Origin of the sequence: Xanthomonas sp. NCPPB 1638 (genome assembly GCF_041475635.2) — a bacterium.
Taxonomy (GTDB): Bacteria; Pseudomonadota; Gammaproteobacteria; order Xanthomonadales; family Xanthomonadaceae; genus Xanthomonas; species Xanthomonas cucurbitae.
Map to the genome: position 1 here is coordinate 344,865 of NZ_CM192984.1, position 115,090 is coordinate 459,954.

Annotated in this window: 97 protein-coding genes and 6 pseudogenes (2 of these 103 only partly in view); 50 read left to right on the forward strand and 53 right to left on the reverse strand. The window is 65.8% G+C overall.

Annotation, left to right across the window (positions count from 1 at the left end; genetic code table 11):
* The 4 genes from csy1 to ACCQ13_RS01375 all read right to left on the reverse strand — a co-directional run.
* A protein-coding gene (csy1, locus tag ACCQ13_RS01360; RefSeq protein WP_104602918.1) for a type I-F CRISPR-associated protein Csy1 crosses the window boundary here: on the reverse strand, positions 1-489 show its 5' end (the start). The gene continues 867 nt to the left of window position 1, outside the view; the window shows 489 of its 1,356 coding nt (coding positions 1-489); its start codon is at positions 487-489; its stop codon lies off the left edge, out of view.
* Between the two features lie 347 nt (positions 490-836).
* A complete protein-coding gene (gene cas3f / locus ACCQ13_RS01365) occupies positions 837-4,196 on the reverse strand; it encodes a type I-F CRISPR-associated helicase Cas3f (protein ID WP_104602919.1) in 3,360 nt (1,119 codons plus the stop codon).
* Entirely contained in the window at positions 4,193-5,182 is a 990-nt protein-coding gene (gene cas1f, locus ACCQ13_RS01370) for a type I-F CRISPR-associated endonuclease Cas1f (RefSeq protein ID WP_104602920.1), read from the reverse strand. The genes cas3f and cas1f overlap by 4 nt, the downstream gene beginning before the upstream one ends.
* A 241-nt stretch (positions 5,183-5,423) precedes the next feature.
* Positions 5,424-6,380 (reverse strand): LysR family transcriptional regulator, encoded by a 957-nt coding sequence (locus ACCQ13_RS01375; protein WP_159406494.1) that lies wholly within the window; start codon positions 6,378-6,380, stop codon positions 5,424-5,426.
* A 119-nt stretch (positions 6,381-6,499) separates the two neighbouring features.
* On the opposite strand from ACCQ13_RS01375, the gene aceB reads away from it, so the two are divergent.
* The 4 genes from aceB to ACCQ13_RS01395 all read left to right on the forward strand — a co-directional run bounded on the left by aceB (position 6,500) and on the right by ACCQ13_RS01395 (position 13,569).
* Positions 6,500-8,116: a malate synthase A gene (gene aceB, locus ACCQ13_RS01380; RefSeq protein ID WP_104602922.1), complete on the forward strand. Its 1,617-nt coding sequence runs from the start codon at positions 6,500-6,502 to the stop codon at positions 8,114-8,116.
* A 162-nt stretch (positions 8,117-8,278) separates the two neighbouring features.
* On the forward strand, positions 8,279-9,574 hold the full coding sequence (aceA, locus tag ACCQ13_RS01385; protein ID WP_159406495.1) for an isocitrate lyase: 1,296 nt from the start codon (positions 8,279-8,281) through the stop codon (positions 9,572-9,574).
* A 419-nt stretch (positions 9,575-9,993) separates the two neighbouring features.
* Positions 9,994-11,052, forward strand: a complete 1,059-nt coding sequence (locus ACCQ13_RS01390) for a GGDEF domain-containing protein (protein ID WP_104602924.1) — start codon at positions 9,994-9,996, stop codon at positions 11,050-11,052.
* Positions 11,053-11,055: 3 nt separating this feature from the next.
* The gene (locus ACCQ13_RS01395) at positions 11,056-13,569 is read left to right on the forward strand and encodes a putative peptide modification system cyclase (RefSeq protein ID WP_104602925.1); all 2,514 of its coding nucleotides are present in this window, start codon (positions 11,056-11,058) and stop codon (positions 13,567-13,569) included.
* 46 nt (positions 13,570-13,615) lie between these two features.
* Here the strand turns inward: ACCQ13_RS01395 and ACCQ13_RS01400 are convergent, their stop codons facing one another.
* Positions 13,616-13,921: an NHLP-related RiPP peptide gene (locus ACCQ13_RS01400; RefSeq protein ID WP_104602926.1), complete on the reverse strand. Its 306-nt coding sequence runs from the start codon at positions 13,919-13,921 to the stop codon at positions 13,616-13,618.
* Between the two features lie 157 nt (positions 13,922-14,078).
* Here ACCQ13_RS01400 and ACCQ13_RS01405 point away from each other — a divergent pair, with 157 nt between their 5' ends.
* A complete protein-coding gene (locus ACCQ13_RS01405) occupies positions 14,079-15,239 on the forward strand; it encodes a putative peptide maturation dehydrogenase (protein ID WP_104603000.1) in 1,161 nt (386 codons plus the stop codon).
* Between the two features lie 93 nt (positions 15,240-15,332).
* On the opposite strand, the pseudogene ACCQ13_RS01410 reads toward ACCQ13_RS01405, so the two are convergent.
* The 6 genes and pseudogenes from ACCQ13_RS01410 to ACCQ13_RS01435 all read right to left on the reverse strand — a co-directional run.
* Positions 15,333-16,310 (reverse strand): annotated as a pseudogene (locus ACCQ13_RS01410) (alpha/beta hydrolase family protein); the annotation flags it as partial.
* Positions 16,311-16,322: 12 nt separating this feature from the next.
* Complete coding sequence (locus ACCQ13_RS01415; protein ID WP_159406496.1) at positions 16,323-17,441, reverse strand: ISL3 family transposase; 1,119 nt, start codon at positions 17,439-17,441, stop codon at positions 16,323-16,325.
* A gap of 254 nt (positions 17,442-17,695) precedes the next feature.
* A pseudogene (locus ACCQ13_RS01420) lies at positions 17,696-18,811 on the reverse strand (TolB family protein); the annotation flags it as partial.
* 99 nt (positions 18,812-18,910) lie between these two features.
* Positions 18,911-20,938 (reverse strand): acetyl/propionyl/methylcrotonyl-CoA carboxylase subunit alpha, encoded by a 2,028-nt coding sequence (locus tag ACCQ13_RS01425; protein WP_159406497.1) that lies wholly within the window; start codon positions 20,936-20,938, stop codon positions 18,911-18,913.
* Positions 20,939-21,170: 232 nt separating this feature from the next.
* Positions 21,171-22,781 carry a carboxyl transferase domain-containing protein gene (locus ACCQ13_RS01430; protein WP_159406498.1) on the reverse strand — a complete coding sequence of 537 codons (1,611 nt, stop codon included), beginning with the start codon at positions 22,779-22,781 and terminating at the stop codon, positions 21,171-21,173.
* A gap of 10 nt (positions 22,782-22,791) precedes the next feature.
* Positions 22,792-23,955, reverse strand: coding sequence for an isovaleryl-CoA dehydrogenase (locus ACCQ13_RS01435; RefSeq protein WP_104602930.1), 1,164 nt, complete (start codon positions 23,953-23,955; stop codon positions 22,792-22,794).
* A gap of 128 nt (positions 23,956-24,083) precedes the next feature.
* Here ACCQ13_RS01435 and ACCQ13_RS01440 point away from each other — a divergent pair, with 128 nt between their 5' ends.
* From ACCQ13_RS01440 to ACCQ13_RS01450, 3 genes are all read left to right on the forward strand, one after another.
* The gene (locus ACCQ13_RS01440) at positions 24,084-24,701 is read left to right on the forward strand and encodes a TetR/AcrR family transcriptional regulator (RefSeq protein ID WP_104602931.1); all 618 of its coding nucleotides are present in this window, start codon (positions 24,084-24,086) and stop codon (positions 24,699-24,701) included.
* An 85-nt stretch (positions 24,702-24,786) separates the two neighbouring features.
* Complete coding sequence (locus ACCQ13_RS01445; RefSeq protein ID WP_055853635.1) at positions 24,787-25,161, forward strand: hypothetical protein; 375 nt, start codon at positions 24,787-24,789, stop codon at positions 25,159-25,161.
* On the forward strand, positions 25,158-25,685 hold the full coding sequence (locus ACCQ13_RS01450) for an RES family NAD+ phosphorylase (RefSeq protein WP_104602932.1): 528 nt from the start codon (positions 25,158-25,160) through the stop codon (positions 25,683-25,685). Before ACCQ13_RS01445 ends, ACCQ13_RS01450 begins: the two co-directional genes overlap by 4 nt.
* Before the next feature lie 203 nt (positions 25,686-25,888).
* On the opposite strand, the gene ACCQ13_RS01455 is transcribed toward ACCQ13_RS01450, so the two are convergent.
* From ACCQ13_RS01455 to ACCQ13_RS01470, 4 genes are read right to left on the reverse strand one after another with little or no spacing between them, the layout of a single operon-like run.
* Positions 25,889-26,224: a DUF3325 domain-containing protein gene (locus ACCQ13_RS01455; protein ID WP_159406499.1), complete on the reverse strand. Its 336-nt coding sequence runs from the start codon at positions 26,222-26,224 to the stop codon at positions 25,889-25,891.
* Complete coding sequence (locus ACCQ13_RS01460) at positions 26,221-27,840, reverse strand: PepSY-associated TM helix domain-containing protein (RefSeq protein WP_159406500.1); 1,620 nt, start codon at positions 27,838-27,840, stop codon at positions 26,221-26,223. Before ACCQ13_RS01460 ends, ACCQ13_RS01455 begins: the two co-directional genes overlap by 4 nt.
* Positions 27,837-28,145, reverse strand: coding sequence for a DUF3649 domain-containing protein (locus ACCQ13_RS01465; RefSeq protein ID WP_104602934.1), 309 nt, complete (start codon positions 28,143-28,145; stop codon positions 27,837-27,839). Before ACCQ13_RS01465 ends, ACCQ13_RS01460 begins: the two co-directional genes overlap by 4 nt.
* 22 nt (positions 28,146-28,167) lie before the next feature.
* Positions 28,168-28,812, reverse strand: a complete 645-nt coding sequence (locus tag ACCQ13_RS01470; protein WP_104602935.1) for a DUF4198 domain-containing protein — start codon at positions 28,810-28,812, stop codon at positions 28,168-28,170.
* Between the two features lie 283 nt (positions 28,813-29,095).
* On the opposite strand from ACCQ13_RS01470, the gene ACCQ13_RS01475 reads away from it, so the two are divergent.
* Both ACCQ13_RS01475 and ACCQ13_RS01480 read left to right on the forward strand, forming a co-directional pair.
* Positions 29,096-29,614, forward strand: coding sequence for a c-type cytochrome (locus ACCQ13_RS01475; RefSeq protein WP_104602936.1), 519 nt, complete (start codon positions 29,096-29,098; stop codon positions 29,612-29,614).
* A gap of 313 nt (positions 29,615-29,927) precedes the next feature.
* Complete coding sequence (locus ACCQ13_RS01480) at positions 29,928-31,646, forward strand: ExeM/NucH family extracellular endonuclease (RefSeq protein ID WP_104602937.1); 1,719 nt, start codon at positions 29,928-29,930, stop codon at positions 31,644-31,646.
* 47 nt (positions 31,647-31,693) lie between these two features.
* Here the strand turns inward: ACCQ13_RS01480 and ACCQ13_RS01485 are convergent, their stop codons facing one another.
* Positions 31,694-32,074: a MerC family mercury resistance protein gene (locus ACCQ13_RS01485; RefSeq protein ID WP_104602938.1), complete on the reverse strand. Its 381-nt coding sequence runs from the start codon at positions 32,072-32,074 to the stop codon at positions 31,694-31,696.
* Between the two features lie 60 nt (positions 32,075-32,134).
* Between ACCQ13_RS01485 and ACCQ13_RS01490 the strand changes: the two genes are divergently transcribed.
* Positions 32,135-33,460 carry a GTP-binding protein gene (locus ACCQ13_RS01490; protein ID WP_159406501.1) on the forward strand — a complete coding sequence of 442 codons (1,326 nt, stop codon included), beginning with the start codon at positions 32,135-32,137 and terminating at the stop codon, positions 33,458-33,460.
* A gap of 48 nt (positions 33,461-33,508) precedes the next feature.
* On the opposite strand, the gene ACCQ13_RS01495 is transcribed toward ACCQ13_RS01490, so the two are convergent.
* Positions 33,509-34,390, reverse strand: coding sequence for a hypothetical protein (locus tag ACCQ13_RS01495; protein WP_104602940.1), 882 nt, complete (start codon positions 34,388-34,390; stop codon positions 33,509-33,511).
* Positions 34,391-34,456: 66 nt separating this feature from the next.
* Here ACCQ13_RS01495 and ACCQ13_RS01500 point away from each other — a divergent pair, with 66 nt between their 5' ends.
* Together ACCQ13_RS01500 and zapE are read left to right on the forward strand one after the other, a co-directional pair.
* On the forward strand, positions 34,457-35,119 hold the full coding sequence (locus ACCQ13_RS01500; RefSeq protein ID WP_159406502.1) for an alpha/beta hydrolase: 663 nt from the start codon (positions 34,457-34,459) through the stop codon (positions 35,117-35,119).
* A 78-nt stretch (positions 35,120-35,197) separates the two neighbouring features.
* On the forward strand, positions 35,198-36,292 hold the full coding sequence (gene zapE, locus ACCQ13_RS01505; RefSeq protein WP_159406503.1) for a cell division protein ZapE: 1,095 nt from the start codon (positions 35,198-35,200) through the stop codon (positions 36,290-36,292).
* Positions 36,293-36,400: 108 nt separating this feature from the next.
* Here zapE and ACCQ13_RS01510 read toward each other — a convergent pair whose 3' ends face one another.
* Positions 36,401-36,685, reverse strand: a complete 285-nt coding sequence (locus ACCQ13_RS01510) for a hypothetical protein (protein WP_104602942.1) — start codon at positions 36,683-36,685, stop codon at positions 36,401-36,403.
* On the reverse strand, positions 36,682-37,218 hold the full coding sequence (locus tag ACCQ13_RS01515) for a hypothetical protein (RefSeq protein ID WP_159406504.1): 537 nt from the start codon (positions 37,216-37,218) through the stop codon (positions 36,682-36,684). The genes ACCQ13_RS01510 and ACCQ13_RS01515 overlap by 4 nt, the downstream gene beginning before the upstream one ends.
* Positions 37,219-37,362: 144 nt before the next feature.
* On the opposite strand from ACCQ13_RS01515, the gene ACCQ13_RS01520 reads away from it, so the two are divergent.
* From ACCQ13_RS01520 to ACCQ13_RS01530, 3 genes are all read left to right on the forward strand, one after another.
* Positions 37,363-37,824, forward strand: a complete 462-nt coding sequence (locus ACCQ13_RS01520; protein WP_159406505.1) for a MarR family winged helix-turn-helix transcriptional regulator — start codon at positions 37,363-37,365, stop codon at positions 37,822-37,824.
* A 93-nt stretch (positions 37,825-37,917) separates the two neighbouring features.
* Positions 37,918-38,346: an organic hydroperoxide resistance protein gene (locus ACCQ13_RS01525; protein WP_159406506.1), complete on the forward strand. Its 429-nt coding sequence runs from the start codon at positions 37,918-37,920 to the stop codon at positions 38,344-38,346.
* 319 nt (positions 38,347-38,665) lie between these two features.
* Positions 38,666-39,082 (forward strand): hypothetical protein, encoded by a 417-nt coding sequence (locus ACCQ13_RS01530; protein ID WP_167526806.1) that lies wholly within the window; start codon positions 38,666-38,668, stop codon positions 39,080-39,082.
* 152 nt (positions 39,083-39,234) lie between these two features.
* On the opposite strand, the gene curA is transcribed toward ACCQ13_RS01530, so the two are convergent.
* Both curA and ACCQ13_RS01540 read right to left on the reverse strand, forming a co-directional pair.
* A complete protein-coding gene (gene curA / locus ACCQ13_RS01535) occupies positions 39,235-40,263 on the reverse strand; it encodes an NADPH-dependent curcumin/dihydrocurcumin reductase (protein ID WP_159406507.1) in 1,029 nt (342 codons plus the stop codon).
* 80 nt (positions 40,264-40,343) lie between these two features.
* The gene (locus tag ACCQ13_RS01540) at positions 40,344-41,303 is read right to left on the reverse strand and encodes an aldo/keto reductase (protein ID WP_104602947.1); all 960 of its coding nucleotides are present in this window, start codon (positions 41,301-41,303) and stop codon (positions 40,344-40,346) included.
* Positions 41,304-41,535: 232 nt separating this feature from the next.
* Here ACCQ13_RS01540 and ACCQ13_RS01545 point away from each other — a divergent pair, with 232 nt between their 5' ends.
* The gene (locus ACCQ13_RS01545) at positions 41,536-42,390 is read left to right on the forward strand and encodes a class I SAM-dependent methyltransferase (protein ID WP_159406508.1); all 855 of its coding nucleotides are present in this window, start codon (positions 41,536-41,538) and stop codon (positions 42,388-42,390) included.
* Positions 42,391-42,566: 176 nt separating this feature from the next.
* Positions 42,567-43,139 (forward strand): pseudouridine synthase, encoded by a 573-nt coding sequence (locus tag ACCQ13_RS01550; protein WP_159406509.1) that lies wholly within the window; start codon positions 42,567-42,569, stop codon positions 43,137-43,139.
* A gap of 305 nt (positions 43,140-43,444) precedes the next feature.
* Here the strand turns inward: ACCQ13_RS01550 and ACCQ13_RS01555 are convergent, their stop codons facing one another.
* Both ACCQ13_RS01555 and hrpB read right to left on the reverse strand, forming a co-directional pair.
* Entirely contained in the window at positions 43,445-43,876 is a 432-nt protein-coding gene (locus tag ACCQ13_RS01555; protein WP_159406510.1) for a hypothetical protein, read from the reverse strand.
* A gap of 164 nt (positions 43,877-44,040) precedes the next feature.
* Positions 44,041-46,542, reverse strand: a complete 2,502-nt coding sequence (hrpB, locus tag ACCQ13_RS01560) for an ATP-dependent helicase HrpB (protein WP_372372334.1) — start codon at positions 46,540-46,542, stop codon at positions 44,041-44,043.
* Between the two features lie 316 nt (positions 46,543-46,858).
* Here hrpB and ACCQ13_RS01565 point away from each other — a divergent pair, with 316 nt between their 5' ends.
* The gene (locus ACCQ13_RS01565; protein ID WP_170066963.1) at positions 46,859-48,976 is read left to right on the forward strand and encodes a methyl-accepting chemotaxis protein; all 2,118 of its coding nucleotides are present in this window, start codon (positions 46,859-46,861) and stop codon (positions 48,974-48,976) included.
* A 124-nt stretch (positions 48,977-49,100) separates the two neighbouring features.
* Here the strand turns inward: ACCQ13_RS01565 and ACCQ13_RS01570 are convergent, their stop codons facing one another.
* Positions 49,101-49,574, reverse strand: a complete 474-nt coding sequence (locus ACCQ13_RS01570; RefSeq protein ID WP_104603004.1) for a YehS family protein — start codon at positions 49,572-49,574, stop codon at positions 49,101-49,103.
* 194 nt (positions 49,575-49,768) lie between these two features.
* Here ACCQ13_RS01570 and ACCQ13_RS01575 point away from each other — a divergent pair, with 194 nt between their 5' ends.
* The 8 genes from ACCQ13_RS01575 (at position 49,769) to purU (ending at position 59,538) form a co-directional block, all read left to right on the forward strand.
* Positions 49,769-52,276, forward strand: a complete 2,508-nt coding sequence (locus ACCQ13_RS01575; RefSeq protein WP_274396604.1) for a S9 family peptidase — start codon at positions 49,769-49,771, stop codon at positions 52,274-52,276.
* Positions 52,277-52,614: 338 nt separating this feature from the next.
* A complete protein-coding gene (locus ACCQ13_RS01580) occupies positions 52,615-53,532 on the forward strand; it encodes a LysR family transcriptional regulator (protein ID WP_104602952.1) in 918 nt (305 codons plus the stop codon).
* A gap of 283 nt (positions 53,533-53,815) precedes the next feature.
* On the forward strand, positions 53,816-54,622 hold the full coding sequence (locus ACCQ13_RS01585) for a TatD family hydrolase (protein WP_104602953.1): 807 nt from the start codon (positions 53,816-53,818) through the stop codon (positions 54,620-54,622).
* A 327-nt stretch (positions 54,623-54,949) separates the two neighbouring features.
* Positions 54,950-55,453, forward strand: a complete 504-nt coding sequence (locus tag ACCQ13_RS01590; protein ID WP_104602954.1) for a hypothetical protein — start codon at positions 54,950-54,952, stop codon at positions 55,451-55,453.
* A gap of 359 nt (positions 55,454-55,812) precedes the next feature.
* Positions 55,813-56,694: an NAD-dependent protein deacetylase gene (locus tag ACCQ13_RS01595; protein WP_104602955.1), complete on the forward strand. Its 882-nt coding sequence runs from the start codon at positions 55,813-55,815 to the stop codon at positions 56,692-56,694.
* 81 nt (positions 56,695-56,775) lie between these two features.
* Complete coding sequence (locus ACCQ13_RS01600) at positions 56,776-57,882, forward strand: NADH:flavin oxidoreductase/NADH oxidase (protein ID WP_104603005.1); 1,107 nt, start codon at positions 56,776-56,778, stop codon at positions 57,880-57,882.
* A gap of 180 nt (positions 57,883-58,062) precedes the next feature.
* Positions 58,063-58,458, forward strand: coding sequence for an XVIPCD domain-containing protein (locus ACCQ13_RS01605; RefSeq protein WP_104603006.1), 396 nt, complete (start codon positions 58,063-58,065; stop codon positions 58,456-58,458).
* Positions 58,459-58,686: 228 nt separating this feature from the next.
* Positions 58,687-59,538 carry a formyltetrahydrofolate deformylase gene (purU, locus tag ACCQ13_RS01610; protein WP_104603007.1) on the forward strand — a complete coding sequence of 284 codons (852 nt, stop codon included), beginning with the start codon at positions 58,687-58,689 and terminating at the stop codon, positions 59,536-59,538.
* Positions 59,539-59,739: 201 nt separating this feature from the next.
* Here purU and ACCQ13_RS01615 read toward each other — a convergent pair whose 3' ends face one another.
* Together ACCQ13_RS01615 and ACCQ13_RS01620 are read right to left on the reverse strand one after the other, a co-directional pair.
* A complete protein-coding gene (locus ACCQ13_RS01615) occupies positions 59,740-60,621 on the reverse strand; it encodes a methylenetetrahydrofolate reductase (protein WP_104602956.1) in 882 nt (293 codons plus the stop codon).
* Between the two features lie 163 nt (positions 60,622-60,784).
* Entirely contained in the window at positions 60,785-61,699 is a 915-nt protein-coding gene (locus ACCQ13_RS01620) for a LysR family transcriptional regulator (protein WP_104602957.1), read from the reverse strand.
* Positions 61,700-61,880: 181 nt separating this feature from the next.
* Between ACCQ13_RS01620 and msuE the strand changes: the two genes are divergently transcribed.
* From msuE to ACCQ13_RS01635, 3 genes are all read left to right on the forward strand, one after another.
* The gene (gene msuE / locus ACCQ13_RS01625) at positions 61,881-62,474 is read left to right on the forward strand and encodes an FMN reductase (protein WP_104602958.1); all 594 of its coding nucleotides are present in this window, start codon (positions 61,881-61,883) and stop codon (positions 62,472-62,474) included.
* 155 nt (positions 62,475-62,629) lie between these two features.
* Positions 62,630-63,613: a DUF1852 domain-containing protein gene (locus tag ACCQ13_RS01630; protein ID WP_104602959.1), complete on the forward strand. Its 984-nt coding sequence runs from the start codon at positions 62,630-62,632 to the stop codon at positions 63,611-63,613.
* Between the two features lie 28 nt (positions 63,614-63,641).
* Positions 63,642-64,670 carry a methionine synthase gene (locus tag ACCQ13_RS01635; RefSeq protein WP_104602960.1) on the forward strand — a complete coding sequence of 343 codons (1,029 nt, stop codon included), beginning with the start codon at positions 63,642-63,644 and terminating at the stop codon, positions 64,668-64,670.
* Positions 64,671-64,820: 150 nt separating this feature from the next.
* On the opposite strand, the gene ACCQ13_RS01640 is transcribed toward ACCQ13_RS01635, so the two are convergent.
* Together ACCQ13_RS01640 and ACCQ13_RS01645 are read right to left on the reverse strand one after the other, a co-directional pair.
* Entirely contained in the window at positions 64,821-66,263 is a 1,443-nt protein-coding gene (locus tag ACCQ13_RS01640) for an OprO/OprP family phosphate-selective porin (RefSeq protein WP_104602961.1), read from the reverse strand.
* 442 nt (positions 66,264-66,705) lie between these two features.
* Positions 66,706-67,593: an NmrA family NAD(P)-binding protein gene (locus ACCQ13_RS01645; protein ID WP_372372335.1), complete on the reverse strand. Its 888-nt coding sequence runs from the start codon at positions 67,591-67,593 to the stop codon at positions 66,706-66,708.
* Between the two features lie 135 nt (positions 67,594-67,728).
* Between ACCQ13_RS01645 and ACCQ13_RS01650 the strand changes: the two genes are divergently transcribed.
* From ACCQ13_RS01650 to ACCQ13_RS01660, 3 genes are all read left to right on the forward strand, one after another.
* A complete protein-coding gene (locus ACCQ13_RS01650; RefSeq protein WP_104602962.1) occupies positions 67,729-68,160 on the forward strand; it encodes a winged helix-turn-helix transcriptional regulator in 432 nt (143 codons plus the stop codon).
* Between the two features lie 364 nt (positions 68,161-68,524).
* Positions 68,525-68,995, forward strand: coding sequence for an SCO family protein (locus ACCQ13_RS01655; RefSeq protein ID WP_223214389.1), 471 nt, complete (start codon positions 68,525-68,527; stop codon positions 68,993-68,995).
* An 83-nt stretch (positions 68,996-69,078) separates the two neighbouring features.
* Complete coding sequence (locus ACCQ13_RS01660) at positions 69,079-69,624, forward strand: copper chaperone PCu(A)C (RefSeq protein WP_159406517.1); 546 nt, start codon at positions 69,079-69,081, stop codon at positions 69,622-69,624.
* A 159-nt stretch (positions 69,625-69,783) separates the two neighbouring features.
* On the opposite strand, the gene ACCQ13_RS01665 is transcribed toward ACCQ13_RS01660, so the two are convergent.
* The 8 genes from ACCQ13_RS01665 to ACCQ13_RS01700 form a co-directional block, all read right to left on the reverse strand.
* Entirely contained in the window at positions 69,784-71,919 is a 2,136-nt protein-coding gene (locus ACCQ13_RS01665; RefSeq protein WP_159406518.1) for a TonB-dependent receptor, read from the reverse strand.
* 482 nt (positions 71,920-72,401) lie between these two features.
* The gene (locus ACCQ13_RS01670) at positions 72,402-73,109 is read right to left on the reverse strand and encodes a superoxide dismutase (protein ID WP_159406519.1); all 708 of its coding nucleotides are present in this window, start codon (positions 73,107-73,109) and stop codon (positions 72,402-72,404) included.
* A gap of 68 nt (positions 73,110-73,177) precedes the next feature.
* Positions 73,178-74,605, reverse strand: a complete 1,428-nt coding sequence (locus tag ACCQ13_RS01675) for a PepSY-associated TM helix domain-containing protein (RefSeq protein ID WP_223214390.1) — start codon at positions 74,603-74,605, stop codon at positions 73,178-73,180.
* A 328-nt stretch (positions 74,606-74,933) separates the two neighbouring features.
* On the reverse strand, positions 74,934-75,434 hold the full coding sequence (locus tag ACCQ13_RS01680) for a DUF2946 family protein (RefSeq protein WP_249027624.1): 501 nt from the start codon (positions 75,432-75,434) through the stop codon (positions 74,934-74,936).
* A 192-nt stretch (positions 75,435-75,626) separates the two neighbouring features.
* Positions 75,627-75,962, reverse strand: coding sequence for a hypothetical protein (locus tag ACCQ13_RS01685; protein WP_104602967.1), 336 nt, complete (start codon positions 75,960-75,962; stop codon positions 75,627-75,629).
* 13 nt (positions 75,963-75,975) lie between these two features.
* Positions 75,976-76,230: a hypothetical protein gene (locus tag ACCQ13_RS01690; RefSeq protein ID WP_104602968.1), complete on the reverse strand. Its 255-nt coding sequence runs from the start codon at positions 76,228-76,230 to the stop codon at positions 75,976-75,978.
* A 234-nt stretch (positions 76,231-76,464) separates the two neighbouring features.
* Positions 76,465-78,303: a dihydroxy-acid dehydratase gene (gene ilvD / locus ACCQ13_RS01695; RefSeq protein WP_104602969.1), complete on the reverse strand. Its 1,839-nt coding sequence runs from the start codon at positions 78,301-78,303 to the stop codon at positions 76,465-76,467.
* A gap of 351 nt (positions 78,304-78,654) precedes the next feature.
* On the reverse strand, positions 78,655-79,197 hold the full coding sequence (locus tag ACCQ13_RS01700; RefSeq protein ID WP_104603013.1) for a gamma carbonic anhydrase family protein: 543 nt from the start codon (positions 79,195-79,197) through the stop codon (positions 78,655-78,657).
* Positions 79,198-79,618: 421 nt separating this feature from the next.
* Here ACCQ13_RS01700 and ACCQ13_RS01705 point away from each other — a divergent pair, with 421 nt between their 5' ends.
* From ACCQ13_RS01705 to ACCQ13_RS01725, 5 genes are all read left to right on the forward strand, one after another.
* Entirely contained in the window at positions 79,619-80,929 is a 1,311-nt protein-coding gene (locus ACCQ13_RS01705; protein WP_104602970.1) for an MFS transporter, read from the forward strand.
* Positions 80,930-81,057: 128 nt separating this feature from the next.
* Positions 81,058-82,293, forward strand: coding sequence for an HD-GYP domain-containing protein (locus ACCQ13_RS01710; protein ID WP_159406520.1), 1,236 nt, complete (start codon positions 81,058-81,060; stop codon positions 82,291-82,293).
* A gap of 454 nt (positions 82,294-82,747) precedes the next feature.
* Positions 82,748-83,233: a MarR family winged helix-turn-helix transcriptional regulator gene (locus tag ACCQ13_RS01715; RefSeq protein WP_104602971.1), complete on the forward strand. Its 486-nt coding sequence runs from the start codon at positions 82,748-82,750 to the stop codon at positions 83,231-83,233.
* A 175-nt stretch (positions 83,234-83,408) separates the two neighbouring features.
* Positions 83,409-84,176, forward strand: coding sequence for a coniferyl-alcohol dehydrogenase (locus ACCQ13_RS01720; protein ID WP_159406521.1), 768 nt, complete (start codon positions 83,409-83,411; stop codon positions 84,174-84,176).
* 44 nt (positions 84,177-84,220) lie between these two features.
* On the forward strand, positions 84,221-85,702 hold the full coding sequence (locus tag ACCQ13_RS01725; RefSeq protein WP_104602973.1) for a benzaldehyde dehydrogenase: 1,482 nt from the start codon (positions 84,221-84,223) through the stop codon (positions 85,700-85,702).
* 88 nt (positions 85,703-85,790) lie between these two features.
* On the opposite strand, the gene ACCQ13_RS01730 is transcribed toward ACCQ13_RS01725, so the two are convergent.
* Positions 85,791-86,687, reverse strand: a complete 897-nt coding sequence (locus tag ACCQ13_RS01730; RefSeq protein WP_104602974.1) for a helix-turn-helix domain-containing protein — start codon at positions 86,685-86,687, stop codon at positions 85,791-85,793.
* Positions 86,688-86,785: 98 nt separating this feature from the next.
* On the opposite strand from ACCQ13_RS01730, the gene pobA reads away from it, so the two are divergent.
* Together pobA and ACCQ13_RS01740 are read left to right on the forward strand one after the other, a co-directional pair.
* Complete coding sequence (gene pobA / locus ACCQ13_RS01735) at positions 86,786-87,973, forward strand: 4-hydroxybenzoate 3-monooxygenase (RefSeq protein WP_159406522.1); 1,188 nt, start codon at positions 86,786-86,788, stop codon at positions 87,971-87,973.
* Between the two features lie 98 nt (positions 87,974-88,071).
* A complete protein-coding gene (locus tag ACCQ13_RS01740) occupies positions 88,072-88,629 on the forward strand; it encodes a helix-turn-helix domain-containing protein (protein ID WP_146090311.1) in 558 nt (185 codons plus the stop codon).
* Here the strand turns inward: ACCQ13_RS01740 and ACCQ13_RS01745 are convergent.
* Positions 88,626-89,477, reverse strand: a pseudogene (locus ACCQ13_RS01745) (IS3 family transposase); the annotation flags it as partial. The gene ACCQ13_RS01740 and the pseudogene ACCQ13_RS01745 overlap by 4 nt on opposite strands.
* A gap of 255 nt (positions 89,478-89,732) precedes the next feature.
* On the opposite strand from ACCQ13_RS01745, the gene ACCQ13_RS01750 reads away from it, so the two are divergent.
* On the forward strand, positions 89,733-90,851 hold the full coding sequence (locus ACCQ13_RS01750) for an ISL3 family transposase (protein ID WP_159406523.1): 1,119 nt from the start codon (positions 89,733-89,735) through the stop codon (positions 90,849-90,851).
* A gap of 22 nt (positions 90,852-90,873) precedes the next feature.
* On the opposite strand, the pseudogene ACCQ13_RS01755 reads toward ACCQ13_RS01750, so the two are convergent.
* The 12 genes and pseudogenes from ACCQ13_RS01755 to ACCQ13_RS01810 form a co-directional block, all read right to left on the reverse strand.
* A pseudogene (locus ACCQ13_RS01755) lies at positions 90,874-91,122 on the reverse strand (transposase); the annotation flags it as partial.
* A gap of 61 nt (positions 91,123-91,183) precedes the next feature.
* Positions 91,184-91,300: pseudogene (locus tag ACCQ13_RS01760) on the reverse strand (helix-turn-helix domain-containing protein); the annotation flags it as partial.
* Between the two features lie 46 nt (positions 91,301-91,346).
* Complete coding sequence (locus tag ACCQ13_RS01765) at positions 91,347-92,234, reverse strand: hypothetical protein (RefSeq protein ID WP_104602978.1); 888 nt, start codon at positions 92,232-92,234, stop codon at positions 91,347-91,349.
* 278 nt (positions 92,235-92,512) lie between these two features.
* Positions 92,513-93,202: pseudogene (locus tag ACCQ13_RS01770) on the reverse strand (IS5 family transposase); the annotation flags it as partial.
* A 109-nt stretch (positions 93,203-93,311) separates the two neighbouring features.
* Entirely contained in the window at positions 93,312-94,706 is a 1,395-nt protein-coding gene (locus ACCQ13_RS01775; RefSeq protein ID WP_104602979.1) for a trypsin-like serine peptidase, read from the reverse strand.
* Positions 94,707-94,908: 202 nt separating this feature from the next.
* A complete protein-coding gene (gene glpK, locus ACCQ13_RS01780) occupies positions 94,909-96,408 on the reverse strand; it encodes a glycerol kinase GlpK (protein ID WP_104602980.1) in 1,500 nt (499 codons plus the stop codon).
* 130 nt (positions 96,409-96,538) lie between these two features.
* Positions 96,539-97,360, reverse strand: coding sequence for an MIP/aquaporin family protein (locus ACCQ13_RS01785; RefSeq protein ID WP_104602981.1), 822 nt, complete (start codon positions 97,358-97,360; stop codon positions 96,539-96,541).
* Positions 97,361-97,526: 166 nt separating this feature from the next.
* Positions 97,527-99,041: a glycerol-3-phosphate dehydrogenase gene (glpD, locus tag ACCQ13_RS01790; protein WP_104602982.1), complete on the reverse strand. Its 1,515-nt coding sequence runs from the start codon at positions 99,039-99,041 to the stop codon at positions 97,527-97,529.
* Between the two features lie 216 nt (positions 99,042-99,257).
* Entirely contained in the window at positions 99,258-100,082 is an 825-nt protein-coding gene (locus tag ACCQ13_RS01795; protein WP_159406524.1) for a DeoR/GlpR family DNA-binding transcription regulator, read from the reverse strand.
* Positions 100,083-100,116: 34 nt separating this feature from the next.
* On the reverse strand, positions 100,117-101,100 hold the full coding sequence (locus ACCQ13_RS01800) for a PDR/VanB family oxidoreductase (protein ID WP_104602984.1): 984 nt from the start codon (positions 101,098-101,100) through the stop codon (positions 100,117-100,119).
* Positions 101,093-101,896 carry a GntR family transcriptional regulator gene (locus ACCQ13_RS01805; protein WP_159406525.1) on the reverse strand — a complete coding sequence of 268 codons (804 nt, stop codon included), beginning with the start codon at positions 101,894-101,896 and terminating at the stop codon, positions 101,093-101,095. Before ACCQ13_RS01805 ends, ACCQ13_RS01800 begins: the two co-directional genes overlap by 8 nt.
* Positions 101,897-101,918: 22 nt before the next feature.
* Entirely contained in the window at positions 101,919-102,995 is a 1,077-nt protein-coding gene (locus ACCQ13_RS01810; RefSeq protein ID WP_159406526.1) for an aromatic ring-hydroxylating dioxygenase subunit alpha, read from the reverse strand.
* A gap of 256 nt (positions 102,996-103,251) precedes the next feature.
* Between ACCQ13_RS01810 and ACCQ13_RS01815 the strand changes: the two genes are divergently transcribed.
* From ACCQ13_RS01815 to pcaC, 8 genes are all read left to right on the forward strand, one after another.
* Positions 103,252-104,115: a CoA transferase subunit A gene (locus ACCQ13_RS01815; RefSeq protein ID WP_104602987.1), complete on the forward strand. Its 864-nt coding sequence runs from the start codon at positions 103,252-103,254 to the stop codon at positions 104,113-104,115.
* Positions 104,112-104,900, forward strand: a complete 789-nt coding sequence (locus ACCQ13_RS01820) for a CoA-transferase subunit beta (RefSeq protein WP_159406527.1) — start codon at positions 104,112-104,114, stop codon at positions 104,898-104,900. The genes ACCQ13_RS01815 and ACCQ13_RS01820 overlap by 4 nt, the downstream gene beginning before the upstream one ends.
* Entirely contained in the window at positions 104,897-106,105 is a 1,209-nt protein-coding gene (gene pcaF, locus ACCQ13_RS01825) for a 3-oxoadipyl-CoA thiolase (RefSeq protein WP_159406528.1), read from the forward strand. Before ACCQ13_RS01820 ends, pcaF begins: the two co-directional genes overlap by 4 nt.
* An 82-nt stretch (positions 106,106-106,187) precedes the next feature.
* A complete protein-coding gene (pcaH, locus tag ACCQ13_RS01830) occupies positions 106,188-106,919 on the forward strand; it encodes a protocatechuate 3,4-dioxygenase subunit beta (protein ID WP_104602990.1) in 732 nt (243 codons plus the stop codon).
* Between the two features lie 4 nt (positions 106,920-106,923).
* Entirely contained in the window at positions 106,924-107,487 is a 564-nt protein-coding gene (gene pcaG / locus ACCQ13_RS01835; protein WP_104602991.1) for a protocatechuate 3,4-dioxygenase subunit alpha, read from the forward strand.
* A 247-nt stretch (positions 107,488-107,734) separates the two neighbouring features.
* Complete coding sequence (locus ACCQ13_RS01840; protein WP_104602992.1) at positions 107,735-109,087, forward strand: 3-carboxy-cis,cis-muconate cycloisomerase; 1,353 nt, start codon at positions 107,735-107,737, stop codon at positions 109,085-109,087.
* Between the two features lie 10 nt (positions 109,088-109,097).
* Positions 109,098-109,880, forward strand: a complete 783-nt coding sequence (gene pcaD / locus ACCQ13_RS01845) for a 3-oxoadipate enol-lactonase (protein WP_104602993.1) — start codon at positions 109,098-109,100, stop codon at positions 109,878-109,880.
* Between the two features lie 22 nt (positions 109,881-109,902).
* Entirely contained in the window at positions 109,903-110,289 is a 387-nt protein-coding gene (gene pcaC / locus ACCQ13_RS01850; RefSeq protein WP_104602994.1) for a 4-carboxymuconolactone decarboxylase, read from the forward strand.
* Between the two features lie 42 nt (positions 110,290-110,331).
* On the opposite strand, the gene ACCQ13_RS01855 is transcribed toward pcaC, so the two are convergent.
* On the reverse strand, positions 110,332-111,186 hold the full coding sequence (locus ACCQ13_RS01855) for an IclR family transcriptional regulator domain-containing protein (RefSeq protein ID WP_104602995.1): 855 nt from the start codon (positions 111,184-111,186) through the stop codon (positions 110,332-110,334).
* 145 nt (positions 111,187-111,331) lie between these two features.
* Here ACCQ13_RS01855 and ACCQ13_RS01860 point away from each other — a divergent pair, with 145 nt between their 5' ends.
* Positions 111,332-112,189, forward strand: coding sequence for a PA4780 family RIO1-like protein kinase (locus tag ACCQ13_RS01860; protein ID WP_104602996.1), 858 nt, complete (start codon positions 111,332-111,334; stop codon positions 112,187-112,189).
* A 48-nt stretch (positions 112,190-112,237) separates the two neighbouring features.
* Here ACCQ13_RS01860 and ACCQ13_RS01865 read toward each other — a convergent pair whose 3' ends face one another.
* On the reverse strand, positions 112,238-112,948 hold the full coding sequence (locus ACCQ13_RS01865; protein ID WP_159406529.1) for a DUF2490 domain-containing protein: 711 nt from the start codon (positions 112,946-112,948) through the stop codon (positions 112,238-112,240).
* A gap of 245 nt (positions 112,949-113,193) precedes the next feature.
* On the reverse strand, positions 113,194-115,090 hold the 3' portion of the coding sequence (gene mnmG, locus ACCQ13_RS01870; protein ID WP_104602998.1) for a tRNA uridine-5-carboxymethylaminomethyl(34) synthesis enzyme MnmG. 8 nt of this gene lie beyond the right edge of the window; only the last 1,897 of its 1,905 coding nucleotides appear in the window; its start codon lies off the right edge, out of view — the gene reads right to left on this strand; it ends in the stop codon at positions 113,194-113,196.

The window sequence follows — 115,090 nt, forward strand, 5'->3', positions numbered from 1 at the left end:
ACTCAGCTGCGGCTCGCTGCTGACAAGCGTGCCGAACGCCTGCATCCAGCCGGTGGCAACCTTGGTATCGGCATGCAGCGCAGCCCGCAGATCACTGTCGCCGGTCTGCATCCACGCCAACAGACCCTGGCCATCGACCTCGACCTTGAGGAACTTGAACACGTCCAGCGCAGCGGCATTGCCCACCACGTCCGGCGTATAGCCGCTGCCCAACAGGTGGCTGCCAACCTCGGCATGCCGCGGCAGGCTATCAGGTGGCACATGCAGGCTACTGCCACGCGCATCGGGGTGGGTGGCCTTGAGCACATGGGTGACGGCATGGATCTGCCCAACCCGACGCGCCGCATCGGCCAACCAGGTGGTGTAGTCGTATTTCGTCGCCGCGCCGGCCTCGTCTTTGCCGTCCTTCAGCTTGGCCAAGCGCCGGGCTTCGATAAAGTCGGCGATGGCGGAGCGGAAGCGTTGTGAACGCTCCGAGACTTCAGTCATATGGGAGTCCTTCCGTTGGCCCAAATTGGATCAGCCATGTAGACTCGCGCCCAGCAACTTGCTGGGCGGGAGATGGTCTGGGGGAAACGTAGTTCCCCTCAGACTCTTAAGAGCAGACGAACGCTATTCATCCTGCCTCCTTGGACTTTCAGGGCTGGTGCTAGCCAGCAAGGTGTCGAAACGGCCGGATCACCGCTCGCAACGGTGATCCGGTCTACATAGGCTAACTCGTGATTTTTGAATTGTCCATAGTTGCCGAAACTTCAACTGTCGAGAAGACAGCTCAGAAAATAGTGGCAGAGACTTCTACATGCACTGCCGCACAGGCAGCCCGGGCAGGGATGCCCTTATCGATTGCCGGCAAAGCCCAGCCATGGGTGATAGCGCCAGCCTTGTTGGCTGGCTGGCACCTCCACCGTTGCAAACTTCCGGGCGCATGCCTCCATCGGTAACTCAAGGCTCTCGGCCTGCTCGGTCAGAAGGTCTAGCAACCTGGCGTCCCCCCAATGACCGATCCCCGGGCTGGAGGCCAACGCGACGTCGTGGCGCTGGCTCTGTTCGATGCAGACATACAGGTCGCCGGCATACCGGTCGGTAGATGTCTCGACGCGGTGCAGCCGTAGCGTGTCGTCGTCATCCGGCAGGAACACCAGCGCGGTGTGGGGCTGGCTGTCGTTGCGGAAGGGCTGCTGTTGCGGCAGCACACCGGTCAAGGCCGCATCGGGGTATCTCCAGGCGGCAAAGGCATGATCGGGTTCCAATGCCGTGCCGGCTGCGCTCATCGGTAGCATGCAACGGGCGATGCGCGCCTGCTCCAGGTCCACCAGCCGCTCGCGTGGTGTCCATTGTGCGTAGTCGTCAGGGCGCGGTCGGATGCGCGGTATGGCACTGAGTATGCGGTAGTCTTCCTCACGCAGCAGTTCGCGCAGCCACGGCGTCTTCAACTGGAACTCCTTGCCGCTGCCCTCCTTTTCGAACCCGGGCCTGACGTAGGTGCAGCGGTCCTGCCCGCCGTGACGGAACTGGCGCAGGTTGGTATCGAAGATCAACACGTTTGGCGTATTGCTGACCTTGCCGCGATGGCGTTGCACGCGCCCGGCCAGCTGGATCAGCGAGCGCATGGAAGACGGTTCGGCCACCGCCCAGTCGGCATCCCAATCGCGGCCGACCTCGCACACCGGCGAGGCCAGCACCACGAAGATGTGCTGGCGTGCAGGGTGTGCGTCGATCAACGCACGAATGGTCGGCAGGTGGTAGACGCCACTGCCATCGCCGCGCCGGTTGAAGGCCTGGTCCAGCTGGTACTCGATGGCTGAGCGTTGTATCAGCGGAAAGCGCGCGTGGTAGACGCATAGGTGGATCTGGGTATCCTCCGGCGCACCGCCGGCATGCAATGCTCGCGCAACGTCGAATAGCGGCTCGATGTTGGCCATGCGCACCAGCCCGAAGCTGACACGCTTGCCGCTGACCGGGTCCACTTCGGCGTGCGCGTGATGCAGGCGCAGGCAGGCGTCGCGGACATGCGGCGCAAACTGCTCTGATCGCTGTGCGTCGGGTAGATTGCGTGGCAGCTCCAATGGCAACAGTTCGCCGCGCCGCAAGGCAGGTGACTTGGCGAGCGTGGCGATACGTTTATCGACGAAGCGCATATGCAGGTCGAGAAAGCCGCTACTGCCCGCACATGTGGCGGTCTGCACACCGAACTCGTCGCTCCACAGGCAGGCAACTTCGACGGCGGCGTCTGGCTGGCCGCCATTCTGCCCACGGTTGCGTCGGTACTGCTGGCGCCCTTCACGATAGGCCAGGTACATGCCGGTCACCAACGCTGGCGGCAGCGTGGCCGACGACAGCAGGACGCGCGTGCCCAGCATGCCTGCCGAGTGCATCAATCGGGTCAAGGCGGGCAGGTCGTCGAGCTGGTAGTCATCCAGTTCGTCCAGGATCAGGTCTGCACTCAGCAGGCGCAGCATCGGTGCGATCTGGCGCCCGGCACGAAGTGATTCGGTGGCCGGCACCATGTGATCCACGGTACACACCAGCATCGGTGCCGACAGTAGCTTGCCAATGCCAGGATCATGCAAGGCACGCGAGAGCAGCGGATGATCGGTTGTGATGCCTTCGTAGAATACGTGGCTGTCTTCTTCAAGCAGGTCCTGTACGGAAGCCGAGCCATGTGTATCGGCCTTGTGCTCGTAGAATTCGAACAACGCACGGCTGGCAGAGCCGCCGACATGGATGGCCAGTTCGTCCTCGTCCAGGTGCAGATCGGTACGGAAGCTGCGTCCGGTTTGCAGGGTCAGCGTGCGCAGTCCCAATGCATACGTGGCGCGTAGGCCCTGCTGCGGATCGGCCAATGCATACACGATGCGTGCATTGGCCAGCGTCTTGCCGCAGCCGGTGGAGGCCATGTTGACGATGAAGGCGCCATGCTCATGCGCTGCCTCGCGCATCGCGGTGGCCGCATCGAACGCTTTGTCCTGCCAGCTGAAGCGCGCATCGGCACTGCGTTTGCGCAGGCCGCGGTGATTTGCCAGTCGCGGTAGATGCCGCTCGAAGCCGGGAAGCGCATGGGCGATCAGTCCGGCATCGCGTGCGACGCCGAGCAAGTGTTCATCCAGTGGCTGCTTGAGACCCTCGCGGTCGGTGTTGGCGTAGAGCTGCGTCCTGCCATCCCCTTGCACGCGGCCTGGAGAATGCCGAGGCAGCGCAGAGTAGTAGTGGTCGGCCAACATCAGCGACAGACGCGCAAGATGCATGACGTAGGGATTGTCCAGCCAGTTGTCATCACGGCGCAGGCGCAGCGCGAGCAGGCGCTTTGCCAGCCGTGCGGCCTGGGCGCGCCATTTGGTCTCCATGACCGGCAATGCTCCGGCAGGCGTCCAGTACTCGAGTATCCGATCAGGTTCTGCCGGCTGCCGGATTTCGTTCCAGTCGTGCGCCACCCACTGCAAAGGTGTCTCCAGCCAAGCCTGGTTGAAACTCTTGGAACGCCTACCGAGCCGGGCCTGTTGACCATCGTCCTGCTGCACGGGAACGACCGGAAGCCGGTGGTGGGTGAGTATCAGCCAGGCGACGGCTGCGGCCAGTGGGGCCATGCCGACGAAGGGGTGGCGTGAGGCCGCATTGATGCCATCGCGCTGGTAGCGCTGGGTTCCTGTCCAGTCTGCTTCGGTGAAAGCGTCGGTGTCGGCCAGGCGCTGCAACCAGGTGGCATCGTCGTCGTTGCCGACGAAGGCCTGGAATAGCCGCAGCGACACCCATTCATGCCGATAGAGATTGCGCTCGCGCAAGTCGCCGCGCAGGCGTGCCTGGAAGGCGACACTGGCTTTACCCAGGTCGTGCAACAACCCGGCCAGCTGCGCGAGCAGACGGATATCTTCGGCGCGGTGCCAGTCATTCTCGTCTTCGCGGCGCAGGATGTTGCGCGTAGTGGTATTGGTGGGTACCGCGCCTTCTGCATTGAAGCGCCGCGCATCGCCCACGATCCAGAGCAACTCGGAATGGTCGCGGCCGCGAATCCAGTGGCAGGCGATGGCGCTGTTCTTACGCGCTGTCTTGCGCAGCAGTTTGCGTAATGTGACCAGCCCGGCCTCGGTGATTGGGGTCTGCCAGGTGCGGTCTCCGCGTCGTTCGGCGAACTGATCGAGGAGACGGCGCGTTTCGTTGAGTGCGCGCTTGTCGCACTGTGAGATCAGCAAGATGTTCACTGCGGAAGGCCCGGCTGCCTTGCGGCCGCGGTTTGCAGCGCAACGAACTTGAGCGTGTCCAGCATGAAATCCAGCGCATCGCTGCGGGCGAGCTGCGCAATGCATTCGCGCCGAAACGCCTGCTCGTCGTCGCCGCGCATCGCCGAGAGAAAGGCTTGCGGCAAGATGGTGGCATCCTTGACCAGATCGGCAATATCGAACACCAACCCACCTCTGCGCGTCTTGCCGTGCAACACGGCCAAACCATGTGGCAGACCCAATACCCAGCTGGCGGTAGCACCCAGCCCGTAGGCCAGATAGTTGCCATGATCGAGAAAGCGATTGGCTGGATCGCCGCCACTACCGCGCTTGGCGCGGGTGAAATCGCCGTAGCCCACGGTGTCGACCGCCAGTTTGAACAAGGCCTTGGTGAGCCTGGCCTCTTCGGTCAGCAGGGACGCATTGTCCTGTGCGTGTTCGATGTTGTGGCGTGTTCTGGTCAGCAGTGCCTCCAGCCTTGCAGCGTCGGGCGCGAAGCCGGCTTCCTTGAGTGCGCGTTGCTGCCATTGCTCGCCGATTCGCGTTGCGCGTGCCTGCTGGAACGCCTTGGCTGCGTTCAGACGCAGGCTGTCATCGAACCAGAACGACACCCAGGCCTGCAGATACTCGGTGGGGCGATACTCGCTCTGCGGGCAGAACCAGGCCACTTCCACATCCATCTCGTTGACCGTGAACAACGGTGTCCCACCGCCGCCACAAAACCCGACCAGCACACCGGCCTTGGCCAGCTCGCGCATCGCCGCCTGGGTGACGGAGGTTCCGGTGCCCAGCAGCACCGTTGTAGTGTTGGCGATGGGAATGTTCCAGTACAACGAGCGCTTGCCTGCATCGGTCACATATTCAACCCGTCCGCCATTGACCAGCACCCGGCAATGTTGCAGGTAGTAGATGTTTGCGCGCTTGGAATGCAGGATGGTCTTGAGGTCTGAAGCCGAGAGTTCGTCCATGCGCCTGGTCCACGTCCTGGGCAGCGTTCAAGGTCTTGACCTTCGATACTAGGGCGCTCTGCCTTGCCGGTGCAATGCATGGATCCGTGGTAACGGACCGGCCGCAGAGTCCTGGCCTGGCAAGCTGGACGCTTGCCTTCGCTGCAGCAGGGCCGCAGACACGTTGTCGTCGGTCGTATTCGGTTCGAGACCTCGCCACGGCCGGTGCGCGGGTCTTCGATTCACGCGCTGGCGGGTGGGTTCAGCGCTCTGAATCCCCACTCTCGTCGTGCCCGCGCGGGGTGAATAGATCCGGCTGGATCAGTTCGATGAAGGCATGCGCCTGCGGCGACAGGTACTTGCCTTTGCGCACCACCACGCCGTAGCTGCGGGTAGGGAAAAAATCCTTGAGCGATCGCGTGGCTAGCCGGTCGCGATCGGCATCGGTGACGCAGATGGCGGTGACGATGGAAATGCCCATGCCCATCGCCACGTACTGCTTGATGACCTCCCAACCGCCGACTTCCAGCGCCACGGTGTACGGCACGCGCGCCTGCTGGAAGATCAGGTCGACCAGGCGGTAGGTCACCTGCCGGCGTGGCGGCAGGATCAGCGGATAGGGCGAGAGGTCGTGCAGGCTGACGGTGGGCTTGCGCGCCAGCGGGTGGTCGTGTGGGGTAATCAGCAGTTGTTCGAACCGGTAGACCGGCGCATAGGAGAGGTCGGCCGGCACGTCCAGCATCGAGCCCACTGCCAGATCCACCGCATTCTCGCGCAACAGATCGGTGCCGTCGGCGCTGATGGCGTTGTGCAGGGTCAACCGCACGTCCGGGTGGCGCGCGCGGAAGTGTTCCACGATGCGCGGCAGCAGGTACAAGATGGTGGAACTATTGGCGGCGATGGTGAGTTCGCCGGCATCCAGGCCGCGCACTTTTTCGCGAAAGCTGGCGTCCAGCCCGTCCAGGCTTTCCACCAGCGGCAAGGCCATGTCGTACAGCAGCTGGCCCTCGCGACTGGGCGCCAGCCGCCGTCCCGAGCGCTCGAACAGTGCCACCCCCAGGTCGCGCTCCAGCGCCTGTAACTGCTGCGTCACTGCGGGTTGGCTGACATAGAGCGCCTCAGCGGCCCTTGAGACGGACCCTAACCGCACCGTCTGGCAGAACGCGCGCAGCGGTTTGAGACGATCGGATTTGTAGGAAAAACGAGGGGTTGGCGCCATGGCACTGAGCTAGCGGGATTAGATATAAGTCCAGCTTATTTACAGCATTGATAAAACTGTTTTGTCAAATAATGATTGCCGGCGCACGGTGCAGGTCCGGACGCACAAGGATCTCCCACATGTCTGCCACCGCTTTTGCCTCACGCCCCACCGACCGCGCCACGCCCGGCCTGTCGTTGACCACCCAGGTTGCAGGGCAGGCCGAGCTGCTGCCGCCGGCCGCGCTGGCCTTGCTGGTGTCATTGCACCGCGCCATCGAACCGGGCCGGCAGCAGCGCCTGGCACAGCGGCGTGTGCGCCAGGCCGCCTTCGATGCCGGCCAGCTGCCGGACTTCCGCGAGGACACCCGCGCCATCCGTGCCGGCGACTGGCGCGTGGCTTCATTGCCGGCGGCGTTGCAGGACCGCCGTGTGGAGATCACTGGCCCCACCGATCCGAAGATGGTCATCAACGCGCTAAATTCCGGCGCCAAGGTGTTCATGGCCGATTTGGAGGATTCCACCGCGCCCACCTGGCGCAACCTGCTGGCCGGCCAGCGCACCCTGGCCGCCGCCGTGCGCGGCGACCTGCGCTTCGACGCCCCCAACGGCAAGCAGTATGCGTTGCGCCCGGAAGCCGAGCGCGCCGTGTTGATCGTGCGCCCGCGCGGCTGGCACCTGGATGAAAAGCACGTCCAGATTGACGGCCAGCCGCTTGCCGGCGGCCTGTTCGACGCGGCGCTGTTCGCCTTCCACAACGCCCGCACGCTGCTGGCCAAGGACCGCGGCCCCTACCTGTACCTGCCCAAGCTACAGAGCATGGAAGAAGCTGCGCTGTGGGACACCGCGCTGTCGCATATCGAAGCGATGCTGGGCCTGCCGCATGGCCAGATCAAGGTGACCGTACTGATCGAAACGCTGCCGGCGGTGTTCGAGATGGACGAGATTTTGCACGCGCTGCGCGAGCGCATCGTGGGGCTCAATTGCGGACGCTGGGACTATATTTTCTCGTATCTGAAGACCTTCCGCGCGCACCGCGACCGCGTGCTGCCCGAGCGCGGCCAGGTCACCATGACCCAGCCGTTCCTGAAAGCGTATTCGGAACTGCTGATTAAGACCTGCCACCGCCGCGGTGCGCATGCGATGGGCGGCATGGCCGCGCAGATCCCGATCAACCACGATGAAGTCGCCAACGAGCAGGCGATGGCCCGCGTGCGTGCCGACAAGCTGCGCGAAGTCAGCGCCGGCCACGACGGCACCTGGGTGGCGCATCCGGCCCTGATTCCGGTGGCGATGAAGCTGTTCGACGAACACATGCCCACCGCGCACCAGCAACACGTGCTGCGCAACGATGTGCAGGTAACGCGCGACATGCTGATCGCCCCGTCTCCCGGCACCATCACGCGCGCCGGTTTCGAGGGCAATGTCGAAGTCTGCGTGCGGTATCTGGCCGCGTGGCTGGATGGCAACGGCTGCGTGCCGATCCACAACCTCATGGAAGACGCCGCCACCGCCGAAATCAGCCGCGCGCAGCTGTGGCAGTGGCTGCATCACGGCCAGCACCTGGACGATGGCACCACCATCGATCAGCCGCTGTTGCAGGCCAGCCTGCGCGCGCTGCCGGCCCGGCTGGGAACTGCCAGCGCGCTGCCCGGTGCCGCGCACATCGATGAGGCGATCGCACTGCTGGAAGAACTCAGCCGCGCCGACGAGCTGGCCGATTTCCTCACCATTCCGGCCTACCGCCTGATCGACTGATCGTTTCGCTGCAGCAACCTTGGCGCTGCAGCGCTCGCCGCAACGCTCCACACCGCCCGTTGCGCGTGCCTGCGCAACGGAGGGCCGCGCCATGCCGCGTGCATCGCGTGCGCGCCGTTCCTTCCTCGTTCCATCCGTCGTCCCTCTCCAGGAGAACGCAAGATGAGCACTGCACTGCAAAGCGCCGACCACCTGCAGCAAGACTGGGCCAGCAACCCACGCTGGGCCGGCATCACCCGCAACTACACCGCCGCCGACGTGGTGCGCCTGCGCGGCACCGTGTATGTGGAGCATTCACTGGCGCGGCTGGGCGCCAACAAGCTGTGGACCGCGTTGCATGCCACGCCATTTGTCAACGCGCTGGGTGCGCTGACCGGCAACCAGGCCATGCAGCAGGTCAAGGCCGGCCTGAAGGCGATCTACCTGTCCGGCTGGCAGGTGGCCGCCGATGCCAACCTGGCCGGGCAGATGTACCCGGACCAATCGCTATACCCGGCCGACTCGGTGCCGGCGGTGGTCAAGCGCATCAACAACACCTTGCTGCGTGCCGATCAGCTGCACCATGCCGAGGGCAACGACACCATCGACTTCCTGCAGCCCATCGTGGCCGACGCCGAAGCCGGCTTCGGCGGCGTGCTCAACGCCTTCGAACTGATGAAGGCGATGATCGAAGCCGGTGCGGCCGGCGTGCACTTCGAAGACCAGTTGGCCTCGGTCAAGAAATGCGGGCACATGGGCGGCAAGGTGCTGGTGCCCACCCGCGAGGCGATCGAGAAGTTGAACGCCGCGCGCCTGGCCGCCGACGTGCTGGGCGTACCGACCGTGCTGATCGCGCGCACCGATGCCGAAGCGGCCGACCTCATCACCAGCGACGTGGATGCCAACGACCGCCCGTTCACCACCGGCGAGCGCACGGTTGAAGGCTTCTTCAAGACCCGCAACGGTCTGGACCAGGCCATCAGTCGCGGCTTGGCGTATGCGACCTACGCGGACCTGATCTGGTGCGAAACCGGCAAGCCGGACCTGGAATTCGCGCGCGCCTTCGCGCAGGCCATCCACGCCAAGTTTCCGGGCAAGTTGCTGGCCTACAACTGCTCGCCCAGCTTCAACTGGAAGAAGAACCTGGACGACGCCACCATCGCCAAGTTCCAGACCGAGCTGGCCAGCTACGGTTACAAGTTCCAATTCATCACCCTGGCCGGCTTCCATGCGCTGAACCACAGCATGTTCCAGTTGGCGCATGGCTACGCGCGCCGCCAGATGAGTGCATTCGTCGAACTGCAACAGGCCGAATTCGAAGCGGCGGAAATGGGCTTCACTGCGGTCAAGCACCAGCGCGAAGTCGGCACCGGTTACTTCGATGCGGTGACGCAAGCCATTCAACAGGGACAGTCATCTACCACCGCACTGCGCGGCTCTACCGAAGAAGAGCAGTTCCACGGCGACAAGGCGGCCTAGCCCAAGGCGTAGGAGCGCATCCCGTCGTTGCGTTGCGTCTGTCGGCTGCCACCGGCCGCTGCTGGAGCAGGTGCGATCAGGACGCTTGCGATGCCAGATGGAAGCATCGGGCATCGCAGCTGCATTCTGCAATGGCCTGGCACCAGCGCTGGGTTTGCTTCGCCGACGATGTTGGCAATACCGCGCGCTTGGCAACACCGCGCATGTGTTCGTGCAGCGGTGCGCCACTGGACACGAATAATTCGCGTTGTCGCAAATGCACTGCGCTGTCCACGCAATTGCCTAATACCACGTCCCGCCTTGAGACCCGACAGTTCGTCTCTATTACTGCTGAGAAGATCCGTGATCTGGTACTGAACAGACGGCTACGGTAGGATTTGCCCATGGGCCAGCGTTGCAGGTTGGCCTGGGGATACCGGATGACATGCCATGACACCGCTGGCGCAGTCGAGCCAACGGGAAGCGTTGCCAAAACGCATCCCGACGGGCTGCATGCGTCCATGACTGCTGGAGAACTGGCGTTCTTCGCGCGCTTTGGCCGGGCGCGCGAGGTTGCCGCAGGTCAGGTGTTGTTCGAGCGCGGCGTAGTGGGCACGCAGATGTTCATCGTCATCAGCGGTCAGATCGATCTGGATTTCGGCGAAGACCTGATGCTCAAGCATCTGGGGCCCGGCGAATTCTTCGGCGAGCTGGGTCTGCTGATAGGCGATCATGCGCGCAGCGCCGGTGCCAGCGCTTCGATCGACAGCCGCCTGATCGAGTTGACCCATGACGATTTCCAACGCCTGGTCGACCAGGATCCGTCGATGGTGGCGCATTTTCTGCGCCGCTCCATCGTGCGCGTGGTCAACAACGAGCAATTGCTGATTCGCCAGCTACGTCGCCGCAATCACGACCTGGAGGCGGCGCTGGACAACCTGTATGTCACCTCGCACCAGCTCAACCACAGCGAAGAGCTCAGCCGCACCGATGAGCTGACCGGCCTGCACAACCGGCGTGGCCTAGCGCTGCATCTGCAGGAGTGTCGGCGCTCGGGCGTGGTGCCCGGCGTGGGGCTGATCCTGATCGACTGCGACCGTTTCAAGCGCATCAACGACCAGTTCGGCCATCTGGCCGGCGACCGGGCGTTGCAGAACGTGGCGCATGCATTGCGGTCGGTCATCGCCGACGGCGATCTTGCCTGCCGGCTGGGTGGCGACGAATTCTGTGTGCTGGTGGCGCAAGGCGCGCCGGAGCTGGTGCAGCACATCGGCGAGTGCATCGTGCGGGCAGTGGAAGCGCGCCTGTGCAATGGCCTGGGCGAGCAGGGCTGCTCGGTCAGCGTCGGGCTGTGCATGATCGATACGGATGCGGCCTGGAACGATTGGTACACGCTGGCCGACAGCGCCTTGTACGAGGCCAAGCGGCAGGGCGGCAACATGTTGTCCATGCGCGATGCGCCGGTGCCGGGTAGCGCAGCGGCATCGGGTCATCGCTGAGCGATGGGCCGCCGCACCCACGCACGCAAGGATGCGTCGTCGGAAGCGATCCAGGCGCCACGCCTACGCACCTTGTTGCTGACCGATCTGTGCGATTCGACCGCGTTGGTCGAACGCATTGGCGACAACGCTGCCGCCACCTTGTTCCGTGAACACGACCGGTTGGTGCTCAAGCTGCAGCAGCAGTGGCGTGGTCGCCTGATCGATCGTTCCGATGGGTTGTTGCTGTTGTTCGATCGCCCGATCGATGGCCTGGGCTTTGCGCTGGATTACGCCCATGGTCTCAATGTGATGGGTCAGGCGCATGCGCAGCTACTACGTGCGCGACAGGGGTTGCATGTAGGCGAGGTGCTGACCTGGCGCAATAGCCACGAAGCGGTGAGCATCGGCGCCAAGCCGCTGGAGGTGGAGGGCCTGGCCAAACCCACCGCTGCGCGCCTGATGTCGATGGCGCGGCCGGGGCAGATCCTGATTTCGGCCGTCGCCGAATCGCTCACGCATCGCGCCGCACGCGAACTGGGCGCGCGCGCCGGACGCATTGCGTGGAAGTCCCACGGCCGCTGGCGATTCAAGGGCGTGCCCACGGCGATGGAGATCCACGAAGTCGGTGAAGTCGGCCTGACCCCGCTACGCACGCCCAGGAACTCCCCCAAGGCCTGGCGCGACGTCCCGCTGTGGCGGCGGCCTGCCACGCTGGTGGCGGAGCTGGGCGTGCTACTTGGCATTGGTGTTGCAGTCTGGCTGGTTGCGCGCCCGCAGCCGGCGATCGCGTTTGCAGAGCGCGACTGGGTGGTGGTCGGGACGGTGCGTAACCTGACCGACGACGTGATGCTGGAAGGCTCGCTCGACCAGGCCTTTCGAATCAGTCTGGAGCAATCGCGATACGTCAACGTGCTTGGTGAAGACAGGGCGTCGAAGCTGTTGACGCTGATGCGCAAGAATCCCGCCAAGGATCCACTGGATCGCCGCAATGCCTCCGATGTCGCATTGCGCACGGGTGCACGCGCGGTCCTGCTTCCTTCCGTGGGATACGTTGGTGGCCGCACGCGTTTCGTTGTGGAGGTCGTCGATCCCAAGACCCAGCAGACCGTAGCGGTCAGTACCGCATTCGGCTCCAGTCGCTCCATTCTTGCTGCTGTCGATAGCGTGACCGCTGATTTGAGACTTCAGCTCGGCGAGAACCGCCACAGTATTCGTCACAACAGTGCGCCGCTGCCGGAGGTCACCACATCCAGTCTCGATGCGCTGCGTGCGTATGCGCTTGGACAGCAGCGCTATGCGGAAGGCAAGTATGTCGCTGCCCTGGATTTCTTCCAGAAGGCCGTGGAGATCGACCCGCATTTTGCACTGGCATGGCTTGGGCAAGTGAGGGCCCACTTCGCAAGCATCGATTACAAGCATGCCATCAAGGCCTTGAAGGTTGCCACGCAGTTCAAGTCGCGGCTGCCTCCGCGCGAGGCCCTGTATGTCAAGAGCTGGAATGTGCAGCTCCTGGATCCGGCGGCAGCGGCCAGCTCCTGGATGCAGATGGCCGAACTGTATCCGGACTACGGTCCTGCCCAGGCGAATGCAGCGATGGATCTGTTCGTGGCCAACCGCTTCACCGAGGCGCTGCCGTATGCGCGTGCATCGGTGCAGGAGAAGTACGACCTGTCCAGCATATCGCTGGATATGTACGGGCGCATCCTGCTCGCGCTCGGTCGCTACGAACAGGCCGATCTGGTGGTGAAGAAAGCCGTTGGCCTGGGGTGGAACGGTGCGTTGCTGCGTCAAGCGGCCATCGCGGCTGCGCAGCGTGACTATCCCGAGGCACGCGCTGCGCTTGCACAGGTCGACAAGGCCAACTTTCATGCCGATATCACCCGGACCACGCTCGCTCTGGACGAGGGGAATCCGCAGGCGGCAATTGCCTATGCGCAAGCCGGATTGGAGGCCGGACGCATCCGGCGAGGTACCGACCGCATCAACTACTACGTTCCGTTGGCGACCGCGCTGCTGGCGTCCGGACAGCACGCCAGGGCCGTGGAAATCGCGAAGAAAGGCGCCGATCTGGCGCTGCAGGACCTGAGCATGGACGTGCCGGTGGACACCATCGACAACCTCTCCACCGCCCTGGCGGCCGCGCTGGTCATGGCGCGCGCAGGGGATCCAGCGGGTGCGGCGAAGATCCGCGACCGCGTCAAGGCATCGCGGTTGGTCTTTGCCAACCGCCTGGTCGTTGAGTTGGGCGCCGTTGTCGATGCGGAAATCCTGCTGGTCCAGAAGCGGCCAGAGGACGCATTGCGCGTGCTGACGCCTTATCTGGATTCGGTCTCCCGATTCCAGACGCGCGCCACTGCCATGCGTGCTGCACGGCTGGCGCAACGCGCTGCAGATGCACGAACCCAGCACGACTGGATCCGCCGGCGTCGGGGATTGGCTTACGCGGAGATCGAATGCGGATACTGCCTGCAGCCGCTCAACCTGCTGGATCTGAAAGCCGCCGAGGAATCCTGGGTGACAGACGCGCAGGGGTGAAGCTGTGGCATTGCGGCAGGTCTATCGTGTCCGCGTGGCCAGTCGTCTACTTGAGCGTTCTGTCGCCGCGATAACCGGCATCCAGTTGCGGGACGATGTGGGAGGTTCCCGAAGTCAGCATCGCGTTGATCTGCTCGCGCGCACTTGCAATGACCTCCTTGTCCGCCAGCTGGATCTTGGCCACGCAGTTGCATACGAATGCTTCCAGGTCGTCGCCCGGCGCGGCGACATGTCCAACCTCGGTGAGTGCCTGCACGGTGTCCGAAACGAACAATGCGCGAAAGGCATCGTCGGTGGACAAACGGTCGATCAGATTGCTTGCAACGGCAGGATCAAGCTTCAGCGTGGGCATCGTTGGCGCTATCGGTGGGGTCGAGCATCACATAACGGCCACGCGCGGGTCGGCTTGAGCGCCCTTCTGCAAGTACCTCAAGTTCGATTGCGTGGTGACGTTATCCCTGGGGCAGAAAGGTCTGCGCAAGCTGCATATGAAGCCGTTGGAGAAGCTGATGCGAGTCAGGCGTTGTGCGATTGTCGTGCTGGAACCACGCGAAACCGTTTCCTATACCCTGGAGAGCCTGCTGCAAGGAGGCAATGGGCTGGACCATGTGATGCAGTGGTTCGCGCTGGCGGCGCATCTGGATGAGCCGGTAGCAGTATCGGAACCTCAGCAGAAGATGTTGGGTGAGCTCAGTCCGACGCACTGGGCAGACCGATCGCCGTATGACGGTGACACGCTCGATAGCCTGGTCGCCGAGGGTCTGGTGTTGGAGGAACACGCACCAGAGTGCGGATTTGCGCAAGCCGACGCATGCCTGCGGACTGCGCACTGGCATCCGCTGGCTGCATTGCTGCATGCATTCACGCGCTGGGACGATGTGGACGCGGTCAAGAATACCCGGGATTCCGGCACCGAGACCGCATTGGCAATGCGGCGTGTGCTGGGGCCCGCACCAGCGGCGGTTGGGGCGATCGATGACCAGCAGGCATGCATCGGGTTGCCGCCGGTGGCCTCGGGTGATTTTGATGATTTGCTGGGGCGACGTGTCACCTGTCGTAACTTCGATCAACACCGGCCAGTGCCGCTGCACACCTTCTCGCACCTGGTGCAGCGGGTGTTCGCGGCGCGCGCGCAGGTGAAGGTGGGTGATGATCTGGTCTTCCTGAAAAAGAGCGTTCCCTCCGGTGGCGGATTGCATCCCATCGAGGCATACATCTTGGTCAGGCACGTGGATGGGCTGGAACCAGGCGTGTATCACTATCGTGCCGATGCGCACGCCGTGGAGCGCATTCCAGGCCTGGAGTGCTCCGACGCGTTTGTCATGCAGGCTGTCGGGCAGCAGCACTGGTTTGCAGAGGCGCACGCACTGGTGGTCCTGGTGGCGCGTTTTGACCGCACGTTCTGGAAATACCGGCAACACGCCAAGGCGTACCGTGTGGTGGCATTGGAAGCCGGCCATCTCTCGCAGACACTTTATCTTGCGGCGACCGACCTTGGCCTGGGGGCATTCATCACGGCTGCAGTGAACGAAAAGCATCTTGAACGGGCGCTTGGACTGGACCCGGTCTCGCAAGGTGTTCTGGCTGTCTGCGGCTTCGGCTGGCGCGCCGCAACGATGGTCACCGCAGAGCTGGATCCTGCGGGTGCAATCTGGACCGAGGCGTCGTGACGCATCGCACGCGGTGTGCGTCGTCGTGCAACGAGAGCCGGCCACCCGGGCCGGCTCCCGCTGTGCCCCGGATGACCGGGGATTGCGTGGTTGCTACTGCCGGATCGTCTGGGTATGCGCCTTCAAGGCATCGCCCAGCCCGGTGATCTTGTCGGCACCCTCCGGCACGGTGATGCTGGAGCCTTGCAGATCCGTGCCGATCGGCTGCACGCGGCCGCCCAGGCACTGGCCAAGGAAGGCTTCGGTCACTGCATTGAAGGCCTTGCTGTTTTCCGGGCGGCGAAAGCCGTGGCCTTCGTCGGGGAACAGCACATAGGTCACCGGGATGTTCTTGGCTTTCATTGCATTGACGATCTGGTCGCTCTCGGCCTGCTTGACGCGTGGGTCGTTGGCACCCTGGCCGATCAACAGCGGCTTGCTGATCTTGTCGACATGCGAAAGCGGCGAGCGTTCGGTCAACCACTGCTTGCCGGCTTCGGTGGCCGGGTCGGCCATGCGCTTGATTAGCCGTTGGTACATGCTCGCCCAATAAGGAGGGATGGTGCCGAGTAAGGTGTTGAGATTGACCGGGCCGACCAAGTCAACGCCGCATTTGAAAGTGTCGGGCGTGAAGGTCAAGCCGACCAAGGTGGCGTAACCGCCGTAGCTACCGCCCATGATGGCGACCTTGTCGGGCGTGGTGACACCTTGCTTGACCGCCCATTGAACGGCATCGAGCAGGTCATCGTGCATCTTGCCCGCCCACTCCCCGTCACCGGCATTGAGGAACGCTTTGCCCAGCCCCGACGAACCGCGAAAATTCACCGCCAACACGGCATACCCGCGGTTGGCCAGCCATTGGTGATATGCATTGTAACCGTACGTATCGCGCCCCCATGGGCCGCCATGTACGAATACCACCAGTGGTGCCGGCTTATCGGCGTGACCGTCATGGTTTGTATCGACCGTGGTCGGCAGGGTGAGGTAACTGACGAGCGTGAGGCCGTCGCGCGATGCGATTTCCTGCGGCCACATCGGTGCGAGCGGCTTAGCTTCTATCGCTGGGCGTGCTGAAAACAATTTCGTTAATTGGGTCTTCGCGGATCACTGTGGGTGCAATCGAGCATTTTCGGGTAGCGCGGGCAGGAAGCTGGCGATGATCTTGAGCCTCAGGAACTCCTCGTCGCGATAGCCGTAGGCGCTGCGCTGGATGACCCGGATCTTGTTGTTGAGCCCTTCCACCAGGCCGAGGCTGACCTTGTTCTCCGGCCTGCAGTACGCCGCGATGCCGTCCCAGTGCCGCTCGATCATCCCCACGAACGTCTGGTAGGGCACAAGCCGCTGCCAGCGCAGACTCTGCTTCCAGCGCTCGAAGAACTCCCGTGCACCTCGCTCGGTGCGGTAGCTCCACAGCTGCCCGAAGGACTCTTTCAGCAGGTACGCCGTGTTCAGACGTTTGTTGGCCGCCAGCAACTTGGCGAGCGCCTTTCGACCGTCCAGGGTAAGGTTTTCGCGATTGCTCAGCAGGGTGTAACGCTGGCCCTTGATGTAACTGCGATCCTGGCCTTGAAGGCGCTTGTACTCGTCGCGCCGCACCTGATCGAGCGCGTCGGACAGGTGGCGCATGATGTGGAATTTGTCGAACACGATGCTGGCGTTGGGCGCGTTCTTGCCCACCGAGTTGCGAAACGGCCGCCACATGTCCATCACCGCCACGTCGATGCCGGCGCTACGTTTTGGGCCCAATTCGGCGAAGAACTGGTCGATGTCCGCCTCGGTGCGCCCACTGCCGCCGAACCAGATCGGTCGGCCGCGCTCCAGATCGCTGACCACAACGCGGTAGTCATGGCCCTTGTGGATCGCGATCTCGTCGATGCCGATGGCGCGCGGCGCCGGCGTCCCCGCCCGGCGCACCTGCTCGGCCATGTACAGCTTGGACAGCTCCTTGACCGTGCTGTCGTGCAGGCGCTCCAGCTCAGCCACGGCCTTGTGCGTCATGCTCCGGCACAGATTGCCCACATGCAGGGCGAATCGCTCGGTGTAGCGCGGATTCTTGGCCAGCCAGTCCAGCCGCTCTACGTGCACGCCGCCGCACCCCGGGCAATCGACCCGCCAGCGCTCAAACTCCACGAACAGCATCCAGCCGGCCGCCCGCAAGTCGCGGGCGCGGCACAGGCGCTTGTCGTAGCGGCTGCGACACCGATGGCCACAGTTGGAACACACGGCCGTTTTTTTCGGCGCCGCAAGGTCACGATCCGCGCCTTCGGGGCGCCGAACACGCCCTTGAGCGTGGACTCCGCCGCGAAGCCAGGGAAGGAAAACAACTCACTCAGCCGACGGCCCGTTTTCATGCAGAACACCGCGTCAAGAAGTCAGCACAGGATGTACCACCTTCTGGGACGGTGGAAAGGGCCTGTTTCCAAGGCTCAACGCAGATTCAGGGGCCTCAAGGCACCCACACGAATCCGCGATGAGCCCGTTAATTTACCGCCATCGGCGCGCGCGTAGCGGTAATAGGTCAGCGGTGTTTCTGCGGCGGAATATGACACGATCCAGATGCTATCATCCCGCGTGCGTGCGGTAATGGTTATATCGCCACTACCAAGTGTCTTGAGGGCCTGCAGGTCCTTGGCGATGCCTGAGTCCAGCGGCTTCCATTCTTCGCGCAGATAGTTGGTCGACACCGCCTGCACCGCCCCGGTAGCGGGATCCGTCAAGGTGGTATCCACGTCGGCACGAGGGTTTTCGAACAGTAGTGTGCGCGTATCAGTTGTGGTGTTGATCGCGTACAGCGCTGACGTGTCGCGTTCACGCGAATCGAGCATGTAAAGCGTTTTTCCGTCGTCTGTGAGTCCTTCAAAGGACGTGTTTGAGACGTCTTCAAATGGAACCACATCCACACTTTTCCACCGCTGTTGATCGGGAATCAGGAGTTCCTTGCTCGCGTCTTTGGTGGTGCGCGTTGCATAGCGAAGCTGATAGTCAGCATCGAGCAGGTAAGACTCCAGGTTGTCGGTGTTCCGTCTAACCAGGGTACGCTTTCCTGATGCCAGATCCACACGATACAGATCGTGCCATTTCTGATCGCGGTCGTTCATGCCGACCATGATCGCCTCGGGATGCATGGCACTGGTTCGATACAATTCGGCTTTGGTCTTCTTGAACGGCGTGAGATCTCGGCTGACGCCATCTGCAAGATCGACCGCGAACAGATGGAAATCTTCATCTCCGCCGTTATCACGCAGATACAGCAAGGTGCCGGTGTGGTAACTCCAAAAATAGTCGCGGATGCCGCGCGCGGTGTCCTTGGTGATGGCGCGCGCCTGGTCCGGCGCATCCACCGGTGCCACCCAGACGTTGAGCACGCCATCCAGTGGCGCCACCCAGCTGAGGTACTTGCCGTCCGGGCTGATGCTCACGTTGGCGCGCTCGGGATTGCCGAACAGCGCCTCGCGGGTAATCAGCTCCGGTGGTGCCGCAGCGGCGGTGGCCGCCGGTGCGACGGAGGGATTCTTCTCCGCAGCGGGTACGGTCTTGTCGTTGCAGGCAGACAGTGCCAGCAGCATGCTGGACACAAGGAGCAGGCGTTGCATGAAGCCTCCGGTGGGAAGACGGCCAAGCCAGCCGTCGTCGCAACGCTAGAGGCAGTCGCCACCTTTGCGTACGTGCCGTTGGTCATCCCACCTGCCGTACTACGCAGAGGCGGACACGAATTCCACCAACGCGACGCCATCGGCCACCAGTTCGCCTTCGGCGACCAGGTAACGCTTGACCGTGCCGTCGCTGGGCGCGTGCAAGGTGTGCTCCATCTTCATCGCTTCCAGCACCACCAGCGCCTGTCCGCGGGTGACTGGCTGGTCGACCGCAGCCACCAGTGAGACGATGCGGCCGGGCATCGGTGCCGTCAGGCCGCCGGCATCATGCGCGGGTTGATCCGCCTCGGTGAGCACATCGTGGTGATGGAAGACCGCCCGTCGCGTGGCATCGATCAAGATCAGCGTGGCGCCGTCGTGCAGCGCCTGTACGCGCCACTGCCGGCCATCCAGTTCCACGCGCATGTGCTGGCCCTGCGCGTGGTAGCGCAGCGTGTGGGTGTGGCCTGCCTGCGTCACCTGCCAGTCGTTGCCGTGCCGGCGAACGCCAAGCTCGCGGCGCTCGCCGGCCGCTTCCAGGTGCACGCGCTGCGTTGCATGCGTGCCAATCCGCCAGCCATCGACGGCCTGCCAGGGCGAAAACGGATCGGCTGGATCGGCTGCGGGCGTGGGCAGCGCGGCGGCGATCAACACGGCGGCCAGACACCACCAGGCCTGCTCGGGGGTCACCGCAGCCGGGAACAGTGCCGCCTGCTCGCGTTCGATCAAGCCGGTATCCAGATCGGCGGATGCGAACGAGACGGTGTCCACGAGCCGCGCCAGGAAGGCGCCGTTGGTGGTGACACCGACCGCATGCACCTGCGCCAGCGCCGCGCGCATGCGTGCCAGCGCGGCGGGGCGATCCACATCCCAGACGATCAGCTTGGCAATCATCGGGTCGTAGTAGGGGCTGATGGTGTCGCCCTGCTCGACGCCGGCATCCAGGCGCACATGCGCATCGGTGGCCGGCAGCTGCAGCTGGCGCAAGGTGCCGGTGGAGGGCAGGAAGCCGCGGTCGGCATCTTCGGCATACAACCGTGCTTCCAGTGCATGTCCGTTGATCTGCAATTCGTGTTGGCGGCGTGGCAGCGGCTCGCCAGCGGCCACGCGCAGCTGCCACTCCACCAGGTCGGTGCCGGTAATCAGCTCGGTCACCGGGTGCTCCACCTGCAGGCGGGTGTTCATCTCCATGAAATAGAAATCGCCCTCCGGGCCGGCGATGAACTCCACCGTGCCGGCACCGACATAGCCCACCGCGCGCGCCGCATCCACCGCCGCCTTGCCCATGGCGGCGCGGCGTTCCTGCGTCATGCCGGGTGCGGGCGCTTCTTCCAACACCTTTTGATGCCGGCGCTGCACCGAGCAATCGCGTTCGAACAGATACACCACTTCGCCCCGCGTATCGCCAAACACCTGGATCTCGATGTGCCGCGGGCGCTCGACGTATTTTTCCACCAGCACCTGCGCATTGCCGAACGCCGATTGCGCTTCGCGCTGGCAGCTGGCCAACGCCGGCTCGAAGTCGGCGCTGGCATCCACCCGGCGCATGCCCTTGCCGCCGCCGCCGGCGCTGGCCTTGATGAGCACCGGATAGCCGATCGTATCGGCTTGGGCACGCAGGAAATCCGGCGCCTGGTCATCGCCGTGATAGCCGGGTGTCAACGGCACGCCGGCACGTTGCATCAATGCCTTGGCTGCGCTCTTGTCGCCCATCGCACGGATCGCCGTTGCCGGCGGGCCGATGAAGACGATGCCTGCCTGGGCGCAGGCCTCGGCAAAGCCGGCGTTTTCCGAAAGAAACCCGTAGCCGGGATGGATCGCCTGCGCACCGCTGGCGCGTGCGGCCTCCAGGATCGTCTCGCTGCGCAGATAACTCTGTTGCGCCGGCGCGGCGCCAATATGGATGGCCTCATCGGCCAGACGCACATGCCGCGCGTTGCGGTCGGCATCGGAGTACACCGCCACGGTGGCAATGCCCAGCCGGCGGCAGGTGGCAATGACCCGGCAGGCGATCTCACCGCGATTGGCGATCAGGATCCTGTCGAACGGCGGCTGGCGCGGGGTGGCGATGGAAGGCTGCTGGGTCATTGGTTCGGTCTCTGCACAGCGCCGGCGTGGCCGGTGGTCGTGCGATCGGATGGTGCGCTTGAAAGCGGGTGTTCATGCGTGATGGATACGGCGTTGTTGCCAGACGCATCCAGCGTGAGCGCATGTGTCGACACTGGTTCGGAACGGTTGCGCGGGTGCGGCATAGGCAAGTACACAGTGCAGATAGGCGTGCACGCCTGCATGCGCCGTGCCCGGCTGCGCACCGTCCTGCTCACATCCGGAACACGCCAAAGCGCGTGGGCTTGATCGGCGCATTCAACGCGGCCGAAAGGCCCAGCCCCAACACGCGGCGGGTATCGGCCGGGTCGATGATGCCGTCGTCCCACAGCCTTGCACTGGCGTAGTAAGGATGGCCCTGCTGTTCGAACTGTGCGCGGATCGGCGCCTTGAAGGCGTCTTCTTCCTCGCCCGACCACGCGCCGCCCTTGGCCTCGATGCCGTCGCGACGCACCGTGGCCAGCACGCTGGCGGCTTGTTCACCGCCCATCACGCCGATGCGTGCGTTCGGCCACATCCACAGGAAGTTGGGTGAGTACGCACGTCCGCACATGCCGTAGTTGCCCGCGCCGAACGAGCCGCCGATCACCACGGTGAACTTGGGCACCTCGGCACACGCCACCGCCATCACCAGCTTGGCGCCGTCCTTGGCGATGCCGCCATGTTCGTATTTGCGTCCCACCATGAAGCCGGTGATGTTCTGCAGGAATACCAGCGGAATCCCGCGCTGCGTGCACAGTTCGATGAAGTGCGCGCCCTTGAGCGCGGACTCGGAAAACAGGATGCCGTTGTTGGCGATGATGCCCACCGGGTAGCCGTGCAGATGCGCAAAGCCGGTGACCAGGGTGCTGCCGTAGCATGGCTTGAATTCGTCCAGACGCGAGTCGTCGACGATGCGGGCGATCACCTCGCGTACGTCGAAGGGTTTGCGCGTGTCGGCGGGGATCACTCCATACACTTCATCGGCCGCATGTCGCGGCGGTAGCGGTGCCTGCAGCGCCAGCGTGGCAGCGGGCTTGCGCCAGTTGAGCTGGGCGATGATGGTGCGCACACGTGCCAGCGCTTGCAGATCGTTGTCGGCGAAGTGGTCGGCCACCCCGGAGATACGCGTGTGCACGTCGGCGCCGCCCAGCTCCTCGGCGCTGACTTCCTCGCCGGTGGCGGCCTTGACCAGGGGCGGGCCGCCCAGAAAGATCGTGCCCTGCTCGCGCACGATTACCGTTTCATCGCTCATCGCCGGCACGTACGCACCGCCAGCGGTGCACGAACCCATCACGCAGGCGATCTGCGGGATGCCGTTGGCCGAGAGGTTGGCCTGGTTGTAGAAAATCCGCCCGAAATGATCGCGGTCGGGGAAGACTTCATCCTGCAGCGGCAGGAATGCGCCGCCGGAATCGACCAGGTAGATGCACGGCAACCGGTTTTGTTGCGCGATCTCCTGCGCACGCAGGTGTTTCTTCACCGTCATCGGGTAATAGGTGCCGCCCTTGACGGTGGCATCGTTGGCCACGATCACGCATTCCACGCCCGACACGCGGCCGATGCCCGCCACCACACCGGCGCAGGGCACCTGGTCGTCGTACATGCCGTGCGCGGCCAGCGGTGCGATTTCCAGCAAGGCGCTGCCCGGGTCCAGCAGCGCATCGATGCGTTCGCGCACCAGCAACTTGCCACGCGCGCTGTGCTTTGCGCGCGCGGCGTCGCTGCCGCCGAGTGCGGTCTGCGCCAGCGTACGGCGCAGGTCCTGCACCACCACGCGCATGGCCGTGGCATTGGCCTGGAAACTGTCGCTGCTCACCTGCAGCTGGCTGTTGATGACGCTCATGGTGGCTCCGTCAGGCAGTGCGTTCGAACAGTTCGCGGCCGATCAGCATGCGCCGGATCTCCGAGGTGCCCGCGCCAATTTCGTACAACTTGGCATCGCGCCACAAGCGCCCGGTGGGGTAGTCGTTGATGTAGCCGTTGCCGCCCAGCACCTGGATCGCCTGGCCGGTCAGCCAGGTGGCCTTCTCGGCGGCGTACAGGATCGCACCGGCGGCGTCCTGGCGTGTGGTGCGCCCGGCATCGCAGGCGCGCGCCACCGCATACACATAGGCACGGCAGGCATTGAGGCCCACGTACATGTCGGCCAGCTTGGCCTGCATCAACTGGAAGCTGCCGATCGGCTCGCCGAACTGCTTGCGCTCGTGCACGTAGGGCAGCACCACGTCCATTGCCGCGGCCATCAGCCCCAGCGGGCCACCAGCCAGCACAAGGCGTTCGTAATCCAGCCCCGACATCAGTACGCGCACACCGCCGTTGAGCGTGCCCAGCACGTTCTCGGCTGGCACTTCGCAATCGGTGAACACCAGCTCGCAGGTATTGGAGCCGCGCATGCCCAGCTTGTCCAGCTTCTGTGCGGTGGAAAACCCCGGCATGCCCTTTTCGACAATGAAGGCGGTGATACCGCGTGCGCCGGCGTCCGGGTCGGTCTTGGCGTACACCACCAGCACATCGGCGTCGGGGCCGTTGGTGATCCACATCTTGTTGCCGTTGAGCACGAAGCGATCGCCACGCGCATCGGCGCGCAGCTTCATCGACACCACATCCGAGCCCGAGCCGGCCTCGCTCATCGCCAGTGCGCCCACATGCTCGCCGCTGCAGAGCTTGGGCAGGTAGCGCTGCTTCTGTGCGTGGCTGGCATTCTTGCGCAGCTGGTTGAGGCACAGGTTGGAATGCGCGCCATACGACAGCCCGATCGCACCGCCGGCGCGCGAGATCTCCTCCATCGCCACCACATGCGCCAGGTAGCCCATGCCGGTGCCGCCGTATGCTTCTTCCACGGTCAGCCCAAGCAGGCCTTGTTCGCCGAACAGTGGCCATAGCTGTGCGGGGAAGACGTTGTCGTGATCGGCTGCGGCGGCGAGCGGGGCGATATGGTGGCTGGCGAAGGCGGCCACGCTTTCGCGCAGCAGGTCGATCTCTTCACCAAGCTCGAAATTCAAGGACGGCACATGCATGCAACAACTCCACAAGGATCGGAACGTGCCGGGTGGGGGCGGGCGGGCCGCGCGGCGGATATGACCAGCCTAGCGGTCCGAGACAAAAAAGTGAACTAAAATTCAACTATTGAACCAAGAATCACACCATGGCTTATCGACGCTCCGCCCTGATGGAAGAACGCCTGGCCGGCAATCGCGAACGCATCCTGCAGGCGGCGCGGGTGCTGATCGCCGAGGGCGGCTACCGCAATGCCCCGATCACCGCGGTCGCGGCCGCTGCTGGCGTTTCAACCGGGCAGATCTACCGGCATTTCCCCTCCAAGGCAGAACTTTTCGTGGAAGTTCTGCATGCTGCCGTGCAGCGGGAGGTGACTATCCTGCGTGCCGTTGCCAACACCCCGGCACCGCCGAGCGAGCGCCTGCGCACGGCTATCGCCACCTTCGTGCGGCGCGCGCTGGCCGGCCCGGCGCTGGCCTATGCCTTCATCGCCGAGCCGGTGGAAAGCGAGGTGGACGCCGAACGCATTCGCGGCCGCCGCTTGTTCGGCGAGGTGTTTCGGCAATTGCTGGCCGAAGGCGTGGCCGCCGGAGAATTTCCCGAGCAGTCGCTGGATGCCGCCGCGGCCTGCCTCGTGGGTGCCTTTACCGAGGCCCTGGTCGGGCCGATCGCGCCAAGCCGTGGCGATCCGCAGCAGGGCGAACACCTGGTGGAGGCGATCTGCGGCTTCTGCCTGCGCGCGGTGGGGACGTCTGCGCGGGCCTGACACGGCGCTGACCGTACTTCAACTGTGCTTGATGAATGCGCATTTCTGTGCATATACTGTGCGCGACTCCTATCCGAGCACCTCCATGGTTGCCGTCCTCAATCCCCTGTCCCTGACCGAGCGGTTGCGCGCGCCCGACCGCACGATCCTGTCGCCCTCGGCCATGGCCGGCCTGCTGGAGCTGTCGCAGCAGGAGCTGGCCGAGTTGGCCGGTGTGCACCGCAACAGCCTGCGCGTGCATCCGGAAAGCCCGCGCGTGCAGGACCTGTTGCGCAATCTGTCGCGGTTGCTGGTGGCCATGGCGCAGATCCAGCCGGACGAACGCCAGCTGGTCTTCCATCTGAAGAACACCCCGATCCCCGCATTCGAATTCGCCACCTTGCTGGAAGTGGTCAAACAAGGCCGCACCGACGATGCGCTGACCTACCTGCGTACCGTGGCCGCCGGAGCGGCTGGTTGAAGCTGAGCGCCCCGGCGCACTGCACGCTGTATCGCGCCTTCACCCCGCGCTGGGCCGCCGAGCCGTTGAGTGGCGCCGGTGCCGCACGCTCGGGCGGGCGCTTCAATCGCTTCGGCCAGCCGGCGCTGTACCTGTCGCTGCAACTGGAGACCGCCGCGGCCGAATATGCGCAGGCGGCGCCGTTCCTGCCGCCGTTGACGCTGGTCAGCTATGCCGCGCAGCTTCCGGCGCTGGCCGACCTGCGCCTGCTCGACGACAGTTGGGACGCACTGTGGGCCGACTGGACAGACGACTGGCGCAAGGCCCTGGTCAACAAGGTCGAACCGGTGAGCTGGGTGCTCGGCGACCTGCTGCGCGAGGCGCAGATTCCCGGGGTACTCTTCCCAAGCATGGCACTGCCGGATGGCGTCAACGTGGCGCTGTTCCTGGACATGCTGCAGCCCGAACAGGTGCTACGCGTGCTCGACGACGGCCGCCTGCCGCGCGACGGCCGCAGCTGGGGCGATCCGCCGACGACGGTGTAGCCGTGGTGCGCACCGCTTGCACCGCAGCGGCAGGTGCATGCCGAAGATCGCGTGCGGCATCTGCGGCTGCGCTGTAGCGAGCACGCAGCAATCCGATTATTGGAGGATTGGCTGGCGTAGCCTTCCGCACACCGGGGGCCTATCCACAGACATCGCGTATCCCGGCACAACGCCACCGAGACTGCGACTTCACCGCGACCGATTCAACCCGCCAGCAGCTGCGCCATGCCCGCCAGCACCGGCGCGAGCAGTGCTGCCGGCAAGATCCATCCACGCCGATACGGCAGCAGCCATAGCGCCAGCACGGCCGTCGCCGCCGTGAGGCTGCCCAGCCATAGCACGGGCCCGATGCCCCAGCCCTGCGCGTGCACGGCCAGGCCAAAGGTGAGCAGCAACAGCGCCCAGCCCACCAGCCGCAACTGACGCGTGCGTGCAGTGCCCAGGCGGCGGCCACGGACCTCGTGCTGATGCTTTTCCATCGCCAGGCACAACGCGGCAAACCCGGAAAAATTCAGCGCCAGCACCAGCAGCACGTTCATGCGCCTTCCTGCATCGGCACGTTCATCGGCACGTTGCTCTGCGCCACGGCCGCGCGCTGGCGGCGTGCGGCCGCCGATGGCGGCGCGGTCCAGCGCTGCAGGCGCCAGCCGGCAATGCCCAGGCCCACGCCCAGGCCCAGGCAGACCAGATCGACGCCAGCCAGGGCCCATTGCCCGGCCGGCAAGGTCACGCCCAGATGCACATCGGTGGTCACGGCATTGAGCAACGGGATCAGCGCCAACAGCGCCGCGCCCAGATACAGCTGCCAGCTCCACATTGCCCGTCGCGGCCACACGAAGGCCGCCAGCAACGCCGTCGCCCAGGCGGCGAAGAACACATGCGCCTCCATCGCCGCCCGCCCGTCCAGCGCCACCGGCAGCAGCCGGTTGGCCCAGAAGAAACTGGCAAAGGCAATCGGCAGGCCGGCCACGGTGCCGATATTGAGGGCATCCACCAGCCGCAGGCCGAATCCGATCCGCCCGGCCTTCAGATGCTTGGGCCGTTCCTTCACCGCCCACATCACCACGCCGCTGGCCACCATCAGGCAGCCCAGCAGGCCGGAACCGAAGAACAGTGCGCGCAGCCAAGGCCCGGCGAAGTGGGCAATATGCAGGCCCACCATCACCCCGCGCGTTTCACTTGCACCACCGGGCGCGCCGCTGCGTTGCAGGCGTTGGCCGCTGGTGCCGTCGTACAGGATGGAGGGCGCGTTGCTCGACAGCGCGGTGGCCAACTGGCTCACGCGCACTGCCGCATGCGCATCGTTGGGGAGCGACACCGCCACGTTGCCGATCTGCGCGCCGCGCAGGTCGCGGCGTGCACGCTCCACGAACTGTTCCAGCGGCAGCATGCGCGCCGGCGTACTCGCCGCTTGCCGCGTGTCGGCCACACGGTTGGCCGACTCGTCGTAGAAACGCATCTCTTCGCTGCCGTAGCGCGCCTTGATGCCCCACGGCAGGTACATGAACATCAAGGTCACGATGCCGGTGTAGGTAATCATCGCGTGGTACGGCAATGCGGTCACCGCGCTGACATTGTGGAAATCCAGCCACGAGCGCAGGCCCTTGCCCGGGCGAAAGGTGAAGAAGTCCTTGAAGATCTTCTTGTGGGTGATGACGCCACTGATGATGGCCACCAGCATGAACATCGCGCAGAACCCCACGATGTAGCGCGCCCACAGCACCGGCACGTAATGCAGGTCGAAGTGCAGCCGGTAGAAGAACTCGCCGCCCAGCGTATCGCGCGCAGCGATTTCCCTGCCGGTGGCCGGGTCGATCATGGCCGTGCCGTACATCGGCCGGCGCCCGGCCGGTTCGCCGGCGGCGGGCGCGGGATTTTGCCAGTACATGCTCACCATCGGCGTGCGTGCATCCGGCAAGGTGATGTTCCAGCTCAGCGCGTCGGCCGCATGGGTGCGCAGGTACTGCTCGGCACTGCGCAGCGCGGTGGCGGTGCTCACCGTGGTGGTGGGCAGCTCCGGGCGCATCCAGCGGCTGATTTCATCGCGATAATAGCTGGCGGTGCCGCCCATGAAGATCAGCAGCAGCACCCAGCCGACCAGCAGGCCGGTCCAGGTGTGCAGCCAGGCCATCGACTGGCGCAATCCCTGCTTCATGGTGCGCCCTGTTGCAGCCAGGCGACCAGCGCGAACAGCAGTGCGGCCGGCACCGCGATACCGGCCCAGGCGCGCCACACGCTGGCAGTGGCGAACGCCCACAGCGGCGCGCAGGCGTACACCACGATGCCGACCAGCATGCTGGTCAATACCGCTTCGCTACGCGGCATCGGCAGCACCAGCGCCAGCACCAGATTGGTGGCGCTGGCCAGCGCGTAGCCACCGACCATGGCCGCCAGCGTGCGCGACAGTACCCCCAGCCAGGGGCGCCTGAACCAGGCCGGCGGTTGGGCAGCGGTTGCCATGCGGGAAACGACGCGGCTGCGGTTATTCGGCCTGGAAGGTCAGCGTGCTGATGTGGTGCACCAGGGTGACCTGCTTGCCGGCAATCTCACGCTTCACCGGCTCCTTGGTATTGACCACCAGGATGTGGCGGCCGGCACGCAGCGTCGGCAGCGTCACCTGGCCCTTCGCATCGGAGGTCAGCGTCTTCTGCCACTTCTGCGGGTCGATCACGGTGACGTCGGCCTTGGGCAGCGGCTTGTTGCGATAGAGCACGGTGAGCGTGTTGCCGTTGGCGGTGGTGGGCACCAGCTCCAGGTCCAGCTTGGCCGACGTGGTGGAACGGCCGGCACGGGCGTAATAGCTCACCGTTTCAAAGCCGCCGGCGTCGCCCTTCCACGGCTCGAACACGCCCTCGTCGCTCAGCCAGGCATCGCCGGCACCGGACAACGGCGCGGTCAGGAACTCGCTGCCACGTTGCAGGGCACCGGCCTTGCCGGCGCTGCCGAACACGGTCGGCTTGACCACGCGCTTGATCTCGTCCTGGCCGTGGTCGAGGACTTCCTGTGTCGGTTCGCCGAAGTAGATGCGCACCGGACCGCTGCCGTCGCGCTCGATCCAGATTTCGTGGGCCTGGGCGGACAGGCTGAGACTGGCCACGGCCAGGCAGGACAGCAGGAAGGCTTTCATCGCGGCAACTCCTCGGAAGACTGGCTGGGCGCCGCGCGAATCGCGCGAGCCCTGTATTGATGGGAATGATACGCAATTCCCACAATCGAGACCAATGCGCCATGCGGCATTGCGGCAATTCGACGGCATTCCCCCGCGCGGGTTAGCCGCGCGAACGTGTGGTTGCCGGGGTGCTGTGCAGGTTGCGGTAAAAACTGTCATCCGCTCTGGTCAGACTGGCGTGCACTGTGCTCTATACTCGGCCGCTAGCAGAGGTCTTCGACCAACAGCCAGGGGTGAGCGCGTGCGGAATTACGACCTCGAGTTCCTGAAAAAATTCTCGATGGTGATCGGTTTGCTGGTGGTGATCACCCTGGGGCTGATCGCCCTGGCAGCCTATTTGCAACGGGTCATTCCCGACGAAGTCTCGCCGACGGCCGCCAAACGGCTGCAACAGCGCATCGCGCCTGCAGGCGCGGTGTACGCCGGCACCACGGGCGCAGCGGCCCAGGCAGCCGCCCAGGCGGCCGCCCTGGCCAAGGCGGCCTCACAGTCCGCCTACGGCGGCACCACCGACGGCAAGACCATCTACAACAACCTGTGCACCGCCTGTCACACCAACGGGATCGGCAAGGCGCCGACGCTGGACCACTCGCATTGGGATGCGCGTATCGCCCAGGGCAAGGACACCTTGTACAAACACGCGATCCAGGGCTACACCGGCCCGGACGGTGGCATCATGCCGCCCAAGGGCGGCAATCCGGCACTGACCGAAGAGCAGGTGCGTGCCACCGTCGACTGGATGCTGGGCAACCTGAAATAAGATCCTGGCGGGCCGTTGGGGAAGGGCGGTCCAACGGTATCCGTTCTGCTTGGTTGAGCTGGTTCGCGATTGGCCGCCATGCCGGTGCGTTGCCTGCAGACCACGGTGCAGGTATCCATGGCCATGCGCGCTGCGTGGTGCAATGCATCGGCTGCGCCGCCTCCTTGGTAGCGTCGGCTTGATCGCTTTCTGTAGAGCGCGCGCGCCTGGCGCCACTTCATCGCGGTTTGCTAGCCTGCTTCCGCGCTTTGGTTATGACGCGCCGCCTCCCGGGCGGCGTTTGCGTTTGGTCCACTTCTTCTGGAGTCGTTCGATGTCGCCTCGCCCGCTGGTTGTGCTCGGTCTGGTTGGTTTACTGGCCCCGCTGCTGTGCAGCGCCGCCGATGGCACCGCGCAGCTGCTCTCGATTGCCGACGTGCAGGGCGAAGACAGTCGCAGCCCCTACGACGGCCGCGTGGTGGAGGTGGAAGGCATCGTCACTGCCGACACGCGCATCGGTCTGGCCGGCCTGTTCGTGCAGCAGCCCGGTTTCGAGCCGCGCCGCTCGCACGGCCTGTTCGTCACCGGTGCCGGCAATGCCGAGGTGGTAGTGGGCGACCGCGTACGCATCACCGGTACCGTGCGCGAGGTGGCGGCCGGCGGCGATGCGAGCCTGACCAGCGTGGACGCCAGCAGCATCGAGCGGCTCGCCGGCGACCAGCCGGTGCCGGTGCGCATGCTCAGCGGACCGCCCGCCGATTGGGAAGCACTGGAAGGCGAGCATGTGCGCATCGCCGCGCTGACGCTCAACGGCAGCGACCGCCTGGACACCTATGGCGAGCTGATCGCCGGTTTCGGCGGGCGCCTGTGGCAACCCGGCGAGGTGGCGGCGGCCGGCACGCCGGCATTCGCCCAGGTGCAGGCCGATAACGCGCGCCGCCGGGTGCTGCTGGACGACGCCCGCAGCGGCCGCAACCCCAAGACGGTGTCCTACCTGCCGGCCGATGCGGTGCTGCGTAGTGGCAGCCTGCTCAAGGCGGTGGATGGCATCGTCGATCAGCGCTACGACGGTCAGTACCGCATCCAGGTGCTGCGCCCGCTCAGCCCGCCGGCGCTGCCGACCGCAGTGGCGCCGCAGGTGGGTGGGGATCTGCGCATCGCTTCGTTCAACCTGGAAAACTTCTTCAACGGCAATGGCCGCGGCGGCGGCTTCCCGACCAAGCGCGGCGCCCGCACGTACGCACAATTCCAGGCGCAGCTGGCCAAGCTGGTGGCCACCATCGTGCCGCTGCGGGCCGATGTGGCCGCGCTGATGGAACTGGAAAACGACGGCAACGACGGCGACGCTGCGGTGGCGCAACTGGTGGCCGCGCTCAATGCGGCCGGCACCGACAAGGATTGGCGCTTCGTCGATACCGGCAACGGCCCGGGCGAGGACGCAATCCGTGTTGGCATCATCTACCGCAGCAGCCAGGTCACCCCGGTGGGCAAGCCGGCCACGCTGACGGGCGGGCCGTTCGATCACCACAGCCGGGTGCCGTTGGCGCAGGCATTCCGCACCACCCGGGGGGCCACGTTCGTGATGGTCGCCAATCACTTCAAGTCCAAAGGCTGCGGCAACGCCAGCGGAGCCGATGCCGATCAAGGCGACGGCCAGGCCTGCTGGAACGCGACCCGGACCGAGTCGGCCAAGCGCCTGCACCAGTGGCTGCAGACCGACCCGACCGGCGCGCAGACCAGGTTGGCGGTGCTGCTGGGCGACTTCAACGCGCATGCGATGGAAACCCCGATGCGCAGCCTGCGTGCCAGCGGCTGGCAGGACGCCTTCGCAGTGGCCGGCGTGAAGCAGCCCTATAGCTACGTCTACGACGGCATGAGCGGGCGCCTGGATCACGCCTTGCTCAGCCCGGCGATGGCCAAGCAGCTGCGTGGCGCGGTTGAATGGCACATCAATGCCGACGCCATGGACGAGGCTGGCTATGCCAAACGCAATCTGCCCGGCCCGTGGCGCAGCTCCGACCACGATCCGGTGCTGCTGGGGTTTGCGCTGTAGTGGGTGGATGACCGCAGTAGGCGCGTCGATCCGCGCGGCCCGCTCGCTCAGGTCGCACAACTCCGGCGACGCAGACGCAGGTTGAGCAGATGCGCGCTGGCGAGCAGCAGGCTGGCCACTACCGTGATCGGTGTTTCCAGGTGTTCGTCGGCGATTCCGCTCGCGCCCAGCGCCAGGCCAGCCAGGCCGCAGCCGGCCATGCCCCAGAGCGCGGCCGGGAGCGCGTGGCGCCGCTGATTGCTCCACAACGCATAGCCACTCAGCGGCACCGCGGCGGTGGCGAATACCACATGGACCCACTCGGCACGGCTCCAGGTGCCCAGCAGCGGGAGTGCTACCGCCAGCAGGGGCAACGCCAGGCAGTGCAGCAGGCACAGGCTGGAGAGGGCGATGGCGGAGTTGTCCAAAAGCGAAGTGCTCGGGCGCATACGGCTGCCTCGTCCATTGAATGTTATATAGTAACACTTTGCCTATTCGAGATCGTCCGGATGTCTCCCGCTGCCGCCCGCGATTCGCGACTCCCCGTCACCGTGTTGTCCGGCTTCCTGGGTGCCGGCAAGACCACCTTGCTCAACCGCATCCTGCACAACCGCCACGGGTTGCGGGTGGCGGTGATCGTCAACGACATGAGCGAGGTCAATATCGACGCGCAGCTGGTGCGCGACGGCGGGGCGGCCCTGCGTCGCACCGAAGAGACGTTGGTGGAGTTCAGCAATGGCTGCATCTGTTGCACCCTACGCGACGATCTGCTGCAAGAGGTACGGCGCCTGGCCGAGCAGGGCCGCTACGATTACCTGCTGATCGAGTCGACCGGCATCGCCGAACCGATGCCGGTGGCGGCCACCTTCGCGGTGCGCGATGCCGACGGCTTCAGCCTCTCGGACATCGCCCGTCTGGATACCATGGTGACGGTGGTCGATGGCAGCGGGTTCCTGCGTGATTTCGGCTCGGCGGCCACGCTGGCCGAGCTGGGCCAGCAGGCCGGCCCGGACGACACGCGCGGGCTGGTGCAGCTGCTGGGCGAGCAAGTGGAATTTGCCGACGTGCTGGTCATCAGCAAGTGCGACCGCATCGATGCGGCGCAGCGCCAGCGCCTGCGCGCGGTGCTGCGTGCGCTCAACCGCGACGCGCAGATCGTGGAGGCGGAACATGGCGAGGTGCCACTGCACCACCTGCTCGATACCGGGAAATTCGATTTCACCCGCGCGCAGCTGGCACCGGGCTGGATGCAGGAACTGCGCGGCCAACACACGCCGGAGACCGAGGAATACGGCATCAGCAGTTTCGTGTACCGCGCACGCCGCCCGTTTCACCCGCAGCGCTTCGCGCGCATGGTGCATAGCGGCCTGCCGCAGGTGATCCGCAGCAAGGGTTTCTTCTGGCTGGCCAGCCGCATGGACTGGGTCGGCGAGCTGTCCGGCGTGGGCGGCGCCACCCAGACCAATGCGGCCGGTTTCTGGTTTGCCGCGCGCCATCGCGTGGATGCGCAGCTGCAGGGCCAGCCGGTGGCGATTGGCATGACCCCGCTGCCCTACACCGATATCGGCTGGCAGCGGCAGCAGATCCAGTGCTGGACCGCCCCGCTGCCGCAGCCGCACGAAGTGGACGATGCCAACGAATACGCCGCCATGCAGCGGCTCTGGCATCCGCTATGGGGCGACCGCCGCCAGGAGCTGGCGGTGATCGGCGTAGACATGGACCCTGCGCAGACGCGCGCGGCGCTGGATGCCTGCCTGCTCAGCGACCAGGAGCTGCACCAGGGCCCCGCCCACTGGCAACTGCTGGATGACCCGTTTCCGCAGTGGGAGCGCTGACCGCGCACCCTGGCGTCTGGCATGCGCATCGCATCGCTGAGCGCTACGTCAGCGCGAGTCCCACGCGATCAAGGCGATGGCCAGCACCGCCAGTGCCAGGCCCACGCGCGTCCAGCGCGTAGTGCGCTCGCCCAAGGCCACCATGCCAACCAGCGCACCCAGCACCACCACCCCGATATTCATCGTGGCAAATACCGTGGCCGGGCTCTGCGGCAGGCGCTGGTGCGCGCGCACGTAGAACAGGATATTGCCGAAGTTGAGCACACCCAGCAGCAGGCCGGCAGCGATGCTGGGGGCATGCAGGCGATGACCGCGGCGCAGGCGCAGTCCCTGCACGCCCAGCAGCAGGACGAAGGCGATGGCAAAGCACAGCGTCAACGCCGTCAGCGACGGGGTGCCGGACAAGGCGATGGTCTTGAGCAACACATCGATCAGCGCAAAGCCCGCCCATACGCCCAACAGCCACGGCCACGCGCACGGCGGTGTGCCGGCAGCGCAGGCAGGCGCGAGCGTGGCAGTTGTGCGTGGACGCTGCACGATGCCGACGATCGCCAGCAGCCCAACCGCCAGTCCCGCCAGTTTCCACGGCCCTGCCGTCTCGCCGAACACGGTGAACGCCGCCGCCAGCGACAGCAGCAGTGACAGGCGTTGCGCCACATCGGTGCGCACGATGCCGGCCACGCGCACCGAGCGCGCCAGCACCAGGAAGATACCCGGCAATGCGATCGCCAGCCCCAGCAGGGCCGCCCAGGGCGTGCTGGCCGCGCTCAGGCTGGAGAACGCCGGCTTGAGCAAGGCCACGGCCAGCACGCTGGCGGTGGCGTAGTTCCAGGTGATGGCCTGGAATACATCGATTCGGTGGCGCGGCGCCAGCTTCAACACCACCGACACCAGGACACTGCAGACAACGGCAAACAGCAGCAAATGCATGGGCAACGCAACAAAGTGTGCAGGCAGGGCGATGAACGCGGCCGGCGGGGCGGCTATTATGACGGCATGTCCAATCCCCCATTCCCCACCGAATCGGCTGCGTTGACGCTGGACGGGCCGGTCGGCGCGCTCGATGTTGCCGTCGATCTGCCCGAGAGCGATGTCACCGCGCAACCGGTCACTGCCATCGTCTGCCACCCGCTCTCCACCGAGGGCGGCAGCATGCACAACAAGGTTGTCACCATGGCCGCGCGCGCGCTACGCGAGCTCGGCATCACCGTGGTGCGCTTCAATTTCCGCAGCGTCGGCCATTCGGCGGGCGCGTTCGACCATGGCGACGGCGAGCAGGACGATCTGCGCGCCGTCGCCGAGTGGGTGCGTGCGCAGCGGCCCGGCGACACGTTGTGGCTGGCGGGTTTCAGCTTCGGTGCGTATGTGTCGCTGCGCGCGGTCGGTGCGCTGGCGCCGCAGGCGCTGATTTCGATCGCACCGCCGGCCGGGCGTTGGGACTTCAGCGACCTGCAGCCGCCGGCGCAGTGGCTGCTGATCCAGGGCGATGCCGACGAGATCGTCGACCCGCAGGCGGTGTACGCCTGGCTGGAGACGCTGGAGCAACAGCCCGAGCTGGTGCGCATGCCCGACACCAGCCACTTCTTCCACCGCAAATTGATCGACCTGCGCGGTGCGATCCAGCATGGTGTCCGGCGTTGGTTGCCGGCCGCCGTCTGATCGCGGCACGGCCCATGCGCATCGCCTGCCGATGCGCCGTTGAGCGGGCATGACAACTGCCGCCCGCGGAGAACCGTAATGAGTGAGATGACCCCGTCGCAGCGTTACGCCGCCGGCGTACACCGTGGCGACTGGCGCGCCGACCCCGCCCAGCAGGCGGCCCTGGCGGAGCTGGACCGTATCCATGAGGCGCTGCTGGACAGCGCGCAGGACGGCTGGCTGGACCGGCTGTCGGCGTTCTGGAAAAAGCCCGAGCCGGTACGTGGCCTGTATTTCTGGGGTGGGGTGGGGCGCGGCAAGACCTTCCTGGTGGATCTGTTCTACGACGGGTTGCCGATCAAGCAGAAGTACCGCACGCATTTCCACCGTTTCATGCGCGGCGTGCACGAGCAGTTGCGCGAGCATGCCGGGCAGAGCGACCCGCTGGCCCGGATCGCCCAGCAATGGCGCGAGAACCTGCGCGTGCTGGTGCTGGACGAATTCTTCGTCACCGATATCGGCGATGCGATGCTGTTGGCACGGTTGCTGGAGCGCCTGTTCGCCGAAGGCGTGACGCTGGTGACCACCTCCAACACTGCGCCGGAAAATCTCTACGCCAACGGCCTGCAGCGCGACAGTTTCCTGCCGGCGATCGGCCTGTTGCAGACATTCTGCGTGGAGCTCTACGCCGAAGGCACCGAGGATTACCGCATGCGCGCACTGACGCGCTCGCCGGTGTACCGCGCGCCGCTGGATGCGCAGGCCGACGACTGGCTGCTGCAACGCTGGAGCGAGTTGAGCGGAAATGCCGAGCCACGCACCGGCACCATCGAAATCGAAGCGCGCAAGATTCCGGTGCGCGCACGCGGCAAGAGCATTGCCTGGTTCGATTTCGCCGCGTTGTGCGAAGGTCCGCGCGGGCCGGCCGACTACATCGAGATCGCACGCGAATTCACCACGGTGCTGCTGGGTGGCATTCCGCACTTCGACCGCATGAACGAAGATGCCGCGCGCCGCTTCGTCAACTTGATTGACGAGCTGTACGACCGCCACGTCAACCTGGTCTGCACCGCGCAGGACGCCCCGCCGGGACTGTACAGCGGCCAGCGCCTGGCCGGTGCCTTCGAACGCACCGCCTCGCGCCTGATCGAAATGCAGAGCGCGGAGTATCTGGCCACCGCGCACCGGGCATGAGTTGATGGAGTAGCCCGCATAAGCCGAAGAAGCCTGCGGGGATTATTTCGGTGGCCGGTGGATCTTGCCGATGTCGCACCGCCATTGCGCGCGCCGTCGCTGTTGACTTCAGGGACTCTCCCAATTGCTGCGGCTTGGGACAACGTCGAGAATCTCGGCGTCGCCGTTGAGTAGACGGCGATAGATCAGCGTGAATTTCCCGCTGCAAGCCGGTGCCAGATAGGTTCCTGGTTGCACGCCTTTACGGTGGGTCATGACATCATCAAGCGTCTGGCCCTTGTCGTAGATTCGCTGGTCCTGAGCATCTGCAGTTGCTTCGCTGGTCGCTTGCATGCAATCGATCCAATACTCGACCCTGGCTTCATCCGCACGTAGCGCCCAGTACACGGTCATGTCTTGGTGATGCGTTTCCTGGCCTGCTGCTTCAGTGCCTGCAAGCGATCACGTGCTTGCTGGCCTGTCAGCGAGTCTGCCGGATTGGCATCGGCTGCTTCTACGGCCAGGCGTGTACGGTCGGTCAGAAAACGCAAGTACGCGGCATCCTTGTGCACGCCTGCGATGCGGCTCTGCTGATCTGCGCGCTTGCGTAGTCTGATGCGCACAGTGTTTGCCGGATCCGCTTTCCGGCTATTGTCTACGCGGTAGCTGTGGATGCCGATCTGGTGCAACGCCTTGGCCGCCGCTTCGATTCCTGCAAAGGTGCGCGGCTCTCCCAGCTTGGAAATGAGCAGGCGCCGACTATGGTCGCGTGCAAGCAACTGCACCGCATAGCCATCGTCGGCCCCGAGCACGATCGCGTCGGACATCACGCCGGCTGCCACAAGATCCTTGGCGGCCGCCAGCTGTACGGCCGGCATGTCTTTCACCAGAGGCGATGTTTTTCCCTCCAGCTGAAGCAATCTGAGGACAGCGCTAAGGTCGGGCATACGAGTCTGGCGATACGGAACGGGTTCCCGCTTACTTATAACTCAGGAAGGCTGCCTTCTGCATGGCTGCAGCGAGTCGCGTCCTGACGATGAGCAAGATTTAATTCGCTTGCAATTAAGTAGTGTACTATGTAAATTGCAGCCATGGACACCGCGCCCGCCAAAACCGCCCGCACCGACGCACTGCTGCAGCTCGATAACCAGCTGTGCTTTGCGCTGTATTCGGCCAACCTGGCGATGCACAAGCGCTATCGCGTGTTGCTCAAGGCGCTGGATCTCACGTATCCGCAGTACCTGGTGATGCTGGTGCTGTGGGAGACCGACGGCCGCAGCGTGTCGGAAATCGGCGAGCGGCTGTCTCTGGATTCGGCCACGCTCACGCCCTTGCTCAAGCGGCTGCAGGCCGCTGGCCTGGTGACCCGCACGCGCGCGGCCAGCGACGAGCGCCAGGTCATCATCGCGCTGACCGATGCCGGCCGTGCGCTGCGTAGCAAGGCCGGCGGCGTGCCCGAGCAGGTGTTCTGCGCCTCGGCCTGTACGCTGGACGAACTGCGCCAACTCAAGCACGACCTGGAAAAGCTTCGTACCGGCCTTGGCATGACCTAGCCTACCGGCCGTTCACTTTGGATCGCAGGCGCTTGATCGCCTGCAGTCATTCCCCTCTTCAACGCGCACTGCGCTCAACCCTGGAGAACCACCATGGCCTCACCCGAAAAGATCCTCTACACCGCCCACGCGACCGCCACCGGTGGCCGCGAAGGCCGTGCCGTGTCCTCGGACAAGGCGCTGGATGCCAAGTTGTCCACCCCGCGCGAGCTGGGCGGCGCTGGTGGCGATGGCACCAACCCCGAGCAGCTGTTCGCGGCCGGTTACGCGGCCTGCTTCATCGGTGCGATGAAGGCGGTGGCGGGGCAGGACAAGCTCAAGTTGCCGGGCGAGGTCAGCATCGATAGCAGCGTAGGCATCGGCCAGATTCCGGGTGGTTTCGGCATCGCGGTCGAACTGCGCATCGCCGTGCCGGGCATGGACAAGGCCGAACTGCAGGTGCTGGTCGACAAGGCGCACCAGGTCTGCCCGTATTCCAACGCGACCCGCGGCAACATCGATGTCACCCTGACCCTGGCCTGATCCAGCCCTGGGCCGTGCGTCACGCGCATGGCGAAGTCAGTCAACGGCCCGGCGCCTGCGTCGGGCCGTTGGCGTTGTAGGGGCCGTCCTTGCAATTGAGATGGCGTAGGCGTGCCCGATCTTCGCAATTGGCCTGCGCCAGCGGGCAGCAGCCTTGTGCAGCACCGCCGGGCAGCTGCTCAGGCGCTGTTCATTGGCAGCCGCCAAAGCGTGAAACGGGTCGGATATTGGATTGCCCACGGCATTTGAACGCCGGAGTCACTTGATTCTCACGTCCGATGGTGTGAATTATGTTGCAAAGCAACATCGGAGCTCGGCAATGCGCGACTTACGTATCGAGAAGGTCGATCTGGCGTTGAGCGAGATGACCCAGGACCCATCGGAAAAGGTGGCGCTGTGGCAGTGGGCGTGCCGCGAGATGCTGCATGAAACCCTGATCGGCATGCACCAGCTCTCGCACCTGGCGGGCATTGCGCGGCACGTCGCCAATGACTGGCGCGCGCCGGTCGATGTAATCGCACCTGCCAAGCCTTATCTGGCGGCCTCGGCACTGGCGGATCGTCGTTTGCCACAGGTGCTGGATGGCCTGGGCAGCACCCACGACGACCATGACCGCGCCGACCTGTGGCGGGTGCGCTATGCCAGCCTGATCGCTTCGACCTTGCAGGGCATGCAGGCGCTGGCGGAGAAGCACCGCATCGATCGGCAGGCCATGGCGGTCGGGCAGTTGAATTGACCAGGATGCCCGGCCGGCAGTCGCTGGCCGGGGCTGCAGCCGCGTCGTGGGCGCTGTCCCGCCCGCTTGCGCGCGAGCGCGGGGCATGGCGATCGCCGTCCAGTGGCACGCCCGGTTGAGGAACCGGGACGCGCGGGTGTCGTGCCCGGCCCTTAGTCCAGGGCGACGATGGCCTTGCCGAAATTCTTGCCGCGCAAGACGTCGATCAGGCCTTGCGGGGCGCTGTCCAGGCCATGCAGTACGTGTTCGCGATACTGGATCTTGTCTTCCCGCAGCCATTGGCCCATTTCGCGCAGGAAGGCCGGCATCAGGCGGATGAAATCGTGCTGGATGAACCCGCGCACGGTCAGGCGCTTGCGCAGGACCAGGCCCATGAACTCCGGCAGGCGATCGGGTCCGGGCAGCACCTGTCCGCGGCTGTTGTAGGTGGCGATGACGCCGCAGACCGGGATGCGTGCGAAGTCGTTGAGCTGCGGCAACACCGCGTCGAACACCTTGCCGCCGACATTCTCGAAGTAGATATCGATGCCATCGGGCGTGGCCGCACGCAGCTGCTCGGCAAAGTCCTCGGCGCGATGGTCCAGCGCCACATCCACCTTCACCGTCTTGCCCAGGTAGTCCACCTTTTCCGCGCCGCCGGCAATGCCGACCACGCGCAGGCCTTGCAACCGCGCCAGCTGCGCCACCGTGGCACCGACCGGGCCGCTGGCGGCCGCCACCACGAGGGTTTCACCGGCTTGCGGTTTACCGATCTCGTGCAGGCCGGCGTAGGCGGTGAAGCCGGGCATGCCATATACGCCCAGTGCGGTACTCGGCGACAGGCCGTCGTTGGCGGGCAGCTTGCGCAGCGATGTGGTTGGCGTCAGCAGGGTGTGGGTCTGCCAGCCACCCGGCAGCACCACCAGCTCGCCGGGCTGGTAGTCGGCGTGGTGCGACGCGATGACCTCGCCCACGGTGCCGCCTTCCATCACCGCATCGATGGCCACCGGTGCGGCGTAGGACGGGCCATCGTCCATGCGTCCGCGCATGTACGGATCCAGCGACAGGAAGCGGTTTCGCACCAGGATCTGGTCGTGCCCGGTGGGCGGCAGGGCCACGTCTTCGATGCGGAAATTGTCGGCATTGGGCTCGCCCTGCGGGCGCGAGGCCAGCACGATGCGGCGGTTGGTGATCGATGTCATGCAAAGTTCCTTGTAGAGCGGCCGCACATGCGTGGCGCAAGCGTTGCCGCCGATCCGGACGCGATGCTGGCCGGAGCGGCTCAGGGGGTGGCTGCGCTGGCGTCGTCCAGTTGCGCGATGTGCGCCGCGCTCAATGACAGCTGCGCGGCGGCCAGCACGTCGTGCAGTTGGTCCACGCTGGTGGCGCTGACGATCGGCGCGCTGATGCCGGGGCGTGCGATCAACCAGGCCAGCGCGATCTGTGCGGGCGTGGCATGGTGGCTGGCAGCCACATCGTCCAGTGCCTGCAGGATGCGCAGGCCGCGCGGGTTGAGGTATTGCTTGACCACCGAGGTGCCACGCGCGCTGCTCTTCGCAGCATCGTCGGCACTGCGGTACTTGCCGGTGAGGAAGCCACTGGCCAGCGCGTAGTAACTGATGACGCCGAGCGCATGTTCGCGCACCAGCGGTTCCAGCTCCGCCTCGAAGCCGGCGCGGTCGTAGAGGTTGTATTCGGGCTGCAGGCTTTCGTAGCGCGGCAGGTTGTACTGCGCGGAGACATCCAGCGCATCGCGCAGGCGCGCCGCGCTGTAGTTGGACGCACCGATCGCGCGCACCTTGCCCTGTTCGATCAGGCGGCCAAACGCGGCCAGCGTGGCTTCCAGCGGAACCGATTCGTCGTCTTCGTGCGCCTGGTAAAGATCGATCACATCGGTTTGCAGGCGGCGCAGCGACGCATCGACCGCAGTGGCGATGTTGTCTGGCGACAGCCCCGGATGCTCGCTCCACTTGCCCACCTTGGTGGCGATGAGCACCTTGTCGCGCTTGCCGCCGCGCGCCAGCCAGCGCCCGATGATGGCTTCCGATTCGCCACCGCGGTTGCCGGGTACCCAGCTGGAGTAGGTGTCGGCGGTGTCGATCAGGTTGAAGCCGGCATCGACGAACGCATCGAGCAATGCGAACGAGGTCGCCTCGTCGGCGCTCCATCCGAAGACATTGCCGCCGAAGACGATGGGTTGGATCTGCAGGCCGGAGCGGCCCAGTGCGCGGGATTGGGTCATGTGTGGATGCTCCTGATTCGAACTGCCCCCAGGATAGTCATGCGCATCGCCATTGCGTGTGACATGGATGTGGATTCAGCGTTCCGCCGGCCACCGCCTCCGGCTCACAGGATCTGAACATGTCACGCCTGGCCGTCGGCGCGCAGCACGGGAGCGAGGTGCGTTGCGGGCACGTGGCAGGCGCCGGGCCGCATGCTAGGCTCGCGCTACTTTTTCCGGAGAGGGCGCTGCGATGATCCGCAACAAGCTGGCCTGTGCATGTGTGATGAGTGTGATGGTGGCGATGAGTGCGCCATCGGCGCTGGCGATGAAGCCGGCCGACAGTGCCAGCCTGCCGGCGCCGGATGCCGCGCTGCAGACGGCCATCGACGGCAGCTGGCGCGACCGCGTCTATGTGCAGCGCGACCCGTATCGCCACCCCGGCCAGACGCTGGCCTTCTTCGGTCTCAAGCCCACCCAGACCGTCATCGAGATCACCCCCGGCGGCGGCTGGTATGCGGAGATCCTGGCACCCTATCTGCGCGAGAACGGCAAATATGTAGCGGCCGTGGTCGACCCCGCATCGGTGCCCGAAGGCCGCGCGCGCGACTATGCGCAGCGTGCACGCGACGAACTGGAAAAAAAGCTCAGGGCCAAGCCGGAGGTGTACGGCAAGCCGTCGTTCGTCTCCTATGTGCCGAAGTCGCCTTCGTTCGGCGTGGACAACTCGGCCGATCTGGTGCTGACCTTCCGCAACGTGCATAACTGGCGCACGGCCGGGAATGCCGAGGCGATGTTTGCCGGCTTCTACAAGGTGCTCAAGCCCGGTGGCGTGCTTGGCGTGGTCGAGCACCGCGCCAAGGCCGACGTGCCGGCCGACGACAAGAGTGGTTATGTGGGCCAGGCACAGGTGATCGCGATGGCTGAAGCGGCCGGCTTCAAGCTGGCCGGCAAGAGCGAGGTCAACGCCAATCCACGCGACACCAAGGACTATCCGGGCGGCGTGTGGACGTTGCCGCCGAGCAACAGCCACGATGCTGCCGACGATGCCAAGTACAAGGCGATCGGTGAAAGCGATCGCATGACGCTGAAGTTCGTCAAGCGGTGATCGTTCGCCCGCATGCTGGCGCCTGAGGGCGGCCGGCATGCGGCCACGCCGGTGCGCGGCATGCATCGGCGGCGATGCGGTGCTGGCGTCTGCGCATCGCGCCCGTGTGGTCTCGGTACGCCGCATCGTGGCGGTTTCCTTCCATTGCCGCCTGCGACGTGTGCAACAGGATGTCCATGCTGGTGCTGTTGAACAAACCCTATGGCGTGCTGTCCCAGTTCAGCGACCGCTCGCAACCACCCAGGCGCACGTTGGCCGAATTTGGCCTGCCAGCAGAGGTCTATGCGGCAGGCCGCCTGGATCACGACAGCGAAGGCCTGTTGTTGTTGACCGATGACGGCACGTTGGCGCATCGGTTGACCGATCCGCGCTACAAGCAACCCAAGACCTATTGGGTGCAGGTGGAGGGCGATCCGCAGGAGCCACAACTGCAGGCACTGCGCGAGGGTGTGGTGCTCAACGACGGCCCGACCCGGCCGGCCAGCATCCGCCGGCTCGATCCCACACCGACCCTGTGGCCGCGCGATCCGCCGGTACGCATGCGCAAGACCGTGCCAGACGCCTGGCTGGAAGTGCAGATCAGCGAAGGCCGCAATCGTCAGGTGCGGCGCATGACCGCCGCCGTCGGCCTGCCGACGTTGCGGCTGGTGCGCGTTGCCATCGGTAGCTGGCGGCTGGAGACGCTGGCACCTGGTCAGTGGCGGGAGGAAGGCGGCCGGACGCCACGATCGGGGCGGGCACGCCGCTGAAGCGTGGCACGAGCGTGGCATGCGGCCGCGCCGCTGATGCAGGCGCGTGGTCGTTGGCGTGCATGCCCAGGCTGCATGCCACGCAGTGGTTGGCTCGGATCTACGTCACGCGCGCTTGCCGCGCGGTGCCCTGCCTGTGGAAGCGGCGCCGGCGCGACGAATACGCGGCTGTGGCCACCAGCAAGGCAACGTCCTCAACGGCCACGCCGTCGTTCGACCTTCCGCAAACGACAACGCCACGGCCCGAAGGACGTGGCGTTGCAAGGCGAGTCGTCGCACAGCGGGGTCAGATACCCCGACGCGATTTACTCGATACCGTCGCTTGGCGTCACCGCATTGCGGCGCTGGTAGGCGGCGCGGCGGGCATTGGCATTGCCTGCATGCTCGCGATCCAGGCGGTGCACATTGCCACCCGGTAGCTGCTGATCGCGCTGCCGCTTGCGATAGACCGCGTAGCCGATCAGGCCCAGGCCGGCCACAGCGGCAGCCACGGTCACCGCCGGGTTGCGCTTGACCAGTTTGGTGGCGACCTTGCCGCCGGTACGCACGGCACCCAGGGCGGCGCCGGTCTTGAGCCAGTCGGTGGCGCCGGGACCAAAACCACGCAGGCTGCTGCCTGCATGACGGGCCTGGTCGCCCGCGCTGGAGGCGGCATGGCGCAGATGATCGCCAGCGTTGCCCGCCAGTTCCAGGGCACGCTCCAGGGCGCGTTCGGTGATGACAGTCAAGTTGCTCATTGGGGGCGTTTCCTTTCTGAGTACGTGGGGCGCAGTCTGTGGGCTGTGGCGTATAGACGGTGTTAGCGGAATCGGGCGCTGTTTGGCTTGCGGTTAAGTAATGCTGCGCCGCGCTGCGTCGGTGCCTGGGGGTAAGTGGTAGCGGTGAAATAGATCAGGGGCTATCAGGTGCCGCGTGGTTTTGCCCTGTGGGTTGCCGAGGCGGTCCACGGATCATCCGGCCACGGATGCCGCGGATACCGCCCCTTCATTTCCTTCCTGACCTCCGGATACGTCGTCGCCCAGAAGCTTTTCAGATCCTGGGTCACCTGCAGCGGGCGGCCGCGGGGCGAGAGCAGGTGCAGGGTCAGCGGGATGCGGCCATCGGCGATGCGCGGGGTTTCGGCCAGGCCGAACAACTCCTGCAGTTTGACCGCCAGCACCGGTGGTAGCGGGTGCTGCGCATGGTCGAGCGCGTAGTGGATCTGCCGCTCCATGCCCGACGGCACGTTGATGCGGGTGGGGGCATGGCGGTCGATGGCCTGGCGGCGCTCCCAGGGCAGCGCCGCCTTCAGCGCTTCGCCCAGGCTGGCTTCGTCCAGCGCGTCGAGCCGGGTCTTGCCGGCGAAGGCCGGGCGCAGCCAGTGGTCGAGCGTGGCCAGCAGCGCCGTATCGGAGAGATCGGGTAGCGCCAGCTCGGGCATCCATGCCCGCAGCGACAGCACGCGGGCGCGCCATTGCTGCAGGTTGTCGGTCCAGGGCAGGGCGTCCAGGCCGAGTTGGCGCACTGCCTCGGTCAGTGCGTCGGCGGCCTGCGCCGGGTCGACGCGGCCGGCGGGGCGGCTGTCGAGCACGATGCGGTCGAAGCTGGATTGCCGGCGTGCGATGAGGGCGCGCTTATCGGCGTCCCACTGCACCACGTCCTGCTGCACGAAGCGCTCGGGCAGGCTGCGGCGCAGGTAGTTTTCGTCCACCGGTGCGGCCCGCAGCAGCAAGGCGTCCTTGGCTTCGTAACGCAGTTCGCTGGCCACAAGCCAGGGTTCGCCGCGCAGGTCGCTGTGGTCGAACAGGCGTGCGCTGCGGCCGTTGGCCAACAGATAGCGCAGCGGGTCGGTCGGGTGGCGGGCGGCGATGCGGTCGGGGAAGGCATGCGCGAGCAGGTCGCCCAGCGCATGCGCTTCCACGCTGGCCGGCGGGGTGGTGTCGCAGCGCAGCCGGCGTCGCCATTGCTTGGCGGCGCTGTCGATGGCGGCCAGGCCACCGCGGTTGGCATCGGGCGCGCTGTGGCCCTGGCGGAACGCGGCCAGGGCACGCCAGCGCGCGGCCAGGCCATCGCCGCCCTGGCGCAGCGGATCGCGTGCTTCCAGCAGGGCGGCCAGGTCGCAGGCCAGTGCCAGCCGCGGGGCGTCGCCGGCCTGCGCGAGCATCGCCGCCAGACGCGGATGCGTGCCCAGTGCCAGCATGCGGCGGCCCAGCGCGGTGATGCCGCCGCTGTCGCTGAGCGCGCCCAGCCGTTGCAGCAATTCGCGTGCGGCGGCCAGCGCGCCGGCAGGCGGTGCATCGACAAAGCGCAGCGCATCGCTGCCCCAGGCCGCCAGTTCCAGCGCCAGCCCGGCAAGCTCCACCTGGGTGATCTCGGCACGCCGCTGCGGTTCCAGCCGCTGCGATTGCGGCCATAGCCGGTAGGCCCAGCCGCTGGCCACGCGGCCGGCACGGCCGGCGCGCTGGTCGGCCGAGGCCTGCGCAATGGTGGTCACATCCAGCCGCGAGAACCCGCTGTTGGGATCGTAGTGCGGCTCGCGTGCCTGGCCGCTGTCGATCACCACACGCACGCCTGGCAGCGTCACCGACGACTCGGCCACGTTGGTGGCCAGCACCACGCGGCGACGGCCCTGCGGGTCCGGCTGCAGCACCTGGCTTTGTGCCTCAACCGAGAGTTCGCCGTGCAGCGGCAGCACCTGGATGGCCGGGTCCAGCACATCTTCCAGCACGGCGTGCACCCGTGCGATCTCACGCTGGCCGGGCAGGAACACCAGCACATCGCCGGGATGGGTGGCCAAGGCCTGTTCCACCGCACGGCGCGTCTGCGGCTCCATGGCCTCGTCGCGGCGCGCCGGAAAATGCGCGATCTCCACCGGAAAGTTGCGCCCGGCGCTGCTGAGCCGTGGTGCGTCCAGGAAGCCGGCCAGGCGCTCGCCATCCAGCGTGGCCGACATCGCCACGATGCGCAGGTCATCGCGCACCTGTGCCTGCACATCCAGCGCCAGCGCCAGGCCCAGGTCGCCGGCCAGATGGCGTTCGTGGAATTCGTCGAACAGCAGCGCGCCCACGCGCTCCAGCAGGGGATCGTCCTGGATCATCCGGGTCAGGATGCCTTCGGTGACGACTTCTATCCGGGTACGCGCGGAGGTCTTGTTCTCGAAGCGGATGCGGTAGCCCACCGTCTCGCCGACCGGCTCGCCCAACTGGCGCGCCATGAACAGCGCGGCGCTGCGCGCGGCCACCCGGCGCGGTTCCAGCATCACGATGCGGCGTCCGGCCAGCCACGGCTCCTGCAGTAGTGCCAACGGCACCTGGGTGGTCTTGCCGGCACCCGGTGGCGCCTCGAGTACCAGACGCGGGTGCGCGGCCAGGCTCTGCCGCAGCTGCGGCAGCAGCGGGGTGATGGGGAAGGCGGTGTTGGTCATGCACGACAAGGATACGGGCCCGCTCGTGCAGGTGCGATGGGTGGAAGGCAATGTGAGGCCCGTCAGATAATTGCACAGTCGCCTTCGCCTGCGCAGGTGATTAGGCCGTCTAACAGCGTGCGGTGGCCTATGACTGAATTGGCGCTTGCGCTGCATCCGCAGGCGCAATGCGTGCAGATCGCTGCACCTTTCCGATATCTGCAGTGTCATCGCGGTTGCGTGTTAGCCGATCTGGTCCGAATGCAGGCGCCCAGCTCGCTTCAGAGCATACGGGTCACGTCGATAACCCGGGTTGAGCCCCGACTCTGGATTCACCATGTCCACCCCGTCCCTGCGTTTTGTCAGCCTGCAAAGCAAACTGCTTGGTGCACTTGCGCTTGGCTTGTCGATCATTTTGTTGTGCGCACTTGGCGGGCTGGGGACGGCGTGGTTGAGCCTGTCCGGCAAGGTGCCGCCTGAGGTGGCGCAGGCGTCCAGCAGCGAGGAGATCAGCCGCGACTTTCGCATGCAGGTGCAGGAGTGGAAAAACGTGCTGATTCGCGGGCGCGACCCGGCGCTGCTGGACAAACATCTGACTGCCTTCCGCGACAAGGGCCGGCAGGTGCAGGCCAGCACCGAGGCGCTGGCCAAGGCAACCCAGGACCCGCAGGCGCGTGCGTTGTCGCAGCAATTTGCGCAGGCACATCTGGCTCTGCAGGTCAGTTACGAGGCGGCATTGAAGCAATTCGCGCAAGCCGGGTACGACACCCAGGTGGGCGATCAGCTGGTGAAGAGCCAGGATCGCGCGCCCAGCCACACGCTCGAAGCATTGGTCCAGCGCAACAAGACGCTGGCCGATGTCGCGGTGCTGGCCGGAGCGCAGTCGGCGCAGCGCAAGCTGGTGTATTCGGCGCTCGCCACCATTGCCGCCGCGCTGTGCCTGGTGGCGGTGCTGGGGTGGTGGATACGCCAAGCGATCGTGCGTCCGATCGAAGCCGTTGCGCAGGCCGCGCGCCTGGTGGCGGCCGGCGACCTGTCGGCGCGTGCGGCGGTGCAGACGCGCGACGAGATCGGCTTGCTTGGGCAGGCGATGACGCAGGTGGTCACCACGCTGGCCGATGTGTCCAGTGCGCAGGCCGACATGGCCCAGCGGCATGACGCCGGGCAGATGAGCTACCGCATGGATGCGCAGGCCTTTCCGGGTGCCTACGGACGGATGGTGGATGACAGCAACGGCTTGGTCGATGCGCAGGTCGGGCTGATTGGCACCATGCTGCAGGTGATGCAGCATTACGCGGTGGGCGACATGTCGGTGGACATGCCGCGCCTGCCCGGCGAAAAAGCCCAGATCACCGATGCGATGGATACCGCCAAGCGCAACCTTGCCGCGATCAATGGCGAAATCCGCAGCTTGGTGGATGCCGCCGCCGCTGGCGACTTCGCCGCCCGTGGCAACGCCGATGCGTACCAGTTCGAGTTCCGCGGCATGGTCGATGGCCTCAACGGTTTGATGCACAACGTGGACCACAATCTGGGCGAGCTGTCGCAGCTGCTCAAGGCGATCGCCGCTGGCGACCTGACCGCGCGCATGCACGGCAACCAGCAGGGCGTGTTCGCGCGGATGCGCGACGATGCCAATGCCACCTTGCAGCGCCTGACCGAGATCGTCGGCGACATTACGCTGGCCGCGCAGACCATCCGGACTGCGTCGGCGGAAATTGCCGCCGGCAACACCGACCTGGCCCGGCGCACCGAACAACAGGCCGCCAACCTGGAAGAAACCGCCGCCTCGATGGAAGAGCTGACCTCCACCGTGCGGCAGAACGCCGAGACCGCGCAGCAGGCCAGCCGGGGCGCGCAGGCGGCGGCGGAGATCGCCAGCCGCGGCGGTGAGATGGTGGCCAGCGTGGTCGACACCATGGGTGAGATCGAAGGCGCGTCCAGGAAAATCGCCGAGATCATCAGCGTCATCGACGGCATCGCCTTCCAGACCAATATCCTGGCCTTGAACGCGGCGGTGGAAGCAGCGCGTGCCGGGGAACAGGGTCGCGGCTTTGCCGTGGTGGCTTCCGAAGTGCGCGCGTTGGCGCAGCGATCGGCCGGTGCCGCCAAGGAGGTCAAGCAGTTGATCGATGCCTCGGTGGACAGCGTCGAACGTGGCAGCGCCCGCGTGGATCAGGCCGGGCGCACGATGCAGGACATCGTGCAGTCGGTACAGCAGGTCACCACGCTGATTGCGGAGATCTCCGCCGCCTCGCGTGAGCAGGCGTCCGGCATCGAACAGGTGGCGCGCACCCTCAACGACATGGACGAGACCACCCAGCGCAATGCGGCGCTGGTGGAAGAAGCCTCTGCCGCCGCGCGCGCAATGGAAGAACAGGCGGTGGAATTGAGCGAAGCGGTGGCCGTGTTCCGGCTGGATGCACGCACGCGGCGCCTGGCGGCAGTGGCGTAAGCGAACAGGGCTTGCGCCTGCGCCCGGCGCCGCGCGGGCGAGACAGCTGCACGCTCTCTGACAGCGACGTGCGGGCCGGGAGACGTGGCCGCACAGCGTGCAGCCAGACAGCGCGCACCGGCGTTCAGCCGGCTTCGCGGACGCGCGCGGTCAGCCCCTTGAGGAAGGCGCGCAGCAGCTGGTCGCCGCAGGGACGGAAATTCTTGTGGCCCGGTTGGCGGAACAAGGCGGACAGTTCCGGCTTGGACAGCGGGAAGCCGGCACTGGCGAAGATCGCGTGCATGTCCAGGTCCTTGAGTTCGAAGGCCACGCGCAGCTTCTTCAGTACCAGGTTGTTGCCGACGCGGCTTTCCAGCGGGCGTGGCGGCTGGCTGTCGTCACGCCCGCGAAAGCGCAGGACCAGGCCATCGAGGAAGCGCGCCAGCATGGCATCGGTACAGGGTTCGAAACCGAGCTCGTCTTCCTTCTTCAACCAGGCCTGGACCTGCGGCTTGTCGAGCGCGAACGCCGGGTCGGCCAGGTGGGTGATCTGCACCACCTTGTCGTCGCTGAGGTCGAGCATGTAGCGGATGCTGCGCAGTACATCGTTGTGGATCATGACCATTCCGGAGCTCCGACCGTGGCCGGAAAGCACATAGTCTACGGGGCCGGAGTGAAACCTGGCTGACACCGCCGGCCCGCGTGGAGCGGCGACGGACTGCGGTCGCCGCGACAGGCATGCGTAAGCGTATCGTGCAGCGGCAGCCGGGGATGCTAGGTTCGCCTGAGACCACTCTTCGGGAATGCACAGCGATGGGACCTTCGTACCGATACATCGGGCTGCTGGCACTGGCCAGCCTGATGCCACTGGCCGCTGCCGCTGCCGCACCCGACGGCGCTTACCGGCAACCGCCGGAACCGCTTCTGGGCGTGATGCGCGCGCCGCTCAATCCTTCTCCGCTGCTGGACCCGACCGGCACCACCTTGCTGCTGGTGCAACGCACTCAGTATCCGCCGATCGCGCGTGTGGCCGAGCCTTACCTGAAGCTGGCCGGTGTGCGGGTGGAGCCGCGCACCCATAGCCGCCACGACCGGTCGAACGGCTATGGCATTCGTGCCTGCCTGGAAGGGTTCAGTCTGGTGGACCTGGCCAGCGGCCGGCAGACGCCGGTGAACCTGCCGGCCGGCGCATGCCCTGCGCTGCCGGTATGGTCGCCGGACGGGCGGCGGTTCGCGTTCAACGTCACTGCCGCCGATCGTGTGGAGCTGTGGATCGGCGAGGTTGCCACCGGCGCGGTGCGCAGGGTCGATGGCGTGCAGCTCAACCCGGTGCTGGGCGATGAGCTGCAGTGGCTGGGCGGGAGCGCGACGCTGCTGGTCAAGGCGGTGCCGGCGGACCTGGGCCCCGCCCCGCGCAAGACCGCCGTGCCGCTCGGCCCGCAGGTGCAGGAAACGCTGCAGGGCAAGGGCGAAAGCAGCACCTACGAAGCACGCGACACCTTGTCCGGCCCGGAAGACGCGGCCTTGTTCACGTATTACGCCACCGCGCAGCTGCTGGCCGTGGATGCGGCCAGTGGCGCCCAACGCCGGTTGGGGCGGCCGGCGGTCTACGCGGGGGTGGACGGCGCGCCCGATGGCCGCCATGTGCTGGTGGAGCGGCTGAAACAGCCCTATTCCACTGTCACCACCTATGCGCGGTTTGCCCACGACGTGGCGGTCCTGGACCTGGACGATGGCCGCGAGCGCGTGCTGGCCGATCTGCCGGTGGCCGATCGGGTGCCGGTGGCGGGCGTTCCGACCGGGCCACGCGCGCATGCCTGGCGTGCCAACCAACCCGCCACCCTGGTGTGGGCCGAGGCGCTGGATGGCGGCGATTGGAAAGCCAGCGTGCCCGCGCGCGACAAGCTGCTGACCTTGGCCGCGCCGTTCACCGCCAAACCGCGTGAACTGGCGCGGGTGCAGCAGCGTTATGCCGGGCTGTCGTGGTTTGCCGACGGTGGGCGGGCGTTGCTGGAGGAGGAGGACGAAAACCGCCATTGGCGCCGTACCATCCTGCTGGAGACGGATCGGCCGGGCAGTGCCGGGCGGGTGTTGTTCGACCTGTCCACGGACGATCTGTATGCCGATCCCGGCACGCCGGAAATGCGCCAGCAGACCAACGGCCATCCGGTCCTGCGCGAGCAAGCTGGTGCGCTGTTGCTCAGCGGAAAGGGCGCCTCGCCCGCAGGCGACAGGCCGTTCCTGGATCGTTATGCGCTGGAGACCGGCAAGACCGAGCGCCTGTTTCGCAGCGATACCACGGTGGACGAAGTGTTCGCCGGCTTTGCCGGCGACGATGCGGCGCAGCTGCTCACCTGGCGGCAGTCGCCGACCGATCCACCCAATCTATACCTGCGCCGGCTTGGCCAGCGGCAACCGGCGACAGCGGGGGAGGCGGTCTATGCGTCCACCGCCACGGCCGTGACACATTTCCCGGACCCCACACCGCTGGTGCGCCAGATCGGCAAGCGTCTGGTGACCTACACGCGCAAGGATGGCGTGGAGCTGTCGTTCACCCTGTACACCCCGCCCGGCTACAAGGCGGGAACCCGCGTGCCTGCCATCCTCTATGCCTACCCGCTCGACTACGCCGATGCGTCCAAGGCCGGTCAGGTCAGCGGTGCCGGCGATCGCGACTTCACCCGCCTGCGCGACTATCAACTGTTGCTGCTGGCCGGTTACGCGATCATCGACAATGCGGCGTTCCCGATCGTTGGCGACCCCAAGACCGCCTACGACACCTATCTGCAGCAGCTGGTGGACAACGCCACCGCCGCCGTGGACAAGGCGGTGGCGCTGGGCGTGGTCGATCGGCAACGGATCGGCGTCACCGGGCATAGCCATGGCGCACTGATGACGGCCAACCTGCTGGCACATACCGATCTGTTCCGGGCCGGTGTCGCCACCAGCGGCAGCTACAACAAGACCCTGACCCCCTTTGGATTCCAGAGCGAGCGCCGCTCGTTCTGGGCGGCGCCGGAGGTGTATGCGCAGGCGTCGGCGTTCTTCCACGCCGACAAGATCAACGAACCGTTGCTGATCGTGCATGGCATGGACGACGCCAATCCGGGCACCGAAACCACGCAGGCACCGCGCCTGTTCCAGGCGATCCGCGGCAATGGCGGCACCGCACGCCTGGTGCTGCTGCCGTTCGAACCGCACTGGTACACCGCGCGCGAATCCAACGAGGACGTGGTGGCCGAAATGCTCGACTGGTTCGACCGCTACGTGAAGCATGCGCCGGCGGGTGCGGCCCCCGCTGGTGCCAACCCGGCACCCTAGTCCACTAAATCATTGAAACGATCCCACTTGGCGCATTACAGCCGATTCCTCGGATTCAGTGGACTAGTCTGCGGTTGGCCACAGCGCTCGGATGGGCGCTGCGTGTCGATCGCTGCTGGCGACAGGCAGGTGGCCAAGAGGGTGCTCGCCGGCAGTTGCTCGGGTATTGCGAATGGACCGCCGTCGATGCGGCCAACGCCATGTCGGCGATCCATCGACGCCGCCGACATGGCCTCGATGGAGCGTGGATCGGCTTCGCCAAGCCGGCGCTGTGTGATCGAATAGTGCGTGTTCCTCTTGCCAACGCACGCCATGCAACGCCAGCCCAACTCCAGCGCATGCTGACCTTCTCCCGCTTCACCCGCTACTTCATCGAGGTGGCCCGCTGCGGGAGCATCCGCAAGGCGTCGGAGGTGCTGCATGTGTCGGCCTCGGCGATCGACCGGCAGATCCTCAAGGCCGAGGCCGAACTGGGCGCGCAGCTGTTCGAGCGCCTGCCCGGGCGGCTGCGCCTCACGGCCGCCGGCGAGCTGCTGCTGGTGGACGTGCGCGGCTGGGAGCAGGCCTATGCACGTACGCTGGAACGCTTCGACGAGCTCAAGGGGCTGCGCCGCGGGCATGTGGAGATCGCCATGATCGACGCGCTCAGCGAAGGCGTGGTGCCGGCGGCGGTGGCCGCCCTGGTGCAGGAGTACCCCGGCCTTACCTTCAACCTGTCCACCGCCGGCAACCAGCAGGTGATGGAGAGGGTGACCTCGGCGGACGTGGACATCGGCCTGCTGCTGGACCCGGTGAGCGGGGCGGACCTGGAAGTGCGGGCATTCGCGGACATCCCGCTGGGCATCGCGATGCCGGTGGGCCACCCGCTGAGCGCACGCACCGAGGTGCAGCTGAACGAGGCGCTGGAGCATCGGCTATTGCTGCCGGCAGCGCCATTGATTGTTGGCGAGCACGCCAAGGTGCTGTACCAGCGCCAGCATATCGACGTGAAGCGGCTGACCCATTGCAATGACGTGCGCAGCTTGCGCGGCCTGGTGCTGGCCGGTGCCGGGGTGGCGCTGATGTCGTGGCTGGACGCGGCGCCGGACGTGGCCGACGGCCGTCTGGCCTTCGTCCCGTTTCGCCGGCATCTGACCAAGCCGATGACGCTGGCCTTGTGCGTGGCCCCGCAACGCCAGTTGTCGCGCGCGGCGCAGTTGGCGATCCAGGCGCTGGCCGCACGCATCGATGCGATGGCGGTGCCCGTGGTGGGTTGAGTGTGTTGCGCAAGCGGCCCTCACCCCTGCCTCTCTCCCGCAGGCGGGAGAGGGGAACGGCAACGCACTGGCTGCGGGGCGATGGTGTGCAGGTGCTGCTGGTGGCATGCAGTGCTGTCAGCCGTGTTCGGGCAGGTAAAGCGCGCGCAGCTGCTGACGAAAGTAGGCAGATGGTGCAGCAGCTGTCCCTTCTCCCGCTTGCGGGAGAAGGTGCCCGCAGGGCGGATGAGGGCAACCCTCACCCAGTACAATCGCATCTGCTCTTTCAGGCCACACCCGCACCATGCAGTTGATCGATATCGGCGCCAACCTCACCCATGACTCGTTCGATCGCGATTGTGAGGCAGTGCTGCAACGCGCCCGCGACGCCGGCGTGACGCAGCTGGTCGTCACCGGCGCCAGTCGCGAGCATTCGCCGCTGGCGCTGCAACTGGCGCAGCAGCATCCTGGGTTCCTGTACGCCACCGCCGGCGTGCACCCGCATCACGCAGTGGAATTCACTGCCGAATGCGAAGCGGAAATGCGCGCCTTGCATGCGCATCCGCAGGTGGTGGCGGTGGGCGAATGCGGGCTGGACTACTTTCGCGATTTTGCGCCGCGTCCCGCTCAGCACAAGGCGTTCGAACGCCAGCTGCAATTGGCGGTGGACAGTGGCAAGCCGCTGTTCCTGCACCAGCGCGATGCGCACGAGGACTTCATGGACATCCTGCGCAACTTCGATGGCAAGCTGGGTGCGGCGGTGGTGCATTGCTTCACCGGCACGCGCGAGGAATTGTTCGCCTACCTGGATCGCGACTACTACATCGGCGTTACCGGCTGGCTATGCGACGAGCGTCGCGGCGCGCACCTGCGCGAGCTGGTGCGCAACATCCCCGCCAACCGGCTGATGATCGAAACCGATGCGCCCTACCTGCTGCCACGCACGCTCCAGCCCATGCCCAAGGATCGCCGCAACGAGCCAATGTTCCTGGCCCATATCGCCGAGGAGCTGGCGCGTGATCGTGGCGAAGCGGTGGAGGTGACCGCCGCCAACAGCACCGCGGCGGCGCGTCGCTTCTTTCGATTGCCGATGCCTGCCGCAGACGCTTGAATAAGCGGCTGTACGCGGTGACTGCGTTGACGAGCGGGCGCAGTGCCACGATGCAGATGCCTTGACCATCACTGCGTCGGCGTGTCTTACCACGCCTGCCAATGCAGCCGGCAGGTGTGTTGTACTGCATCGGTATGCGTCATTGGCCTTACTACCAACATAGAGACCAGGGTGCGTTTGGATATCAAGGTGCACTCATGGAGTGCACATTTTCTACCGTCGAAAGCGCTGTACAGTGCGGTATTTGACGGCATCTGACACATTCAGTTGCTGCGTAATCTCACGAGATGGTTTGGTCATCCTGCGGTCTTTTTGCGGTCACAGCGCATGTCCATCTTCCCCTGCGGGCAATTGGCCCATCGCAACGAAAGGAAGAAAAACATGCACATTCCCAGCGCACTGAACCGCAGCATGCTCGCCGTGGCTGCAGTGCTCACTCTCTCACTGTGTGGCGTCACTTCAGCCTATGCGCAAGCGGTCAGAGCCAGCGGTGACTTCTCCTATCAGGCCACCGCCGTCAAACGTCTCGCCAACTGCGCGGCATCGGCGTGGTACAACGATTCAAGGGTTGGCGGTGCCATCAACGAATGCAATAACGCCGACACCGACGCCAAGTGGGACAGCGTCCATCTGAACGCGGCAACCTACATGGAGATCACTGGTGAACGGGTCGGTTACGGAAATGGCGCATGCCCTGCACAGCACGGTTTTCAGTACATCAAGTGTTTCTACGTGGCAGGCCGCAAAAAAGGCAATCCGGTCATGACGGTATCGGCGGTGTCGTACGGGTCAGGAGGAATGACGGCCCGAGTCAGCTGGTACTATCAGTAACGCGATGACGGGCCGTGTACTGCGCCGTCTCGATGATCGGGACGGCGCAGTGCCGCCTTACGCAAGCCGGAATAGATGTAATCGCCAATGCTAGCCGCACCAGCGGCATGCGCCTGTCGATATCCAGTGGGCCAGGCCGACAGGGGAAGCGGTCATCATCTGCAAAGCGTCTCTGGCGCGCCATGCGTGACCTTCACAGATGTTGCGCCGTGTCCGGTGACAATGCGCACTGCAGTACGCACGGTTCGCTTCGCTGCACCATCGCGGCATCCCGTGCTGCAGTCGGTTCGGTAACGCTTGCGGTACGTTGCGCGCGACTTGCATTTGCAAGGTGACCTCATGGCGATTGGAGTTGTTCGATGACCGCTGCCCCCGCCCAAGCCGACGACGCGTTGCAGGCGTTCATCCAGCGCCACCAGCGCCTGTTCGTGCTCAGTGGCGCCGGGTGCAGCACCGATTCGGGCATTCCCGATTACCGCGACCTGCAGGGTGGCTGGAAGCGTCCACAACCGGTGACGTTCCAGGCCTTCATGGGTGAGTTATCCACGCGCCAGCGTTACTGGGCACGCAGCCTGGTCGGCTGGCCAAGGTTCGGGCTGGCCAAGCCCAATGCCACCCATCACGCACTCGCCGCACTGGAAGCGCGTGGCCAACTGGAATTGCTACTCACCCAGAACGTGGACCGCCTGCACCAGGCTGCCGGCAGCCTGGCGGTGATCGATCTGCACGGCCGGCTGGATGTGGTGCGCTGCATGGGCTGCGAACGCCGCCTGCCGCGCACCGAATTCCAGCTGCTGCTCGAACAAGCCAACCCCGGTTGGGCGGAACTGGACGCCGCCCAGGCCCCCGATGGCGATGCGGATCTGGACGATGTGGCGTTCGATCGCTTCGTGGTGCCGCCATGCCCGGTATGCGGCGGGGTGCTCAAGCCAGACGTGGTGTTCTTCGGCGAGAACGTGCCGCGCGAGCGGGTGGAGCGCGCGTTTGCGCATCTGCAGGCCGCCGATGCGGTGCTGGTGGTGGGGTCGTCGCTGATGGTTTATTCGGGCTTTCGCTTCGTGCAGGCGGCAGCGCGCAACGGCGTGCCAATCGCGGCGCTGAACTTCGGGCGTACGCGCGCCGACGCGCTGTTGAGCCTGAAGGTGGAGCGTTCGTGCGCGGATGCGCTGGCCTTTCTGCAGCCATCGCCTGATCCGCTGCACACCGTAGCGGCTAGCGACGCCAGTGCACGCTGTGCATGACGCTGTGATCCATTGCAGCGGTTGTGCAGTGGTGCGGCACGCAGTGCAATGGGGATCTTCCCTGTGTGCCTGGATGCTGCCTTGAGCCAGTTGTTTACTCCCATCGCGTTCGGCCCGCTGACGCTCGCCAACCGCATCGTCATCGCACCGATGTGCCAGTACTCCGCACAGGATGGCTGCGCCACCGATTGGCATCGCATTCACCTGGGTACGCTGTCGCAATCGGGCGCGGGCCTGTTGATCCTGGAAGCCGCTGCGGTGCTGCCGGAAGGGCGCATCAGCTACGCCGATCTCGGGCTGTACAACGATGCCAGCGAGCGCGCGCTGGCTGACGTGCTGCACTCGGTGCGCCGCTGGTCGCCGATGCCGATCGGTGTCCAGCTGGCACATGCCGGGCGCAAGGCCTCCACCGACCTGCCGTGGAATGGCGGCGAGGCGATCGCATCCGACCACGCCAATGGCTGGCAGACCGTGTCGGCCTCGGTGCTGCCGTTCCGCGACGGCCAGCCATTGCCGCAGGCGTTGGACCAGGCCGGTATCGATATGGTGGTGGCCGCGTTCGTGGACTCGGCCATCCGCGCCGAACGCCTGGGCCTGCAGCTGATCGAGTTGCATGCCGCGCATGGCTATCTGATGCATCAGTTTCTATCGCCGTTGAGCAACCAGCGCAGCGATGCCTATGGCGGCTCATTGGAAAACCGCATGCGGCTGACGCTGCGCATCTTCGATGCGGTGCGCGCGGCGATATCTGCACGGATGGCGGTGGGCGTGCGTCTCTCGGCCACCGACTGGGTGGACGGTGGCTGGGATCTGGAACAGAGCATCGCGCTGTCCAAGGCGCTGGATGCGCGCGGAGCGCACTACATCCATGTCTCCAGCGGCGGGCTGGATCCACGCCAGCAGATCGCGTTGCAGGACGGTTACCAGATTCCGTTCGCGCAGGCGATCCGCGCGCAGGTGGGCACGCCGGTGATCGGCGTGGGCCTGGTTACCGAGCCGGCGCATGCCGAAGCGATTCTGCAGCAGGGCCAGGCCGACGCCATCGCGCTGGCGCGCGGCCTCCTGTACGACCCGCGTTGGCCGTGGCATGCCGCCGCTGCGCTGGGCGCCAGCGTCACGCCGGCACCGCAATACCTGCGCTGCGAGCCACGCCAGGCGCGCGGTGTGTTCGCCAGTGGCCCGGCTTGAGGCAAGCTGCGCGAGCGGCTAAGGTGCCTGCTCGATTCCGTCTGGCGACGATCTGCGCGATGCGCAACGCATTCCAGCCACCACAGCGCCTTCCAAGGAGAATGCGATGCGACACCCGCACATCAGGCCCGGTTCCCGCGCGTGTCCATCGCGCGTAGCGGCCTGTGCCGGGCACGCAGCATGAGCACGCCGCCTCCGGTCGTCGATCAGGGCCAGGTCGGCCCGGACCATCCCGAGCATCCGGACCATTGCCTGTACGCGCAGATTCGCGAGGCGGTGTGCGCACTCGATACCGAATTGAACAAACCTGCCGACGAGGCCAGCGAACGCATGGTCGCGCGCCTGCTGCCGCTGGCCAAGCAACATGGCCTGGACCGGGTGGATCATGTGGTGCTCAGCCGGCACCTGGGCGAAGTGGGCGAGAACGTGTTCCTGGTGCGCGGCGAGCTGTCCGACCCGGCGCATCTACGCGCACATATCACCACCCAGGAAGTGATGGACACCACGGTGGAGGCGTCGATGCTGCAATTGAACGAGATCAACCGCCGGCTGATGCTGCGCCTGCCGCCGCGTTGAGCGCGACCAATCGGCCTGGCTGGGTGGCCGCGTGATGCAACGCCCTGCTGCCTGTTGCGCTCCAGACGTATCCATCAAGGCTGTCAGAGCGGCGGATGTGTGGCCCGGATATGTGCGCAGTCATCTGCGTCGGGTCAGGGCTGTAGTTGGCCCCGCGCTGCATCCGCTGCGACAGTTACGTACGCAAGCACCGCGCCGGGGGAGATGCGCATTGGCTATCATCGCCCGATGCGCTCCGACTACATTCTTACGCTGTCCTGCCCCGACCGCACCGGTATCGTCTATCGCGTGACCGGCCTGCTGTTCGACCTGGCGTGCAACATCCTCGATGCCCAGCAATTCGGCGATGACGAAAGCGGCCGGTTCTTCCTGCGCGTGCATTTCGACAAGCCGCCCGGCACCGGGATCGCCAGCCTGGAGCAGCGGTTTGCGCTGCTCGCCGACACGTTCCAGATGACCTGGCAATTGCACGATGCGCGCCGCCGCGCGCGGCTGCTGGTGCTGGTGAGCAAGCAGGGGCACTGCCTCAACGATCTGCTGTTTCGCACGCACAGCCGGCAATTGCCGGTGGATATCGTGGCGGTGGTCTCCAACCATGCCGATTTCGCGCCGCTGGCTGCGTCCTACGGCATCGACTTCCACCATCTGCCGGTCAACGCCGATACCCGCGCCACGCAGGAAGGCCGGTTGCTCGCCCTGGTGGAGCACTTGCAGATCGACCTGGTGGTGCTGGCCCGCTACATGCAGATCCTCTCGCCCACGCTGTGCCGCGCACTGGCCGGGCGCGCGATCAACATCCACCACAGCTTCCTGCCCAGCTTCAAGGGCGCGCAGCCGTATCACCAGGCGCACGCACGCGGGGTCAAGATCATTGGCGCCACCGCCCATTACGTCACCGAAGACCTGGACGAAGGTCCCATCATCGAACAGGACGTCGCCCGCGTGGACCACGCCATGACCCCGCGCGATCTGGTGCGCGTGGGCAGCGATACCGAATCGCTGGTGCTCGCCCGCGCCGTGCGCCGCCACGTCGAGCACCGCATCGTGCTCAATGGGCATCGCACGGTGGTGTTTCGCTGACGACGTGCCCGCCGTCAGTGCAGCATTGGGCAGCGACCCATTCCGCAGCAAGGCGGCGTTTCCCTCGGGACGTGGATTGGCGAGTGGTGTCGATCGATCCATGACGGCTATCCCAGTCACGAAGATGGCCGTCTCCTTGGGGCCGGGCATTGCATTTGCCGCCTGGCTTACGTCCGCTTCGCCTTGCCGCGTTGGTATTGCTCACCGCAGTGCGGTTGGCGTCCAGGTACTGCTCCGGGAGCGGTAGTGCTCCACCCACGCGACCGAACGTGCGACACCGCCGAACGGAAACACGTGCAGGCGGACATCGCCATGTGCATGCATCAGGCCGGCGGCAAGGCGATCGACGAAGCGGTCCGGCCCTGCCGTTCCAAGCAGCTTGCCGATCGAGATGCCGTAGCTGGACAGCATCGCCGCGCTGGTGCTCACACCGCACCTTGCGGCATAGCGGGCGAGCACTGCAACGCCGGCAGGACCTGGCACACCCACGCGCACCGGCGTGTCAATGCCACGCGCGCGTAGTGCCTCCAGCCACCGCAATACAAGGTCGGCATCGAACGCGAATTGCGTCACGATCAGCGGGGCCATGCCGCGCTCGGCGATGCTGCGACACTTGCGGTCCAGTACATCCCATTGGGCGCCTGCATGCATGGCTGGATGGCCTTCCGGGTGTCCGGCCACGCCGATGCTCTTGATCCCTGCGCGCTCGAAGACGCCTGTGGCGATCAGCGACGCGCTGTCCGGAAAGGGCCCGATCGGAGACGACCGATCACCCGCGATCACCAGGCAGTGCTCAACGCCGGCAGTATCGACGGCGCGGCTGAGGAAGGCTTGCAAGTCGTCGAGCGAGGTGACGCGGCGCGCCACCAGGTGCGGCATGGGCGCAAAACCAAGCGCGCGCACGTTCCGCGCGGCGGCCAGACGCATCGCGTCGTCCTGGCCGGGAAGGGATGGGATGGCAATGAGGGAGCCGGGTATGATCCGCAGCGCCACTGCGGACAGCGCGGCAATGTCGTTCGCGCCCACTTCCAACGAATAGGCGTCGATGCGTGTGCCGGCGGGCCCGATCGTGTCTTGATGCATCAACGGTTGTGCCGTCCTTCAATGATGGGGTGGCTTCGGAACATCCGCACGGAGTGAACACCGCAGAACGGCGCCCTGGCCCTCATCGGCGCAGCAGCCATGCAGCGGATGACGTCGTGGCAGCCAGGCAGGGCACGTGGCGCGCGCCGGGCGATGGTGCACATCAGCGGGTTGCCGGCGGACGGGCGGTGGCATTGGCAGGCTGGCGCGCCAGTTCGATGAAGGCCCGCAGGTAGTCGATGGCGATATCGGCCTCGCGCGCGCCCAGGAAGATCTGCTTGGGAATGCCGCGCGCACCCAGCCGGACCGGCACCACGTCCATCCTCGCCGCATATTCCTCGACCAGCCAGCGCGGCATGGCGGCCACGCCGCGGCCACTGGCCACCATTTGCATCATGATGTCGGTGGTTTCGATGGCCTTGTGGCGGCGGGGCGTGACACCGGCCGGCAGCAAGAACTGGCTGTAGATATCCAGCCGCTCCAGGTCCACGGGGTAGCTGATGAGCACCTCGCGGGTCAGCTGTTGGGGCTTGACGTAGGCCGCCGACGCCAGCGCGTGGTCCTTGGCCACGACCAGCACCTGCTCGTAGTCGAACACCGGCTCGAACCTCAGCCCGGGTTTGAACAGCGGGTCGGGGGTGACCAGCAGATCGATCTCGTAGCCAAACAACGCGCCAATGCCGCCGAACTGGAACTTCTGCTTCACGTCCACATCCACATCCGGCCACGTGGCCAGATAAGGCGACACCAGCTTGAGCAGCCATTGGTAGCAGGGATGGCATTCCATGCCGATGCGCAGCGCGCCGCGCTCGCCCTGCGCAAACTGCCCCAGGCGCTCTTCGGCCAGATCCAGTTGCGGCAGCACCCGGTTCGCCACCGCCAGCAGGTATTGGCCGGCCTGGGTCAGCCGCAGGCTGCGCCCCTCGCGCAGCCACACGTCGGTGCCCAGCTGCTGCTCCAGCTTCTTCATGCTGTGGCTCAGCGCGGACTGGGTCAGGTTCAACACGCCGGCAGCGGCCGTCAGCGAGCCTTGCTGCTCGACCTGCTGGACGATGGTGAGATGGATGCGCTCAAGCATTCAGATGATCCGAATTCATGGATTGTTGAAATAACACCATTTTACTTCATTGAATGCCAGCCCTAGCATCGGGTTTGTCGTCGTTCGCCTGCGTTTGAACACGTCCGCACCAGGATCACCATGGGTCGGGCCTGCACGTTCTGGCGGCAAACCCGCTTTCCCACTGCTCAGGTCGACCTGCATGACTGTCACCCCGCCACCTCCACTTCGCGTCGTTGCCGTCTCTGGCGGGCTGCAGCGTCCCTCCAAGGCCGCCGCGCTGGCACACCACCTGATGGCCCTGATCGGCGACGAAGTCCCGTGCGCGCCGCATCTGGTCGAACTCGGAGCGTTGGCACCGCACTTTGCCGGCGCGCTCTGGCGCTCGCAGGTACATGAAACGGTAGAGCAGGAACTTGCCGCCGTAGAGCAGGCCGACGTGCTGGTGGTGGCAACGCCGGTGTATCGCGGCTCGTTCACCGGGCTGTTCAAGCACTTCTTTGACTTCATCCGCCAGGACGCCCTCGTCGACATCCCGGTATTGCTGGCAGCGACCGGCGGCAGCGAACGCCATGCCTTGGTGATCGACCATCAACTGCGGCCGCTTTTCAGTTTTTTCCAGGCGCGCACGTTGCCGCTGGGCATCTATGCGACCGACCGGGATTTCCTGGACTACCGCGTGCACAACGAGGCACTGGCGGAGCGGGCCAGGTTGGCGGTGCAGCGGGCACTGCCGCTGATCGCGTTGACGCGGCAGGCGCGCACCAGCACCGCAACCGCAGTGGCCGCCGCTTGAGCGCCATCGGCTGCACGGCGGGCCACCCGCGCTTGCCGCGAGAGGATGCGTTGGGGCGTGCCTGCCGATCCAGCGTCCAGGCGCGCATCCAGCCGGCACCCATCGCTGCGCCGCAGGGCGCGCGTCTCACCCAAAGAAACAAGGCGTCCGTTGCAATGACTCAGGAATTCACCTTCACCATCAAAAGCCTCCGGTTTGACGAGGACTACCAGCCCGCAGCCACGACGCGCAACACCACCAACTTCGCCAACCTGGCCAGAGGGCAGCGTCGTCAGGAGAATCTGCGCAACACGCTGGCGATGATCAACAACCGCTTCAACGATCTGGCGCATTGGGACAACCCCGCGCGTGATCGCTACGTGGTCGGGCTCGACATCATCTCTGCCGAGATGCATATCGGTGGTCATCACGCCGGTGAGGCTTTTCCGTTGATCGAGATATTGAAGCCCCACATCGTCGATCACCACACCGGTGCGCGCATCGACGGCATTGCAGGGAATAATTTTTCATCCTACGTGCGCGACTACGATTTCAGCGTGTTGCTGCCAGCGCACAATCAGGACAGCTCCGCTTTCAACATTCCCGAGGATTTTGGCAGCCTGCACGGCAGGCTGTTCAAGCACTTCGTGCACTCCGATGCCTATGCTGCGCGCTTCGACAAGCCGCCGGTCATCTGTATCAGCGTCTCCACCAGCAGAACCTATCACCGCACCGGAAACCAGCACCCCATCTTGGGTATCGAGTACAGGCAGGATGCGTTTTCGCTGACAGATCAGTATTTCGAAAAGATGGGCCTGCAGGTGCGCTACTTCATGCCACCGAACAGCGTTGCCCCGTTGGCGTTTTACTTCTTCGGCGACCTGCTTGGTGACTACAGCAACCTGGAGCTGGTCGGCACCATCAGCACGATGGAAACCTTCCAGAAGATTTACCGGCCAGAAATCTACAACGCCAATTCTGCAGCCGGTGCGATCTATCAGCCGAGCCTGAAACATCAGGATTATTCGTCCACCCAGATCGTCTACGACAGAGAAGAGCGTAGCCAGCTCGCCGTGACTCAGGGCAAATTCACCGAAGAGCACTTCATCCGGCCCTACGGCAACCTGCTTGCGCAATGGGCGTCCCGCCACGCTTCCTGACCAACCCCAAGGCAAGACATCACTCATCATGAATCAGCTGCTCCCCACCTCAACTGCCGGCAGCCTGCCCAAGCCGTCCTGGCTTGCGCAACCGGAAACACTCTGGTCGCCCTGGAAACTGCAGGACGACGCACTGATCGAAGGCAAGCAGGACGCCTTGCGCCTGTCGCTGCAGGAACAGCAGCATGCCGGCATCGACATCGTGAGCGACGGCGAGCAGACCCGCCAGCATTTCGTGACCACCTTCATCGAACACCTCAGCGGTGTCGATTTCCAGAAGCGCGAGACGGTCAGGATTCGCGACCGCTACGACGCGAGCGTGCCGACCGTGGTTGGCGCGGTGAGTCGCCCGAAATCGGTGTTTGTGGACGATGCGAAATTCCTGCGCCAGCAAACCCGCCAGCCCATCAAGTGGGCGCTGCCCGGTCCCATGACCATGATCGATACGCTCTTTGACGCGCACTACAAGAGCCGTGAAAAGCTGGCCTGGGAATTTGCCAAGATCCTCAATCAGGAAGCCAGGGAACTCGAAGCCGCTGGCGTGGACATCATCCAGTTCGACGAGCCGGCCTTCAATGTCTTCTTCGACGAGGTCAATGACTGGGGTGTTGCGACCCTTGAGCGCGCGGTCGAAGGACTCACCTGCGAGACCGCCGTCCACATCTGCTACGGCTACGGCATCAAGGCCAATACCGACTGGAAGCAGACCCTGGGGTCGGAGTGGCGCCAGTACGAAGCGTCGTTCCCCAAGTTGCAGGCATCCAGCATCGATATCATCTCGCTGGAGTGCCACAACTCGCACGTGCCGATCGATCTGATCGAACTGGTGCGCGGCAAGAAAGTCATGGTCGGCGCCATCGACGTGGCCAGCACGACGATCGAAACACCCCAGGACGTGGCCGACACCCTGCGCAAGGCGCTGCGGTTTGTCGATGCCGACAAGCTCTACCCGTCCACCAACTGCGGCATGGCGCCGCTTGCCCGCCATGTCGCACGCGGCAAGCTCCAGGCGCTCAGTGCCGGCGCGCAGATCGTGCGGGCAGAGCTGTTGGCTTGACGGGCCAGCAAGACGGTTGCGCAGCGGCACTTGGTCGCAAGCCAATGCCGCCGCCGATCAGCGGCGGTCCTGGCGCAGTGGATCTGGCGACGCACTCACGCACAAGCCCCGGAAAACCGGGGCTTGTGCATTTTCCATCATGTCGAAGGATCAGTAATTGACTTGCAACTGCACCCGCAGCAAGTCGCCTTCCACCACCGGGTAGGGTGCGGTGGTGACATCGGTGCGCTTCATCTTCGAATACGCGAACACCAGTTCCAGCGCATCCATCGGCTGCCATTCAACACCGGCCTCCACCTCGTCCAGCTGCATGCGCGGTGCATTGGTGTCGAACTTGGAGCCGCCACGGTAGGTCTGCCACTTGAGATAGGGCAACAACGTGCCGTAATTGAAGTCGTGCTTGAACATCGCCTGGACGTACCCACCACTCAGCGAGCGGGTGCGGATACGGCGCTGTTCCACGTCCAGTTCGGGGCCGCGGCCCACCGTCCACTCGGCCTGCAGGCCGAACGGTTGCGGGTAATAGATGATGTGCGCGGCCACGCGCTGATCGGTATAGCCGTCTGGATCGGTGATGGCCGGAGTGAAGTTGCGCCCGCCGATGTTCACCGCTGCCGCGCTTGGCACGAAGCGGCCGGAATAGGCGTCTGCACCCACTTCCAGGTATTGCCCGTTGGCGAACTTGAACGGGTAGGTGGCGTGCACCACTGCATGCATGCTGTCGTTGCGTTCTGGACGGTTGGCGCCCTGGCCGTTGTACACGCCCGCACCCAGCACGCCGTAGTCGCCCGAGCCCTTCAGGCCGGACTTGACCAGATCCTGGAAGCGGCCCTTGGCCACGGTGGGGCTGTAGTAGAACACCGCGCCCAGATCGCGTTCGTCACGCAGGCCGGAATTGAGCGCATCGGCGCGGTCCAGGGTCAGGCGGTTCTGGCTGGACTGCAGGTTTTCCCAGCCGTAAGGCATTTTCGACTGGCCCACCCGCACGCGGTACTCGCGCTGCTTGTCGAAGTAGATGTCCGCGTACGCATCGCGCAGCTGGGCGAAGTTGGTGGTATTGGTGCCGGCCGGCGTGCTGGCAAAGTCCGGCTGGAAGTACAGCGAGACGTACTCGTTGAGATCGCCGCTCAACACCAGGCGCGCACGCCGGATGCCCAGGCTCTGGTCGTTGCCGATAAAGCGGTCGCCCGGTGCACGCAGGTCCTGCGCATCGCCGCCAATGCCATGGTTGTAGCGAATCTGGGTGTAGCCACGCAGGCTGAGCTTGTCGTACCACTTCTTGGGCGCATCGCTCGGCTTGGCCGCTGCTGCCGGTACTGGTGCCGGCACGGTGGCTGCCTGTGCGACGGCGGTTTCCGCTGTGCCTGGCACCGCCGGCGGCGGTGCAGGGGCGGCCGGCAACGCCGAGGCCGGCAGCTTGCCGCTGTCGTCCACCTGCACGAATTTGCCCAGTTTGTCGCGCCCGGGCGCCGGCTCGGCGAAGATCTGCTTGGTCTTGCGGTCGACGTACAGCTCCAGCTCGGCGGCAGCGATGCTGCCGCTGGCGGTAACGCCCAGGGCGCACAGAACAGTGGCGAGATTGCGTTTTTTCATTGGTCCGGCTCGTACAAGGGAAACGGGTCGGCGGCTGCGTCGCGCCGGCGCTGCACCGGTGGCGGCGAGCAAGGCGGCAAAGCGCCGGCCCCGGCGCCCGGTCTTCCTGACGTAGCGGCAATGGCGCTAGTTATATTTAGATTTCATGTCAGTTTGGTGACATCGGTAGGGCAGTCAGGTGTGGCCCTTGCGACAGTAGCGTGTCGGCGCGATGGCAGTGATGCGACCGAGGCGAGGCGAGCCCATCTGCGCGCAGGGGGCAGCGGGCTGCTGGCGCCCTGGCGCACGCCGGCGGCCCTGTGAAGGACGCATCGGCAGGTCCCGAGGGGCCTGCCGATGCCTGTCCGTGGCCCGTTTGCTCGTGGACATGGTGTGCCACCCATGTCGTGCGGGTGGCCGTTGATACGTGCCGGCGTATCGACTGCGCGGCACTGCGCCCAGCTCAGCCCAGCTCGGCGTGTCGCAATCCTGTTGCCACCGCCTCGCGCAGCGGCGTGGTCGGGCGGCCGATCAGGCGGCTCAGGGTACGACTGTCGTCGAACAGGCTGCCGCCGCGCGAGGACGCCGAGCACTGCGCCAGTGCCTGCGCAAACCCGGCCGGCAAGCCAACCTGCACCAGCGCCGCCGCGTAGTCGGCTTCGGCAAGGTCGTGATACGCCACCGGCTTGCCCGACTGCCGAGCCACCTCGGCGGCGTACTCGGCCATCGTAAAGGCCGTATCGCCGGCCAACTCGTAGACCTGCCCGGCCTGCGGTGCATCGGAGGCCAGTACCGCTGCGGCGGCTGCGGCATAGTCGGCACGCGTGGCGGCGCTGATCCTGCCATCGCCCGAGCTGCCCATCGCCCCGCCGTGTTCCACTTCGGCCGCGATGGAGCCGGTGTAGTTCTCGGTATACCAGCCGTTACGCAGCAACACATGCGGCACGCCGCTGTCGCGCAGCAGCGCCTCGGTGGCGACATGTTCCTCGGCCAACGACAGCGTGCTGGTATCGGCGTGCAGGATGCTGGTGTAGGCGAGCAATTCCACGCCGGCGCGCTTGGCCGCCTCGATCACATGGCGATGCTGCGGCACACGGGCGCCGACGGCATTGGACGACACCAGCAGCACCCGGCCGACGCCTGCAAACGCCTGGTCCAGGCTGTGCGGGTTGGCGTAGTCGGCCTGACGCACCGTGATGTCGCGTTTTGCGAACCCCGCAAGTGACGCTGTATCGCGCGCCGTTGCTACGATGCGGCTGGCAGGCACGCGCTCAAGCAGCGCATCGACGACCAGCTCGCCCAGTTGCCCGCTGGCGCCGGTGACAAGGATCAGGGGGGAAGTAACTGCCATGGTGCGCTCCAATAGGTTTAGAAGTGAGATTTGGTCTAAAATTTAGACTGCGTGGTTTGCGAGCCTATTGTCATGACCGCGCGTCCCTTCGCAAGGAGGCAGATTTATTCCCCCTGGTTACCATGAGATACCCTCGTGAACGCGATTGCCTTGTTCCCGCCACCGCCGTCCCTTGAAGGCCCGTTCGACGCCACCAAGTGCCCGGTTCGCGATGTGCTTGACCAGATCGGCGACAAGTGGACCTTGCTGATCCTGTTGACGCTGGTCCCTGGCCCGTCCCGTTTCAGCGTCATCCAGCGCGCGGTCCCGGACATCTCCAAGCGGATGCTCACCCAGACCCTGCGGAATCTGGAACGCAACGGCATGATTACGCGCAAGGTCTATGCGACCAAACCGCCTAGCGTTGAATATGCACTGTCCAAGCTCGGCGTCGCGTTGCTTGGCCCGGTGTCGCAACTGCTCAACTGGGCGGGCGAACACCATGCCGACATCTGTGCCGCGCGCGAGCGGTTCGATCGCGCGCAGCACGCGGCTACTGCATTGGATGCCGAGGACGCGCTGGCGTGAGGGCCTGGCCGTTGCGTGTGTGGTTGCAGCCAGCGTGGTCGTCTTGTAGATGTGTGTCTTTGATCCAACCCATTTGCGCCTCAAGCACACTGTGATCTGGCAGGCGCAAGGCTCACGGCGCAGTGGGCGGGTGGATGTCTGTGCATGACCGCATGCCCGGCTACAATGGCCGGATATGCAGAACAGGCAGGCATCCACGCCCATGCGGCTGTCCTCAGGCGAACGTTCATTGCGCAGGTCTGCGCAACATCCCATGCAGGATCTCTTGCGACATGTAGCGACCGCAATGGCCATCCTGTGCCTGCTGTGCGGGTGCAGCCGGCCACCCCTGCATGGCGCTGATCTGGGCGCGATGGGGCGCGGAGTGAGCGTGTATCTGAAGGACACCGACGGTCGCCCGCGGCCATCGCAGAGCTTTCGCGGCAAGGTGCTGGTGCTGTTCTTCGGCTTCACCCGTTGCCCGGAAATCTGCCCCACCACGCTGGTACGCGCGGTGCAGATCAAGCGCCAGCTCGGCGAGGACGCACGCGACGTGCAGTTCGCGTTCGCCACGCTGGACCCGGAAAGAGATACCCCACAGGTGCTGCGCACCTATGTGCACGCCTTCGACCCGGACTTCGTGGGTTTGACCGGCACCGAGAACGAGGTCAAGGCCGCCGCCGCGCAGCTCAATGTGGTCTACGTCAAGGTGCCGATCGGCAACACCTACACCATCGACCACTCCACGCGCAGTTTCGTCTTCGACCGTACAGGCCAGTTGCGCGTTGGCCTGGCGCATGCACAGAGCGTCGAAGACTGCGTTGCCGATATTCGACAGGTGCTGGAGAACCACTGACGCTGCTGTCCGAACCTCTCACCCCGACGCCTGCCCGTCACCATGCGGCGGGTCTTTCCATCATGAGCCAGAGGTAGTCCGCCATGAAAACGCACGCCCTGTTGTTCGTCACTGCGACACTTGCGCTGACAGCCTGTCAGCCTGCCAGCGATCATGCTGGCCGCGACGGTTCGACAGCATCCGTGTCGGCACCGGCACCGACGCCACCGGCCGCCAATGCGGCCGTGCAGGTCGACCATGCCTGGTCGCGTGCCACGCCGCCGGGTGCCGCAGTGGGCGGTGGTTACCTGACCCTGCGCAATCACGCCAAGGCGGCAGACCGGCTGTTGAAAGTGGAATCGGCCGCCAGCGCGCGGGTGGAAATCCATGAAATGCGCATGGAGGGCGATGTCATGAAGATGCGCCAGCTGGACAATGGCCTGGAATTGCCGGCCGGCCAGGCCGTCACCCTGGCACCGGGTGGCAACCATCTGATGTTCATCGAACTGCATTCGCCATTGGTTGCTGGCACGCCAATCGAAGCGACCCTGCGCTTCGAGCATGCACCCAGTGTGACCGTGCGCTTCGATGTCCTGCCCATGGGTGCGGATGCACCGGGCGCGGACGCATCCATGCAACATCATCATTGAGGCCAGACCACCCCGGCGTCAGGCGGCGCCGGGGGCGAACTTGCGTGTCGGCTGCGTGCATTCGGCGCCGCTGCGATCGCGCAACTGTACGACCATGGACAGGCCGACGCCCAACCTGCGGTCACGCGCACTCACGATGCGTGAGTGCGCGCAAGGCGATCAGAACCGATGGTCCACGGTGAACTCCACGCGTCGATCCGCGCCCAGGAACCACTGGGTGTCGGTGTAGTAGGCCGTCTCGTAGAACACCTTGTCGAAGACGTTGAACACGCGTGCGGTCAGGCGGGTTGCGGGGCGCGCCTGCCAGGTCAAGGACACGTCCGTGGAGCTGTAACCCGGTAGCTCCAGGCGGTTGGCGTTATCGGCGTAGCGCTTGCCGACATAGCGCACGCCGGTGCCGGCACTCCAGCGCGGGGCAAACTCCCAGCTCACCCATGCATTGGCCAGCCGCTCGGCGACGTTCGGCGGCACGTTGCCGTCGCGCGAGACCGCCATGGCCGGCGTGCCGGTGGTTTCCAGGAAATCTGCGAACTCGGCCTTGAGCACAGTGGCGTTGAGATCCAGCGACCACGCCGGAGTGAACGCCCAGTTCAACGCGGCCTCCAGCCCCTTGGAGGTCTGTGCGCCGATCTGGCGCTGACGCGCTGGATCGAGCGGATCGCGGCTGAGCAGCCCGGTCTTGCGGATCCGGTAGGCGGCCAGGGTCCACTCGCCGCGGTCAAAACCCTGCTTGAAACCCACTTCCACCTGCCTGCCCCTGGACAGGTCGAACGCCGCGTTGCCGGGGCTTAGCATCAGCAGACCGCTGACCGGATCCGATGCCTGCGAAAACTGCGCGTAGAAACTCGCGCCGGGTTGCACTGCAAACACGCTTCCCACACGCCAGCCGGTGTTGGAATAGGTCTTGGAGAATGTCTTCTGCCCGATGAGCAGGTCGTTGCGCTGAATCGTTGCACGGTCGTGACGCAGGCCAGCCAGGACCGACCACCGCTCCGTGAGGGCCAGGCGGTCTTCGACGAACAGCGCGGATTGTTCGGCGTTGTTGCGATACCTGGGCAGCGTGGGCGCATCGCTGACGAACAGCCCCGGCACCGGTCGAAGCGGATCCACCGGACCAGAGCTGCCCGAATAGGTGTTGTTGATGTGCTTGAAGTGGGCGCGGTTGGCATCCAGGCCTACCGCCAGGGTGTTGGCCATCCCGCCGATGGCGCTGCGCAAGCGCAGCGTGGAGGTCAGGCCGGTCTGGTCCTGGCGGTGGGTGATCTGCGTATTGTCGGACCGGTCGATGAGGCCGCTGGCAGGGTTGTAGACATAGCCTTCGGCGTTGCGCCACTCCCGCCGGCTATCGACCTGGTACAGGCGAGTACGCCACTCCACTGCCTCGCTGGGTGTCCACACTGCATCCAGTTGGCTCCAGCGATCCCGAAAGCGGATGAGGCTGTCTGACACGTTGTAATTCTTGCGACGCAACGCCGCACGTTGCCGGCCATCGATCAGCGGAGTGCCGAAGTAGCGCATCGGGCGCTGGTCGCCTTCGGCATGGGTCAGCGTCAATTGCAGGTCGGGGCGGGCCTGCCACAGTAGCGCCGCGGAGAGGGTGGCATTGCCGTTGTAGCCGCGATCCACCCAGCCGCTGCTGTAGTTGCCGCTGACATCCAGCCGATAGGCCAGCGTGGGGCTCAACCCGCCGCCGCTGCCCACGCCCAGCCTGGCCGTGTCCTGGCTGCCCACGGTGGCCTGCAGCGTGTTCTCTATCGTGCCCAAGTGGGGACGCTTGGGCACGATGTTGACCACGCCGCCGATCGCGCCGTCGCCGTAGATCACCGAGGCCGGCCCGCGCAGCACTTCGATCCGCTCGATCGACCAGGTATCGAACGGGAAGGTGACACCCACGCCCCCGTATTGGCGGATGCCATCGTACAGCCGCATGACCGATGCACTATCGGTGAAGCCACGGCTGGACAGCGCACTCAGGCCATTGCCGGGATGCGGCATGGGGCTGATCGCGCCCGCGCGGCGGATGGCATCGTTGAGGTTGGCATCGCCGCGCGCGCTCAGCTGCGCGCGCGCGATCACGGTGAGACTGGCTGGCGTGTCGAGCACGCTCAAGGCAAGTGCAGAACCGGTGGTGCTGGTATCGGCCAGCGTGCCGACGCTGGCGTCGACAACGCGGATCGTGTCCAGCGTGGTGGGCGTGGCGCGTTCCTGGGCGAATGCGGCAGCCGGATGCAGCAGGAGTGAAGCGATGGCCAGGGCGAGTCGCCCCGGATGCAGGATCAAGGGAACGCAGGACATGGAAGATTCCAGACAATGAAGCGCTGAAGTGCGCGGGCAGACGTCGTGAAACGACTACGCCATCACTGGAGGGCCACGGGGACGATGCGCCGCGCTGTGGGCGAACCGCGGTGCGCAGAGCGCGAATGCTTCGCTGCAGGAATCAGGGCAGGCGGGAGCTGCGCCGTGCAATGTCCAGTCATGCGGGGTGAGCAGCAATGCCGCCAGGACGCAGTGTTCGCACGCGGCCTCGTGCGGCAGCGCGTGATCTGCAGCGCCCGATGGCTGCCTTGGTGGGCCGTAAGCCCAGTCCAACGGCAGGCCGGCCACCAGATGCCCACCTCGGCACATCGCCTGCGCTGCGGCATGCCCGGGTGCAGATTGCATCCAATGGCTGACGGCCGGCGCGCCAGCCAGCAGCAAGGCCGACAGAACGGCCAGGCTGCGGAAGACGGTGGCGAACAGGCGGCGCGCAGGCATGGGCGGTTGCAGGCGGCGAAGGGTCAAGGCTGGGTAGTGGCTGCCTCAAGGCGAGCGTTGACCTGGTTCCAGTTGACCAGCGGCCACCACGCCTTGATGTAGTCCGCGCGCTTGTTCTGATAATGCAGGTAGTACGCGTGCTCCCACACGTCCAGCGCCAGTAGCGGCGTACCACGCTCGGACACCACGTCCATCAGTGGATTGTCCTGGTTGGGCGTGGTGGTGATCGCCAATGCACCATCCGGCTTGAGGATCAGCCAGGCCCAACCCGAGCCGAAGAGCTTGGTCGCCGCCTCGGAGAACCTGGCCTGGAAGGCGGCTTCAGAGCCGAAGGACTGGACCAGCCTTGCCTTCAGTGCGGGTGATGCCGTACCGCCTTGTCCAATAGGTGCCATGAGGGTCCAGAACAGGCTGTGGTTGTAATGCCCACCGGCGTTGTTTCGCACCGCTGCGTCGTAGCGGGAGATATGCGCCTGGATGTCTTCCAGCGATGTATCCGACAGGACGGGGTAGTCCTTGACCTTGGCGTTGAGGTTGTCCACGTAGGCCTTGTGATGGCGCGCATGGTGGATCTCCATCGTCTCGGCGTCGATGGCCGGTTCCAGTGCGTTGGTCGCATACGGCAGGGCAGGCAGGGAGAACGGCGCCGTGGCCGCCTCGCTTGCAGATACGTTGCCGGCAAACGTCAGCAGTGCGCTCAGGCCCAGTGTCTTCAGGGAACGGTAGTTCATGCGGTCTTGCCTCCAGTAAGGGAAGGAGCTGTGTGATTGCCCCGACAGGGGGCGTGGAACGATCGACATCAGGAACCGACCTGGCGGCGCCAGCCCTGCGTGGCGAGAAAATCCAGTGCACCCACCATCAGCAGCGACAGGCCGACCAGGGGAAACAGCACCCCGCCAATGCACAACAAGGCGAAGACAGCGAGGACGCTGCGGCCTTGCCTGGGCAGTGGCGGCACGCCCAGCCCGCCGAGCGGGCGGCGCTTCCACCACATCACCGCGCCGCTGACGCATAGCAGCACAATTCCTGCGCAGGCCACCACAAAAAACAACCGATTGGCCGTGCCGTATTCCTGGCCCAGATGCACATTGATGCCCCACTCCAGGCCACGGCCGAGCGGCCCATAGTCGTGGTAACCCATGTCCAGCAAGACCTTGCCGCTGTATTGATCCAGGTGCATCACGCGTTGCTGGTCCAGGGCCTCCGGGTAGACCGATGCCGTATAGACGCCCATCCGGCCCTGCGGCAGGCTGACGCTGTAGCCGGGGGCCAGGCCTGCGGCCGCGAAATGCTGCATGGCCGCATCGATGCCGATGGCGCCGGGCTGGGGGGATAGCTTCGCCAGTGCCGCCGTGCCAGGACCGTCGTGTCCCTGGTGGCCGTCGTGTTGCGGTGGAGCGGCGTGCGGCGGTACCTGCGAGGTCGGCAGCTGCGCCTGTTGCATCGACCAGGTGGGGGTGGTGGTGTCAGCCAGCCGCTGTTGCGACATGGGGAGATTCACGCGCACCCCCGCGGGATAGCCGTCGTTGTGACCGTTGGCCCACGCATTGACCTGCTTGCCCCACACCACCGACCAGGGCATGCCGGTGATGCACAGGAACAGCAGCACCAAGCCCACCCAGACCCCGGTGACTGCATGCAGGTCGCGCCAGAACAGCCGTTGCCGTGGACGTCCACGCACGCTGGTGACACCGCCTTGTTGCCCGCGCGGCCACCACAGGTAGATCCCGGTCAGCACCAGCAGGATGGCCCACCCGGCAGCGATCTCGATCAACGCACTGGCGTAGTCTCCCAGCAGGTCCAGGCTGTGCAGGCGGCGCACGATGCCGGAAAACGTGCCTTTCTCCGGCAGCTGGCCCAGGATCCTGGACGACCACGGATTGACGTAATAGACGGTGCGCCGACCGTCTGCTGCGAGCACGCCGATCTCGATACTGCCGTCGGCACGCTCGGGCGTGGTGTAGCGGAACGCATGGCCGGGGGCCGCTGCCTCCACGGCCGCGATGTTGGCGCTGGGCAGCGCCCTTGGTGAAGCAGTGGCAATAGCGACCTTCAAATCGTGGTGGACCCAACGGTCGATCGGCTTCTGATAGAGATAGACCGCACCGGTGAGGGCCAGCCAAGCAATGAGCGGCAGCACGAACAGGCCCGCATAGAAGTGCCACCGCCACACCGCGCGGTAGAAGCGCAAGCGGTCGACGGGGCGCGCTTCAGTGGTGAGGTTCACGTCAGACCTCCCTTGTATAGGTCACGCACAAGGCACTGCGATTATCGGCTGTGCAGCCCGAGCAATCGCTGTCATTCCAGACAAGCAGGGTGCAACGATGGCGCCCCTTGTCCAGTGGCAAGCTCGTACAGGTGTAGCTGCCGAGGCGGCGGTCGGCACTTGAGCCGGTGCAGTGAGGAGCCGTGTCATTCATGGTCGCAGCAAACAGCGCCGCCCCGCCGCATGGGCGAGGAGCGAAAAGGGTGCGGGAATGCGCAAACGAATCCGATCACGTCGTGATCGGATTGCGGCGACACAACAGATCGCCCCGGAAGTGCGGGGCGCGCGATCAGGCGGACAGCGGAGGTCCGCGTGCGCCCAGATGGCCGGCATGAACCAGCACAAGCCGGCCAACGACCGCTGGCAGACGATGGCGAGGCGACACCCATGTCAGCAGCACCAGCAGCACCGCAACCAACAGGCTGAGCAGGCGCGCTGCCATCAGGCAATAGTCGCAGTCGGCCGCCATCTCGTGGCCGGCATGCCGGTCAGCCACGGGCAGGTCGGGCAGGGTCGTCGATAGGTGGTGGTGTGCGTGCCCCTGTTGGACCTGCGCAGCAGGCAGCGCCGCGCCATCGTGCGTGTGCGGTGCGCCAGCATGCAGATGCGCGTGGCCAGTGCCACCGCCTGCCGGCTCCTCCTGCGGAGCTGGCGTCAGCGCAACCGCCGCAGTGGGTGCCGCGTGTGCGCCGTGCAAGATCCAGCGGCTCACCAGCGGCGCGCAGACGATCAGCACCATCGCCAGCGAAGCCAGCAGGCACAAGCTGCGGTGGAAGGGGACGGTGTGCACGAGTGCCATTGTAGGGAATGTGGAGCAACTTCCCACCGCTCGACAACCAGGACTTCGGTGCGACCACTTGCCGCAGCCTGGATTCAATCCGGAGCCGGCTAGTCTGCGTAGCCCCTGACAACGGCGATGCCTTACCGAACGCAGGCGCTCTGGCGCTGCAATCGCCCAGGCTTGCAACGCCGCTTCGCGTGGCTAGGCCTTGCCGTCAGGCTTCGGGCGCAAGGCGACAACGCTGCCGGTACTGGAGGCCTTGACGCTCTTTGTCGAGGCTGGCTGGAGAAAGCCTGGTGCGACCGTCCAACGCCGGCCATCGTCGGTCAGCACGGACACCGACTTCTTGTTGTACCGAGTGATGACGCCAAAGATTGGGCCGCGCAGGTCCGGCTCGAACGTGACGCGATCACCGATGCTGAAGCGCAGCATGGTTGCATGATCCCGCGCACTCTGTAAAAACCGCAGTCTTTCAACCACCCGGTGATTGAGGTCGACCAGCTCGGCTTCGGTCAATGTATCGATGTTGATGCTCATGGCGACGGTCGCATTACTGATCGCTGTCACTGGGAGAGCCAATGAGCGACGCTATACCCTCATCGGCAATGGTGCGCAGCGCCTCATCCAGCGCGGCCTGGTCTGTCGCAAACAACGCGTCCCACACGGTGGAATTGTCGAATTCATCCACGGCCTCAAGGGTCCACTCGGTATCGACGCCGCGATAGATCTCCAGGCGAACGCAATGCCCTTGATCGGTGATTGTTTGGCGAAGCGGAGACATGACAAGTTGGAAGTCGTGATTCATCTGGATATCTCGGTTGCCTGACGTCTACTGCAACGCTCGAGTGCGCGGTGTGGTGCCTAGTATCGGCAATCGCCCTACATTTGGAAACGGCAGTTTCCTGCACACAAGCGACCAGCTGTCTGATCGCGCCAGGCGAGCAGAACGTCGATGCTGGCGCTGTCGTCCAACCTTGTGAGCAGGCAGATGGGTTACATCGGTGAAGATGAAGGCGCAATGGCCCATGGTCTCGCTGTCTCACCCATCCAGCAGCGCCTTGTCGCGTACCGCGCCCTTGTCCGCACTGGTCGCCAGCAGCGCATACGCCTTCAGCGCGGTGGTGACCTTGCGTGGACGCAGCTCGACTGGTTTCCACCCCTTGGCATCCTGCGCGGCGCGGCGGGTGGCGAGTTCTGCCTCGGACACCAGCAGGTTGATGCCACGTTGCGGGATGTCGATGCGGATGCGGTCGCCGTCGCGGACCAGGCCGATCGCACCGCCTGCAGCGGCTTCTGGCGACGCATGGCCGATCGACAGGCCCGAGGTGCCGCCGGAGAAGCGGCCGTCGGTGAGCAGGGCGCACTGCTTGCCCAGGCCTTTGGATTTCAGGTAACTGGTGGGGTAGAGCATTTCCTGCATGCCCGGGCCGCCCTTGGGGCCTTCGTAGCGGATGACCACGACGTCGCCGGCGACCACCTCGTCGGCCAGGATGCCCTTGACCGCCGCATCCTGGCTCTCGTAGACGCGGGCGTTGCCTTCGAAGACGTGGATGGATTCGTCCACGCCGGCGGTTTTCACCACGCAGCCGTCGCGGGCGATATTGCCGTACAGCACGGCCAGGCCGCCTTCTTGCGAGAACGCATGCGCCACATCGCGGATGCAGCCTTCGCTGCGGTCGGCATCCAGCGTGTCCCAGCGCGTGGCCTGGCTGAAGGCGATCTGCGTCGGAATTCCGGCCGGGCCGGCCTTGTAGAACGTGTGCACGTTCTCGTCGTCAGTCCGGGTGATGTCCCATTGCGCGATGGCATCGGCGAGGGTGCGCGCATGCACGGTGGCGGCGTGGGTGTGCAGCAAGCCGCCGCGTGCCAGCTCGCCAAGAATGGCCATGATGCCGCCGGCGCGATGCACGTCTTCGATATGGTATTTCGGCGTATTCGGCGCCACCTTGCACAGCTGCGGCACGCGTTTGGACAGGCGGTCGATATCGCGCATGCCAAACGGCACCTCGCCTTCCTGCGCGGCGGCGAGCAGGTGCAGGATGGTGTTGGTGGAACCGCCCATGGCGATATCCAGCGTCATCGCGTTTTCGAACGCTTCGAAGGTGGCGATGCCGCGCGGCAAGGCAGTGGGATCTTCGCCGCCATACCAGCGGTGGCACAGTTCCACCGCCACACGGCCGGCGCGCAGGAACAATTGTTCGCGGTCGGCGTGCGTGGCCACCACGGTGCCGTTGCCCGGCAGCGACAGCCCCAGCGCTTCGGTCAGGCAGTTCATCGAATTGGCGGTGAACATGCCCGAGCACGAGCCACAGGTGGGGCAGGCGCTGCGTTCGAACTCGGCCACTTTTTCGTCGGAGGCGCTGTCGTCGGCGGCGATCACCATCGCATCGATCAAGTCGAGCTTATGTTCGGCCAGCTTGGTCTTGCCGGCTTCCATCGGGCCGCCGGAGACGAGTACGGTCGGGATGTTGAGCCGCAGCGCGGCCATCAACATGCCGGGGGTGATCTTGTCGCAATTGGAAATGCACACCAGCGCATCGGCGCAATGTGCGTTGACCATGTATTCGACCGAATCGGCGATGATTTCGCGGCTGGGCAGCGAATACAGCATGCCGTCATGGCCCATCGCGATACCGTCGTCCACCGCGATGGTGTCGAACTCCTTGGCGACCCCGCCGACACGCTCGATCTCGCGCGCGACCAGCTGTCCGAGATCTTTGAGGTGCACATGCCCGGGCACGAACTGGGTGAACGAATTGGCGATGGCGATGATGGGCTTGTGGAAATCGCCATCCTGCATGCCGGTGGCACGCCAGAGTGCGCGTGCGCCAGCCATGTTGCGGCCGTGGGTGGACGTCTTGGAGCGGTATTCGGGCATGGCAGATTCGACGACAAAGGCGAGCGGTGGCTGGCAATTAGACCGCGCCAGGACTGTTACTGCTGCAACCGTCAGCGTTGCGATCCGGCGAGCGGCCACCGTAGCACTCGCCGCCGCACGCTGTCGTGGTCGCGGCGTTCGCCGAAGCCGTGGCCAGGCTTCAGCCAGCGTGCGGCGCTGGACCCGCAACTGGGCTGCCGCTTGTTCGGCTCGCCGAAGCGGCCGGCCGTCTGCAGCAACCTGCGGCCTTCGCCGCGGATGTGCGGCAGCTCGCGCGGCCAGGCGTTGCGCGTGCTCGCTGCGCTGGAGCATGCAACCCGGCCTTGACGGCAGGCCGTTGCGCGGCCGCGATCAACCGCCGTGCATCCCCAGATACTGGTCCTTGAGCCGCACATAATGCTGGGCGGAGTAATGCAGGCTTTCGATTTCCTTGTCGCTGAGCGTGCGTGCCAGGCGGGCCGGATTGCCCAGCCACAACTCGGCCTCGCCAACCACCTTGCCCGGGCCGACCACTGCACCGGCGCCGACAAAACCGTAGCGTTTGACGGTGGCACCATCGAGCACGCAAGCGCCCATGCCGATCAGGCACAGGTCCTCGATGGTGCAGGCATGCAGAATGGTGCCGTGGCCCACAGTGACGTCGGCACCGATCACGGTCGGGTAGCCGGCCTGGTTGAACGGGCTGTGGTGGCTGACATGAATGATGGTGCCGTCCTGCACATTGGTGCGTGCGCCGATCTGCACATGATTGACGTCGCCGCGGATCACCGTGCCGGGCCACACCGACACATCGTCGCCCAGGCTCACCTTACCGATGATGGTGCAGGCCGGGTCGATATAGACGCGTGCGCCCAGTTGCGGGGCGTGGTCCAGGAAGGAACGAATCGCGGTCACGGCAATCTCCGGCAGGTCAGCGTGCTGCCCAGTGCAGGCACACACGCATGATACCCGTGCGGTCGGCGCGCTCGGCTGCAGGCGATAGCCGGATCGCACGATGCCTTCTTGCTTCGCCAATGCAATGGCGGCCGGCCATGCGATTGCGGCAGAAGCCTGCTGCATCGTGGCCGCATGGCAGCAGCAGACCCTTGCCGATGTGGACCGATCCGCGCGCACCCATCGGGCGAACGCTGCCGTGCGTTCGATAAACGCACGGCAGCGTTCGAAAGTGCCTTGAAGCGCCGGCGCATTCGCCCTAGCGTGCCTGCCGTGGTGTGCAGCAATGCGTATGCCCGTTGCAGTGCGTGCCGCGGCGGTACGGCGAGCCCGCAACCGCTGCGCGTCGTGCTCCCTTCCGTCACCCGCACAGGAACATTCCATGTCGCACAGTACTTCCGCAGCCGGGCACTTCGCGCTGCAGCACATGACGCCATTCCAGTGGAGGGCGGTGGCGGTGTGCGTGGTGCTGACCATGCTCGACGGCTTCGATGTGATGGCGATGGCGTTCACTGCACCGCATGTCTCGGCGCAGTGGCAGCTGTCGGGCAAGCTGCTGGGAATCCTCTTCAGTGCGGGGCTGGTCGGCATGGCGATGGGGTCGTTGCTGCTCGCACCCCTGGCCGATCGGATCGGACGTCGCGCGCTGACATTGATCTGCCTGGCGATCCTGACCGTGGGCATGGGCGCCTCGGCGCTGGCGATCGATGCCTGGCAGCTGGCCGCCCTGCGCGCCTTCACCGGCCTGGGAATCGGCGGCATGCTGGCCTGCGTGGCGGTCACCGCAGCCGAGTACTCGAACGCGCGCTGGCGGACCACCGCCACGGTGCTGCAAGCCACGGGCTATCCGCTCGGCGCCACGCTGGGCGGCGCGATCGCGGGACTGCTGCTGCAGCAGTGGTCCTGGCAGGCGGTGTTCGTGCTCGGTGCGGTCGGCTCGTTGCTCTGCGTGCCGCTGGTGCTGGCGCTGCTGCCCGAATCGCTGGAGTTCCTGGTCGTACGCCGACGGCCGGATGCATTGGCGCGCTTCAATGCCGCACTGGCGCGCATGGGGATGCCGCCGCAGGAGACGCTACCGCTGCCGCCGCCACGGGCATCCGGTCAGGGGCACGGGTATGTGGCGTTGTTCGTGGAGGGGCTGTGGCGGCGGTCGTTGCTGATCGCGCTGGCATTTTTCCTGCTGATGTTCACGTTCTACTTCGTGATGAGCTGGACCCCCAAATTGCTGGTGGCTGCAGGCCTGTCGGCGGCGCAGGGATTGGCCGGCGGCGTGTTGCTGAACCTGGGAGGCATTGCCGGGGGCACGGTGTTCGGTTGGCTGGCCTTGCGCGCGCGGCTGTCGCGGCTGACCGTCGCGGCGCTGTTGCTGTCGGCACTGGCACTGCTGGCATTCGGCGTGTACAGCACGGTGTTGAGCCGGGCGTTCGTGGCCGCGCTCCTGACCGGTGCCGCCATGACGGCGGCGATGGGTGGGTTGTATGCGGTTGCCCCGGTCGTCTTCGATGCAGCGGTGCGCTCCACCGGCCTGGGCTGGGCGATCGGGGTGGGGCGCCTGGGCGCCATCGCCTCGCCCCTATGCGCTGGGGTCCTGCTGGACGCGGGTTGGTCCCCGGCGGCGCTGTACCTGGCGTGCGCGGTGCCGGTGCTGCTTGCTGCCGCAGCGGTGCTGGCGATGCGCCTGCCGGTGCGCTGAACCGCCGCGCGCGCGGGCGCCGGTGTGCGCAGTGACCGACCAAAGAAAACACCCCACCTGCCGATAACCGGGAAGACCGCCATGTCCGTGGCGGCTTCTTCCTGGACATCGTGCACACCGGCGCCGGCATGCTCAGAACCATCGACTCCGACCAACTGCGGCCCGGCATGTATGTCTACAAGTTGCTGGGTGCGTGGGTGCACCATCCATTCTGGAAAACGTCCTTCCTGGTCGATTCCGAGGATGTGGACAGGATCCATTCCAGTCGCATCGAACAACTGGTGATCGACACCGCGCGCGGCCTGGATGTGGAGAGCGGGGCGCAGCCCGTCCAGGAGCCGGTGGAGCAGGCGCCTGCCGCCATGCCGGAGCCGCCGCCGGAGCCGCCGTCCACCCGCACCGCCCGTACCAATGGCGTGACCGCGCAGGTCGGCATCGAGGCCGAAGTGGTGCGTGCGCGGCGCATCGTCGAAGATGGCCGCGACACGGTGGAGGCGATGTTCCGCGACGTGCGGCTCGGGCGCACCGTCGACACCGAGGCGGCGATGCCGTTGGTGGAAGCCATCAACGCCTCGGTCCTGCGCCACCCGCAGGCCTTGATTAGCGTGGCGCGGCTCAAGACCGCCGATGACTACACCTATCTGCATTCGATGGCCGTGGCCGGGTTGATGAGCGGATTGGGCCGGCAGCTTGGCCTGCCGGAGGCACAGGTGGTGGAGGCGGCCATGGGTGGCCTGCTGCACGACATGGGCAAGGCGGTGACGCCGCTGGACATTCTCAACAAACCCGGGCGGCTCACCAGCGAAGAGATGGAGGTCATGCGCCAGCATCCGCTGGATGGCCACCGCCTGCTGCTGGCCGGCGGCGTGCAGAATGCGGTGGTGCTGGAAATCGCACTGCATCACCACGAGAAGATGGACGGCAGCGGGTATCCGAATGGCCTGGTCGGTGAGGGCATCTCGCTGATGTCACGGATGGGCGCGGTGTGCGATGTGTACGATGCGATCAGCTCCGACCGTCCCTACAAGCGCGGCTGGGATCCGGCCGAATCGCTCAAGCAGATGGCCTCCTGGAAGGGCCACTTCGATCCGGTGATCTTCCAGGCTTTCGTCCGCCGGCTCGGCATCTACCCGGTCGGCTCGCTGGTGCGTCTGGAGTCGCAGAAGCTGGCCGTAGTGATCGAGCAGGCGCCCGGCGCCCTGCTCAAGCCGAAGGTGCGGGTGTTCTACTCGGCCAGGCTGCGCAGCCACGTGCTGCTGCAGGACATCGACCTGTCGCGGCCGGAGTGCCAGGACCGCATTGTGCAGATGGAAAGCCCCGCCGACTGGGGCTTCCGCGATCTCGAAAAACTCTGGTTGCCCTGAGCGGGCATGGGGCTGGCCGCCATGCAGCGGCGCCAGGCGGTCGCCGGCGTTCGCGTACCTCGCTCCAGCCGTGCCGTACACACCACAGGCGCCTGAACCGTCCGCCGTCAGCGAGCGCGACCATGTTGCGTTGCAGCTTGGCAATGTAGTTATGATCGATAACTATTCCATGACGTAATCAATTGCCGATACTCCCCCATGTCCAAGCCGTGCCTGGATCCCTGCCGTGTCTCGCATGCCGTCGTGCTGGCGCAGCGCGTGTGGGCGGGGTCACGCGCTGTTAGCCAGCGCGGAAATGGGGCGCCTGTGCACAACCTACCTGCACCGGTGGCAGGCTCATCCACCGCGCGCTGTCGGGTGGCGTCTACAATCGGGCGCACGCCGGGGATCGGCGTTGCGGACGGGGCGCAGCGCGCGCAACGCTCCGCCAGCTGCCTTTGTTGCGAGAATCGCCATGTCTGCCACCGCCGCTGTCCTCCCATTGCCCGACGCCATCACCGAAGTGGACCAGGCGCGTCTGCTCCGGCTGTTGGGCTATCGCATCACCCGCACCGAATTGATGGTGCGGCGGATGTTTCAGGAGTGCGTGGCCGCGTTCGACCTGAAGCCGGTGGACTTCTCGCTGTTGATGCTGGTGGATGGCAATCCCGGCATCAACCAGCGTCAGATCGGCGATGTATTGCACGTATCGCCGCCCAACCTGGCGATCGTGGTGGCGCGGCTGGTCAAGCGCCGCCTGCTGCGGCAGGTACGTGGTCGCCAGGACCGGCGCATGCAGCATCTGTCGCTGACCGCTGCCGGCGTGGCCCTGCTTACCGAGGCCGAGGCGCAGGTGCTGCGTATGGAGCAGCAGCTCAGCGCCGCGCTCGGTTCCAGCGAGGCGCCATTGCTGCGCGCACTGCACCGTCTGGACCGTCTGGACCGTCCCACCCCGGCGTAAACCGCGCCGATCAGGCCCTGGCCGGGCCTTATTGCAGAACACCCATACCTGTGCTGCGCGCAGCTGCACGGTCGCCCGCCGCTGCGGGCGACAGCATCGCTGCCGGTCACATCTTCACTGGCAATCCCTTCCCGTGGTTCCGCGTCGGCGCAGCCGGCTTTTTCGGAGAGTGGCAATGACCTTGCAAAACAAGACGATCGTGGTGACTGGTGTGGCGTCGGGGATCGGCGCGGAGGTCGCGCGGCTGGCGCGGTTCCACGGCGCCACCGTGATCGGCGTGGATCGCACGCCGGTGCAGATGACCCTGCACGGCTTCCATCAGGCCGACCTCGGCGATCCGGCGTCCATCAATGCGCTGGTGCAGGCCTTGCCGGACCGCATCGACGCCCTGGCCAACGTGGCCGGCGTGCCCGGGACCGCGCCGCTGGACGTGGTGGCGCGCGTCAATTACCTGGGCCTGCGGCATCTCAGCCACGCGCTGTTGCCGCGCATCGCCTCCGGTAGCGCCATCATCAATGTGGCCTCCATCCTCGGCGCCGAGTGGCCACAGCGGCTGGATCTGCACAAGCAGCTGGCCGCCGCCGAGAGTTTCGAGGCCGGCAGCGCCTGGCTGGCCGCGCATCCGGTCGCGCACGACACCTGCTACCAATACTTCAAGGAAGCGCTGATCGTCTGGACCTTGCTGCAATCGCGGCCCTGGTTCGCCGAGCGCGGCGTACGCGTCAACAACGTCGCCCCCGGGCCGGTCTTTACCCCGATCCTTGGCGATTTCGTCACCATGCTCGGCGAAGAACGCGTCCAGGCCGATGCCAAGCGCATGACGCGCCCCGCCTACGCCGACGAAGTGGCCGAGGCGATCGTGTTCCTGGCCTCGGATGCGGCGCGCTGGATCAATGGCATCACCTTGCCGGTCGATGGCGGCTTGGCATCCACCACCCTGTAACGTCCTCACCCAACTTCCTCATCGTTTCAGCAGGAGACCAGACCATGAATGCTCTTCCCAGCGCAGTCGCATCGGCGAATGCCACTCCGGCGTGGCACGGCCGCCTCTTCAACGGCGAATGGGTACCCGGCAACGGCGGCGTGCTGCCGGTGCTGGAACCCGCCACCGGTGCGGTGTTGCACGAGGTCGGCAAGGCCGACCTGAGCGATGTGGCTGCCGCCGTGGCGCAGGCCAAGCAGGCACAGCATGCCTGGGCAGCGACCGCGCCGCGTGAGCGCGCAGCGGTCTTCCATCGTGCGGCGCAGCTGATGCAGGCGCGGCGTGCGGAGGCGACCTTGCTGATCGCGCGCGAGACCGGCGGCATCCTGCCCAAGGCCGAGCGCGAGGTGGATGAAGCGGTGGTCATCCTGCAGCAGGCGGCCGGCATGCCGTTGCAGGCCTCGGGCCAGATGTTGCCGACCACGTCCGGCCAGCTCAGTCTGGCCCGCCGTCTGCCGCTGGTCGTGATCGCGGTGATCTCGCCGTTCAATTTTCCGTTGATCCTGTCGCTGCGCTCGGTCGCGCCGGCGCTGGCCGTGGGCAATGCGGTGGTCCTCAAGCCCGACCCGCGCACGCCCTATACCGGCGGTGTCCTCATCGCGCAGGTGCTGGAAGAGGCCGGCCTGCCCAAGGGCGTGCTGCATGTCCTGCCTGGCGATGGCCAGATCGGGCAGGCGCTGGTGGAGTCGCCGGACGTGCCGATGATCGCCTTTACCGGCTCTACCGGCGCTGGTCGGCGCATCGGCGAGCTGGCCGGGCGCCACCTGAAGAAGGTATCGCTGGAGCTTGGCGGCAACAATGCGGTGATCGTGCTCGACGACGCCGACCTGGACCGCGCGGCCTCGGCCATCGCCTTCGGCGCCTACATGCACCAGGGCCAGATCTGCATGGCCACCGGCCGGGTCCTGGTACAGCGCAGCGTGGCCGAAGCGCTGACCCAACGGCTGGCAGAGAAGGCGCGCCACCTGCCCGTCGGCGATCCGGTCAGCGGCACGGTCGCGCTGGGGCCCATCATCGATCAGCGTCAGTTGCAGCATGTGGTCGACATCGTCAACGACAGCGTGGCCGCCGGTGCGGTGGTGGAAGCCGGCGCCACCCACGAGGGGTTGTTCTATGCGGCCACCGTCTTGTCCAACGTGCGTCCGGGCATCCGCTCCTTCGATGAAGAGGTATTCGGGCCGGTCATCAATATCTGCGTCTTCGATACCGATGACGAAGCCGTCGCGCTGGCCAACGGCAGCGAGTACGGACTGGCTGCCGGCATCATGTCCGCCTCGGTCTCGCGCGCGCTGTCCGTCGGCGAACGCCTGCACACCGGCTTGCTGCACATCAACGACCAGACCGTGGCCGACGAAGTGGTCAATCCGTTCGGAGGCACCGGTGCCTCCGGCAACGGCACCAGCGTCTGCGGCCCGACCGATTGGGAGCAGTACACCCATTGGCAATGGCTGACGATCAGGAGCGAAGTGCCGCAGTACCCGTTCTGAGGACGCGGCCGGGACCGGGTTGCCGGTCCCGGCATGGCGGGAGTGTTCTCGCGGCGCTGGGCGTTGTCGGCTGGCGCAGGCGCGCGCATCAATCGCCGGCACGGAAGCGTGTCGGTGAACAGCCGGCATGCCGCGTGAAGTAGCGGCTGAAGTAGGCAGCATCGAAAAATCCAAGCGCTGCGGCGATCTGCTGCACGCTCAGGCTGGTATAGCGCAAGCTGCGGCGCGCTTCCAGCATGATCCGCCGTTGCAACAATTCCAGCGCGCTGGCGCCGGTCAGGCGCTTGCACAGTGCGTTGAGATGGCCTGGAGTCACGCCCAGTTGGTCGGCGTATTTGGACATTGGCCAATGCATGCGGTAATGCTGGTCGATCAGCGCCTGGTAGCCGCGCAGATGGCGCAGCGCGGGATCGCCTTGCGGGCCTTCCGCATTGGTGGCGTGGGCATCTTCCAGCACGGCGCGCGCGGTCCAGATCAACAACTGCGCGGCGGCGGCCTGCACGGCTGCCTCGTAGCCGATGCGCTGGTGTGCGTGATCGCTGGCAACGCTGGCGAACAACGCATCGAGCAAGCCCCGCGCCTGCGTCACCTGCACCACGGCAGGCGCGGTCATGGCACGTTCCAGCAGCGGGGCGGCGCCGAGTGCATGGCGCACCAGCGGCATGCACAGGGTGATGACGTGCCCACGCACACGCGGGCCGAATGCGAAACCGTGTACGCACAACGGCGGCAGCCACACCACCGTGGCGCCGCGCAGCCGTTGGGTGCGCCCATCCAGTTGCAGCGTCGCCGGCCCGCGTTGCAGGTAGAGCAGTTGCGCCAGCGCGGCATGGCGGTGCGGGACGATACGCCAGTCGTGCAGCCGGCTGCGCGCGGCAATCGACTCCCAATGCAGCCACTCCGGTGGATCGCAGCGGTGTTCGCCGTACAACCCGTAGGCGGGGACGGCGACGCTGGAGGTACTGCGCGGTGGTCGGGTCGGCATCGGCGAAAAGTCCAAGGGCTGCCCGCAATCATCCCTTCAATCCAGGCGCCTGGCTACCGACACTGCAGCTCTGGTCATTCCCAAGGCAGGAGTCGCGTATGCGCACGCAGGTTGCGATCATCGGTGCCGGTCCGTCCGGTCTGTTGCTGGGCGAGTTATTGCAGCGCAGCGGGATCGATACCGTCATCGTCGAGCGGCAGACGCCCGAGCACGTGCTGGGGCGCATCCGCGCCGGAGTGCTGGAGCAGGGCAGCGTGGAACTGCTGCAGCGTGCCGGTGTGGGCGAGCGCGTGCAGCGTGAAGGCCTGTTGCATCATGGTTTCGAGCTGTCGGTCGACGGCCGCCGGGAACGCATCGACCTGCTGCGCGGCTGCGGGCGTGGCGTCACCGTCTACGGCCAGACCGAGGTCACCGCCGATCTGATGCAGGCCCGCACACGCAGCGCCGCCCCTACCTATTACGGCGCAGGCGATGTCGTGCTGCATGCGCTGGACAGCGATGCCCCCGTCGTCGAGTTCGTGCACGACGGCACCCGCCAGCGCATCGCGTGCGATTACGTGGTTGGTTGCGACGGCTTCCACGGCATCAGCCGCGCCAGCATTCCATCGGAGCGCTTGCGTGTGTTCGAGCGTGTCTATCCATTCGGATGGCTGGGCGTGCTGGCCGACACGCCGCCGGTCCACGATGAATTGATCTACGCGCGGCACCCGCGCGGCTTTGCACTGTGCTCGATGCGTTCGTCCACGCGCACGCGCTACTACGTGCAGGTGCCTGCCGATGCACGGGTGGAGGCATGGAGCGATGCGGCGTTCTGGGACGAATTGCGGGCACGCCTGCCGGCAGAGTTGGCCACGCAACTGGTCACTGGCCCCTCGATCGAAAAGAGTATTGCCCCACTGCGCAGTTTCGTCGTCGAGCCGATGCAGTATGGGCGGTTGTTCCTGGCCGGCGATGCCGCGCACATCGTGCCGCCGACCGGCGCCAAGGGCCTGAACCTGGCGTTGGCCGATGTCGGCCTGCTGGCGCAACTTTTCACGCGCTGGAAGGCCTCGGGCGACGCAGCGGTGTTGCAGCAGTATTCGGCGCTGGCCCTGCAACGGGTGTGGAAGGCCGAGCGCTTTTCGTGGTGGATGACCACCCTGCTGCACCGCTTCGATAACGAGGATGCCTTCACCGCGCGCATCCACGCCGCCGAGCTGGATTACCTGCTGGGCAGCGAAGCCGGGCGCGCCACCATCGCGGAGAATTACGTGGGACTGCCGTTGGCCACGTTGCCGGCTGCCTAATCCGCTGAATCATTGAAATCGGGTGTGAGGTCTCCAGATATAGATGCATGCAAAGATCCCTACTGACGATCGACCAGCGCGCTGAACTGGATGCATTGATGCGCAATGCCCCACGGCAGCGCCGCCTTGGCGCGTCGTACGTCGTGCTTCGGGGCGATGGAGAACGTCGGGTCGATACTCGCAGCAAGCTGGCCTGTAACGATGCTTTCGTCTCCAAATGGACTGCCGCGTTCCAGGCGCAGGGGTTGGCCGGCCTGGTGTCCTTGCATCCCGGGCGTGCACCCAAGATGCCAACGGCCAAGCTGGAATCACGGGTGCTCAATCGCACGCTCAAGCACAGCTCCACGGATGGCTCAACGCACTGGAGCAATCGCAAGCTGCCGGCCGAACTGGGCGATGTGTCGTTCTCTACGGTGCAGCGTATCGGGCGTAAGCATGGTGTGCGCCCTCACCGGCTGGAGACCCACATAGACTCCAACGATCCGGACTTCGAGACCAAAGCGGCGGATGTGATCGGCATGTATCTGCAGCCGCCTGCGCACGCTGCGGTGTTCTGCGTGGACGAGAAAACCGCGATCCAGGCGCTGAACCGCAAGGATCGGATGCTGTCGCTGGCGCCCCGACGTCCCCCCGTCCTGAGTAGCAGGCGGGTCTAGAGTCCTGGGTTGATGATATCTTTGTTGGCCAGCTGTTGGGCATACGCGGAGGGCGTCAGTCCGCCGATGGCTTTTTTGGGTTGCTCCTGGTTGTACTCGCGTCGCCAGCGCTCGATCTCGGTGCGCGCATGCAGCAGTGTGGGGAACCAGTGTTCGTTGAGGCATTCATCGCGCAACCGGCCGTTGAACGATTCGACATAGGCGTTCTGGTTTGGCTTGCCGGGTTGGATCAGCCGCAGCTGCACGCCGCGGGCATGCGCCCAGGCGACCATGGCCTTGCCGCAGAACTCCTTGCCGTTGTCGGTGCGGATCACCTTCGGCAAGCCGCGGCTGATGGCCAGCCGATCCAGCACACGCGTCACGCCGTGCCCGCAGATCGCTCGCTCCACGTCGATGGCGACCGCTTCATGCGTGGCGTCGTCCACGATCACCAGACACTTGATCGCCCGGCCTTCGGCGGTGCGGTTGAACACAACGTCCATCGACCACACCTGGTTGGCCTGTGATGGCCGCGACAACGGCTGACGCTCGCCCACCGGCACTTTCTTGCGCTTGCGGCGTCGGACTTGCAGCTGCTGCTCGCGGTACAACCGCTCCACACGTTTGTAATTCACGATGCGTCCTTCCTGCCGGAGTTTGAGATAGATCATCCCCACGCCGTAGCGCTTGTGGCGATGCGCCAGTTCCACGATGCGCTCGCGCAACGCAACGTTGCGATCCTCGCGCGGGCAATGGCGCAGCGCACTGGCGCTCATACCCATCGCCGCCAAGGCGCTCCGCTCGCTGGCCCCTCGCCCTACCCACTCGCGCACCAGTGCTCGCCGTGCCGGTGCGCTCACCATTTTTTTTGGCTCATCGCGGATTCGTGTGGGTGCCTTGAGGCCCCTGAATCTGCGTTGAGCCTTGGAAACAGGCCCTTTCCACCGTCCCAGAAGGTGGTACATCCTGTGCTGACTTCTTGACGCGGTGTTCTGCATGAAAACGGGCCGTCGGCTGAGCGCGTTGTTTTCCTTCCCCGGCTTTGCGGCGGAGTCCACGCTCAAGGGCGTGTTCGGCGCCCCGAAGGCGCGGATCGTGACCTTGCGGCGCCGAAAAAAACGGCCGTGTGTTCCAACTGTGGCCATCGGTGTCGCAGCCGCTACGACAAGCGCCTGTGCCGCGCCCGCGACTTGCGGGCGGCCGGCTGGATGCTGTTCGTGGAGTTTGAGCGCTGGCGTGTCGATTGTCCGGGGTGCGGCGGCGTGCACGTAGAGCGGCTGGACTGGCTGGCCAAAAATCCGCGCTACACCGAGCGATTCGCCCTGCATGTGGGCAATCTGTGCCGAAGCATGACGCACAAGGCCGTGGCCGAGCTGGAGCGCCTGCACGACAGCACGGTCAAGGAGCTGTCCAAGCTGTACATGGCCGAGCAGGTGCGCCGGGCGGGGACGCCGGCGCCGCGCGCCATCGGCATCGACGAGATCGCGATCCACAAGGGCCATGACTACCGCGTTGTGGTCAGCGATCTGGAGCGCGGCCGACCGATCTGGTTCGGCGGCAGTGGGCGCACCGAGGCGGACATCGACCAGTTCTTCGCCGAATTGGGCCCAAAACGTAGCGCCGGCATCGACGTGGCGGTGATGGACATGTGGCGGCCGTTTCGCAACTCGGTGGGCAAGAACGCGCCCAACGCCAGCATCGTGTTCGACAAATTTCACATCATGCGCCACCTGTCCGACGCGCTCGATCAGGTGCGGCGCGACGAGTACAAGCGCCTTCAAGGCCAGGATCGCAGTTACATCAAGGGCCAGCGTTACACCCTGCTGAGCAATCGCGAAAACCTTACCCTGGACGGTCGAAAGGCGCTCGCCAAGTTGCTGGCGACCAACAAACGTCTGAACACGGCGTACCTGCTGAAAGAGTCCTTCGGGCAGCTGTGGAGCTACCGCACCGAGCGAGGTGCACGGGAGTTCTTCGAGCGCTGGAAGCAGAGTCTGCGCTGGCAGCGGCTTGTGCCCTACCAGACGTTCGTGGGGATGATCGAGCGGCACTGGGACGGCATCGCGGCGTACTGCAGGCCGGAGAACAAGGTCAGCCTCGGCCTGGTGGAAGGGCTCAACAACAAGATCCGGGTCATCCAGCGCAGCGCCTACGGCTATCGCGACGAGGAGTTCCTGAGGCTCAAGATCATCGCCAGCTTCCTGCCCGCGCTACCCGAAAATGCTCGATTGCACCCACAGTGATCCGCGAAGACCCTTTTTTTTACAGTGCCTCCTTGATCAGATCGTTCTGGAACACCTGCTCGGCGAGCAGCTTCTTCAGGCGCGTGTTCTCGGCCTCCAAGTCCTTGAGCCGCTTGGCATCAGGCACGCTCATCCCACCGAACTTGCTGCGCCACAGGTAGTACGAGGCCTCGCTGAAACCGTGGCGCCGGCACAGATCCTTGATCGCCACGCCGCTTTCGGCCTCACGCAGAAAGCCGATGACCTGCTCGTCAGTAAAACGCTTCTTCACGTCCAATCTCCTTCGGGGTAGGCAATTGGACTCTAGACTGGCGTGCTACTCAAAATCGGGGGGACGTCGGGCTTCTGCCTAGCAGCCTGGAGATCGAGCGTAAGCTTTGGCCGCGTCGGGTTTCGATTTGCAGCATCGCGCGCTCTTCTGAACTCAGATGAAAATAGCTTTTTGACATGTGCATACCCTACTTGCCATTGGGGTGTTGCACTTGGAAGTTGAGTCTAAGCATCTTCGTCTGTGCGTACTGCAGCACTTACGTCTGCGGGTGGTTCGGAGCCCTGTTCGGAATTGCTGAGTCTGCTGCGGCTATCAAGCAACCTGACCGCCCCAGACGGCGCTTCACGCGGGCCCGCCATCCATGCCGATCCAAACGCAGCCGCCGCGCCGACACCCCATGCCACGGATGAAGCAGTGCCCAGATTGACTGCCTTGAGCGGCGCGTCCTGCTGAGCGGCCGCAGTGGCGGCGGCAGCGAGCCCGGCAGCCGCGATATTGGCCGCACCGCTGACACCCTGCAGCACCCGGCTCGGCATAACGGCGGCGGTGTCGCTGGCAGCACGCACGAGGTTAGCTCCCCCATTCAATGCCCAAGCAGACGCCGACGCATACGCTACGCGGCTACTGTCGCTTCCGCTCAACGATGTCGCCAGCGAACTGAGTACGCCAGCGGCAGCGCCTACCGCATTGGCGCTTGATATCACCGCTTTGGCAGGCACGTTGCCGAGCTGGTTGACGACCGCGCCACCAGCCCACAGTGCACCGCTGACGATGCCCGTGAGCTTGGCTGGTAGCTGCTGCGAGACGGACAGTCGCGCAGCAGCTACCGAGAGACCCGATGCCGCCGCATCCATCAGCGGGCCACCGTAGGCGCCTAGCTGTTGCAACATGCCTGGCACATTGGCAGGCGGAGGCTGCGACGATGCGTCCGTACGCGTTCGAACCAGCGGCCGGGAAGGTGCTCTGCCAAGAGCGGACAAGGCTGTTTCCCCGGGCGGCGTGGTCGAGACGGATTCTGCCTGGACAGCAGGACCCAATTCCAAGTCGGTGAATTCCAGGGCGGTGCCCGTGTCAGCGTGCGACGCTACCGAAGACAGGTTGCTAGTAACCATCTCTATTCCTGATCGATCATGACATAGGCAAATTAAACGACTGTTGCGTAAAAAAAAAACAAACCCACACAAGCCAAGCGTAAATCTTATGCAGCGCTGCGTGATTCATTACACATGGTTCATCTGCGGGATGTGGCGCACAGGTAACCCAGGCCAATGGCTCAGAGCGTCCGGGCGACTACCTCGACAAGCACGCACCTCCACCGTAAGCGTCCGGCAACCTCACCTATACACGCCGCCAGCAGCTCGTTGGGATATCGCACGGGCGAGGCGTCGGACCGATTGACCCAACCGAAACTGCGCTCCGCGACCCAGCGGCGCGGCAGCAATACAAAGCCTTTCTTGTCCTCCGGCAGTTTTAAGACGTGCAGTTCGATGCCTTCCTCACTGCGCGGCTTGGGCTGGTCCTTCGCCTGTGTAGCCTCGATCGACGAAGGCCGGTTTTACCGTCGCGCCTGTGACATGCTGAACTTCCTGCGCCAGCGCTCCCACTTGGGGCGTTCCTGCTCGTCGGCTTGGGTGACCTGCACTGCCAGCAGATGGTCAAGCATGTCCGCCGCCATGTGCACCTTGCTGCCCCTTTTGCGCTTGTAGCCGTCGTAGCCAGCACATGGTCCGCTTTCGCATGTGGACTGCAGCTTTCGGCCATCCAGGATCACGGCGCCGGGCTGCCCCTGCGTGCCTTGCGCCACCCGCAAGATCGAACGCAAGCCGTTGAGCATGGCCTCAAAGCAGCCAGCCTGCAACCACCGTTGGGTTTGCTGGTAGAACGCCTCCCACGGCGGAAACTCGTGGGGAATCAGGTGCCAGGGCGCTCCGGCTCGCGCCATCCGGCGCTATGCGTTGAACATCAAGCGCAGGTCGTACTTGCGCTGCTGTGCCTGCGGATCCATCAGCGTCCAGTAGGGCGCAGCGAAGGCCCATTCTTCATCGGATACGTCGGTCGGATAAGGGCGTGGTGGCTCCATCTGCTTACGATAGTCGCGCGAGCCTCAAGTTCATAACACGCTCTAGGCGGAAAGCACCCCGCAGCAATCCAGCGCGGCAGGCACCTGGCCTGCCACGCGCCATCACCGCTTACTTGCCGAAGTAGGTCGAGATGAGCGGATACACATCCGAGAAGCGCGAATAGTAGTCAGGATTGGTCTTTGCTTCACAGCTCGAATCTCCCCCCAACAGTCCGCCACGCAGCTGATACGAACCGTCACCGGCAATGGTGAACAGGCCGGAGCCAGATGAGCCAACTTCGGTGATGCCCTGGCTCCAGACCACGCCATTCATCGGCTTATTGTCCCCCGAGGTCGCATTGAGTGCAGTAACGGTGCCTAGCGAATATTTCTTGAAGCCGCCCAGCGGGTGGTGGATGCCCTCCATCGGGGTGCCCGTCGCAGCGATGGCCTTGCTGCTCCAGCCCCCATAAAACGCGCCGTTTGGCGGTGCATTCTTGAGCTCCAGCAATGCAGTGTCACGGGTCAAGTCGAAATGGCGCAGGATTGCACCGCCGCTCACGGTAGTGGCACGTGGGCTAACGGTGCTGCCGTTGCAGCTCGTTGTCTCATAGAACCAGGACGTCTGCAGCGTGTCGGCCACCGCCTGCGTATTGATGCAGTGCGCCGCTGTCCAGACCAGGTAGCGCTTGGGCGTATTGTTGTTGTTGAGCAAGGTGCCTGTGCAAGTGAACGTTCCGATGTTGTTGGTGGCGATCAGCCGCATCACCGCCTTGGTGGCGTTGGTAAACCCGGTCGTGGGATTGGCGCGGCACACCACGTTGTTCTCGCAGGACGTACTGGCGGCGGCAATGGTCATCATCTCGCGTGTGCTGGCGGTGGGGCTGATATCCAGATGTGACAGCCGCGGGATGGAGAGGCTGAAATTTTCGGGGTATTGACCGGCCGGTAGCGCCAGCTCGATCAACAGGTTCTGGCCATTCACCGCTGGCGACCAACCTGCGTTCTTGCCATTGGCAGCAAACGTGGCACCGGATTGTTCGAATACCTGGCCATCGTCGCCAGTGAAACGCAGTGTCACCTTGGAAGGGTCGCCCGGTGTTGCACCTGCACCACGCAGCACCAGCGAGGCGCGCAGCGCAGCCGCTTGAGCAGAACTCACGTTGAATGTTGCAACACGCGATCCATCGCCGGCCAGCTTCCAATCGAGCTTGGAAAGATTCACCAGTGGCTGTGCCACCATCCGCGTAAAGCCGATCTGAAACGGTTGACCATGTTTGACCTGATCGACGCGGCGCGCGTGCAGGCCGCTGAGTTCAGCCTGCGTGGGAGCGGCGAGTTGCACGACGCGGCTCGGCACGATCCCACCGCGCAAGCGCGCAGACTGCAGTTGCGCGGTTCCCAGCGCGGATGCCTGTGGTGTGCCGACAACCGGCGCCGCGCCCATTTCGGTGGGCGGCGACGCCAGTGCGGTGCCGGAAACTGCAGTCAACAACGCCAGATACAACGCCTTCTTGCGATTCATGAAGAGTCCTTGTCGTCAGGGAGTGATGCGGCGCGGCAGCGGCCGTGCGCGGACGCTAGCGTGAGCGCCGAGTGAGACTAGCGACTGTTCATGGATGAATGTGTGCCATGTGTTGACAATCTCGTTCAGACCGCATGGTTCGACGCATACGATGCCGAGAGCTGCACAAATGGCCGATTCAGCGCAGCGCCTCGATGACGCCTCAGCTGATCCGGAAGCCCATGGTGGCCTCGACCGCCTGCTGCCATCCGGCATAGAGCTGCTCGCGCTTGTCGGCGGCCATGGCCGGTTCGAAGCGACGATCCACTGCCCACTGCTTGGCGATTTCCTCGCGGCTGCTCCAGAACCCGGTCGCCAGCCCAGCCAGATAGGCCGCGCCCAGCGCGGTGGTTTCGGGCACTTCCGGCCGCAGCACCGGTACATCGAGGATATCGCTCTGGAACTGCGCCATGAAGTCGTTGGCGATGGCGCCACCGTCGGCGCGCAGCTCCTTCAGCTCGATGCCCGAATCGCTCTGCATCGCGGTGAGCACGTCGCGGGTCTGATACGCCATCGACTCCACCGCCGCACGCACGAAGTGTTCCTTGCTGGTGCCACGGGTCAGGCCGAACACCGCGCCACGGATATCGCTGCGCCAGTAAGGCGCGCCCAGGCCGACGAAGGCCGGCACCAGATACACGCCATCGTTGTCGCCGGCACGCTCGGCATAGGCCTGCGAGTCGCTGGCCTTGCCGAGCATGCGTAGACCATCGCGCAGCCACTGCACTACCGAACCGGCGACGAAGATCGCTCCTTCCAGGGCGTATTCCACCTTGCCGTCGATGCCCCAGGCGATGGTGGTCAGCAGCCCGGCCTTGGAGGCCACCGCCTTGTCGCCGGTATTCATCAGCATGAAACAGCCGGTGCCATAGGTGTTCTTCGCCATGCCCGGCTCGAAGCAGGCCTGGCCGAACAGCGCGGCCTGCTGGTCGCCGGCGATGCCGGCGATCGGCACCTGCTCGCCATAGAAATACTGGGTCTGGGTCATGCCGTAGACCTCGCTGGAAGAGCGCACTTCCGGCAGCAGTTGTGCCGGCACGTCCAGCATCTGCAGCAGGTCGGCATCCCACTCCAGGGTGTGGATGTTGAACATCATGGTGCGCGAGGCATTGGTGTAGTCGGTGACATGCACCTTGCCGCCGGTAAGGTTCCAGATCAGCCAGCTGTCGATGGTGCCGAAGGCCAGCTCGCCGTTGCGGGCGCGCTCACGCGCGCCTTCCACATGGTCGAGGATCCATTTGACCTTGGTGCCGGAAAAATACGCATCGATCAGCAACCCGGTCTTGTCGCGCACCATCTGCTCGTGCCCGGCCTCTTTGAGCTGGGTGCAGATGTCCTTGGTCTGCCGTGATTGCCAGACGATGGCGTTGTAGATCGGCTGGCCGGTGGCCTTGTCCCACACCACCGCGGTTTCGCGCTGGTTGGTGATGCCGATACCGGAAATCGCACGCGCATCGATCTGCGCGTTGTTGAGCAGCTCCGTAATGGTGGTGTAGACGCTGGTCATGATCTCGCGCGGGTTGTGTTCCACCCAACCCGGCTGCGGAAAAATCTGCGCGAACTCGCGTTGCGCCACGCCGGCCACCTTGCCCTGGCGGTCGAACAACATTGCGCGCGAGCTGGTGGTGCCTTGATCGATCGCCAGGACGTAGTGCTTTTCCATCGAAGATTCCTCGAACAATGCCGGCGTTGCCGCACGGCGAGAGTGGTCGGTGCAACCGGGGACGCTGCACGCATGGCACGCCAGCGGCGGCGATGGGTGCTGCGGCCTCATGGGCCGCAAGGCTCGGCGATCAGTGCGGATCCAGCGGCGGCGCGTCGCCTTGCAGGTGCCGCACGCGTGCCGGCAGGAACGGCAGGATCAGCCACTGATACGCCAACGCACCAATCGGCCCGCCGATCAACGGCCCGACGATCGGCACCCACCAGTAATTGTCCTTGGCCGGCAGGGCGGCTTCGCCCCAGCCTGCGAAGTAGGCGAACACGCGTGGGCCGAAATCGCGTGCCGGATTCATCGCCCAGGCTTCCAGATATCCCATCGAGGCCCCCAGCGTGGCCACCAGCAGGCCGATCATCAATGCGCCCGAGTTGGCGCCGGGTGCGGCTTCGTTGAAGCGCTCGGTGATGGCGAAGATGCCGAAGATCAGGAACGCGGTGATGATGATCTGGTCGACCAGGGCGTGCATCGGCGTGACCGCCAGACCCGGCGCGGTGAAGAACACGCCAGCGGCACCGCCGGCTTCGCGGGTGAGCTGCTGCACCTGGTTGTAGTGATCGATCACCGGCCCGTAGAGCTGGTAGACGATGGCCGCGCCCAGGAAGGCGCCGATCACCTGCGCGATCCAGTACGGCAGCACCTTCTTCCAGGAAAAGTCGCGGAACAGCGCCAGTGCCAGGGTCACCGCCGGATTGGCGTGGGTGCCGGAGACCGCGCCGGTGACATAGATGGCTAGCGTGACCGCCAGTCCCCAGGCGATGCACACCCCCCAGTAGGCATTCTGGTACGGGCTGGGGTCGTACAGCACGTACATCGCCGCCACCGAATCGCCCAGCGCGATGATGATGAGCATCGCCACCGCTTCGGAAATCAACTCACCCACGTATTGACGGTTCATGCGGGCAGGCCCGCGTTGCAGTCACGCTTGCGTGATGTACGCACTGGTGCGCAGGGAGATTGGTTGGTGCTCATCGGGTGTGCCCTCCACATAGATCGTCATACTGCCGGCAATACGCCAGGATACGTTGCCGCAACGACCCGTCCTCGCCGGCAACGCGGTGTGTTCAAACTGCGGCGGTGTCGATGGCCTGCACCGGCTGCGTTTGCAGATAATCCTCAAGACGCTGGCGGCCTTGCGCATCGATGCGCAAGCCGAGTTTGCTGCGGCGCCACAGGATATCGTCGGCGCTGCGCGCCCATTCGTGCTGCCGCAGGTAATCCACCTCGGCCTGGTACAGGTCTGCGCCGAAGTGCGTACCCAGCCCGGCCAGGTCGGTTGCAGCGCCCAGCAGTTGTTCGGCGCAGGTGCCGTAATTGCGCACCAGGCGCTGTGCAGTGGCGGCAGGCAACCAGGGACGCGCAGTGCGTACGCGATCGAGCAGGCTGGCGATGTCGCGCTGCTCGCCGCCGGGCAGCGCCTCGCCGCGCGCAGTCCATGCCGGCTTGCGGGTGCCCAGGGCCTGCGTGATCCGGTCGACCGCTTCTTCGGCCAGCTTGCGATAGGTGGTCAGCTTGCCGCCGAACACGTTGAGCAACGGCGCGCCCTCGTTGACCACTTCCAGCTGATAGTCGCGCGTCACCTCGGCGGCGTTATCTTCGGCATCGTCCAGCAACGGACGCACGCCGCTGTAGTTCCACACCACGTCCTGCGGGCCGATCTGCTGCTGGAAATACAGGTTCGCCGCATCGCACAGGTATTGCACCTCGGCCGCATCGATCTTCGGCGCGGCGGGGTCGGCCTCGTAGTCGACATCGGTGGTGCCGATCAAGGTGAAGTCGTGCTCGTAGGGAATGGCGAACACGATGCGCCGGTCCGGTTGCTGGAAGATGTAGGCATGGTCGTGATCGAACAACTTGGGCACCACGATGTGGCTACCCTTGACCAGGCGCAGCGCGTGCTGGTGTGGCACCGCCGCGACCTTGTCCAGGAACGCCACCGCCCACGGGCCGGCCGCGTTGGCCAAAGCGCGCGCCTGCACGGTGCGGCGGTGGCCTTCGCGGTCTTCGAGTTCGGCATACCAGAACCCGGCATCGCGCCAGGCGCCGACGCAGCGGGTACGGGTGTGGATCTGCGCGCCACGCCTGGCCGCGTCCATCGCATTGAGCACCACCAGGCGGGCATCCTGTACCCAGGCATCGGAATACACGAAGCCGGTGCGCAGCGATTCCTGCAGCGGCGCGCCCACCGGGTGCGTACGCAGTGACAGCCGGCGCGAGCGCGGCAGGCTGCGCTTGCTGCCGCCCAGGTGGTCGTACAGGAACAGGCCGGCGCGGATCATCCAGGCCGGGCGCAGATGCGGCTGGTGCGGCAGCAGGAAGCGCAGCGGCCAGATGATGTGCGGGGCCAGCCGCAGCAGCACTTCGCGCTCGGCCAGCGCCTTGCCGACCAGGGCGAATTCGTACTGCTCCAGGTAGCGCAGGCCGCCGTGGATGAGTTTGGTGCTGGCGCTGCTGGTATGCGAGGCCAGGTCGTCCTGCTCGCACAGGCACACCGACAAGCCGCGCCCGGCCGCATCGCGGGCGATGCCAACCCCATTGATGCCGCCGCCGATCACCAGTAGATCGTAGGTTTCGCCCATTGCTGCCCTCCATCCGGGCACGCCAGTCGCGAACCCAATTCATCATGTTCGAACATATTCGAACATGCAACCTTCTGGCGGCGTGAAGACTTCCACCTTGCAGTGGGGCAGCTCGTGCCGTCCAGTGCGCCGCATCGCCTGCAGGGCGCAGTGGAGGAGGGGCTTGTAGCCTGCGAAAGAATTCCAAAAACGAACAGGATCGAACATCTTGCCCGGTCAGGCGGCGCCGGTCCCGGCAACATGCACGCGCGTCCCCGCCTCGGCCAGGACCGGGTCCAGGTCCTGCGGTGGCGGCCGGTCGGTGAACCAGTCGTGCACCTGCGCCAGCGCGCCCAGCCGCACCATGGCATTGCGGCAGAGCTTGCTGTGGTCGGCGGCCAGCAGCACCTGGCGCGAATGCGCGATGATGGCCTGGGCCACGCGCACTTCCTGATAGTCGAAATCCAGCAGGGTACCGTCGCGGTCGATGCCGGAAATGCCGATCACCCCGAAATCCACCTTGAACTGCCGGATCAGTTCCACCGTGGCCTCGCCCGTCACGCCTTGGTCGCGACCGCGCACCACGCCACCGGCCACGATCACCTCGAAGCTGGGATTGGCGCTGAGCATCACCGCCACGTTGAGGTTATTGGTGATGACACGCAGCCCGCGGTGCTGCAGCAGTGCGCGCGCCACCTCTTCGTTGGTGGTGCCGAGATTGATGAACAACGAGGCATCGTCGGGGATGAACCCGGCCACCTGTGCGGCGATATGGCGCTTTTCGTGCGCCTGCAATGTCTTGCGGGCGGTATAGGCCAGGTTCTCCACGCTCGATGGCATGCTGACACCGCCGTGATAGCGGCGCAGCACCCCGGCATCGCACAGCAGGGTCAGGTCGCGGCGAATGGTTTGCGGCGTCACCTCGAAGCGCGTCGCAAGGCCTTCGACGTCTGCAAACCCTTGCTGCCGCACCAAGGCCACCAATTGTTCCTGGCGCGGGTTCAAGGCCGGCGCCGGGACAGTCCTGTAATGAGTCGACTCCATGCGCCGATGATCGCGCATGCGCGTGAGGATGCAAACACGCGCGACATGGCGCTCAACCCAGCTCGCGGCGATAACCGGTGTCGATGCTGACGCTGCCGCCCACCGCGCGCGAGACGCAGGCGCACAGTTTGCGGTTCTCGCGGCGCTGCGCGTCGCTGAAGAAGACGTCGCGGTGATCGATGTCCGCCGCGCTGTCGAGGATGTCCACCGCGCACAACCCGCATTCGCCGCGCCGGCATTCGGCGATCAGTTCCACGCCGGCATCGTTGAGCGCATCGAGCATCGACTGGTTCTCCGCCACCGGTACCTCCAGTCCAAGCCCCGGCAACTTGACCACGAAGGCCTGCGCGGGCACGCGCCCACTGTTGCCGAAGGTTTCAAAATGCAGCCGCGCACGCGGCCGGCCGGCCACGTGCCAGTGCTCGCGTACCGCTTCGAGCATGCCCAGCGGACCGCAGACGTAGACCTCGCCATTGGGCGGCAGGCGCGCCAGTTCGCCGGTCAGATCGGGCGGGCCGGCGCTGTCGTCGCAATGCAGCTGCAGGCGCTCGCCGAGCAAGGCGTGAAGTTCATCCACGTAGGCCATCGCATGGCGCGAGCGGCCGACGTAGAGCAAGCGGAACGCCGGGTGGCGCGCGGCTAGCCGTTGCGCCATGCCGACGATGGGGGTGATGCCGATGCCGCCGGCAATCAGCAGGATGTGCTCGCCGCGTTCGTCCAGTGCGAAGTTGTTGCTGGGCGGCGACATTTCCACCGCATCGCCCGGCTGCAGCGTCCACATGTAGCGCGAACCGCCGCGGCTCTCGGGCATCTGCCGGACCGCAATACAGTAATGGCCATCTGCGCGCGGTTCGCCCACCAGCGAATACGAACGCACATCGGCACGCCCTTGCAGCTCCACGCGGAAATCCAGATGACTGCCAACCGCAAAGCTGCGCGCGGCCGGGCCTGGATCGAACACGATCTCGCGGACGCCTTCGCACAGGTCGGCAATGCGGACCACGCGGGCGCGATGCCACTGGGTGTCTTTACGCATGAGGGGCTCCAGGCAGGACGTCTGGCCGGGCGCTGCCGGCATCGGGGGCGCAGGCGCGACCGATCAACGCGCCACCACGCAATTGGTCGATCGCCGCAGGGGTTTGCAGGACATGGCGCAGGTTGCGATGTGCCAGACGGGCGTGCTCGCGCATCAATGCTTCGGCGCGGCTGCCCTGGCGCTGCTGGATGGCCGCAATCACTTCGCGATGCTGGTCCTGCGCCAGGGTCAGATGCAGCTGGGCTTCGGCAGCGCCGCTCTGCGCCAGGACCAGTCCACTGGGGGAGGCGAACGGCAGCTGCACGATGCGGTGCACGGCGCGTTCAAGCACCTCGCTGTCGGCCATGTCCAGCAACAGCGTGTGGAACTGTGCATTGGCCTGCACGTAGGCTGCCAAGTCGATGGCATCGGCCGAGGCCCCGACGATGCCGTCGAGCCGGCCCAACAGCGCGTGCGCCTGCGCCAGCGCGGCGGCACCTACGCCGCGCTCGGCCGCCATGCGTGCGGCCACTCCTTCGAGCGTGCCGCGCAGTTCGATGGCATCGTACGCATCGCGTTCGCTGAACGCCTGCACCGCATAGCCGCCGCCGGGCAGGGCGCTGGCCAGGCCTTCCTCGCACAGGCGCTGCAGGGCCGCCCGCACGGGGGTGCGCGGCATGCCCAGGCGCTGCACCACCGCCAGTTCGGACAGGCGGCTGCCGGCGGCCAGGCGGCCATCCAGAATCCATTCGCGCAGCGATAGCAGTGCGCGGGTGGTCTGTGTGGCGCTGTTGCGGAACGGGGTAGTCGGTGACATCGCTGGCTCCTGCGCGGCGCGCTCAACCCACCATGCGCAACGACAGCTCGCTCGCGCGTTGCTCCTGCGCGATCAGCCGGTCGATCACCCGCCGTGCCCACATGCCGCCGGCATCGACGTTGAGGTTGTAGAAGGTGTGGTCCGGGTGCGCGTCGATGGCGCGCTGCTGCGCCTCCAGCACCGCTTCGTCCTCGCCGAACACGCCGGTGACGCCAGCGCGCGTGAGCGTGGTCAAGGACTGATCGTGCAGCGCGTAGTTGCGCATGAACGCCCAAAAGTAGTGGCAGGTGGTGTCGGTTTCCGGGGTGATGGTGTTGAGCACGTAGCCGTTGACGCCCTGGCTGCGGTCGCCTTCCGGTGCACCGGTGCCGGCGATGGCCACGCCGACATCGATGGCGATGGTGCCGGGCGCTTCGAAGCGGATGATCTGCCAGCGATTCACCTTGCCGTGGTAGTCCAGATGGCGCGCGATCTGGCTGGCCCAGAACGGCGGCGCGTCGATATTGCGCATCCAGCGCGACACCACCACCGAGCGCTCGCCATGCACCACGTCGAACGGTGCTTCGGCGATTTCGTCCTGGCCGATGCTGGAGCCGTGCACGAAGGTTTCGTGGGTCAGGTCCATCAGGTTGTCCAGCACCAGCCGGTAGTCGCACTTGGCGTAGATGGTGCGGCCATCGCCGGCCCAGGCCGGGTCGTGCGCCCAGTGCAGGTCCGGGATCAGCGCCGGATCGGCCTTGACCGGGTCGCCCGGCCAGATCCACACGTAGCGGTGTTTCTCGGCCACCGGAAAGCTGCGCACGCAGGCCGAGGGATTGATGGTGTCCTGCGAGGGCATGTGCACGCAGCGGCCCTGCGTGTCGTAGACCAGCCCGTGGTAGCCGCAGACCACGTCATCGCCGCGCAGCTTGCCCATCGACAACGGCACCAGGCGGTGCCAGCAGGCGTCTTCCAGCGCCACCACCGCGCCGGCGGTGGTGCGATAGAGCACCACGTCCAGGTTGCAGACCTTGTGCGGCGCCAGCGCGTGCCTGATGTCGTGGTCCCAGGCAACGGCGTACCACGCGTTGAGCGGAAACAGCTGTCTGGACTGGGTCATGGACGTGGCTCCTGGGTTGTATACAGCCTGGGATGCGATGGGACGTGGCAACGTCGGTAGATCAAGCCAACAAGGCCGATTCCTGGCGCTGGCGTCTGCTTGCGGGTATGGTTATGTATACGCCGGAAACAATGCGCAAGTGCAAGCGTGCGCACAGAATTGTGCGATTATCGAATTCATTTGCCGATAATCGCATTGACCGGCTCGCCTGGATGGGTCTACCGTGGTTGCACGTCCGCAGCCCCAGGCTCCGTCCATGGTCGAAATCGTCTCCCTGCCCGACGCCGTGTCCCAGCTGATCGCCGATGGCGATTGCGTGGCCATGGAGGGCTTCACCCATCTGATCCCGCATGCCGCCGGCCACGAGGTGATTCGCCAGCGCAAGCGCGACCTGCGCCTGGTGCGGATGACTCCAGACCTGATCTACGACCAGCTGATCGGTGCCGGCTGCGCGGCGGCGCTGCGGTTCTCGTGGGGTGGCAATCCGGGGGTGGGCTCGCTGCACCGGCTGCGCGATGCGGTCGAACATGCCTGGCCACAGCCCCTGCAACTGCGTGAGCACAGCCACGCCGACATGGCCAACGCCTATGTCGCTGGCGCCTCGGGGCTGCCGTTTGCGGTGTTGCGCGGCTATGTCGGCTCGGACCTGCCGCGCGTCAACGACAGCATCAAGTTCCTGCAGTGCCCGTTCACCGGCGAAACGCTGGCCGCCACGCCGGCCGTCAACCCCGATGTCACCGTGATCCACGCCCAGCAGGCCGACCGCCGCGGCAATGTGCTGCTGTGGGGGATTCTTGGCGTGCAGAAGGAAGCCGTGCTGGCCGCGCGCAAGGTGATCGTGACGGTGGAAGAGATCGTAGACACCCTCGACGCGCCGCCCAACGCCTGCATCCTGCCGCGCTGGGTGGTCGATGCGGTGTGTCATGTGCCGGGTGGCGCGGCACCGTCGTATGCGCATGGCTACTCTGCACGCGACAACCGCTTTTATCTGGCCTGGGATGCGATCGCCCGCGATCGTGCGCGGTTCCAGCAATGGATCCAGACGCACATCCTGGATACCGAGGATTTCACTGCGTTCCAGCGCGTGTACGCGCACTCGCAGCAGCAGGTGGCCGCATGAGCGAGGTCAGCACCAACGAGATGATGACCGTGGCCGCCGCGCGCCGGTTGCCCGACAGCGCCGTCTGTTTCGTCGGCATCGGCCTGCCGTCCACCGCGGCCAATCTGGCCCGGCTGACGCATGCGCCGGATGTCACCCTGATCTACGAATCCGGCCCGATCGGTGCCCGCCCGGACGTGCTGCCGTTGTCGATCGGCGATGGCGAACTGGCCGAGACCGCCGACACCGTGGTCTCCACGCCGGAGATCTTTCGCTACTGGCTGCAGGGCGGCCGCGTGGACGTGGGGTTCCTGGGCGCGGCGCAGATCGACCGCCACGCCAATCTCAACACCACCGTGATCGGCGACTACGCCGCGCCGAAGACGCGCCTGCCCGGTGCCGGCGGCGCGCCGGAGATCGCGGCCAGCGCCAAGCAGGTCTTCATCATCATGCGCCAGTCCAGGCGCAGCTTCGTGGCGACGCTGGATTTCATCACCACCGTCGGGCATCTGGACGGCGGCGATGCGCGCAAGCGCGCCGGCCTGCCCGGTGCCGGCCCCACCGTGGTGGTCACCGACCTGTGCGTGATGGAGCCGGACCCGGTGAGCCGCGAACTGACGGTGACCGCGTTGCATCCGGGGATCACCCGCGAGCAGGTGAGCGCGGCCACCGGCTGGCCGATCCGGTTTGCCGACGACCTGGCCCAGACACCTCCGCCCACCGCGACCGAGCTGCAGGCACTGCGCGCGCTGCAGGCACGCACCGATGCCGCGCACGGTACCCAATCCGCAGGGGCGCAGGCATGAGCGAGGTCTATCTGGTCGATGGCATCCGCACCCCCATCGGCCGTTACGGCGGCGCGCTTGCGAGCGTGCGTGCCGACGACCTGGGCGCGGTGCCGCTTGCGGCATTGCTGGCGCGTCATCCGGCGCTGGACCCGGCCGCCATCGACGACGTCTATCTGGGCTGCGCCAACCAGGCCGGCGAAGACAACCGCAACGTCGCACGCATGAGCTTGTTGCTGGCAGGCCTGCCCACCTCGGTGCCGGGCAGCACGCTCAACCGCCTGTGCGGTTCGGGGCTGGATGCGGTCGGCACGGTGGCGCGCGGCATCCGTGCCGGCGAGCTGGACTTGGCGATCGCCGGCGGCGTGGAATCGATGTCGCGTGCGCCCTGGGTGATGGGCAAGGCCGACAGCGCGTTCGCCCGTACCCAGCAACTGGAAGACACCACCATGGGCTGGCGCTTCGTCAACCCGCGCCTGCAGGCCGCCCACGGCACCGAGCTGATGGGCGAGACCGCAGAAAACCTCGCCCAGCGCCATGCCATCAGCCGCCAGGACCAGGATGCCTTCGCGCTGCGCAGCCAGCAGCGCGCCGCTGCCGCCCGCGCGGCGGGCTTCTTCGATGGCGAGATTACCCCGGTGTCGGTGGCCGGACGCAAGGGCGTTGCGCCCACGACGGTGGAACACGACGAACAGCCGCGCCCGGCCACCACGGCCGAGACGCTGGCCAAGCTCAAGCCGATCTTTCGCCAGCCGGGCACGGTCACCGCCGGCAATGCGTCGGGCATCAACGATGGCGCCGCCGCCGTGTTGCTGGCCTCCGCGCAGGCATTGCGCATGCATGGGCTGCAGGCGCGCGCGCGCGTGCTGGGCTTCGCCTGTGCGGGCGTGGAGCCGGCCTACATGGGCATCGGTCCGGTGCCGGCCACGCAGCGCCTGCTGGCGCGCCTGAACCTGCGCCTGGACCAATTCGACGCGATCGAACTCAACGAAGCCTTTGCCGCCCAGGCGCTGGCCTGCACGCGCCAGCTCGGCCTGGCCGATGATGCCGCACACGTCAACGCCAACGGTGGTGCGATTGCATTGGGCCATCCGCTCGGCATGAGTGGCGCGCGGTTGGCGCTCACCCTGCTGCGCCAGCTGGAAGCCGGCAACGGGCGGCTCGGGCTGGCCAGCATGTGTATCGGCGTCGGGCAAGGCGTGGCCCTGGCGATCGAACGCCTCTGACCCAACGCCAAGCCAGCAGTGCTGCCACCATCGCTTATCCACATCGTTTGAACGTGCCGCAGTGCGGCCAGGGAGATCCCTCATGCGCGATGCCACCACCGACGAACCGGGCGCCGATCCGCTGCTCGGCTATCGCCGCCCGCGTCCCGGCACCCAGCCGGCCTATCTGCATCCACCCTATGCATCCACCCGCCTGCGCGGACCCACCCGCGCGCCCATCGACATCCCGGCAACGCTGTCGGAGGTCACCGGCCCGCGCCTGGATCGTCTCACCCTGGGGGAGCATGCCGCCGACCTGACCGCCGGCTTTAGTGGCGAGCCGCTGGGCGAGCGCATCGTCGTGTCCGGCCGGGTGCTGGACGAGAACGGCAAGCCGGTGCGCAACAGCGTGGTGGAAGTGTGGCAATGCAATGCCGCCGGCCGCTATCAGCACGCCGGCGACCGCCACGATGCACCGCTGGACCCCAACTTCCGCGGCACCGGCCAGGTACTGACCGACGCGCAGGGCCGCTACGCGTTCAAGACCATCAAGCCGGGCGCCTATCCGTGGCGCAACCACTACAACGCCTGGCGGCCGGCACATATCCATTTCTCGCTGCATGGCGACGGGATCGGGCAACGCCTGGTCACGCAGATGTATTTCCCCGGCGACCCGCTGCTGGCGTACGACCCCATCTACAACTGCGTGGACGATGCATTGGCGCGCGAGCGCATGGTGTCCAGTTTCGACTGGGAGAACGCGATCAGCGAGTATGCGCTGGCGTACCGCTTCGACATCGTGCTGCGCGGTCGCAAGCAAACGGTCTGGGAGTGAACCGATGAGTCTTTCCACAACCCCTTCCCAAACCGTCGGCCCGTATTTCAGGCTCGGGCTGGAGCCTCTGTACCGCGACCGCCTGGCGGCCGCGCAGGCCGCAGGCACGCATGTGCAGATCAGCGGCTGCGTCCGCGATGGTGCCGGCGCACCGGTGGCCGATGCCGTGCTGGAACTGTGGCAGGCCGATGCGGCCGGCATCTATGCGCATCCAGCCGATCCGCGCTGGCAGGCGCATGCGCCGCAGGTCGATGGCTGGGGCCGTATCGCCACCGACGCCGAGGGGCGGTTCACCTTCGCGACCATCAAGCCGGGCGCGGTGGCCGGACCGGGCGAGGTTCCGCAGGCGGCGCATTTGACCGTGCTGGTGTTCATGCGCGGCCTGTTGCACAGCGTCTCGACCCGGGTGTACTTCGCCGACGACCCCCAGTTGGCCAGCGACCCCATCCTGGCCCTGGTGCCTGCGGCGCGGCGCGGGACCTTGCTGGCGCAACCGCGTGGCGACGGCGCCTACCACTGGGATATCCACATGCAGGGCGACGCCGAGACCGTGTTCTTCAACTACTGATGCGGCCGCCTGCCACCTGCGGGCGTGGTTGCGACTGTGGCCCGCCTGTTCGACCCGTGCACCGGCGTCCGCACCAGTGGTCGCGCGCGGCGGTGCGGCGCATGTGCACGTCATCCTCCCGCAATGCGCGTGCCCGCAGCGCGCATCGCCTGTGCATGAGGCGCAGTGATATCGCCCGCCTGCGGCGGGCTGGTTGGCAGCTTCGCATGGCGATGCCATGCTGCCGTCACGCCAAGAGAAGCACTGCATGAGTCCCACGTTCTCGCTGTTGGAATCCTTATTTGGCGACCCCGCGTGCGAGGCGCTGTTCGACGACGCGGCGCGGGTACAGGCGATGCTGCAATTCGAGGCAGCGCTGGCCCAGGCGCAGGCGCGCTGCGGCGTCATTCCCGCCGAGGTGGCGCCCGCCATCGTGCTGGCCTGCGATGTGCGCCAGTACGACCTGGCTGCGCTGGCGCAGGCCACCGCGCTGGCCGGCAATCCTGCCATCGGGCTGGTCAAGGCGCTCACCGCCCGGGTCGGCGAACACGATGCCGCCGCCGCGCGCTGGGTGCACTGGGGCGCCACCAGCCAGGACGTCATCGACACCGGTACGATGCTGCAGCTGCGCGCCGCGCTGGATCTGCTACTTCCGCAGTTGCAGCGCCTGTGCGGCACCCTGGCCGGGCTGGCCGAACGCGAGCGCGACACCGGCCTGCCCGGGCGCACCTTGCTGCAACACGCGGTGCCGGTGACCTTCGGGCTCAAGGCGGCCGGCTGGCTGGACGCTCTGCAACGCGCGCATCGCCGGCTGCACGCCGTGCGCGAGGAGGCGCTGGCGCTGCAGTTCGGCGGGGCGGCCGGCACGCTGGCCTCGCTGCAGACGCGTGGGCTGGAGGTGGCGCAGGCATTGGCCAGCACGCTGGCATTGCCGTTGCCGGCGTTGCCCTGGCATACCTCCCGCGATCGCATCGTCGAGATCGGCTGCGCCTTCGGCCTACTGGCCGGCACCCTGGGCAAGATCGCCGGCGATGTGGTGCTGCTGATGCAGTCGGAGGTCGGCGAAGCCTTCGAGCCCGCAGCGGCCGGCAAGGGGGGCTCGTCGGCGATGCCGCACAAGCGCAATCCGGTGTCCAGCGTCGCGGCGATCGCCGCGGCCACGCGCGTGCCCGGCCTGGTCGCCACCTTGTTCAGCGCGATGTTGCAGCCGCACGAGCGCGCCGCCGGCCAGTGGCATGCCGAATGGGACACGCTGCCGCAGATCGTGCGGCTCACCGCCGGCAGCCTGGCGCAGATGCAGGCCTGCCTGGACGGCCTGGAGCTGGACCGCGCGCGCATGCGCGCGCACCTGGACAGTCATGGTGGGGTGCTCTATGCCGAGGCGGCGGTCTTCGCGTTGGCGCCGCAGCTCGGCAAGGCGCAGGCGCATGCGCTGGTCGAACAGGCCGTGCGGCGCGCACAGCAGCAGCAACGGCATCTGCGCCAGGTGCTGGGCGAGGAGGCGCAGGTCGGCGCGATACTCACGCCGGTGCAACTGCAGGCGGTGTTCGATGGCGACAGCTGGCGCGGCATGTCGTCGGTCTGGATCGACCGCGCGCTGGCCGGCTTCCCATCCCGTTGACGGTGCCCCAATGGCCTATCTCCACTTGCCCACGCATCGCCTGCACTACCGCCTGGACGGCACCGAAGGAAAGCCCTGGCTGACCTTCTGCAACTCGCTCGGCACCGATCTGCACATGTGGGACGTGCAGATCGAAGCCTTCGCCCCGCACTACCGCATCCTGCGTTACGACCGCCGCGGCCACGGCGACTCGGAAGCCCCGCCCGGCCCCTACAGCATCGCCGAACTGGCCCAGGACGTGCTGGCGCTGTGGGACGCCCTGCAGATCGAACGCAGCGATTTCTGCGGGCTGTCGATCGGTGGGCTCACCGGGCAGTGGCTGAGCCTGCACGCGCCACAGCGGCTGCGCCGGGTGGTGGTGTGCGCCACCGCGCAGAAAATCGGCAGCTCCGCCAGCTGGGAGGCGCGCATCGAGCAGGTGCGCAGCGAAGGCCTGCCGACGCTGATCGACGCCACCTTGCAGCGCTGGTTCACCCCGGCCTTTGCGCTCAGCCACGCGCAGCGGCTGGACATGGTCGCAGCCGCCTTCGTCTCCACGTCGCCGGCGGGCTACGTTGCATGCTGCCAGGCCGTGGCCGAGGCGGATTTTCGCGGCGCGCTGGATGGCCTGGCGCTGCCGCTGCTGGCCGTGGCCGGCGACGACGACCCGGTATGTCCGCCGCCGGACCTGCGCGAGATCGCCTACGCCGCCCCCGACGGCCACTACGCCCAGGTTCCCGGCCGCCATATCTGCAACCTGGAATCGCCCGCCGCCTTCAACGAGGCGGTACTGGGCTTCCTGTTGAACGACTGACCCCCACCTGCAAGGACATCCGATGCACGAAGACGAGCGATACAAGGCTGGCTTGCGCGAACGCCGCCGCGTGCTGGGCGACGCGCACGTCGACCGCGCGCTGGCTGCACGCAGCCCGCTGACCGACGAATTCCAGGACCTGATTACCCGCTACGCCTGGGGCACCATCTGGACCCGCGATGGCCTGCCCGCGCATACCCGGTCGCTGATGACCCTGTCGATGATGGTCGCCCTGGGCCACGACGAGGAGTTCAAGCTGCATGTGCGGGCGGCGCGCAACAACGGCGTGACCCCGGAGCAGATCAAGGAAGTATTGTTGCAGGCGGCAATCTATTGCGGCGTGCCGGCCGCCAATCATGCCTTTGCGCTGGCTGCCCCGATCCTGCAGGAACAGGCGGCGGAAGACTGAAGCGGCCGGCGTGCAGCACGCTTGCGGTTCTTCTTGCGGTCCCTAGCTCAGCAAGGTGCCCAGGCGCTGCGCGGCCTGTTTTAGCGGCTCCAGCAGTTGCATCTGCATGGTCTGCAGGCTGACGCGGCCGGCCTGGGCGCCGATGTTCAACGCCGCGATCACCTCGCCGCGCAGGTTGCGCACCGGCACCGCGATCGAGCGCAGGCCGATTTCCAGTTCCTGGTCGATCAGGCACATGCCCTCGCGGCGCGTGCGCGCCAGCACCTCCAGCAGCGCCGGAGCCTGGCTCACCGTGCGCTCGGTGCGCGGGCGCAGCGTGGTGCGTTCCAGATAGGCCTGCAGGGTGTCGGCAGGCAGCGCTGCCAGCAGCACCCGCCCCATGGAGGTGCAATAGGCCGGCAACCGGGTGCCCGGGCGTAGCCCGATGGACATGATGCGTACCGTTTCCGCGCGCGCCACGTACAGCAGGTCGTCGCCGTCCAGCACGCCCAGCGAGCAGGATTCCAGCACCTGATCGCGCAGACCATCCAGCACCGGCTGCGCGGCGGCGGTCATCGACGAGGACGCCACATATGCACCGCCCAGCCCGAGCACGCGCGGCAGCAGCACATAGCCGCGGCCCTGCTCGCCGACATAGCCCAGCGTGGTCAGCGTATGCAGCACTCGACGCACCGCGGCGCGCGAAATACCGGTTTCCAGGCTGATCTGCGACATCGTCACCTCGCGCGCATGCTGTGCGAACACGCTCAGCACCACCAGTCCACGTCCCAGCGAGGTCATGAAATCGGGATCGCCGCGGGCGGCGGCGATCTGCTGCATCAAGGCGTGTGGCAGGCCGCGTTCGCCACTGGCGGCGGTGGCGGGCGGGGCACGGCGGCGGGCAGGCGTGTCGGGCATCGGGTCGCGGCTTGTGCAGGTTCGGACATGGTAAGCGCTCGCGGCAGCGTGCGCCGGCCGCGGTGGATGCGGTTGGCATGTAAACGCTTCACCCAGGTTGCCGCATAATCGTCGCTGGCTTGTTCCGGATCGGTCCTTCTAGTCCATGAAAACCCCCAAGGGTCTGCAGCCGCTGATCGACGACGGCGTGATCGACGTGGTGTTACGGCCACTGAAGAGCGGCAAGGAAGCGTCCGTCTACGTGGTCGGCGCAGGCTCGGACGTGCTGTGCGCCAAGGTCTACAAGGACATGGCGCAACGCAGTTTCCAGGCGCGCGTGCAGTACCAGGAAGGGCGCAAGGTGCGCGGCAGCCGCCAGGCGCGGGCGATGGGCAAGGCCACCAAGTTCGGCCGACGCGAAGCCGAAACCGCATGGAAGAACACCGAGGCCGATGCCCTCTACCAACTGGTGGATGCCGGCGTGCACGTGCCCAGACCGCGCGGCTATTTCCATGGTGTGCTGTTGATGGATCTGGTTACCGACGCAGCCGGGCATAGCGCACCGCGCCTGGGCGAAGTGGACCTGGAGCCGGAGCAGGCACGCGCCTTCCACACCAGCCTGATCGGCGATGTGGTCAAGATGCTGTCGCTGGGCCTGGTGCACGGCGACCTCTCCGAATACAACGTGCTGGTGTCGCCGCAGGGTCCGGTGGTGATCGATTTCCCGCAGGTCGTCAGCGCCGCCGGCAACAACGCCGCGCGCGAGATGCTGCTGCGCGACGTGCACAACCTGCGCGATTGCCTGGGCCGCTTCGCGCCGGAACTGCTGGACACCCACTACGGCGAAGAGATGTGGGCGCTCTACGAAAAGGGCGAACTGCGCCCGGACAGCGCCTTGAGCGGGCGTTTCAGGTTCGATACCCGGCGCGCCGACGTGCGTGCCGTGCGCGCCTCGATCGAGGACGCACGCCAGGAAAACCTGATTCGCCAGCAAGGCCGCGAAGCCGCAGCGCAAGACGATTGACGGCGCTGCGCAGCCCTGCGCCAGCGCCCGCAAGACCGGGGCGCTGCATCAGAAGTTGAAGCGGAACGTGGTCATCAACACATGGTTTTCGCGGTCCACTGCCCGCGTGTTGACGAACTGGTTCAGATAGCCCACGTCGACGTTGGAAATGGCATTGAACTTCCAGTTGATGCCGACGAAGACGCGATTCTGGTCGATACCGCGCCGAGCGCCCCATTGCGTCTGATCCAGATTGACGAACAGTTCGTTGAACAACACCCAGGACAGTTGCGGACTGAATCCGCTGGGCCGCGTGGCCCGGATCATCTGCCGCACCCGGTAACCTTCATCGGCGAAGTCTTCGCGATGACGTTGTTCCAGGCGCGTGCGGCTGGTGATGCTGATGTTGGCGACCGGATCGAACTGATACTGAAACTGGCCCCACCAACGATTCTCGCGATTGGATGGCTGCCCGGCCGGATGGGTGATGATGGTGTCGTAACCCATCCAGACGCTGGCCTTGGGGTTGAGTCGATAGAACAGCGCCGGACGCAGGATCAATTGATCGAACTGCTCGCCTTCCTCGCGCCAGCGTGGATGGATATCCATGCTCCAGTAGAGATTCTCCACCGGCAACTTGCCCTGGGCGTAGACACTCAACCAATACCGCCCGTCTTCCTCGGTATTGGCATGGGCAGGACAGATACTTGCCAACGTCAGGATCACGACGGGGCAGGCGAGTCGAAACGTGGTGGCCAGTAACGTGCTAACTGCGTTCATCTGAGGAAATGTGTCGTGGTTGGCAAAATCATAGCAACGTTTCTCGCCTGTCCAGCGACCGTCCAGTGACAATGGTGCGCCTTTGATCGCCTGATCTTCGCTAATCAGGACGGGCCATCGCTTCAAGCCGTCCGGGCATGCCGACGGTTCAGGCAATGCGCTGCTGCAAGCGCATGTGCCGGTGGTGGTCGTGCCTGCCTGCAGCCTGCGTTTGCGCAGCGCCCGGCGGCGGCACGCGGCAGGCGCTAGGCGACCTGGCTGCGCCGCGCGCGTTCCAGATGGACCAGCAGCAGCGAAATTGCCGCCGGTGTCATTCCGGCAATGCGTTGCGCCTGACCAATATGGTGCGGACGCACGCGTTCGAGTTTCTGCTGCACCTCGATCGATAATCCGCGTACGCCGGCATAATCGAAATTCGGCGGGATCGGCGTGTTCTCCTGGCGCAGCTGGCGCGCGATATCGTCGCGCTGGCGGTCCAGGTAGCCGGCGTACTTGACGCTGATTTCCACCTGTTCGGCCACTTGCGCATCGTCCACGCCCGGCCCCAGGGTCGGGACGCGCATCAGGCTGGCGTAGTTCAGCTCCGGGCGCTTGATGAGGTCCAGCACATTGGTCTCGCGGCTGAGCGACACGCCCAGGGTCTGGGTCACTTCGCGTCCCAGTGCATTGCCCGGCGTGGCCCATAGCGCGGACAGCCGCGCGCTTTCGCGCTGCACGGCCTCCTGCTTGGCCGAAAAGCGCGCCCAGCGTGCGTCATCGACCAGGCCCATGCGGCGGCCGACACTGGTCAGGCGCGCATCGGCATTGTCTTCGCGTAGCTGCAGCCGGTATTCGGCGCGGCTGGTGAACATGCGATACGGCTCGGTGGTGCCGTGGGTAATCAGATCGTCCACCAGCACGCCCAGGTAGGCTTCGTCGCGGCGCGGCGACCACGCCGGCAGCCCCTGCACATGCCGGGCGGCGTTGAGGCCGGCCAGCAGCCCTTGCGCGGCGGCTTCTTCGTAACCGGTGGTGCCGTTGATCTGGCCGGCGAAGAACAGCCCGCCCATTGCCTTGGTTTCCAGCGAGGCACGGAGCCCGCGCGGGTCGAAGAAGTCGTATTCGATGGCATAGCCGGGGCGGGTGATATGCGCCTGCGCAAACCCGTGAATCGAGCGCACCAGCGCCAGCTGCACATCGAACGGCAGCGAGGTGGAAATCCCGTTGGGATAGATCTCGGTCACTTCCAGTCCTTCGGGTTCGACGAAGATCTGGTGGCTGGTCTTGTCGGCGAAACGCACCACCTTGTCTTCGATCGACGGGCAGTAGCGCGGGCCGATGCCTTCGATCTGCCCGGAATACAACGGCGAGCGATGCAGCGCCTGGCGAATGATGTCGTGGGTCTGCTCGGTAGTCTGGGTGATCCAGCAGCTGACCTGGCGCGGATGGTCGCCGACCTGGCCCATGAACGACAGTACCGGCAGCGGGTCGTCGCCCGGCTGCTCGACCATCACGCCGTAGTCCAGCGAGCGCCCGTCGATGCGCGGCGGGGTGCCGGTCTTGAGCCGGTCGATGGCGAACGGCCGTTCGCGCAGGCGCGCGGCCAGGGTGGTGGCCGGCGGGTCGCCCATGCGCCCGGCCGCGTATTGGGTTTGGCCGACATGGATCTTGCCGGCCAGGAAGGTGCCGGCAGTGAGCACCACGGCCGGGGCTTCGAAGCGCAGCCCGGTTTGGGTGATGACCCCGCGCACGCTATCGGCCTCGCTTGCGCCGTTGTGGGTGACCAGATCGTCCACCGCCGCCTGGAACACCGTCAGCTTGGGCTGCGCCTCGACCATGCGGCGGATCGCGTTGCGGTAGAGGTTGCGGTCGGCCTGGCAGCGGGTGGCGCGCACCGCCGGCCCCTTGGAGGCATTGAGCGTGCGCCACTGGATCCCGGCCAGGTCGGCCGCCCGCGCCATGGCGCCGCCCAGCGCATCGATCTCCTTGACCAGGTGCCCCTTGCCGATCCCACCGATGGCCGGATTGCAGCTCATCGCCCCCACGGTCTCGATGTTGTGGGTCAGCAGCAGGGTGCGCGCACCGGCGCGTGCAGACGCCAGCGCCGCCTCGGTGCCGGCGTGGCCGCCACCGATCACGATGACATCGAAGCGATAGAAGGAG

Coding starts and splice junctions, on each gene's coding strand:
- cas1f (WP_104602920.1), bottom strand. CDS start 5,182: ATGGACGAACTCTCGGCTTCAGACCTCAAGACCATCCTGCATTCCAAG.
- ACCQ13_RS01375 (WP_159406494.1), bottom strand. CDS start 6,380: ATGGCGCCAACCCCTCGTTTTTCCTACAAATCCGATCGTCTCAAACCG.
- aceB (WP_104602922.1), top strand. CDS start 6,500: ATGTCTGCCACCGCTTTTGCCTCACGCCCCACCGACCGCGCCACGCCC.
- aceA (WP_159406495.1), top strand. CDS start 8,279: ATGAGCACTGCACTGCAAAGCGCCGACCACCTGCAGCAAGACTGGGCC.
- ACCQ13_RS01390 (WP_104602924.1), top strand. CDS start 9,994: ATGACATGCCATGACACCGCTGGCGCAGTCGAGCCAACGGGAAGCGTT.
- ACCQ13_RS01395 (WP_104602925.1), top strand. CDS start 11,056: ATGGGCCGCCGCACCCACGCACGCAAGGATGCGTCGTCGGAAGCGATC.
- ACCQ13_RS01400 (WP_104602926.1), bottom strand. CDS start 13,921: ATGCCCACGCTGAAGCTTGATCCTGCCGTTGCAAGCAATCTGATCGAC.
- ACCQ13_RS01405 (WP_104603000.1), top strand. CDS start 14,079: ATGCGAGTCAGGCGTTGTGCGATTGTCGTGCTGGAACCACGCGAAACC.
- ACCQ13_RS01425 (WP_159406497.1), bottom strand. CDS start 20,938: ATGACCCAGCAGCCTTCCATCGCCACCCCGCGCCAGCCGCCGTTCGAC.
- ACCQ13_RS01430 (WP_159406498.1), bottom strand. CDS start 22,781: ATGAGCGTCATCAACAGCCAGCTGCAGGTGAGCAGCGACAGTTTCCAG.
- ACCQ13_RS01435 (WP_104602930.1), bottom strand. CDS start 23,955: ATGCATGTGCCGTCCTTGAATTTCGAGCTTGGTGAAGAGATCGACCTG.
- ACCQ13_RS01440 (WP_104602931.1), top strand. CDS start 24,084: ATGGCTTATCGACGCTCCGCCCTGATGGAAGAACGCCTGGCCGGCAAT.
- ACCQ13_RS01445 (WP_055853635.1), top strand. CDS start 24,787: ATGGTTGCCGTCCTCAATCCCCTGTCCCTGACCGAGCGGTTGCGCGCG.
- ACCQ13_RS01455 (WP_159406499.1), bottom strand. CDS start 26,224: ATGAACGTGCTGCTGGTGCTGGCGCTGAATTTTTCCGGGTTTGCCGCG.
- ACCQ13_RS01460 (WP_159406500.1), bottom strand. CDS start 27,840: ATGAAGCAGGGATTGCGCCAGTCGATGGCCTGGCTGCACACCTGGACC.
- ACCQ13_RS01465 (WP_104602934.1), bottom strand. CDS start 28,145: ATGGCAACCGCTGCCCAACCGCCGGCCTGGTTCAGGCGCCCCTGGCTG.
- ACCQ13_RS01470 (WP_104602935.1), bottom strand. CDS start 28,812: ATGAAAGCCTTCCTGCTGTCCTGCCTGGCCGTGGCCAGTCTCAGCCTG.
- ACCQ13_RS01480 (WP_104602937.1), top strand. CDS start 29,928: ATGTCGCCTCGCCCGCTGGTTGTGCTCGGTCTGGTTGGTTTACTGGCC.
- ACCQ13_RS01485 (WP_104602938.1), bottom strand. CDS start 32,074: ATGCGCCCGAGCACTTCGCTTTTGGACAACTCCGCCATCGCCCTCTCC.
- ACCQ13_RS01490 (WP_159406501.1), top strand. CDS start 32,135: ATGTCTCCCGCTGCCGCCCGCGATTCGCGACTCCCCGTCACCGTGTTG.
- ACCQ13_RS01495 (WP_104602940.1), bottom strand. CDS start 34,390: ATGCATTTGCTGCTGTTTGCCGTTGTCTGCAGTGTCCTGGTGTCGGTG.
- ACCQ13_RS01500 (WP_159406502.1), top strand. CDS start 34,457: ATGTCCAATCCCCCATTCCCCACCGAATCGGCTGCGTTGACGCTGGAC.
- zapE (WP_159406503.1), top strand. CDS start 35,198: ATGAGTGAGATGACCCCGTCGCAGCGTTACGCCGCCGGCGTACACCGT.
- ACCQ13_RS01510 (WP_104602942.1), bottom strand. CDS start 36,685: ATGACCGTGTACTGGGCGCTACGTGCGGATGAAGCCAGGGTCGAGTAT.
- ACCQ13_RS01515 (WP_159406504.1), bottom strand. CDS start 37,218: ATGCCCGACCTTAGCGCTGTCCTCAGATTGCTTCAGCTGGAGGGAAAA.
- ACCQ13_RS01520 (WP_159406505.1), top strand. CDS start 37,363: ATGGACACCGCGCCCGCCAAAACCGCCCGCACCGACGCACTGCTGCAG.
- ACCQ13_RS01525 (WP_159406506.1), top strand. CDS start 37,918: ATGGCCTCACCCGAAAAGATCCTCTACACCGCCCACGCGACCGCCACC.
- ACCQ13_RS01530 (WP_167526806.1), top strand. CDS start 38,666: ATGCGCGACTTACGTATCGAGAAGGTCGATCTGGCGTTGAGCGAGATG.
- curA (WP_159406507.1), bottom strand. CDS start 40,263: ATGACATCGATCACCAACCGCCGCATCGTGCTGGCCTCGCGCCCGCAG.
- ACCQ13_RS01540 (WP_104602947.1), bottom strand. CDS start 41,303: ATGACCCAATCCCGCGCACTGGGCCGCTCCGGCCTGCAGATCCAACCC.
- ACCQ13_RS01545 (WP_159406508.1), top strand. CDS start 41,536: ATGATCCGCAACAAGCTGGCCTGTGCATGTGTGATGAGTGTGATGGTG.
- ACCQ13_RS01550 (WP_159406509.1), top strand. CDS start 42,567: ATGCTGGTGCTGTTGAACAAACCCTATGGCGTGCTGTCCCAGTTCAGC.
- ACCQ13_RS01555 (WP_159406510.1), bottom strand. CDS start 43,876: ATGAGCAACTTGACTGTCATCACCGAACGCGCCCTGGAGCGTGCCCTG.
- hrpB (WP_372372334.1), bottom strand. CDS start 46,542: ATGACCAACACCGCCTTCCCCATCACCCCGCTGCTGCCGCAGCTGCGG.
- ACCQ13_RS01565 (WP_170066963.1), top strand. CDS start 46,859: ATGTCCACCCCGTCCCTGCGTTTTGTCAGCCTGCAAAGCAAACTGCTT.
- ACCQ13_RS01570 (WP_104603004.1), bottom strand. CDS start 49,574: ATGATCCACAACGATGTACTGCGCAGCATCCGCTACATGCTCGACCTC.
- ACCQ13_RS01575 (WP_274396604.1), top strand. CDS start 49,769: ATGGGACCTTCGTACCGATACATCGGGCTGCTGGCACTGGCCAGCCTG.
- ACCQ13_RS01580 (WP_104602952.1), top strand. CDS start 52,615: ATGCTGACCTTCTCCCGCTTCACCCGCTACTTCATCGAGGTGGCCCGC.
- ACCQ13_RS01585 (WP_104602953.1), top strand. CDS start 53,816: ATGCAGTTGATCGATATCGGCGCCAACCTCACCCATGACTCGTTCGAT.
- ACCQ13_RS01590 (WP_104602954.1), top strand. CDS start 54,950: ATGTCCATCTTCCCCTGCGGGCAATTGGCCCATCGCAACGAAAGGAAG.
- ACCQ13_RS01595 (WP_104602955.1), top strand. CDS start 55,813: ATGACCGCTGCCCCCGCCCAAGCCGACGACGCGTTGCAGGCGTTCATC.
- ACCQ13_RS01605 (WP_104603006.1), top strand. CDS start 58,063: ATGAGCACGCCGCCTCCGGTCGTCGATCAGGGCCAGGTCGGCCCGGAC.
- purU (WP_104603007.1), top strand. CDS start 58,687: ATGCGCTCCGACTACATTCTTACGCTGTCCTGCCCCGACCGCACCGGT.
- ACCQ13_RS01615 (WP_104602956.1), bottom strand. CDS start 60,621: ATGCATCAAGACACGATCGGGCCCGCCGGCACACGCATCGACGCCTAT.
- ACCQ13_RS01620 (WP_104602957.1), bottom strand. CDS start 61,699: ATGCTTGAGCGCATCCATCTCACCATCGTCCAGCAGGTCGAGCAGCAA.
- msuE (WP_104602958.1), top strand. CDS start 61,881: ATGACTGTCACCCCGCCACCTCCACTTCGCGTCGTTGCCGTCTCTGGC.
- ACCQ13_RS01630 (WP_104602959.1), top strand. CDS start 62,630: ATGACTCAGGAATTCACCTTCACCATCAAAAGCCTCCGGTTTGACGAG.
- ACCQ13_RS01635 (WP_104602960.1), top strand. CDS start 63,642: ATGAATCAGCTGCTCCCCACCTCAACTGCCGGCAGCCTGCCCAAGCCG.
- ACCQ13_RS01640 (WP_104602961.1), bottom strand. CDS start 66,263: ATGAAAAAACGCAATCTCGCCACTGTTCTGTGCGCCCTGGGCGTTACC.
- ACCQ13_RS01645 (WP_372372335.1), bottom strand. CDS start 67,593: ATGGCAGTTACTTCCCCCCTGATCCTTGTCACCGGCGCCAGCGGGCAA.
- ACCQ13_RS01660 (WP_159406517.1), top strand. CDS start 69,079: ATGAAAACGCACGCCCTGTTGTTCGTCACTGCGACACTTGCGCTGACA.
- ACCQ13_RS01665 (WP_159406518.1), bottom strand. CDS start 71,919: ATGTCCTGCGTTCCCTTGATCCTGCATCCGGGGCGACTCGCCCTGGCC.
- ACCQ13_RS01670 (WP_159406519.1), bottom strand. CDS start 73,109: ATGAACTACCGTTCCCTGAAGACACTGGGCCTGAGCGCACTGCTGACG.
- ACCQ13_RS01685 (WP_104602967.1), bottom strand. CDS start 75,962: ATGAGCATCAACATCGATACATTGACCGAAGCCGAGCTGGTCGACCTC.
- ACCQ13_RS01690 (WP_104602968.1), bottom strand. CDS start 76,230: ATGAATCACGACTTCCAACTTGTCATGTCTCCGCTTCGCCAAACAATC.
- ilvD (WP_104602969.1), bottom strand. CDS start 78,303: ATGCCCGAATACCGCTCCAAGACGTCCACCCACGGCCGCAACATGGCT.
- ACCQ13_RS01705 (WP_104602970.1), top strand. CDS start 79,619: ATGTCGCACAGTACTTCCGCAGCCGGGCACTTCGCGCTGCAGCACATG.
- ACCQ13_RS01710 (WP_159406520.1), top strand. CDS start 81,058: ATGCTCAGAACCATCGACTCCGACCAACTGCGGCCCGGCATGTATGTC.
- ACCQ13_RS01715 (WP_104602971.1), top strand. CDS start 82,748: ATGTCTGCCACCGCCGCTGTCCTCCCATTGCCCGACGCCATCACCGAA.
- ACCQ13_RS01720 (WP_159406521.1), top strand. CDS start 83,409: ATGACCTTGCAAAACAAGACGATCGTGGTGACTGGTGTGGCGTCGGGG.
- ACCQ13_RS01725 (WP_104602973.1), top strand. CDS start 84,221: ATGAATGCTCTTCCCAGCGCAGTCGCATCGGCGAATGCCACTCCGGCG.
- ACCQ13_RS01730 (WP_104602974.1), bottom strand. CDS start 86,687: ATGCCGACCCGACCACCGCGCAGTACCTCCAGCGTCGCCGTCCCCGCC.
- pobA (WP_159406522.1), top strand. CDS start 86,786: ATGCGCACGCAGGTTGCGATCATCGGTGCCGGTCCGTCCGGTCTGTTG.
- ACCQ13_RS01740 (WP_146090311.1), top strand. CDS start 88,072: ATGCGCAATGCCCCACGGCAGCGCCGCCTTGGCGCGTCGTACGTCGTG.
- ACCQ13_RS01765 (WP_104602978.1), bottom strand. CDS start 92,234: ATGGTTACTAGCAACCTGTCTTCGGTAGCGTCGCACGCTGACACGGGC.
- ACCQ13_RS01775 (WP_104602979.1), bottom strand. CDS start 94,706: ATGAATCGCAAGAAGGCGTTGTATCTGGCGTTGTTGACTGCAGTTTCC.
- glpK (WP_104602980.1), bottom strand. CDS start 96,408: ATGGAAAAGCACTACGTCCTGGCGATCGATCAAGGCACCACCAGCTCG.
- ACCQ13_RS01785 (WP_104602981.1), bottom strand. CDS start 97,360: ATGAACCGTCAATACGTGGGTGAGTTGATTTCCGAAGCGGTGGCGATG.
- glpD (WP_104602982.1), bottom strand. CDS start 99,041: ATGGGCGAAACCTACGATCTACTGGTGATCGGCGGCGGCATCAATGGG.
- ACCQ13_RS01795 (WP_159406524.1), bottom strand. CDS start 100,082: ATGCGCGATCATCGGCGCATGGAGTCGACTCATTACAGGACTGTCCCG.
- ACCQ13_RS01800 (WP_104602984.1), bottom strand. CDS start 101,100: ATGCGTAAAGACACCCAGTGGCATCGCGCCCGCGTGGTCCGCATTGCC.
- ACCQ13_RS01805 (WP_159406525.1), bottom strand. CDS start 101,896: ATGTCACCGACTACCCCGTTCCGCAACAGCGCCACACAGACCACCCGC.
- ACCQ13_RS01810 (WP_159406526.1), bottom strand. CDS start 102,995: ATGACCCAGTCCAGACAGCTGTTTCCGCTCAACGCGTGGTACGCCGTT.
- ACCQ13_RS01815 (WP_104602987.1), top strand. CDS start 103,252: ATGGTCGAAATCGTCTCCCTGCCCGACGCCGTGTCCCAGCTGATCGCC.
- ACCQ13_RS01820 (WP_159406527.1), top strand. CDS start 104,112: ATGAGCGAGGTCAGCACCAACGAGATGATGACCGTGGCCGCCGCGCGC.
- pcaF (WP_159406528.1), top strand. CDS start 104,897: ATGAGCGAGGTCTATCTGGTCGATGGCATCCGCACCCCCATCGGCCGT.
- pcaH (WP_104602990.1), top strand. CDS start 106,188: ATGCGCGATGCCACCACCGACGAACCGGGCGCCGATCCGCTGCTCGGC.
- pcaG (WP_104602991.1), top strand. CDS start 106,924: ATGAGTCTTTCCACAACCCCTTCCCAAACCGTCGGCCCGTATTTCAGG.
- ACCQ13_RS01840 (WP_104602992.1), top strand. CDS start 107,735: ATGAGTCCCACGTTCTCGCTGTTGGAATCCTTATTTGGCGACCCCGCG.
- pcaD (WP_104602993.1), top strand. CDS start 109,098: ATGGCCTATCTCCACTTGCCCACGCATCGCCTGCACTACCGCCTGGAC.
- pcaC (WP_104602994.1), top strand. CDS start 109,903: ATGCACGAAGACGAGCGATACAAGGCTGGCTTGCGCGAACGCCGCCGC.
- ACCQ13_RS01855 (WP_104602995.1), bottom strand. CDS start 111,186: ATGCCCGACACGCCTGCCCGCCGCCGTGCCCCGCCCGCCACCGCCGCC.
- ACCQ13_RS01860 (WP_104602996.1), top strand. CDS start 111,332: ATGAAAACCCCCAAGGGTCTGCAGCCGCTGATCGACGACGGCGTGATC.
- ACCQ13_RS01865 (WP_159406529.1), bottom strand. CDS start 112,948: ATGAACGCAGTTAGCACGTTACTGGCCACCACGTTTCGACTCGCCTGC.